This window comes from Kitasatospora sp. NPDC005748 (genome assembly GCF_040630735.1).
GTDB lineage: Bacteria > Actinomycetota > Actinomycetes > Streptomycetales > Streptomycetaceae > Kitasatospora.
The window spans coordinates 115344-229406 of the sequence record NZ_JBEXYD010000004.1; the positions used below are offsets into that span (position 1 = coordinate 115344).

The 114063-nt window shown below is 73.1% G+C and carries 102 protein-coding genes and 3 pseudogenes (1 of these 105 cut by a window edge); 63 read left to right on the forward strand and 42 right to left on the reverse strand.

Annotation, left to right across the window (positions count from 1 at the left end; translation table 11 throughout):
- Positions 1-101 precede the first annotated feature (101 nt).
- Positions 102-1148, forward strand: coding sequence for a uroporphyrinogen decarboxylase (hemE, locus tag ABZ495_RS05040; protein WP_352288359.1), 1047 nt, complete (start codon positions 102-104; stop codon positions 1146-1148).
- Positions 1149-1197: 49 nt separating this feature from the next.
- Here the strand turns inward: hemE and ABZ495_RS05045 are convergent, their stop codons facing one another.
- Positions 1198-2223, reverse strand: a complete 1026-nt coding sequence (locus ABZ495_RS05045) for a DUF4349 domain-containing protein (RefSeq protein WP_359804444.1) — start codon at positions 2221-2223, stop codon at positions 1198-1200.
- A gap of 241 nt (positions 2224-2464) precedes the next feature.
- Here ABZ495_RS05045 and ABZ495_RS05050 point away from each other — a divergent pair.
- The 3 genes and pseudogenes from ABZ495_RS05050 (at position 2465) to hemQ (ending at position 5144) form a co-directional block, all read left to right on the forward strand.
- Positions 2465-2954, forward strand: a pseudogene (locus ABZ495_RS05050) (Uma2 family endonuclease).
- 34 nt (positions 2955-2988) lie between these two features.
- Entirely contained in the window at positions 2989-4422 is a 1434-nt protein-coding gene (gene hemG / locus ABZ495_RS05055; protein WP_359804443.1) for a protoporphyrinogen oxidase, read from the forward strand.
- Entirely contained in the window at positions 4419-5144 is a 726-nt protein-coding gene (gene hemQ / locus ABZ495_RS05060; protein WP_329489986.1) for a hydrogen peroxide-dependent heme synthase, read from the forward strand. The genes hemG and hemQ overlap by 4 nt, the downstream gene beginning before the upstream one ends.
- A gap of 66 nt (positions 5145-5210) precedes the next feature.
- Here the strand turns inward: hemQ and ABZ495_RS05065 are convergent, their stop codons facing one another.
- The 3 genes and pseudogenes from ABZ495_RS05065 to ABZ495_RS05075 form a co-directional block, all read right to left on the reverse strand.
- Positions 5211-5993 carry a TIGR04222 domain-containing membrane protein gene (locus tag ABZ495_RS05065; RefSeq protein ID WP_329489987.1) on the reverse strand — a complete coding sequence of 261 codons (783 nt, stop codon included), beginning with the start codon at positions 5991-5993 and terminating at the stop codon, positions 5211-5213.
- 86 nt (positions 5994-6079) lie between these two features.
- A complete protein-coding gene (locus ABZ495_RS05070; protein ID WP_359834487.1) occupies positions 6080-7135 on the reverse strand; it encodes a TIGR04222 domain-containing membrane protein in 1056 nt (351 codons plus the stop codon).
- Between the two features lie 36 nt (positions 7136-7171).
- Positions 7172-8469, reverse strand: a pseudogene (locus ABZ495_RS05075) (DUF692 domain-containing protein).
- Between the two features lie 362 nt (positions 8470-8831).
- Between ABZ495_RS05075 and ABZ495_RS05080 the strand changes: the two are divergent.
- The 8 genes from ABZ495_RS05080 (at position 8832) to ABZ495_RS05115 (ending at position 16585) form a co-directional block, all read left to right on the forward strand.
- A complete protein-coding gene (locus ABZ495_RS05080) occupies positions 8832-9755 on the forward strand; it encodes a GNAT family N-acetyltransferase (RefSeq protein ID WP_359834489.1) in 924 nt (307 codons plus the stop codon).
- A 167-nt stretch (positions 9756-9922) separates the two neighbouring features.
- Positions 9923-10669 (forward strand): hypothetical protein, encoded by a 747-nt coding sequence (locus ABZ495_RS05085; protein WP_352288106.1) that lies wholly within the window; start codon positions 9923-9925, stop codon positions 10667-10669.
- 197 nt (positions 10670-10866) lie between these two features.
- Entirely contained in the window at positions 10867-11892 is a 1026-nt protein-coding gene (locus tag ABZ495_RS05090; protein WP_359804440.1) for an MBL fold metallo-hydrolase, read from the forward strand.
- A gap of 69 nt (positions 11893-11961) precedes the next feature.
- Positions 11962-13944 (forward strand): ATP-binding protein, encoded by a 1983-nt coding sequence (locus ABZ495_RS05095; RefSeq protein ID WP_359834491.1) that lies wholly within the window; start codon positions 11962-11964, stop codon positions 13942-13944.
- Complete coding sequence (locus ABZ495_RS05100; RefSeq protein ID WP_329489993.1) at positions 13941-14369, forward strand: roadblock/LC7 domain-containing protein; 429 nt, start codon at positions 13941-13943, stop codon at positions 14367-14369. Before ABZ495_RS05095 ends, ABZ495_RS05100 begins: the two co-directional genes overlap by 4 nt.
- Positions 14366-14719, forward strand: coding sequence for a DUF742 domain-containing protein (locus tag ABZ495_RS05105; RefSeq protein ID WP_329489994.1), 354 nt, complete (start codon positions 14366-14368; stop codon positions 14717-14719). The genes ABZ495_RS05100 and ABZ495_RS05105 overlap by 4 nt, the downstream gene beginning before the upstream one ends.
- Positions 14720-14774: 55 nt before the next feature.
- Complete coding sequence (locus tag ABZ495_RS05110) at positions 14775-15335, forward strand: ATP/GTP-binding protein (RefSeq protein ID WP_329492280.1); 561 nt, start codon at positions 14775-14777, stop codon at positions 15333-15335.
- Between the two features lie 77 nt (positions 15336-15412).
- The gene (locus ABZ495_RS05115; protein ID WP_329492281.1) at positions 15413-16585 is read left to right on the forward strand and encodes a cytochrome P450; all 1173 of its coding nucleotides are present in this window, start codon (positions 15413-15415) and stop codon (positions 16583-16585) included.
- A gap of 51 nt (positions 16586-16636) precedes the next feature.
- On the opposite strand, the gene msrB is transcribed toward ABZ495_RS05115, so the two are convergent.
- The 4 genes from msrB to ABZ495_RS05135 form a co-directional block, all read right to left on the reverse strand.
- Positions 16637-17047: a peptide-methionine (R)-S-oxide reductase MsrB gene (gene msrB, locus ABZ495_RS05120; RefSeq protein ID WP_359804438.1), complete on the reverse strand. Its 411-nt coding sequence runs from the start codon at positions 17045-17047 to the stop codon at positions 16637-16639.
- Positions 17044-18480: a UDP-N-acetylmuramate--L-alanine ligase gene (gene murC, locus ABZ495_RS05125; RefSeq protein WP_359804437.1), complete on the reverse strand. Its 1437-nt coding sequence runs from the start codon at positions 18478-18480 to the stop codon at positions 17044-17046. Before murC ends, msrB begins: the two co-directional genes overlap by 4 nt.
- 133 nt (positions 18481-18613) lie before the next feature.
- Positions 18614-19075 (reverse strand): indole-3-glycerol phosphate synthase, encoded by a 462-nt coding sequence (locus tag ABZ495_RS05130; RefSeq protein ID WP_352288121.1) that lies wholly within the window; start codon positions 19073-19075, stop codon positions 18614-18616.
- Positions 19076-19204: 129 nt separating this feature from the next.
- A complete protein-coding gene (locus ABZ495_RS05135) occupies positions 19205-20005 on the reverse strand; it encodes a pyrimidine reductase family protein (protein ID WP_329489998.1) in 801 nt (266 codons plus the stop codon).
- Positions 20006-20131: 126 nt separating this feature from the next.
- Here ABZ495_RS05135 and zapE point away from each other — a divergent pair, with 126 nt between their 5' ends.
- The 4 genes from zapE to ABZ495_RS05155 all read left to right on the forward strand — a co-directional run bounded on the left by zapE (position 20132) and on the right by ABZ495_RS05155 (position 25358).
- Positions 20132-21175 carry a cell division protein ZapE gene (gene zapE, locus ABZ495_RS05140; RefSeq protein ID WP_359834606.1) on the forward strand — a complete coding sequence of 348 codons (1044 nt, stop codon included), beginning with the start codon at positions 20132-20134 and terminating at the stop codon, positions 21173-21175.
- 36 nt (positions 21176-21211) lie between these two features.
- A complete protein-coding gene (gene uvrB / locus ABZ495_RS05145) occupies positions 21212-23302 on the forward strand; it encodes an excinuclease ABC subunit UvrB (protein WP_329489999.1) in 2091 nt (696 codons plus the stop codon).
- Positions 23303-23548: 246 nt separating this feature from the next.
- Positions 23549-24130, forward strand: a complete 582-nt coding sequence (locus ABZ495_RS05150) for a TerD family protein (RefSeq protein ID WP_329490000.1) — start codon at positions 23549-23551, stop codon at positions 24128-24130.
- 247 nt (positions 24131-24377) lie between these two features.
- Positions 24378-25358 (forward strand): TerC family protein, encoded by a 981-nt coding sequence (locus ABZ495_RS05155; protein WP_329490001.1) that lies wholly within the window; start codon positions 24378-24380, stop codon positions 25356-25358.
- Between the two features lie 87 nt (positions 25359-25445).
- On the opposite strand, the gene ABZ495_RS05160 is transcribed toward ABZ495_RS05155, so the two are convergent.
- Both ABZ495_RS05160 and ABZ495_RS05165 read right to left on the reverse strand, forming a co-directional pair.
- Positions 25446-26099 carry an MBL fold metallo-hydrolase gene (locus ABZ495_RS05160; protein WP_359834493.1) on the reverse strand — a complete coding sequence of 218 codons (654 nt, stop codon included), beginning with the start codon at positions 26097-26099 and terminating at the stop codon, positions 25446-25448.
- A gap of 130 nt (positions 26100-26229) precedes the next feature.
- Complete coding sequence (locus ABZ495_RS05165) at positions 26230-26997, reverse strand: maleylpyruvate isomerase family mycothiol-dependent enzyme (protein WP_359804432.1); 768 nt, start codon at positions 26995-26997, stop codon at positions 26230-26232.
- Positions 26998-27268: 271 nt separating this feature from the next.
- Between ABZ495_RS05165 and uvrA the strand changes: the two genes are divergently transcribed.
- From uvrA to ABZ495_RS05220, 11 genes are all read left to right on the forward strand, one after another.
- A complete protein-coding gene (gene uvrA, locus ABZ495_RS05170) occupies positions 27269-30172 on the forward strand; it encodes an excinuclease ABC subunit UvrA (RefSeq protein WP_329490004.1) in 2904 nt (967 codons plus the stop codon).
- A 140-nt stretch (positions 30173-30312) separates the two neighbouring features.
- Entirely contained in the window at positions 30313-30771 is a 459-nt protein-coding gene (locus ABZ495_RS05175; protein WP_352288129.1) for a Rieske (2Fe-2S) protein, read from the forward strand.
- A 51-nt stretch (positions 30772-30822) separates the two neighbouring features.
- Positions 30823-32949 carry an excinuclease ABC subunit UvrC gene (uvrC, locus tag ABZ495_RS05180; protein WP_359834495.1) on the forward strand — a complete coding sequence of 709 codons (2127 nt, stop codon included), beginning with the start codon at positions 30823-30825 and terminating at the stop codon, positions 32947-32949.
- Between the two features lie 124 nt (positions 32950-33073).
- Entirely contained in the window at positions 33074-33979 is a 906-nt protein-coding gene (gene rapZ / locus ABZ495_RS05185) for an RNase adapter RapZ (RefSeq protein ID WP_329490007.1), read from the forward strand.
- Between the two features lie 224 nt (positions 33980-34203).
- Positions 34204-35175 carry a uridine diphosphate-N-acetylglucosamine-binding protein YvcK gene (gene yvcK / locus ABZ495_RS05190; protein ID WP_329492283.1) on the forward strand — a complete coding sequence of 324 codons (972 nt, stop codon included), beginning with the start codon at positions 34204-34206 and terminating at the stop codon, positions 35173-35175.
- A complete protein-coding gene (whiA, locus tag ABZ495_RS05195; RefSeq protein WP_329490008.1) occupies positions 35166-36146 on the forward strand; it encodes a DNA-binding protein WhiA in 981 nt (326 codons plus the stop codon). The genes yvcK and whiA overlap by 10 nt, the downstream gene beginning before the upstream one ends.
- 297 nt (positions 36147-36443) lie before the next feature.
- A complete protein-coding gene (gene gap, locus ABZ495_RS05200; RefSeq protein WP_329490009.1) occupies positions 36444-37448 on the forward strand; it encodes a type I glyceraldehyde-3-phosphate dehydrogenase in 1005 nt (334 codons plus the stop codon).
- Between the two features lie 153 nt (positions 37449-37601).
- The gene (locus ABZ495_RS05205) at positions 37602-38807 is read left to right on the forward strand and encodes a phosphoglycerate kinase (RefSeq protein WP_329490010.1); all 1206 of its coding nucleotides are present in this window, start codon (positions 37602-37604) and stop codon (positions 38805-38807) included.
- Positions 38808-38811: 4 nt separating this feature from the next.
- Positions 38812-39597 (forward strand): triose-phosphate isomerase, encoded by a 786-nt coding sequence (tpiA, locus tag ABZ495_RS05210; RefSeq protein ID WP_329490011.1) that lies wholly within the window; start codon positions 38812-38814, stop codon positions 39595-39597.
- 87 nt (positions 39598-39684) lie between these two features.
- Positions 39685-39921, forward strand: coding sequence for a preprotein translocase subunit SecG (gene secG / locus ABZ495_RS05215; protein WP_359804430.1), 237 nt, complete (start codon positions 39685-39687; stop codon positions 39919-39921).
- Between the two features lie 157 nt (positions 39922-40078).
- The gene (locus tag ABZ495_RS05220) at positions 40079-40414 is read left to right on the forward strand and encodes an RNA polymerase-binding protein RbpA (RefSeq protein ID WP_035841977.1); all 336 of its coding nucleotides are present in this window, start codon (positions 40079-40081) and stop codon (positions 40412-40414) included.
- Positions 40415-40489: 75 nt separating this feature from the next.
- Here the strand turns inward: ABZ495_RS05220 and pgl are convergent, their stop codons facing one another.
- The 5 genes from pgl to tkt form a co-directional block, all read right to left on the reverse strand.
- The gene (gene pgl / locus ABZ495_RS05225; protein WP_329490013.1) at positions 40490-41278 is read right to left on the reverse strand and encodes a 6-phosphogluconolactonase; all 789 of its coding nucleotides are present in this window, start codon (positions 41276-41278) and stop codon (positions 40490-40492) included.
- The gene (opcA, locus tag ABZ495_RS05230; protein ID WP_359804429.1) at positions 41275-42378 is read right to left on the reverse strand and encodes a glucose-6-phosphate dehydrogenase assembly protein OpcA; all 1104 of its coding nucleotides are present in this window, start codon (positions 42376-42378) and stop codon (positions 41275-41277) included. Before opcA ends, pgl begins: the two co-directional genes overlap by 4 nt.
- Positions 42375-43931, reverse strand: coding sequence for a glucose-6-phosphate dehydrogenase (gene zwf, locus ABZ495_RS05235; RefSeq protein ID WP_329492285.1), 1557 nt, complete (start codon positions 43929-43931; stop codon positions 42375-42377). Before zwf ends, opcA begins: the two co-directional genes overlap by 4 nt.
- A 61-nt stretch (positions 43932-43992) precedes the next feature.
- Positions 43993-45132, reverse strand: a complete 1140-nt coding sequence (gene tal, locus ABZ495_RS05240) for a transaldolase (protein WP_329490015.1) — start codon at positions 45130-45132, stop codon at positions 43993-43995.
- A gap of 93 nt (positions 45133-45225) precedes the next feature.
- Entirely contained in the window at positions 45226-47325 is a 2100-nt protein-coding gene (gene tkt / locus ABZ495_RS05245) for a transketolase (RefSeq protein ID WP_329490016.1), read from the reverse strand.
- Positions 47326-47792: 467 nt separating this feature from the next.
- On the opposite strand from tkt, the gene ABZ495_RS05250 reads away from it, so the two are divergent.
- Positions 47793-48734 (forward strand): heme o synthase, encoded by a 942-nt coding sequence (locus tag ABZ495_RS05250; protein WP_359834497.1) that lies wholly within the window; start codon positions 47793-47795, stop codon positions 48732-48734.
- Positions 48735-48787: 53 nt separating this feature from the next.
- On the opposite strand, the gene ABZ495_RS05255 is transcribed toward ABZ495_RS05250, so the two are convergent.
- Positions 48788-49429 carry a DUF2461 domain-containing protein gene (locus ABZ495_RS05255; protein ID WP_329490018.1) on the reverse strand — a complete coding sequence of 214 codons (642 nt, stop codon included), beginning with the start codon at positions 49427-49429 and terminating at the stop codon, positions 48788-48790.
- A gap of 72 nt (positions 49430-49501) precedes the next feature.
- Here ABZ495_RS05255 and ABZ495_RS05260 point away from each other — a divergent pair, with 72 nt between their 5' ends.
- The gene (locus tag ABZ495_RS05260) at positions 49502-49840 is read left to right on the forward strand and encodes a hypothetical protein (RefSeq protein WP_329490019.1); all 339 of its coding nucleotides are present in this window, start codon (positions 49502-49504) and stop codon (positions 49838-49840) included.
- Between the two features lie 57 nt (positions 49841-49897).
- On the opposite strand, the gene ABZ495_RS05265 is transcribed toward ABZ495_RS05260, so the two are convergent.
- The gene (locus ABZ495_RS05265) at positions 49898-50818 is read right to left on the reverse strand and encodes a COX15/CtaA family protein (protein WP_329492287.1); all 921 of its coding nucleotides are present in this window, start codon (positions 50816-50818) and stop codon (positions 49898-49900) included.
- Positions 50819-51120: 302 nt separating this feature from the next.
- Between ABZ495_RS05265 and ABZ495_RS05270 the strand changes: the two genes are divergently transcribed.
- Together ABZ495_RS05270 and ABZ495_RS05275 are read left to right on the forward strand one after the other, a co-directional pair.
- The gene (locus ABZ495_RS05270) at positions 51121-52467 is read left to right on the forward strand and encodes a choice-of-anchor A family protein (RefSeq protein WP_359834499.1); all 1347 of its coding nucleotides are present in this window, start codon (positions 51121-51123) and stop codon (positions 52465-52467) included.
- A gap of 299 nt (positions 52468-52766) precedes the next feature.
- Complete coding sequence (locus ABZ495_RS05275; protein WP_359804425.1) at positions 52767-53489, forward strand: LAETG motif-containing sortase-dependent surface protein; 723 nt, start codon at positions 52767-52769, stop codon at positions 53487-53489.
- An 84-nt stretch (positions 53490-53573) separates the two neighbouring features.
- On the opposite strand, the gene ABZ495_RS05280 is transcribed toward ABZ495_RS05275, so the two are convergent.
- Positions 53574-54161, reverse strand: a complete 588-nt coding sequence (locus tag ABZ495_RS05280) for a 1,4-alpha-glucan branching protein (RefSeq protein ID WP_359804424.1) — start codon at positions 54159-54161, stop codon at positions 53574-53576.
- A gap of 256 nt (positions 54162-54417) precedes the next feature.
- Between ABZ495_RS05280 and ABZ495_RS05285 the strand changes: the two genes are divergently transcribed.
- Entirely contained in the window at positions 54418-54798 is a 381-nt protein-coding gene (locus tag ABZ495_RS05285) for a TipAS antibiotic-recognition domain-containing protein (RefSeq protein WP_359834501.1), read from the forward strand.
- 215 nt (positions 54799-55013) lie between these two features.
- Positions 55014-55619 (forward strand): annotated as a pseudogene (locus tag ABZ495_RS05290) (YhjD/YihY/BrkB family envelope integrity protein); the annotation flags it as partial.
- Between the two features lie 255 nt (positions 55620-55874).
- Here ABZ495_RS05290 and ABZ495_RS05295 read toward each other — a convergent pair.
- On the reverse strand, positions 55875-56594 hold the full coding sequence (locus ABZ495_RS05295) for an ABC transporter permease (protein ID WP_329492288.1): 720 nt from the start codon (positions 56592-56594) through the stop codon (positions 55875-55877).
- Between the two features lie 47 nt (positions 56595-56641).
- The gene (locus ABZ495_RS05300; RefSeq protein ID WP_359804422.1) at positions 56642-57568 is read right to left on the reverse strand and encodes an ABC transporter ATP-binding protein; all 927 of its coding nucleotides are present in this window, start codon (positions 57566-57568) and stop codon (positions 56642-56644) included.
- 301 nt (positions 57569-57869) lie between these two features.
- Between ABZ495_RS05300 and ABZ495_RS05305 the strand changes: the two genes are divergently transcribed.
- From ABZ495_RS05305 to ABZ495_RS05340, 8 genes are read left to right on the forward strand one after another with little or no spacing between them, the layout of a single operon-like run.
- Positions 57870-58712, forward strand: a complete 843-nt coding sequence (locus ABZ495_RS05305; RefSeq protein ID WP_329490026.1) for an HTH domain-containing protein — start codon at positions 57870-57872, stop codon at positions 58710-58712.
- Between the two features lie 9 nt (positions 58713-58721).
- Positions 58722-60137, forward strand: coding sequence for a Fe-S cluster assembly protein SufB (gene sufB, locus ABZ495_RS05310; protein WP_329490027.1), 1416 nt, complete (start codon positions 58722-58724; stop codon positions 60135-60137).
- 57 nt (positions 60138-60194) lie between these two features.
- Complete coding sequence (gene sufD, locus ABZ495_RS05315) at positions 60195-61442, forward strand: Fe-S cluster assembly protein SufD (protein WP_329490028.1); 1248 nt, start codon at positions 60195-60197, stop codon at positions 61440-61442.
- A 5-nt stretch (positions 61443-61447) separates the two neighbouring features.
- On the forward strand, positions 61448-61765 hold the full coding sequence (locus ABZ495_RS05320; protein ID WP_352288157.1) for a bifunctional 3-phenylpropionate/cinnamic acid dioxygenase ferredoxin subunit: 318 nt from the start codon (positions 61448-61450) through the stop codon (positions 61763-61765).
- A 6-nt stretch (positions 61766-61771) separates the two neighbouring features.
- Complete coding sequence (gene sufC, locus ABZ495_RS05325; protein WP_359804421.1) at positions 61772-62536, forward strand: Fe-S cluster assembly ATPase SufC; 765 nt, start codon at positions 61772-61774, stop codon at positions 62534-62536.
- A gap of 35 nt (positions 62537-62571) precedes the next feature.
- Positions 62572-63819, forward strand: a complete 1248-nt coding sequence (locus ABZ495_RS05330; protein WP_329492289.1) for a cysteine desulfurase — start codon at positions 62572-62574, stop codon at positions 63817-63819.
- Positions 63820-63835: 16 nt separating this feature from the next.
- Positions 63836-64297 carry a Fe-S cluster assembly sulfur transfer protein SufU gene (gene sufU, locus ABZ495_RS05335; protein ID WP_329490031.1) on the forward strand — a complete coding sequence of 154 codons (462 nt, stop codon included), beginning with the start codon at positions 63836-63838 and terminating at the stop codon, positions 64295-64297.
- 22 nt (positions 64298-64319) lie between these two features.
- Entirely contained in the window at positions 64320-64700 is a 381-nt protein-coding gene (locus ABZ495_RS05340; RefSeq protein ID WP_359804420.1) for a metal-sulfur cluster assembly factor, read from the forward strand.
- A gap of 308 nt (positions 64701-65008) precedes the next feature.
- Here ABZ495_RS05340 and ABZ495_RS05345 read toward each other — a convergent pair whose 3' ends face one another.
- Positions 65009-66340 carry an MFS transporter gene (locus tag ABZ495_RS05345; RefSeq protein WP_359834503.1) on the reverse strand — a complete coding sequence of 444 codons (1332 nt, stop codon included), beginning with the start codon at positions 66338-66340 and terminating at the stop codon, positions 65009-65011.
- A gap of 366 nt (positions 66341-66706) precedes the next feature.
- Here ABZ495_RS05345 and ABZ495_RS05350 point away from each other — a divergent pair, with 366 nt between their 5' ends.
- A complete protein-coding gene (locus ABZ495_RS05350; RefSeq protein ID WP_359834505.1) occupies positions 66707-68371 on the forward strand; it encodes a hypothetical protein in 1665 nt (554 codons plus the stop codon).
- A 52-nt stretch (positions 68372-68423) separates the two neighbouring features.
- On the opposite strand, the gene ABZ495_RS05355 is transcribed toward ABZ495_RS05350, so the two are convergent.
- A complete protein-coding gene (locus ABZ495_RS05355; RefSeq protein WP_359834507.1) occupies positions 68424-68867 on the reverse strand; it encodes a VOC family protein in 444 nt (147 codons plus the stop codon).
- A gap of 223 nt (positions 68868-69090) precedes the next feature.
- On the opposite strand from ABZ495_RS05355, the gene ABZ495_RS05360 reads away from it, so the two are divergent.
- Together ABZ495_RS05360 and ABZ495_RS05365 are read left to right on the forward strand one after the other, a co-directional pair.
- Positions 69091-70236, forward strand: a complete 1146-nt coding sequence (locus tag ABZ495_RS05360) for a hypothetical protein (protein WP_359804417.1) — start codon at positions 69091-69093, stop codon at positions 70234-70236.
- Between the two features lie 340 nt (positions 70237-70576).
- A complete protein-coding gene (locus ABZ495_RS05365) occupies positions 70577-72058 on the forward strand; it encodes an alkaline phosphatase PhoX (RefSeq protein WP_329490038.1) in 1482 nt (493 codons plus the stop codon).
- Positions 72059-72171: 113 nt separating this feature from the next.
- On the opposite strand, the gene ABZ495_RS05370 is transcribed toward ABZ495_RS05365, so the two are convergent.
- Positions 72172-73773, reverse strand: coding sequence for a helix-turn-helix domain-containing protein (locus ABZ495_RS05370; protein ID WP_359804416.1), 1602 nt, complete (start codon positions 73771-73773; stop codon positions 72172-72174).
- Positions 73774-74120: 347 nt separating this feature from the next.
- On the opposite strand from ABZ495_RS05370, the gene pruA reads away from it, so the two are divergent.
- The 3 genes from pruA to ABZ495_RS05385 all read left to right on the forward strand — a co-directional run bounded on the left by pruA (position 74121) and on the right by ABZ495_RS05385 (position 77631).
- Positions 74121-75749 carry an L-glutamate gamma-semialdehyde dehydrogenase gene (gene pruA, locus ABZ495_RS05375; protein ID WP_359804415.1) on the forward strand — a complete coding sequence of 543 codons (1629 nt, stop codon included), beginning with the start codon at positions 74121-74123 and terminating at the stop codon, positions 75747-75749.
- Between the two features lie 125 nt (positions 75750-75874).
- Positions 75875-76804, forward strand: coding sequence for a proline dehydrogenase family protein (locus ABZ495_RS05380; protein WP_359834509.1), 930 nt, complete (start codon positions 75875-75877; stop codon positions 76802-76804).
- A 137-nt stretch (positions 76805-76941) separates the two neighbouring features.
- Complete coding sequence (locus tag ABZ495_RS05385; protein ID WP_359834608.1) at positions 76942-77631, forward strand: RraA family protein; 690 nt, start codon at positions 76942-76944, stop codon at positions 77629-77631.
- 18 nt (positions 77632-77649) lie between these two features.
- On the opposite strand, the gene ABZ495_RS05390 is transcribed toward ABZ495_RS05385, so the two are convergent.
- From ABZ495_RS05390 to ABZ495_RS05400, 3 genes are all read right to left on the reverse strand, one after another.
- On the reverse strand, positions 77650-78138 hold the full coding sequence (locus tag ABZ495_RS05390) for a GNAT family N-acetyltransferase (protein WP_359834510.1): 489 nt from the start codon (positions 78136-78138) through the stop codon (positions 77650-77652).
- A 78-nt stretch (positions 78139-78216) separates the two neighbouring features.
- Complete coding sequence (locus ABZ495_RS05395) at positions 78217-79461, reverse strand: TerD family protein (RefSeq protein WP_359834610.1); 1245 nt, start codon at positions 79459-79461, stop codon at positions 78217-78219.
- Positions 79462-79612: 151 nt separating this feature from the next.
- Positions 79613-80929 carry a hypothetical protein gene (locus tag ABZ495_RS05400; RefSeq protein WP_359834512.1) on the reverse strand — a complete coding sequence of 439 codons (1317 nt, stop codon included), beginning with the start codon at positions 80927-80929 and terminating at the stop codon, positions 79613-79615.
- 391 nt (positions 80930-81320) lie between these two features.
- On the opposite strand from ABZ495_RS05400, the gene ABZ495_RS05405 reads away from it, so the two are divergent.
- Positions 81321-81821, forward strand: coding sequence for an SsgA family sporulation/cell division regulator (locus ABZ495_RS05405; protein WP_329490044.1), 501 nt, complete (start codon positions 81321-81323; stop codon positions 81819-81821).
- On the opposite strand, the gene ABZ495_RS05410 is transcribed toward ABZ495_RS05405, so the two are convergent.
- Both ABZ495_RS05410 and ABZ495_RS05415 read right to left on the reverse strand, forming a co-directional pair.
- Positions 81773-83263, reverse strand: coding sequence for a GAF domain-containing protein (locus ABZ495_RS05410; protein WP_359834514.1), 1491 nt, complete (start codon positions 83261-83263; stop codon positions 81773-81775). The two genes, ABZ495_RS05405 and ABZ495_RS05410, sit on opposite strands and share 49 nt — an antisense overlap.
- A 433-nt stretch (positions 83264-83696) precedes the next feature.
- A complete protein-coding gene (locus tag ABZ495_RS05415) occupies positions 83697-84155 on the reverse strand; it encodes a BlaI/MecI/CopY family transcriptional regulator (RefSeq protein ID WP_359804410.1) in 459 nt (152 codons plus the stop codon).
- A 106-nt stretch (positions 84156-84261) separates the two neighbouring features.
- Between ABZ495_RS05415 and ABZ495_RS05420 the strand changes: the two genes are divergently transcribed.
- From ABZ495_RS05420 to ABZ495_RS05435, 4 genes are all read left to right on the forward strand, one after another.
- Entirely contained in the window at positions 84262-84936 is a 675-nt protein-coding gene (locus tag ABZ495_RS05420) for a VTT domain-containing protein (RefSeq protein WP_359804409.1), read from the forward strand.
- Positions 84933-85613 (forward strand): phosphatase PAP2 family protein, encoded by a 681-nt coding sequence (locus ABZ495_RS05425; protein ID WP_359834515.1) that lies wholly within the window; start codon positions 84933-84935, stop codon positions 85611-85613. The genes ABZ495_RS05420 and ABZ495_RS05425 overlap by 4 nt, the downstream gene beginning before the upstream one ends.
- A gap of 245 nt (positions 85614-85858) precedes the next feature.
- Positions 85859-86980, forward strand: a complete 1122-nt coding sequence (locus ABZ495_RS05430) for a TIGR03364 family FAD-dependent oxidoreductase (protein ID WP_359834517.1) — start codon at positions 85859-85861, stop codon at positions 86978-86980.
- Between the two features lie 11 nt (positions 86981-86991).
- Entirely contained in the window at positions 86992-87669 is a 678-nt protein-coding gene (locus ABZ495_RS05435; RefSeq protein ID WP_359834519.1) for a phosphonatase-like hydrolase, read from the forward strand.
- A gap of 77 nt (positions 87670-87746) precedes the next feature.
- On the opposite strand, the gene ABZ495_RS05440 is transcribed toward ABZ495_RS05435, so the two are convergent.
- The 8 genes from ABZ495_RS05440 to ABZ495_RS05475 form a co-directional block, all read right to left on the reverse strand.
- Positions 87747-88397 (reverse strand): HAD family hydrolase, encoded by a 651-nt coding sequence (locus ABZ495_RS05440; RefSeq protein ID WP_359834521.1) that lies wholly within the window; start codon positions 88395-88397, stop codon positions 87747-87749.
- Between the two features lie 39 nt (positions 88398-88436).
- Entirely contained in the window at positions 88437-88673 is a 237-nt protein-coding gene (locus tag ABZ495_RS05445; RefSeq protein WP_359834523.1) for a phospholipase domain-containing protein, read from the reverse strand.
- Positions 88674-88804: 131 nt separating this feature from the next.
- Positions 88805-89125, reverse strand: a complete 321-nt coding sequence (locus ABZ495_RS05450; protein ID WP_359834525.1) for a multidrug efflux SMR transporter — start codon at positions 89123-89125, stop codon at positions 88805-88807.
- A 6-nt stretch (positions 89126-89131) separates the two neighbouring features.
- Positions 89132-89926, reverse strand: coding sequence for an HAD family phosphatase (locus tag ABZ495_RS05455; RefSeq protein ID WP_359834527.1), 795 nt, complete (start codon positions 89924-89926; stop codon positions 89132-89134).
- Between the two features lie 38 nt (positions 89927-89964).
- Positions 89965-91050, reverse strand: coding sequence for an ABC transporter ATP-binding protein (locus tag ABZ495_RS05460; protein ID WP_359834528.1), 1086 nt, complete (start codon positions 91048-91050; stop codon positions 89965-89967).
- A 22-nt stretch (positions 91051-91072) separates the two neighbouring features.
- Positions 91073-91921 carry an ABC transporter permease subunit gene (locus tag ABZ495_RS05465; protein WP_329490056.1) on the reverse strand — a complete coding sequence of 283 codons (849 nt, stop codon included), beginning with the start codon at positions 91919-91921 and terminating at the stop codon, positions 91073-91075.
- Complete coding sequence (locus tag ABZ495_RS05470; RefSeq protein WP_359834530.1) at positions 91909-92868, reverse strand: ABC transporter permease subunit; 960 nt, start codon at positions 92866-92868, stop codon at positions 91909-91911. Before ABZ495_RS05470 ends, ABZ495_RS05465 begins: the two co-directional genes overlap by 13 nt.
- Before the next feature lie 39 nt (positions 92869-92907).
- Entirely contained in the window at positions 92908-94080 is a 1173-nt protein-coding gene (locus ABZ495_RS05475; protein ID WP_329490059.1) for an ABC transporter substrate-binding protein, read from the reverse strand.
- 342 nt (positions 94081-94422) lie between these two features.
- On the opposite strand from ABZ495_RS05475, the gene ABZ495_RS05480 reads away from it, so the two are divergent.
- Positions 94423-95259, forward strand: a complete 837-nt coding sequence (locus tag ABZ495_RS05480) for a GntR family transcriptional regulator (protein ID WP_329492294.1) — start codon at positions 94423-94425, stop codon at positions 95257-95259.
- A 48-nt stretch (positions 95260-95307) separates the two neighbouring features.
- Here ABZ495_RS05480 and ABZ495_RS05485 read toward each other — a convergent pair whose 3' ends face one another.
- Both ABZ495_RS05485 and ABZ495_RS05490 read right to left on the reverse strand, forming a co-directional pair.
- Positions 95308-96912, reverse strand: a complete 1605-nt coding sequence (locus tag ABZ495_RS05485) for a TauD/TfdA family dioxygenase (protein ID WP_359834532.1) — start codon at positions 96910-96912, stop codon at positions 95308-95310.
- 159 nt (positions 96913-97071) lie between these two features.
- Positions 97072-98199, reverse strand: coding sequence for an aminotransferase class V-fold PLP-dependent enzyme (locus tag ABZ495_RS05490; RefSeq protein WP_359804399.1), 1128 nt, complete (start codon positions 98197-98199; stop codon positions 97072-97074).
- Positions 98200-98331: 132 nt separating this feature from the next.
- Here ABZ495_RS05490 and ABZ495_RS05495 point away from each other — a divergent pair, with 132 nt between their 5' ends.
- The 5 genes from ABZ495_RS05495 (at position 98332) to ABZ495_RS05515 (ending at position 104256) form a co-directional block, all read left to right on the forward strand.
- Positions 98332-99423 (forward strand): amidohydrolase family protein, encoded by a 1092-nt coding sequence (locus ABZ495_RS05495; RefSeq protein ID WP_359834534.1) that lies wholly within the window; start codon positions 98332-98334, stop codon positions 99421-99423.
- A gap of 91 nt (positions 99424-99514) precedes the next feature.
- Entirely contained in the window at positions 99515-100192 is a 678-nt protein-coding gene (locus tag ABZ495_RS05500; protein WP_329490063.1) for a uracil-DNA glycosylase, read from the forward strand.
- 244 nt (positions 100193-100436) lie between these two features.
- The gene (locus ABZ495_RS05505) at positions 100437-101468 is read left to right on the forward strand and encodes an SCO1860 family LAETG-anchored protein (protein ID WP_359834536.1); all 1032 of its coding nucleotides are present in this window, start codon (positions 100437-100439) and stop codon (positions 101466-101468) included.
- Between the two features lie 289 nt (positions 101469-101757).
- On the forward strand, positions 101758-102780 hold the full coding sequence (gene glnII, locus ABZ495_RS05510; protein WP_359804397.1) for a glutamine synthetase: 1023 nt from the start codon (positions 101758-101760) through the stop codon (positions 102778-102780).
- 378 nt (positions 102781-103158) lie between these two features.
- Positions 103159-104256, forward strand: coding sequence for an LLM class flavin-dependent oxidoreductase (locus tag ABZ495_RS05515; protein ID WP_352288230.1), 1098 nt, complete (start codon positions 103159-103161; stop codon positions 104254-104256).
- Between the two features lie 59 nt (positions 104257-104315).
- Here ABZ495_RS05515 and ABZ495_RS05520 read toward each other — a convergent pair whose 3' ends face one another.
- Positions 104316-106160 (reverse strand): serine/threonine-protein kinase, encoded by a 1845-nt coding sequence (locus tag ABZ495_RS05520; RefSeq protein WP_359834538.1) that lies wholly within the window; start codon positions 106158-106160, stop codon positions 104316-104318.
- Positions 106161-106454: 294 nt separating this feature from the next.
- Between ABZ495_RS05520 and nadE the strand changes: the two genes are divergently transcribed.
- The 3 genes from nadE (at position 106455) to ABZ495_RS05535 (ending at position 108796) form a co-directional block, all read left to right on the forward strand.
- The gene (nadE, locus tag ABZ495_RS05525; protein WP_329490068.1) at positions 106455-107285 is read left to right on the forward strand and encodes an ammonia-dependent NAD(+) synthetase; all 831 of its coding nucleotides are present in this window, start codon (positions 106455-106457) and stop codon (positions 107283-107285) included.
- A gap of 189 nt (positions 107286-107474) precedes the next feature.
- The gene (locus ABZ495_RS05530; protein WP_359804395.1) at positions 107475-108008 is read left to right on the forward strand and encodes a hypothetical protein; all 534 of its coding nucleotides are present in this window, start codon (positions 107475-107477) and stop codon (positions 108006-108008) included.
- Positions 108005-108796 (forward strand): MOSC domain-containing protein, encoded by a 792-nt coding sequence (locus ABZ495_RS05535; RefSeq protein WP_359834540.1) that lies wholly within the window; start codon positions 108005-108007, stop codon positions 108794-108796. The genes ABZ495_RS05530 and ABZ495_RS05535 overlap by 4 nt, the downstream gene beginning before the upstream one ends.
- A gap of 110 nt (positions 108797-108906) precedes the next feature.
- Here ABZ495_RS05535 and ABZ495_RS05540 read toward each other — a convergent pair whose 3' ends face one another.
- The 3 genes from ABZ495_RS05540 to ABZ495_RS05550 all read right to left on the reverse strand — a co-directional run bounded on the left by ABZ495_RS05540 (position 108907) and on the right by ABZ495_RS05550 (position 111456).
- Positions 108907-109581, reverse strand: a complete 675-nt coding sequence (locus tag ABZ495_RS05540; protein WP_359834542.1) for a hypothetical protein — start codon at positions 109579-109581, stop codon at positions 108907-108909.
- Positions 109582-109681: 100 nt separating this feature from the next.
- Positions 109682-110743, reverse strand: coding sequence for an Rv2231c family pyridoxal phosphate-dependent protein CobC (gene cobC, locus ABZ495_RS05545; protein ID WP_359804392.1), 1062 nt, complete (start codon positions 110741-110743; stop codon positions 109682-109684).
- Positions 110740-111456: a cobalamin biosynthesis protein gene (locus tag ABZ495_RS05550; RefSeq protein WP_359804391.1), complete on the reverse strand. Its 717-nt coding sequence runs from the start codon at positions 111454-111456 to the stop codon at positions 110740-110742. The genes cobC and ABZ495_RS05550 overlap by 4 nt, the downstream gene beginning before the upstream one ends.
- A gap of 346 nt (positions 111457-111802) precedes the next feature.
- Between ABZ495_RS05550 and ABZ495_RS05555 the strand changes: the two genes are divergently transcribed.
- Positions 111803-112693 carry an alkaline phosphatase family protein gene (locus ABZ495_RS05555; RefSeq protein ID WP_359804390.1) on the forward strand — a complete coding sequence of 297 codons (891 nt, stop codon included), beginning with the start codon at positions 111803-111805 and terminating at the stop codon, positions 112691-112693.
- A 6-nt stretch (positions 112694-112699) separates the two neighbouring features.
- Positions 112700-114063, forward strand: partial view of an MFS transporter gene (locus ABZ495_RS05560; protein ID WP_359804389.1) — the 5' portion only. It continues 16 nt past the right edge of the window; only the first 1364 of its 1380 coding nucleotides appear in the window; the start codon lies at positions 112700-112702; its stop codon lies off the right edge, out of view.

Genomic DNA, 114063 nt, shown 5'->3' on the forward strand with positions numbered 1-114063 from the left:
CCGGGTCCGGGGCGCGTGCGAAGATTTGAACCGTGAGCGAGACAACGGCAGAAACCACGGCAGTCACTCAGGCAGGCACCCCCACCGGGCAGCAGCCCTCCGTGCGACGCGGCGCCGCGCACGACTCCGCGTTCCTGCGGGCCTGCCGGCACGAGCCGGTGCCCCACACCCCGGTGTGGTTCATGCGCCAGGCCGGCCGCTCGCTGCCCGAGTACCTGAAGGTCCGCGAGGGCATCCCGATGCTGGACTCCTGCATGCGGCCCGAGCTGGTCAAGGAGATCACCCTGCAGCCGGTCCGCCGGCACAAGGTCGACGCGGCGATCTTCTTCAGCGACATCGTGGTGCCGCTCAAGGCCGTCGGCATCGACGTCGACATCAAGCCCGGCATCGGCCCGGTGATCGCCGACCCGATCCGCACCGCCGAGGACCTCAAGCGGCTGCGCCCGCTGGAGCCGGACGACGTCCCCTACATCACCGAGGCGGTCGGCCTGCTCGTCGACGAGCTCGGCGGTACCCCGCTGATCGGCTTCGCCGGTGCGCCCTACACCCTCGCCAGCTATCTGATCGAGGGCGGGCCGTCCAAGAACCACGAGAACACCAAGGCCATGATGTACGGGCAGCCCGAGCTGTGGGCCGCCCTGCTCGACCGGCTGGCCGACATCACCTCCGCCTTCCTGAAGGTGCAGATCGAGGCCGGCGCCTCCGCCGTGCAGCTCTTCGACTCCTGGGTGGGCGCGCTCGCCCCCGACGACTACCGCCGCTCGGTGATGCCGTCCAGCACCAAGGTCTTCGACGCGGTCGCCGGGTACGGCGTGCCGCGGATCCACTTCGGCGTCGGCACCGGTGAGCTGCTCGGTCTGATGGGCCAGGCCGGCGCGGACATCGTCGGCGTGGACTGGCGGGTGCCGCTGAACGTCGCCGCCGAGCGGGTCGGCCCCGGCAAGGGGCTCCAGGGCAACCTGGACCCGGCCGTCCTCTTCGCGCCCACCAAGGCGGTCGAGACCAAGGCCCGCGAGGTGCTGCACGCCGCCCAGGCGCTCGGTACCAGCGGCCACATCTTCAACCTCGGCCACGGCGTGCTGCCCAGCATGGACCCGGACGCGCTCAGCCGGCTGGTCGCCTTCGTGCACGAGGCCAGCGCGCGCTGACCGACGGCGTGGCGGGTCCCCGGGTGTCGGGGGCCCGCCACCGTCGTGCTCAGGCCTCCCGCCGCTGCGCCTCCTCCTCGTTCGCCGCCTCCCCGCTCTCCCCGCTCTCCCCGCGCCGCGGCGGCTCGGTGGGCTTCGGCGGCAGCGCGGGCGTCCGGCGCCGCCGGACCAGCCGGAGCACCGCCACCACCGGCACGAGCACCAGCAGGAACGGCGCCGCCGCCGCGACCGCGACCGCCAGTGCGCGCACGATCGCGACCAGGACGTCCCAGCCGCCGCCGAGGCCCGCGCCGACCGAGTGCCAGAAGCCGTCCTTCTTCGCCGGGGCGGCCTCCCCGTCCGGTGCCCTGGTCTCCGTCCTCTGCCGCACGTCCAGCGTGACCGTGGAGAGCGACGTCTTCGCCGACAGCTCCTTCAGCTGCTTCTGCAACGACTCCAGATCCGCCTCGCGGCGGCTCAACTCGCCCTCCAGGCTGGTGATCTCGGCCAGCGTCTTCGCCTGCGCCATCAGTGCCCGGACCCGGTCGACGCTCGCCTGCTGGGTCTGCACCCGGCTGCCGACGTCGGCGACCTGCTGGGTCAGGTCGTCCGCCTGGCTGCGGCGGGACAGCACCTCGCCCAGTCCGGCCAGCTGGTCCAGGGTCTGCTGGAACGCCGCCGACGGCACCTTCAGCGTCAGCTGACCGCTCTGCGGTCCGGCCACGCCGTCGGCGGCCCGCCCGCCGCTGCCGGTCACCGTCTCGCTCGCCACGTACCCGCCGGCGGCCAGCGCCAGCTCGCGCGCCCGCGCCAGCGCGGCGTCCGCCTTGGCCACCCGTACCGACAGCTGCGCGCTGTACGCGATCTGCCGGGTGTCCACCACCGGCACCGCGTCCGACGCCCCGGCGGCGGCGCCCGGAGCGGGCGCGGCCTTCGGCGCCGCCGACGCGGCCACGCCCGGGCCCGCCGCATCGCCCGCCGGGGCCGCGGCCGACCTCTCCCTCGCCCCGCCACCGTCCGCGCCGCACCCACCGGCCAGCACCGCCACCACGGCCACCGCCGCCAGTGCCCCCGCTCCGCGCCGTCCTCGTCCCACGACCGACCCCTCCCAGTCCACGGTTGCGGCACCGCGTCCTCCGGCGCCCGGACCATTCGACGGCCGCCGCCCCCGATCGGACCCGCCCCGGAGGTCGCAGCTCGATCACGACTGGGCCGCAGGCCGGTCAAGGCCCCGGCCCGCCGTCGCCTCCGGTCGCTCGTCCGGGTGAGCGGATGCCCGTGGACCACCCCGGCCGCTACCTCGCGAGGAGGGGTGGTTCGCCGAGGACCTCGACCACCTGTCCTGGGCGCCGCGCCACACCGAGCTGATCGACGGAGCACTGGTCTTGAGGACGCGGCCGCAGCGCTCCTGGCACAGCCGGGTCGTCACCGTCCTGACCGGAGCGCTGGAGGCGCTCGTGCCGGACGGGGTCATGGTGGAGCGCGAGATGACGGTCAAGCTGGACCGACGCAACCGTCCGGAACCGGATCTGCTGGCCGTCAGCGCGGAGTTCGACCCTGACCGCACCTGGTTCGCCCCGGAGCAGGTGTCGCTCGTCGTCGAGGTCGTCTCGCCGGAGTCGGCCCATCGGGACCGCGTGGTCAAGGTCCGCAAGTACGCCGAGGCCGGGATCCCGCACGACTGGGTGGTCGAGGAGGAGGACGGCCTCCCGGTGGTGCACGTCTTCGAGCTCGAAGCCAGTACCTCCTCCTACGCGCCGGCCGGTGCCGTTCGCCGTCGATCTCGACCTCGACGGTCTCGTGCCTGTCCGGAAGCGGGCGGATTGAGGCATTGATGTAAGGACCTGCGAGACTGCGGGGCATGTCGCAAGCACAGGTCGTCGTGATCGGTGGCGGTATCGCGGGGCTGGCCGCGGCCGCTTTTCTCAGCGGGGCGGCCGGCGGGGCCGCGCGGGCGCGGGTGACGCTGCTGGAGGCGTCCGACCGGCTCGGCGGGAAGCTGTACGGGGGAGAGGTCGGCGGGGTCCGGGTGGACCTCGGGGCCGAGTCGATGCTGGCGCGGCGGCCGGAGGCGGTCGAGCTGGCGCGGGCGGTCGGGCTGGGCGGCGAGCTGGAGCCGCCCACCACCGCCAAGGCCGCGATCTGGACCAGGGGCGCGCTGCGGCCGCTGCCCGGCGGCCAGGTGATGGGCGTCCCCGGTGACCTGGTGGCGCTCGCCGCCTCCGGGGTGCTCAGTGCCGATGGCCTGGAGCGGGCCCGGCACGAGGGCGCCACCGAGGTCGGGGACGATGTCGCGATCGGGCGGTACGTCGCGGACCGGCTCGGGCGCGAGGTGGTCGACCGGCTGGTCGAACCGCTGCTCGGCGGCGTCTACGCCGGGCACGCCGACGAGATCTCGCTGCGCGCCGCCGTGCCGCAGCTGCTGGAGATCGCGCGCGGCGGGGGCTCGCTGGTCGAGGGCGTGCACGAGCTCGCCAACCGGCCGCGCACCGTCGGCACTCCCGTCTTCCAGGGCCTGCGCGGCGGTCTCGGCACGCTGCCCGAGGCGGTCGCCGCGGCCTGCGCCCGGGCCGGTGTCGAGCTGCGCACCCGTACCGCGGTGGAGGGGCTGCACCGGACCCCGGGGGGCTGGCGGGTGGTGACCGCCGGGGGCGGGGCGCTGGAGGCGGACGCCGTGGTGCTCGCGGTGCCCGCGCCCGCCGCCGCCCGGCTGCTGCGCGCGGACGCGCCGGGGGCGGCCGTCGAGCTGGACGCCGTCGAGTACGCGGGGATGGCACTGGTCACCCTGGCGTTCCGGCGGGCCGAGCTGCCCACGCCGCCGGCCGGCAGCGGGTTCCTGGTGCCGCCGGTGGACGGCCGCCGGATCAAGGCGTCCACCTTCTCCTCCAACAAGTGGGGCTGGCTGGCGCGTTCGGCCCCCGACAGCTTCGTGCTGCGCACCTCGCTCGGCCGGCTGCGCGAGGAGCAGCCGCTGGAGCTGTCGGACGAGGAGCTGGTGGCGCGGTCGCTGGCCGACCTGGGCGAGGCGATCGGTCTGACCGCCCGCCCGTACGACACCGCGGTGACCCGCTGGCGGTCCGGCCTGCCGCAGTACCCCGTCGGCCACCTCGACCGGGTGGCCCGGATCCGGGCCGCGGTCGGCCGGGTGGGCGGGCTCGCCGTCTGCGGCGCGGCCTACGACGGCGTGGGCATCCCGGCCTGCGTCGCGAGCGCGCGGGCGGCCGTCGCCGCGCTCGACGAACTGTTGACCCCGGCGACCGGGGAGAACGTCACGGAGAGGACAATGGGCGCATGACTGAGACCGTTGAGCAGCAGCCGGAGCAGCAGCCCGAGAAGAAGAAGGCGCGCGACCTGAACCAGGTCATCCGCTACACCATGTGGTCGGTGTTCAAGCTCAAGGGCGAGCTGCCCGAGGACCGCACCGCGCTGGCCGCCGAGGTCGACGAGCTGTTCGCGCAGCTCGCCGCGAAGGACGTCACCGTGCGCGGCACCTACGACGTCTCCGGTCTGCGGGCGGACGCCGACATCCTGGTCTGGTGGCACGCGGCGGACTCCGACGACCTCCAGGAGGCGTACAACCGCTTCCGCCGCACCGGCCTCGGCCGGGTGCTGGAGCCGGTCTGGTCCAACATGGCGCTGCACCGCCCGGCCGAGTTCAACAAGTCGCACATCCCGGCCTTCCTGGCCGACGAGCGCGCGCGCGACTACGTCTGCGTCTACCCCTTCGTCCGCTCCTACGAGTGGTACCTGCTGCCGGACGCCGAGCGGCGCGCGATGCTCGCCGAGCACGGCCAGATGGCGCGCGGCTACCCGGACGTGCGGGCCAACACGGTCGCCTCGTTCGCGCTCGGCGACTACGAGTGGCTGCTCGCCTTCGAGGCGGACGAGCTGCACCGGATCGTCGACCTGATGCGCGACCTGCGCCCGTCCCGGGCCCGGCTGCACGTCCGCGAGGAGGTCCCCTTCTACACGGGCCGCCGCAAGCCGGTCAGCGAGCTGCTCAACGGCCTGGTCTGACGCCTCCGCCCGAGGGGCCGGCCGTTCCCGTCGAGGGGAGCGGCCGGCCCCTCGGCCGTCGGCGGGTCAGCTCCGGTGCGGGCGCAGGGCCGCGCGGAGGCGGGCGTCCGGCAGCGCGACGGAGCCGATCATCGCGACGGCGGTGAGCAGCTCGCGCTCGTCGTCGTCGGTGAGGCCGTGCTGGCGGGGCGGCCGCACCTCGCGCAGCACCTCCTGGCCGACCGGGGAGGCCCAGCGGGTGTAGGGGTAGACGTCGACCCGGGCCATCAGCAGCGTGCCCGCGGTCAGCACCAGCGGCAGGGAGAACCAGGCCAGCGGTGCCAGCGCGTCGCCGCCGGAGAAGCCGCCGACCGCCAGCGCGGCCGCCAGCAGCACCAGCGTGAGCAGCATCGCCTGCCGGACCTGGCGGATCACCAGGACGGTCTGCCGCTGCACCGGCGCCGGGGTGGCCAGACCGGCCAGTGCGAGGCGGCCGCCGATCTCCAGCACGGTCGGGTGGACGGACATCACCCGGCGCAGGTCGTCCGTCCGGCACTGGCCCCCGGGCCCGACGGCGGCGACCACCGCCCGCTCCAGGCGGCTACGGCCCCTGGGGTCGACGACGGTGGTCCAGCCGGTGTGGGCGAGGTGCAGCCGGCCCCGGGAGGCCATCAGGACCAGGGCCAGTTCGACCACCCGGTCCGGGCCGCCCGCCAGGTAGGCCGTCTCGTACAGGCCGATGCCGACCGCCTCGGGCGGCCGGGGCCCCTCCTGCCCGGCGAGCGCGTCGGCGGTGGCGGTCATCCGGACCAGCCGGATGCAGGAGAGCACCGCGCTGACGCAGGCCGGGATCAGGAAGAGCAACCACATGGGCCCGTTGTAGACCTGCCCCCGCTCCGGGCGGAACGCCTTTCCGGTGCGCGATATCGAACTGTGACTCGGGAGGGCGGTGGGCCTCAGGATCCGCAGCTGCTCCCGCCGCCGCAGCTGGAGGAGGATCCGCAGCTGCTGGAGCCGCCGCCGCAGCTCGACGAGGAGGAGCCACAGCTCGACGAGGAGGAGCCGCAGCTGCTGCCGCCGCAGCTCGACCCGGATGAGCCGGAGCCCGAATCGGAGCCGCTGCCGCACCAGGTGACGCCGCCGCAGGAAGTGCCGGAGGAGCCGGAGGAGCACGAGGTGTAGGTGGAGGACGAGGAACCGCCCGTCGCCGCGGCCTTGGCGGTCGCCAGGTCGGCCGCCGCCGCGGCGAGCATCGCCTCCTGGAGCTCCGCGTCGTCCAGCCCGGAGGCGGCCAGCCCGCTGAGCGCGACCGCGCCGAGCAGGACGCCGCCGGCCGCCCGCGGTGCCAGGCCGGCACTGGGCTTCCACGGCTTGCCGACGGACATCAGGGCGAGCTGACGGCGGCCGGCCGGCGTGATCCGCCCCTTGAACGGCCAGGTCACCAGCAGCGACACCAGACCGAGGACCACCAGCACGGACGGGAGCCAGAGGACGGGGCGGTCCGCCTCCCCGTGGTCGACCGCGTGGGCGACCACGGTGGTCACCACCACGCTCAGCAGGGCGAGCCAGAGCAGCCGACGGGCCACCTTGGCCCGGTGCATCAGGGCGGGGTTGCGCAGCAGCCCGCGGTTGGCGAGCCCGTCGCCGAGCTGCTGGACGGCGGGGGCGCGCATCACCGCGCGCCGCAGCGGGGCGAGCTCCCGCTGCCCGGTCGGCCCGACCGCCTCGATGATCGCCTCGTCGACGGCGTCGTAGGCCTTCCGGGTGGTCAGCGTGACCAGGCCGGCCCGGTTGACGACGACGCGGCCGGCCTGGTGCATCCGGACCAGGGCGGTGTCGAAGACCCGGCCGGGGCCGCCGGAGAGGAACGCGGTGTCCAGCAGCGGCAGTCCGCGGCCGGGCAGGCCCTTGACCTGCGGTACCCGCCGGACCCGGCCCTTGGTGTACGAGGCGTACGACGCGGCCGCGACCAGCAGCAGCGCCGGTACGACGAAGAAGGTGTTGTGCCACATGGGCGGTTCCCCCGGAATGGTGTGGGTGGTTCTGGTTCAGTGCCGCGGGCCGGGCCGCAGGGCCCGGCGCAGGCGGGCGAGCGGCCCCTGCGGGCGCTCGGGCGCGGGGCCGTGGAGCCACCGCTCCAGTGCCTGCCGCTGCTCGGGGTCGAGCGTTGGGTCGAGCGCGGGGCCGGGCTCGGGGCCGGGCTCGGTGCCGGGCCGCCCGGCGTCCGGGCGGGTGCCCGGCTCGTCGGTGAGCGCCCACGCGGCGAAGGCGCGGGCGTCGGCGCGGTAGCCGCCGGTCTGCGGGTGCGTCCGCGCGTAGGCGAGGAACAGCGGCCCGTACCGCCGGCCGAGCAGGCGGGGCAGCTCCGGGGCCACCTTGGCGGTGGTGTCCCGGCGCTTGGCGGCCAGACCGGCCGACTGGGCGCGGACCTGGGCCGGGTCGAAGCCGGGCGGGACGGGCCCGCCGGCCACCAGGGCGGCCAGCAGTTCCTCCTGGCGCCGGGCCAGCGCGGCGCGGGCGGCGGTGAGGCCGTGGGCCTCGCCGGTCGGGCCGGTCATCCGGCCCGTCCCCCGTCCAGCACGCGGCGGATGGCGTCCAGTTCGGCCGCCAGCTCGGCGGGCGGCGGGAAGTTGGCGTCCCGCTCCAGCAGGACGCCGGGCGGTGCGACCCGGTCGCAGAGCTCGGCCAGCACCTCCAGCACCGGTTCGGTGACGGGGTGGGCGTGGGTGTCGTGCCAGACGCCGTCGATCATGGTGCCACCGGCGACGTGGACGTAGGCCAGCGCCTCCAGCGGCAGGCGGTCCAGTTCGGCGGCCGGGTCCAGCCCGAGGTTGACCCGGTTGGTGTGCAGGTTGGCGACATCGATCAGGAGCCGGACACCGGTGCGCTCGACCAGCTCGGCGAGGAACTGTCCCTCGGTCAGTTCGTCGTCCGGCCAGGCCAGCTGGGCGGCGATGTTCTCCAGGGCCAGCGGCACCGGGAGCCGGTCCTGCGCGATCCGGACGTTCTCGGCGATCACCCTGAGGGCGTCGCGCGAACGGGGCACCGGCAGCAGGTGCCCGGCCTCCAGGCCACCGGCCCGGACGAACGCCAGGTGCTCGGTCACCAGCGGGGAGCCGAGCGCGCCGGCCGCCTCCGCGAGCCGGTCGAGCCGTGCCGGGTCGGGCCGGTCGGCGCCGCCGAGGCCGAGCGAGACGCCGTGCGGGACCACCGTGACGCCGCGGGCTCGCAGGATCCGCAGCGACTCGGGGAGGTGGTCGGCGCAGACGTTCTCCGCGACCACCTCGACCCAGTCCAGGCCGGGCTGGCGCTCCACGACGGTGTCGATCTCGCCGCGCCAGCCCAGGCCGACGCCGAGCGCGGTGGGTGCGGGACCGGCCGTACCCGCCGGTCGTTCGGTGGCCCCGGTCGGAGCGGCGGGCGTCCTGCGCCGGACGGCAGGAGAGGTCATGGGTTCGCCCCCTTCGGAGGGCTGGGTGGGAAGCCGTCGGCCGACGCGGGCATCGTCGCCAGGGTCGGGCCGGGCCGTGCTGCTGAGGATGTCCCCGGTGGGGGCGGCTGCCAAGCCCCATCCGGTCTTCTCAGAGCATTATTTGAGCTTGTCGACCCGGTGATGAGGGACTTTGGTCCCGTCCCTGTCACCGGCCCCCCGGACGGGGCGGAAATTCGGAGGCGAACCGGTCGGCGGGGCGGTTACGGTACCCGCCCATGACGACGCTGACCGTGCGTGACTTCCGCCCCGCCGACGCCGAGGCCGCCGCGGCCGCCCACCGGGCGGGCCGCGAGCACCTGCTCCTCACCCCCGAGGTCTTCACCTGGCTGAACGCCCGCCGGGCCACGGGGGAGCACTTCCGCACCTTCGTCGCCGAGCTGGACGGCGAGGTGGTCGGCTCGGTCCGGTGCGGTGTGGTCGTCGGCACCACCACCCGGGGCATCGGGTACGCCAACGGCAGTGTGCTGCCGGCCTTCCGGCGCCGCGGGGTCTTCACCGCCCTGCTGGCGGCGGCCGAGCGGCACCTGGTCGGGCACGGCGTGGTCGAGCTGCACAGCTGGGTGGACGAGGAGCCGGCGTCACGCGCCTTCGCCGTCGCCCGCGGCTTCACCGAGGGGCGGCTGGCCCACTTCGCTGGCCGGGACCTCGCCCGGCCGCTGCCCGCCGTCCCGGCGCTGCCGCCCGGGGTCGAGCTGCGCCCGGCCACCGACTGGGCGGACGACCCGTACCCGATCTTCGTGATCGAGGCGGACGCGGCCCTGGACGAGCCGGGCGAGATCGCGATGGACGCCGCCGACTACGAGGCGTTCCTGACGGGGGACTGGGCCCGCCCGGACCTCGACCGCGAGCTGACCGTGGTGGCGGTGGTCGACGGCGAGCCGGCCGCGTTCAGCGCGGTTCAGACGGACGGCGCGGAACGCTACTGGTCGGCGTTCACCGCCTGCCGGCGGGCCTTCCGGGGCCGGGGGCTGAGCAAGCTGGCCAAGACCGAGTCGCTGCACCGGGCCCGGGCGGCCGGCTACCGGTGGGCCTACACCAGCAACGACGCCACCAACGCGCCGATGCTCGCGATCAACGCGTGGCTCGGGTACGAGCGGTGCGCGAGCGAGCGGAAGTTCACCAAGCGGTCGGAGGGGTGACGGGCCGGGAGGGAGCGGCCGGTTTCGGTCACTCGAAAGAGTGAATCCGGCGCACTTCCCCCGCGCTGCGCCGGGTGGACCGCCGTGTCGGGAGTCCCCGGCGTTCTGTGCGGGCATCACCTCACGGCAGACAGTTCGTGCCCGAGTCTTCCTCGGTGGGGGATGCTATGGAGATCCTGCTTCAGGTCCTGGTCGGGTTCGTTCCGGCCGTGATCGGCTTTCTCGCGGCCCGCTCCCTCGCCCGGACCAGACTGTTCCTGCGGTACGGCTTCCTCCGGGTGCTGCTCGCCCCGTACGGCCGGGTCCAGATCGTCACCCCCAGCATCGAGGCGGCGGCGTTCGCGTTCGCGAAGGACGGCCGCCCGCTGATCAGCCGGGGGCCGAAGAACGTCCTCTTCATGCCGATGGCCGAGGCCCGGGCGATAGCCCAACTCACCGATCTGCTGAGGAAGATCAACCGGAAGGCGACGATAGAACTGGTCACCGCCGGGGCGCAGGACCCGAGGATGCCGACCTTCTCGATCGGCGGACCGAGCGTCAATCCGTACTCGGCGACCGTGCTCGGCGCGGGATTCCCGGACTTCTGCATCGAGTACCCGGACGCGGCCCGGGCCCGCTGGGGCGGAATGACCTTCGAGGCGCAGTACAACGCGGCCGACGAGTTGATCCGGGACCACGGTTTCGTCTTCGTGACCCGGACGTCGCGGCAGGCGCCCTGCGTCGTGCTCTGCGGGGTCTTCGCCTTCGGCTCGGCGATGGCCGTGGAGGCGTTGGCGGCCGCCACCCGGAAGTCGCCGCTGGCGGCGATCTTCCGCGCGGGGGAGAAAGGATTCGTCGCGGTCGAGGGCCGGGTGATCGGTCTGGACACCGTCGATGTGACCGTCGAGGTCTGCCGGTTGCTGCCGGTGGTGTGAGCGGACGGCGCCCCGGGTGCGGCGCCGCAGGCCTTTCCGGCAGCTCGGGGCGGCCTTCCCGTCCTGCCCCTTGAGACGAAGTGGTCCAGACCGCACGGGTGCGAAACGGGACAGGTCGGGAGGGTCTGGGGCGAGAAGTGGCTTGAATCGCCGGTGTTTTGCTTCACTGTCATCACATCATCGGCATAATCGCGCCCATGACGATCAGCCGCGCGAACGTGAGCGCGATTGCCGAGGACCTGTATGTGTGGCTTCCGCCGAAGCGCGGCTGGGGCCTGGCCAACTGCGGGCTGCTCACCTCACCGCGGACGGCGCTCTGGATCGACACGCCCTACGATCCCTCCCTCGCCGCGGAGTTCCTCGCGCAGAGCCGGCAGCGGCTGGCCGACGGGGTGGACATCGACCGGGTGATCGTCACCCACGCCAACGGCGACCACCTCTGGGGCGCCGGGGTGGTGCCCGACGCCGAGGTGATCGCCACCCGGGAGGCGCTGGAGCACATCCACTGGGAGCCGACGCCGAAGCAGCAGCACGCGCTGGTCGCGGGCAGCGACCCGGCCTCGCCGCTCGGCGGCTACCTCCGGGAGCACTTCGGCCCGTTCGACTGGTCGCAGACCGATCCCGTCCACCCGCACACCGTCTTCACCGGTGAACTGGAGCTGCGGGTGGGGGAGTACCCCGTGCGGATCACCGGGCTGCCGGCCGCGCACACCGGCGGCGACCTGCTGGTCCACCTGCCGCACCAGCGGGTGGTGTTCACCGGTGACGTGATCTTCGGCTCGACGCCCGAGCAGCCCGGAGACCACCCCTCGCACTGGGCCGGACCGCTGGAGAACATCATCGGCGCCTGCGAGCAGGCGCTGGCCACCGGCGCCGAACTCTTCGTCCCCGGCCACGGTCCGGTGCTCGACCGGTCCGGCGTGGAGGCCCACATCGGCTACCTCGGGTACGTGCGCGGCCGCGCCCACGCGCTGCACCGCGCCGGGATACCGGCCCTGGACGCGGCCCGACGGATCATCGCCGAGCAGCGCCACCCCGAACTCGGCCTGCCCGAAAGGCTGGTGCTCACCGTCGCGGCCGAGTACCGGCACCTGGACGGCAGCGCGGTGCCGAACGTCCTGGAGGCGATGGGCCAGGTCGCCCTGGTGGCGCGGGAGCTGGCCCAGGACGCGGGCCGGATGTCGACGCCGCGCCCCCGGCGGTTCCCCTCCTCGCCGGCCTGACCACCTGTCGCCGAGGCTCCGCCACCGGCACCTCCCCACCCCTTCGAGCGAGGACTTCCGAGGACTTCGATGACCCAGATCGCGCTGCTGGCCCTCGCGGTGGCCACGGTCGCCGCGCTCGCGGCGGCCGCCGTCCTGGCCCGCGGACGCGCCCGGGCACTCGCCCGGGCCACCGCCGCCGAGGCGGCCACCGTCCACAGCGAGGAGCGCACCCGCACCGCCGAGGGCCGGCTGGCCCGGGTCGAGCAGCAACTGCGCGAGGCCCGGACGGCCGCCCGGCGGGCGGACGAGGAGGCCCGCCGGGTCGAGACCAGGGCGCTCGCCGCCGAGGGCCGGGTCCGGGAGGCCGAGCAGCGCACCGCGGCCGCCGACCACCGCGCGGCCGAGGCGGAGCTGCACGCCCGGGCGGCCGAGGACCGCACCGCGGAGGCCGGCCGGCAGCTCGCGGCCGCCCAGGTGCGGTCGGCCGCCCTGCTGGCCGAGGTCGGTCACCTGGCCGAGGAGCGGGTGGCGGCCGCCGCGCTGCGGCTCAGCCACCCCAACGCGCCGGACACCGGGCCGCTGGACGCGCGGGCCGCCGGTCCGGAGGCGGTGCGCGCCCTCCAGGCCGTGCTGGACGCCTCGGTCGCGGCCGTCACCGGTGAGCGCGAGCGGGTCGACGCCGCCGCCCGGGCCGCGATGCGCGGTGCCACCTCCAAGATCCAGACCCTGCTGTACCAGATCCAGAGCCTGGTCCAGCAGCTCCAGCACGACAACGACGACCCGCGGCTGCTGGAGGTCGACTTCCGCAACGAGGTCGCGCTGCGCCGGATCCAGACCATCGCGGTGCTCTGCGAGGCCTGGCCCGGTCTGGCCCGGACCGACTCGCCCCTGGCCGAGGTGGTGGTCGGGGCGCTCTCCCGGGTGCCCGGCTACGCCCGGATCAAGGTGGCCAACCACCTGCGCGAGAACCGGCTCGCCGTGGTCGCCCGGGCCGCCGAGCCGCTCGCCATCACGATCGCCGAGCTGCTCGCCAACGCCGCGTCGTACTCGCACCCGGAAACCGATGTGCCGGTGACCGTCCAGCAGGGCGGCCGCGGCGCCCTGGTGATCATCGACGACAGCGGCATCGGGATGGAGGAGGACCAGCTGCGCCGGGCCCGCCGGCTGCTGGCCGGTCCCTCGGACGTGCTGCTGACGGAGCTCGGCAACCCGCCGAAGACCGGCTTCGCGGTGGTCGGCAAGCTCGCCCGGCAGTACGGGTTCTCCTGTCACATCGAGCCCTCGCCGTACGGCGGCATGCGGACCATCGTGCGGATCCCGGCCGCCCTGCTGACGGTCGTGGACGAGGAGCAGCCGCTCTCGGTGCTCACCCCGCTGCCGCTGCGGGCGGGCGCCGGCCCGGCTCCCGCGCCCACCGTCCAGGCGGTGCCGACCCCGCGTGCGGGAGCCGATGATCCCACCGGGCAGGACGTGCCGGAGTGGCACGACGTGCCGGACGGGCACGACACGCCGACCCGGCACCCGGCGCCGGCCATGCACGTCGTGCCGCCGGTACGGGGGGTGACCGCCGACGACAGCGGTCTGCCGAGCCGGCGCCGGCGCCGACCGCTCGGCCCGCAGGTGCCGGAGGCGGCCCGGCCCTCCGGCGGGGCTGCCGCGCCGGAGGGTGCCGCGGACGGCGCGGCGCGGTCCGCCGCCACCGGCCGGTCCGCCCGGACGCCCGAGCGGGCGGCCGCCTGCTGGGACGCCCTGCAGCAGGGCACGGGCTCAGGCCGCGCCGCCGTCGCGGAGGCGGCCGCCGCGGGCACCTCGCCCGGCGGGGCCCCGGGCCCGACCGCCACCGGAGCCGCCACCGACCCGGCGGGTACCTGCACGACGGGTACCGCCTCCACGAGCGCCGCCTCCACGAGCGCCGCCTCCACGAGCGACACCTCCACGAGCGCCGCCCCCACGAGCACCACCCGCGCCGAGGCCACCGGAGCGGAGGCCGCCGACCACACCGGCTCCGCCGACCGCTCGGACCGGACCGGCCGCCACCCCGCCCAGACCTCCGAAGGAGCCGAGCAGTGAGCACGCCCAGCCCTACCGCCACCGATGAGATCTCATGGGTGCTGACCCCGCTGCTGGAGCTGCCGGGTGTCCTGCACGCGGTGATCGCGACCGGTGACGGCCTCGTCGAGGGCGCCTCGGCCGGCCTCGGCCGAGCCTCGGCGGAGCGGGTCGCCGCGATGACCGCCACCGTGCACGCCGCCGCCCGCGCGTTCACCACCGCCTTCACCGACGTCGAGCAGCCCCGGCTGGCGCAGACGGTCGTGGAGTCCGAGCTGGGCTTCGCCATCGTCGTCCCGGCCGGGGAGAACACCTCACTGGCGGTGTTCACCACGCCGGAGGCCCAACTCGGCAACGTGGCCTACCAGATGCAGGTGCAGGTCGCCGCCCTGGGCCGCGCGCTGGCGAGCCCGGCCCGGCAGCAGGACACCACCGCCCGGTCATGACCGCCGTACCCCGCAGGCGGATGGTCCCCGCCTACCTGGCCACCGGCGGCCGGACCAGGCCCGGCACGGCGGGCTTCGAACGGCTCACCGTCCTGTACGCGGCCGGTGCGGAGCCGCCGCAGGACGTGGAGGACGAACACCGGCGGCTCTGGGAGCTGCTGCGACCGGGCGCACTGACCGTGGTGGAGGCCGCCGCCCACCTGCGCCTGCCGGTCAGCGCCACCGTCTTCCTCGCGGCCGACCTGGTCGAGGCGGGCTGCTTACAGGCCCGTGCCCCGATCCCCCGCGCACAGCAGACCGACCGCTCCATCGTCGAGAGGCTCCTCGTTGGACTCCGCACGCTCCGGTAGCCCGACCGGCCGGACCGACCGGGTGGGCTACCTGCCCGACCGGGACCAGACGCTGATGAAGCTGGTGGTCGCCGGTCCGTTCGGCGTCGGGAAGACCACGCTGATCCGCACCCTGTCGGAGATCCCCACGCTGCACACCGAGGAGGCGATGACCGAGACCGGTGCCCCCGTCGACGACGCGGAGGGTCTGCCGGGCAAGACCACCACCACGGTGGCGGTCGACTTCGGTCGCCTGACGCTGCCCGGGCAGGTGGTGCTCTACATGTTCGGCACCCCCGGGCAGCGCCGGTTCTTCCCGCTCTGGCAGGACATCGCCCGCGGCGCCCTCGGTGCCCTGGTGCTGGCCGACACCCGCCGGCTCGCCGACTCCTTCGAGATCATGGACATGGTCGAGGAGCAGGGGCTGCCCTACGCGGTCGCCGTCAACTGCTTCCCGGGCGCGCCCGCGCACCCGATCGAGGTGCTCCGGGCCCACCTGGACCTGCACGCCGCCACCCCGCTGGTGCTCTGCGACGCCCGTGAGCGCGGTTCCAGCCTCGACGCACTGATCGCGCTGACCGAGCACGTGCTGCACGGTCTGCCCGCCACACCCGACGCCGCCCCGGAGCAGCCGTGACCAGCACCGACGAAGCGACCGCCACCGACGAGGCCCCCACGGCCGCCGGCTCCGGCAGCGCGCCCGGCGCCCGGCCGGTGCCGATCTACGGCCCGGCCTTCGCCGCCGACCCGCAACTCGTCTACGAGCGGCTGCGCCGCTACGGCGCCGTCGCCCCGGTGGAGATCTCGCCCGGCGTGGAGGCCCTGCTGGTCACCGACTACCAGGCCGCGCTGGACCTGCTGCGCGACACCGACACCTTCTCCAAGGACTCCCGGGCCTGGCAGCAGACCGTCCCGCCGACCTCCCCGCTCCTGCCGGTGCTCGGCTACCGCCCCACCGCCTTCTTCAGCGACGGCGAGGTGCACGCCCGCTACCGCCAGGTGATCACCGACGGCCTGGCCCTGCTCGAACCGCACCTGTTGCAGCGCCGGGTCGCCGAGGTCGCGCACCGGCTGATCGACGCCTTCGTGGCCACCGGTTCGGCCGATCTGATCGACGAGTACGCCCGGCAGCTGCCGGTGGCCGTGTTCAACACCTGGTTCGGCGTCCCCGAGGAGCACAGCGCCCGGCTGGTGGCCGGCATCGCCGGCATGATGGAGTCCACCGAGAAGGCCGTCGCCGCCTACGGCGACCTCGTCTCCGTGGTCACCGGCATGGTCGCCGAGCGGCGCGAGCGCCCCCGGCACGACCTCACCTCGTGGTTCCTCACCCACCCGGCCGGGCTGGACAACGACGAGGTGGTCCGGCAGATCACCCTCACCATGATCGCCGGGAACCAGCCGACCACCAATCTGATCGGCAACGCGCTGATGCGGCTGCTCACCGACGCCCGGTACGCGGGATCGCTGTTCGGCGGCGCCATGACGGCCTACCAGGCGATCGACGAGGTGCTCTGGCACGACCCGCCGCTGGCCAACCTCTCCGCCCACTACCCGCGCTACGACATCACTTTCCACGGCCGGGAGATCCCCGCCGGCTCGCTGGTGCTGGTCTCCTACGGGGCCGCCAACTCGCAGGCCGCGCCGCCCACCGACGGCACCGAGCTGCGCAGCGGCGAGTCCGCCCACCTGGCCTGGGCGGCCGGCCCGCACGCCTGTCCGGCCCGGGACCCGGCGCTGCTGATCGCGATCACCGCGATCGAGCAGCTCACCAGCCGGCTGAGCGACCTCGAACTGAGCACCGGCGCCGAGGACCTCCTCTGGCGTCCGGGCCCGTTCCACCGCGCCCTGCTCCACCTCCCGGTGCGCTTCCAGCCGGTCGGCGGATAGCCGCGGGCCCGGGCGCCGAACCGGCTCCCGGGCCCGCGTGCCGTGCCGTGCTTAGCTGCCGTCGGCCGGGCGCAGCGTCAGCGAGATGCTGTTGATGCAGTAGCGCTGGTCGGTCGGCGTGCCGTAGCCCTCGCCCTCGAAGACGTGGCCCAGGTGCCCGCCGCAGCGCGCGCAGCGGACCTCCACCCGGCGCATGCCGAGCGTGGTGTCCTCGATGTACTGCACCCGGTCCCCGGCGAGCGGGGCGTAGTAGGACGGCCAGCCGCAGTGGCTGTCGAACTTGGTCTCCGAGCTGAACAGCTCCGACCCGCAGGCGCGGCAGCTGTAGACCCCGACGGTCTTGGTGTCGGTGTACTCACCCGTGAACGGGCGCTCGGTGCCGGCTTCGCGGAGCACGTGGTACTCGTCGGGGCTCAGCTCGGCGCGCCACTCGGCGTCGCTCTTCTCGATCTCGTAGCTCATCGCAGACTCCCGGTCGGCAGGTCTCGGACGTCGGTGCCAACGCTCGCGAGGTGCCGGAGGATTTCCGGCCCGAGGTTGGTGACGTCACCGGCGCCCATGGTGAGCAGCAGGTCGCCCGGGCGGGTCAGGCCCGCCAGCAGGGCGGGGGCGGCGTCGAACGCGTGCTCGGCGGTGACCTCGGCACCGGCCCGCTTCGCCGCGTCGATGATCAGCTCGCTGGTGACGCCGGGGATCGGGTCCTCGCGGGCGGGGTAGATGTCCAGCACCACCGAGGCGTCGGCCAGGGCGAGCGCCCGGCCCATCTCCTCGGCGAGCTGCTGGGTGCGGCTGAACAGGTGCGGCTGGAAGACCACGAGCACCCGCCCGGCGCCGTGCAGGCCCTCCCGGATCGCCTCCAGGTCGGCGGTCATCTCGGTGGGGTGGTGGGCGTAGGAGTCGATCACCTGGACGCCGGCCGCCTCGCCCTTGAGCTGGAGCCGCCGCCGCACGCCGGTGTAGGCGCCGAGCGCCTTGGCGAGGTCGGCGGCCGGCACGCCCAGGGCGACGCCGGCGGCCAGCGCCGCGACCGCGTTGTGGGCGTAGTGCCGGCCGGGCACCGAGACGGTGAAGGTCAGCTCGGCGCCGTCCAGCCGGACGGTGACCTCGCTGGTCATGCCGTGCGCGACCACCGACAGCACGCGGACGTCGGCGTCCTCGGCCGCGCCGACGGTGACGACGTTCAGGCCCTCGCGGCCGGCCACCCGGGAGGTCAGCTCGCGGGCGCCGTCGTGGTCGGCGGAGACCACCAGGGTGCCGCCGGGGGCGATCCGGCCGACGAAGGTCTCGAAGGACTCGTAGATCTCCTCGATCGAGGCGTAGTTCGCGTGGTGGTCGAGCTCGACGTTGAGCACGATCGCCACCTCGGGCGCGTACTTGTGGAAGCTGCGGTCGCTCTCGTCGGCCTCCGCGACGAAGATCTCGCCGGTGCCGTGGTGGGCGTTGGAGCCGGGCGCGTCGAGGTCGCCGCCGATCGCGTACGAGGGGTCGAGGCCCAGCTCGCCGAGGGCGACGGCGAGCATGCTGGTGGTGGTGGTCTTGCCGTGGGTGCCGGCCACGGCCAGCGCCCGGCGGCCGCCCATCAGCGCGGCCAGCGCGTCGGAGCGGTGGACCACCGGGACGCCCCGCTCGCGGGCGGTGGCCAGCTCCGGGTTGTCCGCGCGGATGGCGCTGGACACGACCACGCTGCTGACGCCGTCCGGCACGTGCTCGGCGGCGTGGCCGATGTGCACGACGGCGCCGAGCGCGCGCAGCGCCAGGACGGTCTCGGACTCCTTGGAGTCGCTGCCGGAGACGCTGGCGCCGCGCACCGCGAGGATCTTCGCCAGGCCGGACATCCCGGCGCCGCCGATACCGATGAAGTGCGGGGCGTGCAGGTCGTGCGCGGCGTCGTTCAAGGCAAGGCTCCGTACGGGCGGGGGCAGACAAGGGGCAGAGCGGGTACAGCGGGTACGTCGGTCGGCGGACCAACGGGCGAATCGTCCTCGCGGACGGGCCGCAAGGACGATTCTGCACCACCGGCGGGTCGGGTCAGGAGTCGCTGGCGAACAGCCGCAGGACGGGGACACCCACCTTGTGCCGGGCCTGGGAGGCCCAGTCGCGGTGGAAGAACTCCTCCACGAAGTGCGGCGAGGTGAGCACCACGACCTCGTCGGCCCGGTGCTCCTCGACCACCGCGCGCAGCCGGTCCAGCGGCTTCTCCTCGACCAGCTCGCCGATCGCCTCCGCGCCGGCCTGGCGCAGGTGGCGCAGGCTGTGGGCGAGCGATTCGCCGGCCACCGTCGGCTCGTGCTCGGACTCGTCGTGCTCGCGCACCACCTTGTCGAGGTGGCCGAGGGCGACGTCGTCCAGCGCCCTCAGCAGCTCGTCCTGTTTGCCGCGCGGCTGCATCAGGACGACGAAGGACACCTTCTCGTCGCTGTGGAGCGTGGTGACGAGCTCCACATCGGCGTCGGAGAGCGCCTTTTCGATCATCAGTACCGTCTTGAACACGTGAGTCCCTTCCAGTGACCGGCCCCCGGGCCCCGGCATCGCATCCCATACTGCCCGGCGGGAAGCTTTCCGCATGCTGCCCCGCGACCCTGCGGGCCACGCGGGTGGAGCTCCCGAAGGAGAGCGGGATCACTGTCCGGCGGTCACGGGGGCCGGTGACGCGGCTTGCGGGTGAAGACGCAGGTAGCGGGTGAAGAGGAATCCTTTCTGCTCGATCAATGAGACCAGTCGCATCCGCTGCACGTCAGGCATTTCCGCATCGTGGATGATGCGCGGCGCGTCGCCGGCCGTGATCAGCGGTGCCACCGACAGGCACAGCTCGTCCAGCAGGTCCGCGGCGGCCAGCTGCCCCAGCAGCCGCGGACCGCCCTCGCTCAGCAGCCTCGTCCACCCCCGCTCGGCCAGGGCCGCGACCGCGGCGGGCAGGTCCACCGAGCCCTTCCCGGCCACCACCACGTCGGCCACCTCGGCCACCGCCCGGCGGCTGCGCGCCGGCGCGTCCTCGGTGGTGATCACCACCGTCCGCACCAGCGGCTCGGTGAACAGCGGCGCCGCGAGGTCAAGCCCCAGCGAGCGGCTGACGATCGCGATCACCGGGGCCGGGGCCTGCCCGGCCGCCGCCCGCGCCGCGGCGAAGTCGGCCCGGGCCCGGCCCGGCCGGTACCCCTCGGCGCGGACCGTCTCGGCGCCCACCAGCACCACGTCCGACAGCGCCCGCAGCACTCCGAAGATCCGTTTGTCGGCGTCCCCCGAGAGCCCCTCGGACAGGCCCGCCAGCTTCGCCCCGCCGTCCAGGCCGGCCACCATGTTGGCCCGCAGCCACGGCCGGCCGTGATTCACCTGCTCGGGGTACGCGTAGACGGCGGCGAGCGACTCCAGCGACGCGGGATCGGCGAACGGCCGGGACAGCGGACTGATCAACTGTTGCATGCCGCCCAGTCTCGTCGCCCGGGGCCCGGCGATCCACCGGCGGCCCTCGGCCCGAGCGGTGCGCCGGCAGGCGTACCCTCTAGTACCGTGCCCGCAGCCCCACTCCCCGACGCGCCGACCGAGCCGATAGCGACCGCAGACGTGGCCACCGCTCCCCTCGCGCTCACCGACCGGCGCCCCGTCGTCCCCGCCGAGCGCCTGGTGGCCGAGATGGTCCCGCCACCGCGCTTCTCCCTCGTCAGCTTCGGAACGTACCTCCCGGACCCGAACCAGCCCAGCCAGTACGAGGCGGTCCAGGTCCTGGAGCAGTTCGCCGGCACGCTCAACGCCGGACACGGCGGCGCCCCCAAGCGCAGCTGGTTCCGCCGTACGGCCCCCGTGCCCACCGGCCCGGCCGGCGTCTACCTGGACGGCGGCTACGGCGTCGGCAAGACCCACCTGCTGGCCTCGCTCTGGCACGCCGCCCCCGGCCCCAAGGCGTTCGGCACCTTCGTCGAGCTGACCAACCTGGTCGGCGCGCTCGGCTTCCAGCAGGCCGTCCGGACCCTCTCCGACCACCGCCTGCTCTGCATCGACGAGTTCGAGCTGGACGACCCGGGCGACACGGTGCTGGTCTCCACCCTGCTCGGCCGCCTGGTCGACAACGGCGTCAAGCTCTGCGCCACCTCGAACACCCTTCCGGAGAAGCTGGGCGAGGGCCGGTTCGCCGCCGCCGACTTCCTGCGCGAGATCCAGGGCCTCTCCGCGCACTTCCGCCCGATGCGGATCGACGGCCAGGACTACCGCCACCGCGGCCTGCCGGCCGCCCCGCCGCCGTACGACGACGAGACCGTCGCCGCCGTCGCCGCCCGCACCCCGGGCGCCTCGCTGGACGAGTTCTCCGGGCTGCTCGACCACCTCTCCGCCGTCCACCCGAGCCGCTACGGCGCGCTGCTGGACGACGTGCAGGCGGTCTGCCTGCGCGGCGTGCGGCAGGTCGACGACCAGTCGACCGCGCTGCGCCTGGTCGTCCTCGCCGACCGGATGTACGACCGCGAGCTGCCGATCACCGCCTCCGGGATCCCCTTCGACCAGGTCTTCCCCGAGGAGATGCTGCGCGGCGGCTACCGCAAGAAGTACCTCCGGGCGGTCTCCCGGCTGGTCGCGCTGGCCCGGGACAGCGCCAAGTAGGCACCGGTTGTCAGTGGTGGGTCGTACGGTGGACACGTGCGACCCATCACGAGTATTGAGCGCTCAGAGACGCCCTTCGAGGTCGTCAGCCCCTTCCAGCCCAATGGCGACCAGCCGGCGGCGATCGCCGAGCTGGAGCGCCGGATCCGCGCGGGGGAGAAGGACGTCGTCCTGCTCGGCGCCACCGGCACCGGCAAGTCGGCCACCACGGCCTGGATGATCGAGAAGCTGCAGCGCCCCACCCTGGTGATGGCGCCGAACAAGACCCTGGCCGCCCAGCTGGCCAACGAGTTCCGGGAACTCCTGCCGAACAACGCGGTCGAGTACTTCGTCTCGTACTACGACTACTACCAGCCCGAGGCGTACGTCCCGCAGACGGACACCTACATCGAGAAGGACTCCTCGATCAACGAGGAGGTCGAGCGGCTGCGCCACTCCGCGACCAACTCGCTGCTCACCCGCCGGGACGTGGTCGTCGTCGCGTCCGTCTCCTGCATCTACGGCCTCGGCACCCCGCAGGAGTACGTCGACCGGATGGTCCGGCTCAAGGTGGGCGAGGAGATCGACCGCGACGTGCTGCTGCGCCGCTTCGTCGACATCCAGTACACCCGCAACGACCTCGCCTTCACCCGCGGCACCTTCCGGGTCCGCGGCGACACCATCGAGATCTTCCCGGTCTACGAGGAGCTCGCCCTGCGGATCGAGATGTTCGGCGACGAGATCGAGTCGCTGTACACCCTGCACCCGCTGACCGGCGAGATCATCAGCCAGGACGACTCCGTCCACGTCTTCCCCGCCTCGCACTACGTGGCCGGCCCGGAGCGGATGGAGCGGGCGGTCAACGACATCGAGAAGGAGCTGGCCGAGACGCTGGCCCGGATGGAGAAGCAGGGCAAGCTGCTGGAGGCCCAGCGGCTGCGGATGCGCACCACCTACGACATCGAGATGCTCCGCCAGATCGGCACCTGCTCGGGCGTCGAGAACTACTCGATGCACTTCGACGGCCGCGCGCCCGGCTCCCCGCCGAACACCCTGCTCGACTACTTCCCGGAGGACTTCCTCCTGGTCATCGACGAGTCGCACGTCACCGTCCCGCAGATCGGCGCGATGTACGAGGGCGACGCCTCCCGCAAGCGCACCCTGGTCGAGCACGGCTTCCGGCTGCCCTCCGCGATGGACAACCGCCCGCTCAAGTGGGAGGAGTTCCTGGAGCGGACCGACCAGACCGTCTACCTCTCGGCCACCCCCGGCGCGTACGAGCTGTCCCGCGGCGACGGCCAGGTCGAGCAGATCATCCGCCCGACCGGCCTGATCGACCCCGAGGTGATCGTCAAGCCGACCGAGGGCCAGATCGACGACCTGGTGCACGAGGTGCGGACGCGGGTGGAGCGGGACGAGCGCGTCCTGGTCACCACCCTCACCAAGAAGATGGCCGAGGACCTCACCGACTACATGCTCGGTCTGGACATCCGGGTCCGGTACCTGCACAGCGACGTCGACACGCTGCGCCGGGTCGAGCTGCTGCGCGAGCTGCGGGCCGGCCGGTACGACGTGCTGGTCGGCATCAACCTGCTCCGTGAGGGCCTCGACCTGCCCGAGGTCTCCCTGGTGGCGATCCTGGACGCGGACAAGGAGGGCTTCCTGCGCTCCGGCACCTCGCTGATCCAGACCATCGGCCGCGCGGCCCGCAACGTCTCCGGCCAGGTCCACATGTACGCGGACCGGATCACCCCCTCGATGGCGAAGGCGATCGACGAGACCAACCGCCGCCGGGCCGTGCAGCAGGCCTACAACAAGAAGCACGGGATCGACCCGCAGCCGCTCCGCAAGAAGATCGGCGACATCCTGGACACCCTCGCGCGCGAGGAGGTCGACACCGACGAGCTGCTCTCCTCCGGCTACCGGGCGGGGGGCAAGGGCAAGGCCCCGGTGCCGGCGCTGGGCGCGGACCGCAAGCCCGCCAAGAGCCTGCCGGCGGCCGAGCTGGCCGAGCTGATCCAGTCGATGACCGAGCGGATGCACGCGGCCGCGACGGACCTCCAGTTCGAGGTCGCGGCCCGGCTGCGCGACGAGGTCAAGGAGCTGAAGAAGGAGCTCCGCCAGATGCGCGAGGCGGGTATCGCGTAGCGCCGGTCGCGGCCCGCGCCGGGCTTGGCCGGATCCGGTACCGGTCAAGCCCGGCGGTGTCTCAGCCTTGCCACAAACGGGTAGACGCTGACGGACGCGGCCGACCGCAGGCCCTAGGCTGGCCTGCGGTGCCGCCCGGGACGGGCGGTCGCATCAGGGGGCCTCAGCCGGGGGACGGCAAGGGGGTGTTCCACCGTGAAGCCGGCGCGGATACCGACCGCCCGGCTGGGCAGAGAGGACAAGGCCGTGTCGGTGAACCTTGCCAAGGGGCAGCAGGTCAGCCTGCAGAAGGGTTCGGGCGAGTCGCTGACGGTCGTCCGGATGGGGCTGGGCTGGAAGGCGGCGCCCAAGCGCGGTCTCTTCGGCAGCCGGACGCGACAGATCGACCTGGACGCCTCGGCGCTGCTGTACGCCGAGCAGACCCCGTCCGACGTGGTCTTCTTCCAGCACCTGGAGAGCAACGACGGCTCCGTCCGGCACACCGGGGACAACCTGGTCGGCGGCACCGGGGCGGGTGAGGACGACGAGTCGATCCTGGTCGACCTGGCCCACGTACCGGTGCACATCACCCAGGTGGTGTTCACGGTCAGCTCGTACACCGGGCAGACCTTCGCCGAGGTGCAGAACGCGTACTGCCGGCTGGTGGACGACTCGACCGGGCTGGAGCTGGCCCGCTACGAGCTGGCCGGCGGCGGCCCGCACACCGGCCAGATCATGGCGAAGGTGTTCCGCGAGCCGTCCGGCGGCTGGGGGATGCAGGCGATCGGCGCGCCGGCCCGGGGCCGGACCTTCCAGGACCTGCTGCCGGCCATCGAGCCCTTCCTCTAGCGGGCGGGGTCCCGGCCGGCGGCAGGCGCCCCGGGTCGTTCTTTACCTTCTTTACCTTCTCTTGGTTCTTCTGTTAGCCTCGTGGGAGCGGAGGGGAGTATTCCCTCGCAGTTGTCCCGTCATCACGGGCGCCCACCTGGCGGCGTCCCGGGGCGCTGGTCCGCGGGCGCCGCACATGCGCCCGGCGGGCGGAAGAGACCTCCGGCAGTGACGATGACTGTCTCGCCTACCTGCCGGAGGAGCAGTAGTGGACGTTTCCGTAAGTTTGTGGATCGGCACGATCGGTGTGCTGTTGGCCCTGATCGTGGCCGACTTCTTCATCGGCGGCCGCAAGCCGCACGAGGTGTCGGTCAAGGAAGCCGGTGTCTGGACCACGGTCTGGATCGTGCTGGCCGCCGTCTTCGGCGGGTTCCTCTGGTGGCACTCCGGCTCCAAGCCGGCCGGTGAGTTCTTCGCCGGGTACATCACCGAGAAGTCGCTCAGCGTCGACAACCTGTTCGTGTTCATCCTGATCATGGGCAAGTTCGCGGTGCCGAAGATCTACCAGCAGCGCGTGCTGATGTTCGGTGTGATCATCGCCCTGGTGCTGCGGGCGGTCTTCATCGCCGGCGGCGCGGCCCTGGTGGCGCAGTTCTCCTGGGTGTTCTTCATCTTCGGCGGCTTCCTGGTCTGGACGGCCTGGAAGCTGATCAAGGAGGCCCGGGCCGACGAGGAGGACGAGGAGTTCGAGGAGAACCGGCTGCTCAAGTCGATCGAGCAGCGCTTCCCGTCGACCGACAAGTACCACGGCACCAAGCTCTTCATCCGGGAGAACGGCCGTCGGCTGATGACGCCGATGCTGATCGTGATGCTCGCGATCGGCACCACGGACGTCCTGTTCGCGCTGGACTCGATCCCGGCGATCTTCGGCCTGACCCAGGACCCGTACATCGTCTTCACCGCGAACGCCTTCGCCCTGATGGGGCTGCGCCAGCTGTACTTCCTGATCGGCGGGCTGCTGAAGAAGCTGGTCCACCTCTCCTACGGCCTGTCGGTGATCCTCGGCTTCATCGGCGTGAAGCTGGTGCTGCACGCGCTGCACGAGCAGGGTGTGCACGTCCCCGAGATCGGCATCCCGTTCTCGCTGGGCTTCATCGTGGTGGTGCTGGCCGTCACCACGGTGACCAGCCTGATCGCCGCGAAGAAGCAGGAGCGGGCCGACGAGGCCCCGGAGAAGATCGACGCCTGATCCCCTGATCCCCGGGACCCCCGGGGTCCAGGGCGGCGGGCCCGCGACCGAGCAGTGGTCGCGGGCCCGCCGTTCGTCGTACCGGGGCTACCAGCCGCGCTCGCGCCACTCCTGGAGGTGCGGGCGCTCGGCGCCGAGGGTGGTGTCCTTGCCGTGGCCGGGGTACACCCAGGCCTCGTCCGGCAGCACGTCGAAGATCTTCTCGTTGACGTCCCGGTAGAGGCTCTCGAAGGCGGCCCTGTCGTCCCAGGTGTTCCCGACGCCGCCGGGGAAGAGGCAGTCGCCGGTGAAGACGTGCGGGTGGCCCTGGGGGTCGTCGTAGACCAGCACGATGGCGCCGGGGGTGTGCCCGACCAGGTGCCGGACGGTCAGCTCGATCTGCCCGAACCGCAGCGGCTCGCCGTCCTCCAGCAGCAGCTCGGTCGGGACGTCGATGCCCTCGGCGTCGTACCGCCCGGCGGCGGTGCGGGCGCCGGTCGCCGCGACCACCTCGGCGAGCGCGCCCCAGTGGTCGTGGTGGCGGTGCGTGGTGACCACGGTGGTCAGCTCGTCACCGACCGTCTCCAGCAGCACCGCCGCGTCGGCGGCGGCGTCGATCAACAGCTGCTCGTCGGTGGCCCGGCAGCGCAGCAGGTAGGCGTTGTTGTCGTACGGGGCGACGGCCGCCTTGGTGATGATCAGGTGGGCCAGCTCGCGCACGTCCGGCGGCCCGCCGACCTTGACCGCTCCGTGGTACGTCATCCGTCCGCTCCTCGTCGTTCCGGGGCCGCCGTCGGCATCGCCCCTGCTGCCAGCATCGTCGCGCGGCCGGGCCGCGTCTTGTGGATCTTCCCGCGCCGGGGCCCGGCCCGGTGCGGGGGCCCGCCCCGCGTCAGCCCAGCGGCGGGAGCGCGGGCAGCGCGGCGCGGCCGTCGGGGAGCTGGTCGCCGCCGCGGTGGACCTGCAGGCCGTCGCCGTCGGAGCGGCCCGAGAGCCAGGCGGCGAGCGCCCGCACCGGGCCCTCGGCGGTCAGTCCGGGCCCCTCGCCGGCGGTGCCGATCACGGCCCGGTCCTCGGTGTCGTCGGCGACCAGCTCGACCGCGGGCAGGCCCTCGGCGCCCGCCAGCCGGTCGGACAGGCGCCGGAACTCGGCCACCGCGAAGAGCTCCGGCCAGTGCGCGGGGGAGTAGCCGGCGGCCAGGTCGACGTGGTGGTACTCGACCTCCATCAGCCGCTTCCACGGGATGTCGGCGGCCGGGAAGACGTAGCCGGTGCGGTGGCGCACCTCGGCCGTCCAGGCCCCGGGCGCCAGCGCCGCGGCGGCCGCGGCGAACCGCTCGTCGGAGTCGCGCAGGTCGTCGAGCTGGACATCGAGCGGGCGGTCGGCGCCGTCCTCGATGCCCTGGTCACGGGCCTCGTCGCTGGGGTACTGCGGGATGTCGGTGGCGGTCCGGGCGCCGTCGAGCAGATTGACCAGCGAGTCCGCGTTGCGGGCCAGGTGGGCCAGGACGTGGCCCCTGGTCCAGCCCGGCAGGGCGGAGGGCTCCGCGAGGGCCTCGGGCTTCAGTCCGGCCACGGTGTGCAGCAGGTGCCCGGTGCTGGTGGCGACCAGCCGGAGCCGCTCGTCGGCGAGGTCGGCGGCGGTCTGGGGGTCGGTCATCGGTGGCGGCCTCCGTCGGAGTGGTCGGCAGCGTTGCCCGCACGGGCACTCGCTCGTTGACGAGGGTGACGCTATCTCCGATGTCACGGCTGAGCAGGGCTTTTCTCGAACAGGCCCGGTCAACGTCGAGCAGGTCTCTCACTCGATCGGGTGGACTCCGCTGGACAAGGTCGAGAATCGAACGCCTGAGCTATAGGCTGGCAGGCGCATCCTGGAAGAAGTACACCTCTCACGCAAAGCCATCTCGCCCCGGAGAAAGGCGCCAGAAGCAGTGGCCGACCGCCTCATCGTCCGCGGTGCTCGCGAGCACAACCTCAAGAACGTCTCGCTCGACCTGCCCCGCGACTCCCTCATCGTCTTCACGGGCCTCTCCGGCTCCGGCAAGTCCTCGCTCGCCTTCGACACGATCTTCGCCGAGGGCCAGCGCCGATACGTCGAGTCGTTGTCCTCCTACGCCCGTCAGTTCCTCGGGCAGATGGACAAGCCCGACGTCGACTTCATCGAAGGCCTCTCCCCGGCCGTCTCGATCGACCAGAAGTCCACCAACCGGAACCCGCGCTCGACCGTCGGCACCATCACCGAGGTCTACGACTACCTGCGCCTGCTGTTCGCGCGGATCGGCAAGCCGCACTGCCCGCACTGCGGCCGCCCGATCGCCAAGCAGTCCCCGCAGGCGATCGTGGACAAGGTGCTGGAGCTCACCGAGGGCACCCGGTTCCAGGTGCTCAGCCCGGTGGTGCGCGAGCGCAAGGGCGAGTTCGTCGACCTCTTCGCCGACCTCCAGTCCAAGGGCTACGCCCGGGCCCGGGTGGACGGCGAGACGGTCCAGCTCGCCGAGCCGCCCAAGCTCAAGAAGCAGGAGAAGCACACCATCGAGGTGGTCATCGACCGCCTCACCGTGAAGAGCAGCGCCAAGCGCCGGCTGACCGACTCGGTGGAGACGGCCCTGCGGCTCGGCGGCGGCATGGTCGTGCTCGACTTCGTCGACCTCCCGGAGGGCGATCCGGAGCGCGAGCGGATGTACTCCGAGCACCTCTACTGCCCGTACGACGACGTGTCGTTCGAGGAGCTGGAGCCGCGCTCGTTCTCCTTCAACTCGCCGTTCGGCGCCTGCCCGGACTGCTCCGGCCTGGGCAACCGGATGGAGGTCGACCCGGAGCTGGTCGTCCCCGACGAGGAGAAGTCGCTGGACGAGGGGGCCATCCACCCCTGGTCCGGCGGCCACACCAAGGAGTACTTCCAGCGCCTGATCGACGCCCTCGCCGGCGAGCTGGGCTTCCGGACGGACCTCCCCTGGGCCGGGCTGCCGGCCCGCGCCAGGAAGGCGCTGCTGTACGGGCACAAGCACCAGGTCGAGGTGCGCTACCGCAACCGCTACGGCCGGGACCGCTCCTACACCACGGGCTTCGAGGGCGCGGTGCCGTTCATCCAGCGCCGGCACACCGAGGCGGAGAGCGACAGCAGCCGCGAGCGCTTCGAGGGCTACATGCGCGAGGTGCCCTGCCCGACCTGCCGGGGCACCCGGCTCAAGCCGGTCGTGCTGGCCGTCACCGTCGAGGGCCGGTCCATCGCGGACGTCTCGGCGATGTCGATCAGCGACTGCTCGGACTTCCTCGGCGCGATGAAGCTCAACGCGCGGGACAAGCAGATCGCCGAGCGCGTCCTGAAGGAGGTCAACGAGCGGCTGCGGTTCCTGGTCGACGTCGGCCTGGACTACCTCTCGCTGAACCGCGCGGCCGGCACCCTGTCCGGCGGCGAGGCCCAGCGGATCCGGCTCGCCACCCAGATCGGCTCCGGCCTGGTCGGCGTGCTCTACGTGCTGGACGAGCCCTCGATCGGCCTGCACCAGCGGGACAACCACCGGCTGATCGAGACCCTGGTCCGGCTGCGGGACATCGGCAACACCCTGATCGTCGTCGAGCACGACGAGGACACCATCAAGATGGCCGACTGGGTGGTCGACATCGGCCCGGGCGCCGGTGAGCACGGCGGCAAGGTGGTGCACTCCGGCTCGCTCAAGCAGCTGCTCGCCAACAAGGAGTCGCTGACCGGCCAGTACCTCTCCGGCAAGCGGTCCATCCCGATCCCGGCCACCCGCCGCGAGCGGGACAAGAAGCGCCAGCTGACCGTCCACGGCGCCCGCGAGCACAACCTCAAGGACGTCACGGTCGGCTTCCCGCTCGGGACGTTCACCGCGATCACCGGGGTCTCCGGCTCCGGCAAGTCGACGCTGGTCAACGACATCCTCTACACCCACCTCGCCCGGGAGCTGAACGGCGCCCGCAGCGTGCCGGGCCGGCACACCCGGATCACCGGCACCGACCAGGTGGACAAGGTCGTGCACGTCGACCAGTCGCCGATCGGCCGCACCCCGCGCTCCAACCCGGCCACCTACACCGGCGTGTTCGACCACGTCCGGCGGCTCTTCGCCGAGACGCAGGAGGCCAAGGTCCGCGGCTACCTGCCCGGCCGGTTCTCGTTCAACGTCAAGGGCGGCCGCTGCGAGAACTGCTCCGGCGACGGCACCATCAAGATCGAGATGAACTTCCTGCCGGACGTCTACGTGCCGTGCGAGGTCTGCCACGGCGCCCGGTACAACCGGGAGACGCTGGAGGTCCACTTCAAGGGCAAGTCCATCGCCGAGGTCCTGGACATGCCGATCGAGGAGGCGATGGACTTCTTCGAGGCCGTCCCGGCGATCGCCCGGCACCTGCGGACGCTCAACGACGTCGGCCTCGGCTACGTCCGGCTCGGCCAGTCCGCGCCGACCCTCTCCGGTGGTGAGGCGCAGCGCGTCAAGCTCGCCTCCGAGCTGCAGAAGCGCTCCACCGGGCGGACGGTCTACGTGCTGGACGAGCCCACCACCGGTCTGCACTTCGAGGACATCAGCAAGCTGATCAAGGTGCTCTCGGGTCTGGTGGAGAAGGGCAACACGGTGATCGTCATCGAGCACAACCTCGATGTGATCAAGACCGCCGACTGGATCGTCGACATGGGCCCCGAGGGCGGCTCCGGCGGCGGCATGGTGGTGGCCGAGGGCACGCCGGAGCAGATCGCGGCGGTCTCCGAGAGCCACACCGGCAAGTTCCTCCGGGACATCCTCCCGGGCGAGTTCACCGACGCCCCGGCGCCGGTGAAGGCCCCGCGCAAGCGGGCGGTCGCCAAGAAGAAGTAGCGCCGCGAGGTCGGCGGCACGACATCGGCCCGGCCGACCCCCGTTCGGGGGGCGGCCGGGTAAGGGCCGCATAGAATCACCGCCGACCGGCGCCGCGGGGGGACCCCCGGCGAACCGCAGCGACTCCAGGAGCGAACCACATGTCCGAGGCCCCCGAGAGCCCGCTGGGCGAGAACCCCGCCACCTCCCGCCGCACCCTGCTCTGCGGTGCCGCGGCCGTCCTCGCCGCAGGCGGCGGCACGCTGGCGGTCGCCGGCTGCTCCTCGTCGTCCTCGTCCACCTCCACCTCCTCCGGGCCCAAGACCCCGGTGGACGTCGGCCCGGCCACCGCCGTGCCGGTCGGCGGCGGCACCGTCTACCGGGACAAGAAGATCGTGGTGACCCAGCCCAACGCCGGTGAGTACAAGGCGTTCAGCGCCACGTGCACCCACGCCGGCTGCATCGTCGACCAGGTCAAGAACCAGAAGATCCAATGCCCCTGTCACGGCAGCATGTTCGCCATCACCGACGGCGCGGTGCTGGACGGACCGGCGCCCACCCCGCTCCCCGCCTACTCCGTGGCGGTCGAGGGCGGCAACCTCAAGGTGACCCCGAGCTGAACCAGTTGATCTCCCCTCCGCAGCCCCGGCCCGACTCGGTACGGTGGACCCATGGCTGACCCGTCCACCTACCGCCCCGCACCGGGCGCGATCCCGACCTCGCCGGGCGTCTACAAGTTCCGCGACGCCCACGGGCGGGTCATCTACGTCGGCAAGGCCAAGAGCCTGCGGCCCCGGTTGTCGTCCTACTTCCAGGACCTCGCCGGGCTGCACCCGCGGACCGCGACGATGGTCACCACGGCCGCCTCGGTGGAGTGGACGGTCGTCGCCACCGAGGTCGAGGCGCTCCAGCTGGAGTACTCCTGGATCAAGGAGTTCGATCCCCGCTTCAACGTCAAGTACCGCGACGACAAGAGCTATCCGGAGCTCGCGGTCACCCTCAACGAGGAGTACCCGCGAGTCCAGGTGATGCGCGGGGCGCACAAGAAGGGCGTGCGCTACTTCGGCCCCTACGGGCACGCCTGGGCGATCCGCGAGACGGTCGACCTGCTGCTGCGCGTCTTCCCCGTCCGCACCTGCTCCAACGGCGTCTTCAAGCGGGCCCGCCAGGTCGGCCGGCCCTGTCTGCTCGGCTACATCGGCAAGTGCGCCGCGCCCTGCGTCGGCAAGGTCTCGGCCGAGGAACACCGCGAGCTGGCCGAGGACTTCTGCGACTTCATGGCCGGCCGCACCGGCAACTACCTGCGCCGGCTGGAAGAGCAGATGCGGGAGGCCGCCGCCGACCTGGAGTACGAGAAGGCGGGCCGGCTGCGGGACGACATCGGTGCGCTGAAGCGCGCGATGGAGAAGAACGCCATCGTCCTCGCCGACGCCACCGACGCCGACCTGCTCGCCCTCGCCGAGGACGAGCTGGAGGCGTCCGTCCAGATCTTCCACGTCCGCGGCGGCCGGGTCCGCGGCCAGCGCGGCTGGGTCACCGACAAGGTCGAGGACGTCGACACCGCGGCCCTGGTCGAGCACGCCCTGCAGCAGCTCTACGGCGGCGGCGACGGCGCCGTGCCGCGCGAGGTGCTGGTGCCCGCACTGCCGGAGCCCGCCGAACCGGTCCGGGAGTGGCTGACCGGCCTGCGCGGCAGCCAGGTCGACCTGCGGATCCCGCAGCGCGGCGACAAGAAGGACCTGATGGCCACCGTGCAGCGCAACGCCCAGCAGGCGCTGGCGCTGCACAAGACCAAGCGCGCCTCCGACCTCACCACCCGCAGCCGCGCCCTCCAGGAGATCGCCGACGCGCTGGAGCTGGACTCCGTCCCGCTGCGGATCGAGTGCTTCGACATCTCGCACCTCCAGGGCGAGGACGTGGTCGCCTCGATGGTGGTCTTCGAGGACGGCCTGGCCCGCAAGAGCGAGTACCGCCGGTTCCAGATCAAGGGCTTCGAGGGCCAGGACGACGTCCGCTCGATGCACGAGGTGATCGGCCGCCGGTTCCGCCGCTACCTCCAGGAGCGCGAGCAGACCGGGGAGTGGGCCGTTCCCGAGGCGGACGACCCCGGCGCGCCCGCGGAGGCCGGCGCACCCGGGCTGCACGGCGCCGCCCGCGGGTCCGACGACCCCGACGGCCCGGAGGTCGTGGTCGGCCCGGTGGACCCGGAGACCGGCCGCCCGCGCCGCTTCGCCTATCCGCCGCAACTGCTGGTCGTCGACGGCGGCCAGCCGCAGGTCGCCGCCGCCAAGCGCGCCCTGGACGAGCTCGGCATCGACGACGTCGCCCTCTGCGGCCTGGCCAAGCGGCTGGAGGAGGTCTGGCTGCCCGGCGAGGAGGACCCGGTGGTCCTGCCGCGCAGCAGCGAGGGCCTCTACCTGCTCCAGCGGGTCCGCGACGAGGCGCACCGGTTCGCCATCACCTACCAGCGCAGCAAGCGGTCCAAGCGACTCACCGCCGGGGAGCTGGACTCCGTCCCCGGCCTCGGCGAGACTCGCCGCCAGGCGCTGCTCAAGCACTTCGGCTCGCTGAAGAAGCTCCGGCTGGCCACCGTCGACGAACTCTGCGCCGTCCCCGGCATCGGACGCCGGACGGCGGAGACTGTTGCGGCGGCGTTGTCGTCCCGTCCATCCGCGACACCCGCCGTGAACACCGCCACCGGCGAGATCATCGATGACGGCGCCGTCCCGGCCGGCCCGGCGGCCGGCACCGGGACCGACGCCGCACCCCAGACCGCACCATTCCAGGAGACGCCATGACGGCCGACGCCGTCCGTCAGCCGGCGCGCCCCGCGTTCACTCGCCCGAGTGAGCAGGGGAAGCGTGGCCGTGCCGCGCGCGTTCTCCACAGCAGAACCACCGAGAGCGGGGAACCGAAGTGACGATGTCCGACGATGGCGGCACCGCCCGACCACTGGCCGCGGGCGAGAACGTGCCGGAGCTGGTGATCATCTCCGGGATGTCCGGAGCCGGCCGGTCGACGGCGGCCAAGTGCCTGGAGGACCTGGGCTGGTTCGTGGTGGACAACCTGCCGCCGGCCCTCATCCCGACCATGGTCGACCTCGGCGCCCGTTCCCAGGGGAACGTCGCCCGGATCGGCGCCGTGGTCGACGTCCGCGGCCGCCAGTTCTTCGACGACCTGCTCACCTCGCTGGACGAGCTGGAGAAGCGCGGCGTCCGGCTGAGCGTGGTCTTCCTGGACTCCTCCGACGACGCCCTGGTCCGGCGCTTCGAGAGCGTGCGCCGCCCGCACCCGCTCCAGGCCGACGGCCGGATCGTGGACGGCATCGCCCAGGAGCGCGACCTCCTGCGCGAGCTGCGCGGCGAGGCCGACCTGGTGATCGACACCTCCAACCTCAACGTGCACCAGCTGCGGGCCAAGCTGGACGCCCAGTTCGCCGACCACGACGAGCCCGAGCTGCGCGCCACCGTGATGTCCTTCGGCTTCAAGTACGGCCTCCCGGTCGACGCCGACCTCGTGGTGGACTGCCGCTTCCTGCCGAATCCGCACTGGGTGCCCGAGCTCCGCGCCCGGACGGGCACCGACGCCGACGTCGCCGACTACGTGTTCCAACAGCCCGGTGCCAACGAGTTCCTCAACGGCTACGCGGAGCTGCTGCGCATCATCACCGAGGGGTACCGCCGCGAGGGGAAGCGTTACATGACCCTTGCCGTAGGCTGCACCGGTGGCAAGCACCGCAGCGTCGCGATGTCCGAGCGGCTGACCAAGCGTCTGATCGCGGACGGCGTCGAAACGGTGCTGGTCCACCGTGACATGGGACGGGAGTAGCCGCCTCACCCCCTGCCGGGCCGCCGGTGGAGGCCGGCGGCGGGCAAGAGGAACGCGAGGTAGGTGTGACGGGATACGTGCCCGGGCGGCAGCCGCAGAACAAGACCGCCGACCGGACGGGGGTCCCGTCACGCGGCGCGTCGCCCAACCGGCCGCGGACCGGCCAGGTCCGCACCAGCCCGGCCCGTACCAACCAGGCACCCCGCGGCAACCAGGCGCCCCGGATCGCCGCCCTCGGCGGCGGTCAGGGGCTCTCGGCCTCGCTCTCCGCCCTCCGCCGGCTCACCACCGACCTCACCGCCGTGGTCACCGTCGCCGACGACGGCGGCTCCAGCGGCCGGCTGCGCGAGGAGCTCGGGGTGCTGCCCCCGGGCGACCTCCGCAAGGCGCTGGCCGCGCTCTGCGGCGACGACGACTGGGGCCGGACCTGGTCCGAGGTGATCCAGCAGCGCTTCACCGGCTCCGGCGGCCTGGGCGGCCACGCCGTCGGCAACCTGCTGATCGTCGCGCTCTGGGAGAAGCTGGGGGACCCGGTCGCCGCCCTGGACTGGGTGGGCCGGCTGCTGAACGTCCAGGGCCGGGTGCTGCCGATGTCGGCGGTACCGCTGGACATCGAGGCGGTCGTGCGCGGCCACGACCCGGCCAGCCCGGGCGAGCTGTCCGCCGTCCGGGGCCAGGCGAGCGTCGCCGTGACGCCCGGCACCGTGCAGTCCATCCGGCTGCTGCCGGACGGGCCGCCGGCCGTCCCGGAGGCCGTCACGGCCGTCCGGGAGGCGGACTGGGTGGTGCTCGGGCCCGGCTCCTGGTTCACCAGCGTGCTGCCCCACCTGCTCGTCCCCGAACTCGCCGAGGCGCTCACCGAGACCCGCGCGCGCCGGCTGCTCACCCTGAACCTGGCCCCGCAGCCGGGCGAGACGGAGGGCTTCACCCCGCAGCGCCACCTGGAGGTCATCGCCGACCACGCACCCGCCCTCGCGGTGGATGCGATCCTGGTGGACGAGCGCGCCGTCACCGGCGGCGCCTTCGGCCAGGCGGACCTGGCCGGCCTGGAAAAGGCCGCGGAGCGGATGGGCGCGGCCCTGGTGCTCGGCCGGGTCGCCCGTACCGACGGCACGCCGCGACACGACCCGGAGCTCTTGGCCGCCGCGTACGACCGGATTTTCCGGACACATGGAAGGATCGGGCCATGGCGATGACTCCAGCGGTGAAGGACGAAATCAGCCGGCTCCCGGTCACCCGGGCCTGCTGCCGCAAGGCGGAGGTCTCGGCGATCCTGCGTTTCGCGGGCGGGCTGCACATCGTGAGCGGCCGCATCGTGATCGAGGCGGAGCTGGACACCGGGGCGGCAGCGCGACGCCTGCGCAAGGACCTCCTGGAGATCTTCGGACACTCCTCGGACCTGGTGGTGATGGCGCCCGGCGGTCTGCGGCGCGGCAGCCGCTACGTGGTGCGGGTGGTCAAGGACGGCGAGCTGCTGGCGCGGCAGACCGGTCTGGTGGACGGCCGCGGCCGACCGATCCGGGGCCTGCCCCCGGCCGTCGTCTCCGGGGCGACCTGTGACGCGGAGGCGGCCTGGCGGGGCGCCTTCCTGGCGCACGGCTCGCTCACCGAGCCCGGCCGCTCCTCCTCGCTGGAGATCACCTGCCCCGGCTCCGAGGCGGCCCTCGCCCTGGTCGGCGCGGCCCGCCGGCTCGGCATCCCGGCCAAGGCCCGCGAGGTGCGCGGCGTCGACCGGGTGGTGATCCGGGACGGCGACGCCATCGGCGCGCTGCTGACCCGCCTCGGCGCCCACGAGTCGGTGCTGGCGTGGGAGGAGCGGCGGATGCGGCGCGAGGTCCGGGCCACCGCCAACCGCCTGGCCAACTTCGACGACGCCAACCTGCGCCGCTCGGCCCGGGCCGCGGTCGCGGCCGGCGCCCGGGTGCAGCGCGCGCTGGAGATCCTCGGCGAGGAGGTGCCGGACCACCTGGCCGCCGCCGGCCAGCTGCGGATGCAGCACAAGCAGGCCTCGCTGGAGGAGTTGGGCGCCCTGGCCGACCCGCCGCTGACCAAGGACGCGGTGGCCGGCCGGATCCGCCGGCTGCTGGCGATGGCCGACAAGCGCGCCTCCGAGCTCGGCCTGCCGAGCACCGAGGCCAATCTGACCGACGAGATGGCGCTCAACTAGCGATCACAGCCAGTGACGACAGACCAGCCGGTGTCCGGATTCCGGGCACCGGCTGTGCCGTGTCCGGACGGTGCGGCCGGGGGGCTTCGGACCGGTCCGCGCGGGCCGCGACCAACTGCCCCCGACGGCAAGGACGGAAGCCCTGCTCGCACCCTCTTGACACGCCACGCCAAGGCGTCCGACCCGGCCTGATGTGCCCTCCCAGGCCTGGGAGAGGTAGGGTCATAGGCGGTCGGGGACCTCCCAAATTCCACCCCGTCGGCATAGCTCCGGCGTACCTAACGAGGAGATCGGTTCGTGACGATCCGGGTAGGCATCAACGGATTCGGCCGCATCGGCCGCAACTTCTTCCGTGCGGTCAAGGCTCAGGGCGCGGACATCGAGATCGTCGGTGTCAACGACCTGACCGACACCAAGACCCTGGCGCACCTGCTCAAGTACGACTCGATCCTGGGTACCTTCCCGGGCGAGGTCTCGCACACCGAGAACAGCATCACCGTCGACGGCAAGACCTTCAAGGTCATCGCCGAGCGTGACCCGGCCAACCTCCCCTGGGGCGAGCTGGGCGTGGACATCGTGATCGAGTCCACCGGCATCTTCACCAAGGCCGAGGCGGCCAAGAAGCACATCACCGCCGGTGCCAAGAAGGTCATCATCTCGGCGCCCGCCACCGACGAGGACGTCACCATCGTGATGGGCGTCAACGACGAGAAGTACGACGCCGCCAAGCACGACGTGATCTCCAACGCCTCCTGCACCACCAACTGCGTGGCGCCGCTGGCGAAGGTGCTCAACGAGAACTTCGGCATCGTCAAGGGTCTGATGACCACGGTGCACGCGTACACCAACGACCAGGTCACCCTGGACTTCCCGCACAAGGACCTGCGTCGCGCCCGCGCCGCGGCCCTCAACATCATCCCGACGTCCACCGGTGCCGCCAAGGCCACCGCGCTGGTCCTGCCGGAGCTGAAGGGCAAGCTGGACGGCACCTCGCTGCGCGTCCCGGTCCCGACCGGTTCGATCACCGACCTGGTCGTCACCCTTGAGCGCGACGTCACCGTCGAGGAGGTCAACGCGGCCTTCCAGAAGGCCTCCGAGGGCTCCCTCAAGGGCATCCTGCAGTACACCGAGGACCCGATCGTCTCCTCCGACATCGTGAACTCGCCGTTCTCCACGATCTTCGACTCGCTGATGACCATGGTCCAGGGCAACCAGGTCAAGGTCTTCGGCTGGTACGACAACGAGTGGGGCTACTCGAACCGCCTCGTCAACCTGACCACCCTCGTCGGCGGCCAGCTCTGACGCAGCGGGAGCTGACGTGAAGTAGGGGGGAGGGCCCGGACACCGCACGCCGTCCGGGCCCTCCGTCTGCGCACCCTCGAAACTCAACTCCCAGGCGGCCCGCCGTTGTGCCGCTGCCAACAGCGCAACCATCTCCCCAGGAGACCGAAGACCGTGAAGACCATCGAAGACCTCGACGTCGCCGGCAAGCGCGTGTTCGTCCGCGCCGACCTCAACGTCCCGCTGTCCGACGGCACGATCACCGACGACGGCCGGATCCGCGCCGTCGCCCCGACCATCGCCAAGCTCGTCGAGCGCGGTGCGAAGGTCGTCGTCGCCTCCCACCTCGGCCGCCCGAAGGGCGAGCCCGACCCGCAGTTCTCCCTCGCGCCGGTGGCCGCCCGCCTCGGCGAGATCCTCGGTACGCCGGTCTCGTTCGCGACCGACACCGTGGGCGAGAGCGCGAAGGCCACCGTCGCCGCCCTGGCCGACGGCGAGGTCACGCTGCTCGAGAACCTGCGCTTCAACGCCGGTGAGACCAGCAAGGACGACGCCGAGCGCGGCGCCTTCGCCGACGAGCTGGCCGCGCTGGCCGAGCTGTACGTCGGCGACGGTTTCGGCGCCGTGCACCGCAAGCACGCTTCGGTGTACGACCTGCCGGCCCGCCTGCCGCACGCCGTCGGCGACCTGATCGCCGCCGAGGTGGCCGTGCTCAAGCGGCTCACCGAGGAGGTCGAGCGGCCGTACGTGGTCGTCCTGGGCGGGTCCAAGGTGTCCGACAAGGTCGGCGTGATCGAGAACCTGCTCGGCAAGGCCGACCGCATCCTCATCGGCGGCGGCATGGCGTACACCTTCCTCGCGGCCCTGGGGCACGAGGTCGGCATCTCGCTGCTGCAGAAGGACCAGATCCCGGTCGTCCTGGACTACCTGGAGCGGGCGAAGGCGAACGGCGTCGAGTTCGTGCTGCCGGTGGACATCGCGGTCTCCGGGTCGTTCCCCGACACCAAGACCCACAAGCCGGTCGAGGACTTCGCGGTCGTCGACGCCGACAAGATCCCCGCGGACAAGGAGGGCCTGGACATCGGCCCGAAGACCCGGGAGCTGTTCGCGGCGAAGCTGGCCGACGCCAAGACGGTGTTCTGGAACGGTCCGGTCGGTGTCTTCGAGCACCCGACCTTCGCCGAGGGCACCAAGGCCGTCGCGCAGGCCCTGCTCGACAGCGACGCGTTCACCGTGGTCGGTGGCGGCGACTCCGCCGCGGCCGTCCGCATCCTGGGCTTCGACGAGACGAAGTTCGGGCACATCTCGACCGGCGGTGGCGCCAGCCTTGAGTACCTGGAGGGCAAGACGCTCCCCGGTCTCGCCGCCCTGGAAGGCTGAGGCAATGACTGAGCGTCTCCCGCTGATGGCGGGCAACTGGAAGATGAACCTCAACCACCTTGAGGCCATCCAGCACACCCAGAAGCTGGCGTTCGCGCTGGCCGACAAGGACTACGAGTCGGTCGAGGTCGCCGTTCTGGTGCCGTTCACCGACCTGCGCTCGGTGCAGACCCTGGTCGACGGCGACAAGCTGAAGATCAAGTACGGCTCGCAGGACATCTCGCAGCACGACTCCGGTGCCTACACCGGCGAGATCTCCGGCCCGATGCTGTCGAAGCTGAAGTGCACCTACGCGGTGATCGGCCACTCGGAGCGCCGCCAGTACCACGGCGAGAACGAGGAGATCGTCAACGCCAAGGTCAAGGCCGCCTACCGCAGCGGGGTCACCCCGATCCTCTGCATCGGCGAGCCGCTGGAGATCCGCAAGGCCGGCACCCACGTCGAGTACACCCTGGCCCAGCTCGACGGCGCCCTGCAGGACGTCCCGGCCGACCAGGCCGAGTCCGTCGTGGTCGCCTACGAGCCGGTCTGGGCGATCGGCACCGGCGAGGTGGCGACCCCCGAGGACGCCCAGGAGGTCTGCTCGGCCATCCGCAAGCGGATCGCCGAGCTGTACGACGCCCCGCTGGCCGAGAAGGTCCGGGTGCTCTACGGCGGCTCGGTCAAGTCCTCCAGCGCGGCCGGCCTGATGGCCAAGCCGGACGTCGACGGCGGCCTGATCGGCGGTGCCTCCCTGGACGCCGACGAGTTCGTCAAGATCGTGCGGTACCGTGACCAGGCAGTAGGCTAACGCCGCCGCAGCAACGTAGGCTTTGGGGCCGGACCGCATCGTGCGGCCCGGCCCCTTCGCCGAAGATACGAGAGAGTTGGTCCCGCCGTGGTTCTCGGGTTCTCGATTGCCCTGATCATCTTCAGCCTGCTGATGGTCCTCCTGGTGCTGCTGCACAAGGGGAAGGGCGGCGGCCTGTCCGACATGTTCGGTGGCGGCGCGATGTCCACCGGCGGCGGCTCGGCCGTGGCCGAGCGCAACCTGGACCGCATCACGGTCATCGTGGGTTTCGCCTGGTTCGCGTGCATCATCGTGCTCGGCCTGGTGCTCAAGTACAAGAGCTGACGTATCTCTGACGCCCTGTCGCCCCGCGGCCTATGCTGGAACGGTCCGGGGCGGAGTCGGTGACGGTGCATCCTTAACTCCTGCTTACACTAGGACGACTTTAGCCACCGACGCGCACCGCGGCGGGTCGGCGCACCAGCACGCAGGGAGTCAGACCGTGGCAAGTGGCAACGCCATCCGTGGCAGCAGGGTCGGAGCCGGCCCGATGGGCGAGGCGGAGCGCGGCGAATCCGCCCCCCGCAACCGGATCTCCTTCTGGTGTGCCAACAAGCACGAGACCCGTCCCAGCTTCGCCGCGGAGGCGGTCATCCCGGACACCTGGGACTGCCCGCGGTGCGGGTTTCCGGCCGGTCAGGACGAGCACAACCCGCCGGCCCCCTCGCGCAACGAGCCCTACAAGACCCACCTCGCCTACGTCCGTGAGCGGCGCACCGACGCCGACGGCGAGGCGATCCTCGCCGAGGCGCTGGCCAAGCTGCGCGGTGAGATCTGAGCACCTGACCGACGCCGAAGGGCGCCACCGTGGAGAACGGTGGCGCCCTTCGTCATGCCGTCGGGCCGAACGCGGTCAGGCCGAGGCCGGCGGGTACAGCTGCGGCGGGAGCTGAGCCGCCGCCGCGCGGTCCAGCAGCCACAGGGTCCGGCTCCGTCCGTGGGCGCCCGAGGCGGGCGCCTGGAGCTCGCCCGGGCCGGACAGGGCCAGTGCCACGGCGCCGGCCTTGTCCTCGCCGGCCGCCAGCAGCCAGACCTCGCGGGCCGCCCGGATGGCCGGGAGGGTGAGCGAGATCCGGGTCGGCGGGGGCTTGGGCGCACCGCGCACGCCGACCACCGTCAGCCCGGTCTCCCGGACGCCCGGGTGCTCGGGGAAGAGCGAGGCGACATGGGTGTCCGGGCCGACGCCGAGCAGCAGCACGTCGAAGGCGGGCACGCCGAGGCGGTCACCCGGACCGGCGGCCTTGGCCAGCTCCTCCGCGTACCGGGCCGCGGCGGCCTCGACGTCCGAGCCGTCGACGCCGTCCGAGGCGGGCATCTCGTGCACCCGAGCCGGGTCGAGCGGGACGGCGTCGAGCAGTTCCGCCCGGGCCTGGACGGCGTTGCGCTCGGCGTTGTCGGCGGCGACGAAGCGCTCGTCGCCCCACCAGAGGTCCAGCCGGGCCCAGTCGACCGCGTCCCGGGCGGGGGAGGCGGCGATGGCGGCGAGCAGCGCGTTGCCGTTGCGCCCGCCCGTGAGCACCACCGAGGCGGTGCCGCGGGCGGCCTGGGCGTCCACGATCCGGGTGATCAGCCGGGCCGCGGCCGCCTGGGCCATCAGTTCCTTGTCCCGGTGGACGACCAGCTGCGGGGTCGCCGCCGTCACGAGGACGCCTTCTTGCCGGTGCGCTTGGCCGGGGCCTTCTTCGCCGGGGCGGCCTCCCCGGCCGGCTCCGACGCGTCCTGGACCTTGGCGGTCACCCGGGTCGGGTTGGCCACCGCGGCCTCGGAGACCACCGCCCGGGTGGCCTCCTCGGCCGCCTCGGTCTCGGCGGTGTCCGGCTGGCTCAGCCGCTCGACCGGCGTGCGGACGGCCGTCGCGTAGATGTCGTCCGGGTCGAGCCGGCGCAGCTCCTCCGCGATCAGCTCGGACGTCTCGCGACGCTTGAGCGCCACCTGGCGGTCCGGCGAGCCGGGCATCGACAGGGTGCCCATCAGGCCGTCCGGGCGGTCCAGGGTGATGTCCCCGTCCTTGGTGCGCAGGTGCACCGCGGTGATGCCCGGGCCGCCGGTGACGACCCGCTCGACCGGCACGTGCAGCCGGTTGTGCAGCCAGAGGCCGAGCAGCTCGACGCTGGGGTTGTACGACTCGCCCTCGACCACCGCGGAGGTGACCTCGGAGGGTCGCTGGTCCAGTGCGGCGGCCAGCATCGAGCGCCAGCCGGTGATCCTGGTCCAGGCCAGGTCGGTGTCGCCCGGGGTGTAGCTCTGGGCCCGCTGGGCGAGCTGACCCACCGGCGACTCGGCGGTGACGGCGTCGGTGATCCTGCGCTGGGCGATCGAGCCCAGCGGGTCCTGTGCCGGGTGCAGCGGCGCATTCTCGGGCCACCAGACCACCACCGGGGCGTCCGGCAGGAGCAGCGGCAGGACGACCGACTGGGCGTGGGCGGCGAGTTCGCCGTGCATGCGCAGGACGACCGTCTCGCCGGAGCCGGCGGCGGTGCCGACCAGGATCTCGGCGTCCAGGCGGGTCTCCGCGCGCGCCCGGGGCGAGCGCCCGGCGCGCTTGATGACCGCCAGGGTGCGCGAGGGGTGCTCGCGGGAGGCGTCGTTGGCGGCCTTGAGGGCGTCGTAGGCGCTGCCCTCGTCGGTCACGATCACCAGGGTGAGCACCATGCCGGCGGCGGTGGAGCCGCTGGCCCGGCGCGCCTCCATCAGGGCTGCGTTGATCTTGCTGGACGTGGTGTCCGTGAGGTCGATCTTCATGGCCGGCGCCAGCTCCTGCCGTCTCGTGCGAGCATCTCGTCGGCCTCGACCGGACCCCAGGTCCCTGCCGGGTACTGGGCGGGCTTGCCGTGGTCGTCCCAGTACTTCTCGATCGGGTCGAGGATCTGCCAGGAGAGTTCGACCTCCTGGTGGCGCGGGAACAGGTTGGCGTCGCCGAGCAGCACGTCGAGGATGAGCCGCTCGTAGGCCTCCGGGCTGGACTCGGTGAAGGACTCGCCGTAGGCGAAGTCCATCGTGACGTCCCGGACCTCGAAGGAGGTCCCCGGCACCTTGGAGCCGAACCGCACCGTCACGCCCTCGTCCGGCTGGACCCGGATGACCAGGGCGTTCTGCCCCAGCTCCTCGGTCGCGTAGGAGTCGAACGGCAGGTACGGGGCGCGCTGGAAGACCACCGCGATCTCGGTGACCCGGCGGCCGAGCCGCTTGCCGGTGCGCAGGTAGAACGGCACCCCGGCCCAGCGCCGGTTGTTGATCTCCAGCTTGATGGCCGCGTAGGTGTCGGTCTTGGAGTCCGGGTTGATGCCGTCCTCGTCGAGGTAGCCGAGCACCTCCTCGCCGCCCTGCCAGCCGGCCGCGTACTGGCCGCGCACGGTGTGCTTGCCCAGGTCGGCCGGGAGCTTGACGGCGCTGAGTACCTTGAGCTTCTCGGCCACCAGCGCCTTGGGGTGGAACGAGGCCGGCTCCTCGATGGCGGTGAGCGCCATCAGCTGGAGCAGGTGGTTCTGGATGACGTCGCGGGCCGAGCCGATGCCGTCGTAGTAGCCGGCCCGGCCGCCGATGCCGATGTCCTCGGCCATGGTGATCTGCACGTGGTCGACGTACGACCGGTTCCAGATCGGCTCGAACATCTGGTTCGCGAAGCGCAGCGCCAGGATGTTCTGGACGGTCTCCTTGCCCAGGTAGTGGTCGATCCGGAAGACCTCGTCACGGGGGAAGACCTCGTGGACGATCCGGTTCAGCTCCTGGGCGCTCTCCAGGTCGTGGCCGAAGGGCTTCTCGATGACGGCGCGCCGCCAGGAGCCCTGGGGCGGGTCGGCCAGGCCGTGCTTCTTCAGCTGCTGGACGACGGTCGGGAAGAACTTCGGCGGTACCGAGAGGTAGAACGCGAAGTTGCCGCCGGTGCCCTGGGCCTTGTCGAGCTCCTCGATGGTCGCCCGGAGCTTGTCGAAGGCGTCGTCGTCGTCGAAGGTGCCGTGGACGAAGCGCATGCCCTTGGCGAGCTGCTGCCAGACCTCCTCGCGGAACGGGGTCCGGGCGTGCTCCTTGACCGCGTCGTGGACCTCCTTGGCGAAGTCCTCGTCCTTCCACTCGCGGCGGGCGAAGCCGACGAGCGAGAAGCCCGGCGGCAGCAGGCCGCGGTTGGCCAGGTCGTAGATGGCCGGCATGAGCTTCTTGCGGGACAGGTCGCCGGTGACCCCGAAGATGACCAGGCCGGACGGCCCCGCGATGCGCGGGAGCCGCCGGTCGGTGGGGTCACGAAGCGGGTTGACGGGAGCGGCGGGAGCGTCGCTCGGGTCCGAGTCCGACGTCAACTCAGGGAAATCAGTGCTCACTGGATGTGCTCCGCTTTCGTGCGCTGGCTGTGAGCAGGGGTCACTTCTCGTCGGCGAACGAGGCGAGCGAGGCGGTGACGGTGTCGAGCAGCTCGTTCCAGGACTGCTCGAACTTCTGGACGCCCTCGTCCTCCAGGACCTGGACCACGTCGTCGTAGTCCACGCCGGCGGCGGCGATGGCGGCCATCACCTCGGTGGCGTCGGCGTAGTTGGCGACGATGGTGCCGCCGGTGATCACGCCGTGGTCGCCGGTGGCCTCCAGGGTGGCCTCGGGCATCGTGTTGACGGTGCCGGGGGCGACCAGCTCGGTGACGTAGAGGGTGTCCGGCAGGGCCGGGTCCTTGACGCCGGTGGAGGCCCAGAGCGGGCGCTGCGGCTTGGCGCCGGCGGCCTCCAGGGCCTTCCAGCGGTCGCTGCCGGCGGTCTTGCCGTCGACGCTGCCGAAGACCTCCTCGTACGCCTGGTAGGCCAGGCGGGCGTTGGCCAGGGCGGCCTTGGAGCGCAGCTGCTTGGCGTCGCCGCCGACCTCGTCGAGGCGCTTGTCGATCTCGGTGTCCACGCGGGAGACGAAGAAGGAGGCGACCGACTCGATCTGCGAGAGGTCCAGGCCCTTGGCCTTGGCGGCCTCCAGACCGGTCAGGAAGGCGTCGATCACCGCGCGGTAGCGCTCCAGCGAGAAGATCAGCGTGACGTTGACGCTGATGCCCTTGCCGATGACCTCGGCGATCGCGGGCAGGCCGGCCTTGGTGGCGGGGATCTTGATGAAGACGTTCGGGCGGTCGACCAGCCACCAGAGCTGCTTGGCCTCGGCGACGGTCGCGGCCGTCTCGTGGGCCAGCCGCGGGTCGACCTCGATGGAGACCCGGCCGTCGCGGCCGTTGGAGGCGTCGTAGACCGGGCGCAGCACGTCGGCGGCGTCCCGGACGTCCGAGGTGGTGATCATGCGGACGGCTTCGTCGGTGGTGACCTTGCGGACGGCGAGGTCGCGCAGCTGGCCGTCGTAGGAGGAGTCCCCGCCGCCGATGGCCTTCTGGAAGATGGTGGGGTTGGTGGTGACGCCCACCACGTGCTTGTTCTGTACCAGCTCGGCGAGGTTGCCGGTGTTCAGTCGCTTCCGGCTGAGGTCGTCCAGCCAGATCGCCACGCCTTCGTCGCTGAGGCGCTTCAGTGCGTCAGTCATGGTGCTCAGTCCTTCTTCTGTCTTCATCTGTCTGTGGGGTCGTCAGACGGGCCGCGTACCCGCTGTGCGGGCGGGCACGCGGCCCAGGCGGTACTAGCGGTTGACGGCTTCGAGCGAGCGCAGGGCGTTGTGCGCCTCCGCGACGACCCGCTCGGCGGTCAGACCGAACTCCTCGAAGAGCACCTGGTAGTCGGCGGAGGCGCCGAAGTGCTCCAGCGAGACGATCCGGCCGTGGTCGCCGACCAGCTCGCGCCAGCCCTGGGCGATGCCGGCCTCGACCGAGACGCGGGCCCGGACCGACGGCGGCAGCACGCTGTCGCGGTAGGCCTGGTCCTGCTCCTGGAACCACTCGAAGGACGGCAGCGAGACCACGCGGGTCGCGACGCCCTCGGCCTCCAGGACCTCGCGGGCCCTGACGGCCAGCTGGACCTCGGAGCCGGTGGCGAGCAGGATCAGCTGCGGGTCGCCGGTCGACGCCTCGGCCAGGACGTAGCCGCCCTTCGCGGTGCCCTCGGCGGAGCCGAAGACCTCGCGGTCGAAGGTCGGGACGTTCTGGCGGGTGAGCGCCAGGCCGACCGGGCCCGGGTGGCTGCTGTGCCGCTCGACGATGGTGCGCCAGGCGACGGCCGTCTCGTTGGCGTCGGCCGGGCGGACCATCGACAGGCCCGGGATGGCGCGCAGCGAGGCGAGGTGCTCGACGGGCTGGTGGGTCGGGCCGTCCTCGCCGAGGCCGATCGAGTCGTGCGTCCAGACGTAGGTGACCGGCAGCTTCATCAGCGCGGCCAGGCGGACGGCCGGGCGCATGTAGTCGGCGAAGACCAGGAAGGTGCCGCCGAAGACCCGGGTCCCGCCGTGCAGCGCGATGCCGTTCATGGTCGAGCCCATGGCGTGCTCGCGGATGCCGAAGTGGATCGTCCGGCCGTAGGGGCTGGCCGACTTCAGCGGGTTGCCCTCGGGGAGGAAGGAGCTGTCCTCGTCGATGGTGGTGAGGTTGGACTCCGCGAGGTCGGCCGAGCCGCCCCACAGCTCCGGGATCACCGCGCCGAGCGCCTTGAGGGTCTCGCCGGAGGCCTTGCGGGTGGCGACGTCCTTGCCGGCCGCGAAGACCGGGACGGCCTTCTTCCAGCCGTCGGGGAGCTCGCCGGCCTGGATGCGGTCGAACTCGGCGGCGCGGTGCGGGTGGGCGGCGCGCCAGGCGTCGAGGGAGCGCTGCCACTCGTCGCGGGCGGCCTTGCCGCGCTTGATCACCTGGCGGGCGTGCTCGATGACCTTGTCGCTGACCTCGAAGGTCTTCTCCGGGTCGAAGCCCAGGACCTTCTTGGTGGCGGCGATCTCGGCGGCGCCGAGCGCGGAACCGTGCGCCTTGGCGGTGTTCTGCGCGTCCGGGGCCGGCCAGGCGATGATGGTGCGCATCGCGATGATCGACGGGCGGGAGGTCTCGGCCTTGGCCGCGGCCAGCGCCTCGGCCACGAGGGCCACGTCGATGTCGCCGTTGGACTTCGGGGCGACCCGCTGCACGTGCCAGCCGTACGCCTCGTAGCGCTTGAGCACGTCCTCGGAGAAGGCGGTCTCGGTGTCGCCCTCGATCGAGATGTGGTTGTCGTCGTAGAGCGCGACCAGGTTGCCCAGCTTCTGGTGGCCGGCCAGCGAGGAGGCCTCGGCGGAGATGCCCTCCTCCAGGTCGCCGTCGGAGACGATGGCCCAGATGGTGTGGTCGAACGGCGACTCGCCGGCGGGGGCGTCCGGGTCGAACAGACCGCGCTCGAAGCGGGCGGCCATCGCCATGCCCACGGCGTTGCCGATGCCCTGGCCGAGCGGGCCGGTGGTGGTCTCGACACCCGCGGTGTGACCGTGCTCGGGGTGGCCCGGGGTGCGGCTGCCCGCGACCCGGAACGCCTTGAGGTCGTCCAGCTCCAGGCCGTAGCCCGAGAAGTAGAGCTGCGTGTAGAGGGTCAGGCTGGTGTGCCCGGGAGAGAGGACGAAACGGTCGCGGCCCACCCAGGCCGGGTCGGTCGGGTCGTGGCGCAGGAAGCGCTGGAAGATCAGGTACGCCGCCGGGGCCAGCGACATGGCCGTCCCGGGGTGTCCGTTGCCGACCTTCTGGACCGCGTCCATGGCCAGGACGCGGGCGGTGTCGACCGTCCGCTCGTCCAGCTCGGACCACTCGAATGCATTCGTCGGCGTCGTGCTCACCCTGTCTCAGGGCTCCTTCCGTTGTGAAGAGTGACCCCGTGAAGGGGACCGGGTCGGCCACGTCGATGGGGCCGGACGCTGGGTGGTGCCGGTCACGGAGGGTAGATCCCGCTTCTCGGTGCGAGCCTACCGTCCGGGTCGGGGATCACCCTCCGTGCTGAGACAACGGGCATTTCCGTATGGCGATTCCCACGAGGGTTCGAAGGGTTCTTTTGTCCCAGCCTCTCCCGGTTTCACGGCCTCTGCCCGTTCGGGGGCCGGGACGGGGGACAGGTATCGCAGCAGGTCGGCTTCGTGTGTTCGCCCAGGGGTTCACCCAGGGGTGTGCGTTCCGCCCCGCCCGGGGGACCCCGGAGCCGGTGGGGAGATATGGAGCGTCTAAGGTGGCGTGGTACGCGCAGAGCGGACGATTCGGGAACATCGTTCCGGTGGACGCCTGCGAAGATTCATCTTCAGTTGGGGTGTTAGTGACCGCCGTCGAATCCCGTCCCGCCGGGGTCACCGGGGCGACGCCTGCGCACCGGCCGTTCGGGGCCCGTGTCGGCGCATTCGTCGCACTGACCAAGCCTCGGATCATCGAACTGCTGCTGATCACCACCGTCCCGGTGATGTTCCTGGCGCAGCGCGGTGTCCCGGATCCGCTGCTGGTCCTCGAGGTGGTCATCGGCGGCTACCTGTCGGCCGGTGGCGCCAACGCCCTCAACATGTACATCGACCGCGACATCGACGCGGTGATGTCGCGCACCGAGCGGCGGCCGCTCGTCACCGGGATGGTGTCACCGCGCGAGGCGCTGGTCTTCGGCATCGCGCTGGCGGTCGGTTCCACGCTCTGGCTCGGCTTCCTGGTCAACGCGCTCTCCTCGCTGCTGGCGCTGTCGGCCCTGCTGTTCTACGTGTTCGTCTACACGCTGGGGCTGAAGCGGCGCACCGCGCAGAACATCGTCTGGGGCGGGATCGCCGGCTGCATGCCGGTCTTCGTCGGCTGGGCGGCGGTCACCGGCTCGGTGTCCTGGTCGGCGCTGGTGCTCTTCCTGGTCATCTTCTTCTGGACGCCGCCGCACTACTGGCCGCTGTCGATGAAGGTGCGCGAGGACTACGAGCGGGCCGGCGTGCCGATGCTCCCGGTGGTCAAGGGCAACCTGGCGGTCGCCAAGCAGATCGTCCTCTACTCCTGGGTGATGGTCGCCGTCTCGTTGGCGCTCTGGCCGCTGGCGGAGACCAGCTGGCTGTACCCCGTCTCGGCGGTCGTGCTGGGCGCGGCCTGGCTGAAGGAGGCGCACGGACTGTACGCCCGGGCCAAGGCCGGGGTGGTCGGTGCGCAGCTCAAGGAGATGCGCCTCTTCCACTGGTCGATCACCTACCTGACGCTGCTGTTCGTGGTGATCGCGGTGGATCCGTTCGTGAAGTAGCCGCCGACGTGGAGAAGGGGCCCCGGTCTTCGGACCGGGGCCCCTTCCGCGTCTCAGCGCGGGGGCAGTTCGGAGGGTCCCACCCGGTCGTCCAGCCAGTCCCGCAGCGGCTGGGAGGCCCGCAGGAAGCCGGTGATCCGGTCGTGGGCGGCCCGGGTGCCGAGCCACGCCGCCGGCGGCCACTCCTGCCAGGCGACCAGCCCCTTGTGGCGGAGCAGCTCGATCCGCGGGTGGTCCCGGGGGTAGCCGCGCGGCGCGGACCTGAGGCTGTCCCGGCCGACCACCTCCGGCCCGGCCGCGCGGACCCGGGCGATCACCCGCTCCAGCTCGGCGCCGCCGACCTCCTCGGCGACGGCGGCCCGGTAGCGCGCCAGCTGGTCCGGGGCGAGCCGGTACAGCCCGTTGCCGCAGGCCAGGCCGTCGGCGGAGAGCTGGATGTAGCCGCCGCTCTCCAGGTGGGCGCCGATGTGCGTCTTGTACGGGGACTTGTCGGCGCTGAACCGGACGTCCCGGTTGGGGCGGAAGATCTTGCCCGGCCCGAACCCGGGCTCCAGCTCGGCGAGCAGTCGCTCCATCGGCTCCCGCACGGCGTGCTCGTACCGGTCCTTGTGGGACTGCCAGAAGGTCCTGGAGTTGTCGGTCTCCAGGTGCTCGTAGAACTCTAGGGCCTCGGCCGGCCAGCCTTGGAAGGTCACCGCTCCAGTATGTGGTCCGGTGCACAGCCCGGTCCCGTCGCCAGCTCCGCTACCGATCGGTAGCATGCGGGCATGAGCAGCGCAGAGACCGCCACCCCCGCCGCGCCGGACGCCCGCGTCGAGCGCCGCGCCAAGCGCATCGCCAAGCACCTGACCGCCTTCGCCAAGCAGCACGGCGGCAGCGCCGACGGCGTCGTCGAGTACGTGGGCACCGTCGCCACCCGGATCGTCGTGGTCGGCGCGGACGGCGCCTGGGGCGACCAGGTCGCCCCGAGCTACGCCGTCGGCCGCCGGGCCGCCGAGCTGGCCGGGGTCACCCTGCACGACAGCTTCGAGGGCGAGCTGGGCCTGAAGGTCAGGACCGGCCCGTACGAGTGGAAGCGGATGGCCGGTATCCAGATCGGCGGCTGAGGCCGCGCCGAGTACGCGAGAGGGGCCCCGGGTTTCCCCGGGGCCCCTCTCGCACGCTCAGACCGCGGCGGTCCGCGGCGCCTGCGCGGGCAGCGGCGCGGTGGGCGCGGCGCCCTCGCGCACGCGCAGCGCCAGCGGGATGCGCAGGACGGCGATCCAGGTGAGCGTGGCGCCCAGCATGTGGATGCCGACCAGCAGCTCCGGGACGTCCGTGAAGTACTGGACGAAGCCGAGCACGCCCTGCAGCAGCAGCACCGCGAGCAGCTCGCGGGCCCGCGCGCGGGCGGCCGGCGGGGCCTTCACGGCGGCGAACACGAAGAGCACCGCGACCGCCAGGCCGACCGAGACGAACGCCAGGTCGGCGTGCACCTGGGCGAGGCGGTCGTAGTCGAGGGGGATCCGCGGCACCAGCTTGTTGTCCTTGGGCGTCCCGGGGTGGTGCCCGGCACCGGTCACCAGCGTCCCGGCCGCCACCAGCAGGCCGATCACGGTGACCAGGACGTAGGAGAGCCGGACGATCGGACCGGCCACGGCCGGCCGCGGCGGGCCGTCGCCCTCGCGCGAGCGCTCCCACATCAGCAGCGCGACCCAGACCAGGGCCATCGCGGAGATCAGGTGGACGGCGACCGTGTAGGGGTTGAGGCCGGTCAGCACGGTGATGCCGCCGATCACGGCGTTGCTCATCACCAGCCAGAACTGGGCCCAGCCGAGCCTGCTCAGACCGCGCCGCCAGGGCCGGTGGCAGCGGGCGGCGAGGATCGCCCAGCCGACCGCGGCGCTCAGCACGTAGGTCAACATCCGGTTGGTGAACTCGATGATGCCGTGGAGGCCCATTTCGGGCGTCGGCGTGATGCTCTCGCCGGTGCAGCGGGGCCAGGTGGTGCAGCCGAGGCCGGAGGCGGTGAGCCGGACGGCTCCGCCGGTCACGACGATCACCACGCTCATCACCAGCGCGGCGAACGCGGCGCGCCGGACCATGGCGGCGGACGGCTGCCAGCGGTCGGCGAGCAGGGAGAAGGGGGTAGGCACGGGGTCAATCGTAGGCGGCCTTACAGCCGATCTTGGGGCGGGGCGGGGTCGCGCCGGGCGGGTGCCGTCCGGGCCGTCGCCCCGGGGGCCGTCCGGTGGGTCCCGGGGCGGGCCGTTCGGCCCGAACGGGACTGTTCGGGCAAGGCGGACATTGGTCTTGACCAATCACTCGGTGGCCGAAAGAGTGCGGCTTGGTCCATACCTTTTTCCGGGACCGCTCCCACCCCCGCACGTAAGCGGAGATCCTGCACATGCGCATACCCACACCCGCCGCAGCGCTCGCACTCGGCGGATCCCTCGCCCTGGCTGGTCTGATCGCCCCGGCCGCGCACGCGGCCGAGCCCGGCCGGCAGTGCCAGAGCCTCGGCGTCGCCAATCTCTACGGGGAGTTCATCGAGGGCGACGACACCCACACGCCGGACGCCGAGGGCGCGGTGGCGGTCGGCGGCAACGCGGACTTCACCGGCGGCTTCTCGATCGGCCAGGAACTGACCGCGGACCAGGTCGCGGCGCTTCCCGGCGGCAACGCGCTGGTCGTCGCCGGCAAGATCACCGGGCCCAACACCCAGGTGATGAAGGGCAACGGCGTCTACGGCTCGAAGGCCCCCGGCGCCGTGGTGGACGCCCACCAGGGCAAGATCAGTCAGGGCGCCTCCCCGATCGACTTCAAGGCCGAGTTCGCCAAGCTCCGCTCGGCCGCCACCGCCCTCGCGGCCGGGGCGCAGACCGCCGGCGCCAAGGTCGAGGCGAAGGGCGCGCAGCTCTACCTGAGCAGCGCCGACGCCACGCTCAACAGCTTCACCGTCAGCGCGGCGACGCTCCAGGGCGCCACCGACGTCTTCGTGAAGGTGCCGGTCGGATCGGTCACCGTCGTCACCGTGACCGGCGACAGCTACGACATGGCCGCCGCCCGGACCACGGGCTTCCACCTGTGGGACGAGGGCAAGAAGGCCTACGTCCTGGACGACAAGCTGCAGAGCGCGTCGGGCGGGGCGGTCCGGGCCAAGCTGCTCTGGAACTTCCCGACCGCCACCAAGGTGGTCAAGAACAGCCAGGCCGCCTGGGCCGGCACCGTGCTGGCGCCGAACGCCGCCTTCGACCTCGGCAGCGGCGGACCGGTCAACGGCTCGGTGATCGCCAAGTCGCTGACCGGCAAGGGCGGCGCGGAGACGCACCACTACCCGTTCACCGGCTGCCTGAACACCGAGGTGCCGCCGACCACCGTGCCGACCGTGCCGCCGGTGGTGCCGAGCGGTTCGCCGTCGCCGTCCTCCACGCCGAGCGCGTCGGTGACCCCGAGCACGCCGGCGACGCCCGGCGCCTCGGTGACCCCGGGCGGCTCCGGCAGCCCGTCCGCTCCGACGACCGGCACACCGGGCCCGGGCGCCACGGGCAGCCCGGCGGCCTCCGCCTCCCCGTCGGTGGCGGTGGTGCCGAGCGCCTCGGCCGCCCCGTCGGCGGAGGCGACCACCGGAGGCGGCCTCGCCCACACCGGCTCCGGCCCGGTCGTCCCGCTGACGATCGCCGGCGCCGTCGTGATCGCCGCCGGTGGCGCGATCGTGGTGGCCGCCCGTCGCCGGGCGGCCAGGAAGGCCTGACGGCCCGCCGGGCGACCGTAGTGCTGCCCCCGGTGGTCGGATTCGACCGCCGGGGGCAGTGCGTTTGCGCCACTGTGACGGAATACGTTCAAGTTCGCCGAACGGGTGTCGTACGAGGTCGCCGCCGTGATGGGCTGCTCCTTGCACAACCGAGGCCGGACGGACAGTCGAAATCCGGTCGTACGGCGGGGTGTGGGGAGGTGAGGGTGTGCCGGTAGAGTCCCCCGGACAGTCGTGGCGGGCCACCGCGAGCCTTTCAACAAGCCTGCTGCGCAAGACCGTTCGGAGGGGACAACGAAATGGCGCGACAGCGGCGGCAGATCGGCATCAGGAACGCGGCACTGGCGGGGACGGCGGCAGCCGCCGTCCTGCTGCCCTTGGCACTGGCGACCAGCGCCTCGGCGCACGCGCCCAAGTGGCAGGTGACCTGCGACAAGATCGTGATCGATCTGACCAACTACAGCGACGCGAGCGGTGTGAAGAACGTCGTCAGCCTGACCGTCGACGGCGAGAAGGTGCTCGACCAGAAGCCGTTCGGCAAGGAGTTCCACGGGACGTTCCCGGTGAAGGACCACGCCAAGCCGGTCAGCGCGACCTTCGTGGTCACCACCACCGAGGACCCGAAGAACGCCGACTGGAACAAGACGGAGACCAAGACGATCGAGGTCTGCCAGACCCCGACGCCCACCCCGACCCCCACGCCCACCAAGACCCCGACCCCCACCCCCACCCCCACGCCCACGGCAACCCCGACGCCGACGCCCACCCTGACCCCCACGCCCACCAGGACCCCGACGTCGAGCCCGACGCCGACCCCCACCAAGACCCCCACGGCGACGCCCACCCCGACCCGGACGCCCACCCCGGCGCCGAGCACCGCCACCCCGGGGCCGGTGCTCGCCCAGACCGGTAGCAGCGACGCCACCCCGATCATCGCCGCGGCCGGTGGCGGCGTCGTCCTGCTCGGCGGCGCGCTCGTCCTGCTGGCCCGCAAGCGCCGCAGCGGCGGCAGCGAGAGCTGACGCCCGCGGCCGATCGCACGGTGGCCCCCGCTCGCACGACGAGCGGGGGCCACCGTGCTCTGTGCCGGGGTCCCGCGTGGCCTGCTAGCCCGGGGTGACGGTCGCGAAGACGCCCCGGGCGGGTGTGCCGTCCGGCCAGGTCCACCCGGCGACCAGGCGCGCGGCAGGGCCCTTCGCGGCATCCGCGGCCTCCGTGGGCCGCAGGACGCGGTTGAGCCGGACGTCGAACGCCTCGGCGGCCGGTGCGCCGTGCACGGTGACGCCGGGGTCGGGGGTGTCGCTCAGGCTCTGGTGCTGCGGGACGGCCCCGCCGCGCAGGAGCGCGCGCGACTGCGCCGTCACCACCGGGTCGTGGGCGCCGTCGTAGATCCACCGGGTGCCGAGCACCCCGTGCTCGGAGGTGCCGATCAGCGCCTCGGCGGGGGCATCCGCCAGCGCCGTCCCCCGGTAGGCCAGCGGCACCAGGTACGCGACCGGTTCCGGCGCGGAGGTGTCCACCACGACCATGAACTCGATCCCGACCTCGCCCGCCGGATCGTCCAGCCGGAACCCGCCGGCCGTCGTCAGTTCCGGGGTGCCTGCGGTGCCCACGTACCAGCTCTGCTTCGGCAGCCAGCCGGTGAGCAGCTCCAGTTTGGTGGGCTTCATGGTGGTGCGGTGGATGGCGGCCATGACTTCCCTCGCGCGTAGATCCGGGCCCGTCCTGCCACGGGATGCGGTCGAACGTATCGGACGGCATCACCCGGTGCGGGCGGGGGCGGTGCCGAACCGGGCCGGGCGCTCGGCGCCGGGCCGAACAAAACGGATTGCCGCCCCTGCGGGGGTGTGCCACTGTTCGGCCGGGACCGAGCAGTTGATCAACGTCGGCAGGTCGGTCGGGCCCCGGGGAATTCGCCGACGGGGCACAGGAATCACGGGAATCGGTGCCATGGGGAATCAGTACGAGGACGAGTGTCGCCGGGCGTTGGCCGGGGAGCAGGCGAAGAGCCTTGCCGAGACCGACCACTGGGAGCACGTGGACCGGGACCGGGTCCACCAGGACTGGGACGCGCTGTACAAGGAGATCGCGGCCGTTGTGGAGGGCTCCCTGCCCGGGGACCCGCAGATCCAGGAGTTCGTCGGCAGGCACTTCGACATCGCCTGCCGGTTCTACGTCCCCACCAGGAAGGCCTACGTCGGCATGGCGCTCTTCTACGCGGAGAACGACGACATGAGGGACTTCCACAATTCCTACCACCCCAGGATGGTGGAGTTCCTGGGGGAGGCGATGGGCATCTTCGCCGAACGCGGGACCGGCTTCGCCCCGTAGAGCGGGACCCGCCGCTAAGGCCGCGTCGCGGGCTCCCGCCGACGGCCGGGCGGGCTACGCTCGCAGCCAGCACGGGACCGAGGAGATCCGAGGAGGGCGCGACGGCCCGGACCAGCCGCGAACGCGTCATCAGAACGCTGACGTTCTGGCTTCGCCCGGCCTTCGCCCTGCGCTGCGTCAGCCGTTTCCAGAAGCTCGTGGGCTTCGACCGCTCGATGGCCCTGGCCGCCGGAGCGCTGGCGGCGACCGTCCCGCTCTCGATCCTCACCGGCGGCGTCCTGGCGCGCACGGGGCACGCGGACACGGCGGAGCGGATCATCGGCCGCTACCAGCTCACCGGGGAGGGCGCCGATGCCATCCGGCAGGTGTTCGCGCCCTCGTCCGGCACGGCCGCGACCGTCGGTGTCTTCGGAGCGGTGTTCCTCGTGATCTCGGTGCTGAGCTTCGCCCGGGCGGTCCAGCGCCTGTTCGAGCAGACCTGGGAGCTCAGACCGCTCAGTGTGCGCAACACGCTGAACGACCTGTGGTGGGTGGCCGGTCTCACCGGCTACCTGATGGCCACCGGTCTGGTCTACGGCTTCCTCGGCCGGGGGCGCCTGCAGCTGGGGGCGGCCGCGGCCGAGGCACCGGTGACCGCGGCCTTCCTCGTCTGGGGCGGCTGGATCCTCACCGCGCGGCGGGTCGCCTGGCGGGCCCTGCTCCCGTTCGGTGTCGTCGGGGGCGTCCTGGCGGCGGTCTACTCGGTGGGTGCGACGGTCTACCTACCGCACCTGTTCAGTTCCTCGGCCGCCCGGTACGGCGCCGTGGGCGCCGTCTTCGCGACGCTCTCGGGACTCTTCGGCGCCATGCTCGTCACCGTCGGCTCGGCCGCGCTCGGCCGGGAGGTGCGTGACGAGCTCGTCGGTATCGCCCGGGGTGAGCGTCCGCCCGACGACGAGATCCGCCGCGAGTGGCACACCGTGATCGAGCAGGCGCGGTCGCGGTGGCCACCACCCGGCGGCAGATCGCCCGCTACCGCCGGTCCAAGGACCCGGACGAGCCGGGCGGGCCCTGACCCTCGGGGCGCGCCCCGAGGGTCACTCCCAGCGGAAGAAGCGGGCGGCGGCGGCCAGGGCCACGACCGCCCAGGCGCCCAGGATGCCGAGGTCGGCCCAGGGCACACCGGCGCCGGTCTGGAGGACCGAGCGGAGGCCGTCCGACAGCGCGGCGATCGGGAGCAGCTCCAGCACCGACTGGACGGCGGCCGGGAACCTGCTCAGCGGCACGATCACGCCGCCGGCCAGCAGCAGCAGGACGAAGACCAGGTTGGCGGCGGCCAGCGTGGCCTCCGCCCTGAGGGTGCCGGCCATCAGCAGCCCGAGGCCGGAGAAGGCCGCGGTGCCGAGGACGAGCAGGGCGACGACGCTGAACGGGTCGCCGTGCGGGGACCAGCCGAGGGCGAGCGCGATCACGCTCAGCAGGGCGACCTGGAGCGCCTCGGTGACCAGCACGCAGCCGGTCTTGGCGGTGAGCAGCGCCCAGCGCGGCAGCGGGCTGGCGCCGAGCCGCTTCAGCACGCCGTAGCGGCGTTCGAAGCCGGTGGCGATGGCCTGCCCGGTGAACGCGGTGGACATCACGGCCAGCGCCAGCAGGCCGGGTGCCAGGAAGTCGACGCGCTTGCCGGGGCCCTCGACGGCGACGATGTCGACGGCGGAGAAGAGCACGAGCAGCACCGTCGGGATGATGACGGTCAGCAGCAGCTGTTCGCCGTTGCGCAGCAGCATCTTCGTCTCGAAGGCGGTCTGCGCGAGCAGCATCCGGCCGACCGGGGCGGCGCCGGGCGCGGGCGAGTAGTCGGTGGTCGTCACGAGCGGAGGTCCCGTCCGGTCAGGTCGAGGAAGACGTCTTCGAGGCTGCGGCGCTGTACGGCGAGCCGCTCGGGGAGGATGCCGGAGGCCGCGCACCAACCGGTGACGGTGGCCAGCAGCTGCGGATCGACGGGCGCCTCGATGCGGTAGCTGCCGGGGCAGGCCTCGGTGGCGGTGGCGCCGTCGGGCAGCTCCTTGAGCAGCGGGGCGAGGTCGAGCCCGGGCGGGCCGTCGAAGCGCAGCGAGGACTCGGCGCCGCCGCGGCAGAGCTCGTCCGGGGTGCCCTCGGCGATCACCCGGCCGCGGTCGACGACGGCGACCCGGTCGGCGAGCTGCTCGGCCTCGTCCATGTGGTGGGTGGTGACGACCACGGTGACGCCGTCCCGGCGCAGGTCGCGGACCAGCTCCCAGGTGGCGCGGCGGGCCTGCGGGTCGAGGCCGGCGGTCGGCTCGTCCAGGAAGACCAGCTCGGGCCGGCCGACCACGGCCATCGCCAGGGCGAGCCGCTGCTGCTGGCCGCCGGAGAGCCGGCGGTAGGTGGTCCGGCCGCAGGAGCCGAGGCCGAGGCGTTCGACCAGGGCGTCCACGTCCAGCGGGTGGGCGTGCAGCTTGGCGGTGTGCCGGAGCATTTCGACGGCGCGCGCTCCCGCGTACACGCCGCCGGACTGCAGCATCACGCCGATCCGCGGGCGGAGCTCGGCGCCCTGGGCGACCGGGTCGAGGCCGAGGACGCGGACGGTGCCGGCGTCGGGGCGGCGGTAGCCCTCGCAGATCTCGATGGTGGTGGTCTTGCCGGCGCCGTTGGGACCGAGCACGGCGGTGACGGCGCCGCGCGCGAGGGTCAGGTCGAGACCGTCCACCGCCGTCTTGGTGCCGTAGCGCTTGACCAGCCCGGTGACCCGGACCGCGGGTTCGGAATGCATACCGGCGAGTGTATGAGGCGCGAACACGGCGGCCCGGGGCGGGAGGCCGCGCCGGGGCCGGACGCGGCACCGGACGGGCGGCCGAAGGGGTGGTGGGTGCAGCGGTCGACGGCCTGGTCGGCGGGCCGTCCGGAGGGCCGCCGGGGGGCGAGGAGGGCCGGAACGACCGCCGGAACCGGCGCCAGGTGATCGTTTTCGCAGGTCAGGTAAGGCTTACCTGCGTGACAGATGACACGAGTGAGGCCTGCATCACGGCTTGTCCCGGCGGAAGTAATTACGCAACAATCGTGTTGTGAAAAACATGCGCGAGCACTCCCCGCAGCAGGAGGCCGAGTCGGCCCCCGGCTGCGCCGTGCCCGCGAACGCGACCGAGGTGCTGCTCGACGGTCACCGCGCGACCCGGGACCGGGTGGCCCGGTCGATCCTCGACCACGGTCCGTCCTCCGCCGCCGACCTGGCGAACCGGCTCGGTCTGACGACCGCCGCCGTCCGCCGTCACCTGGACGGCCTAGCCGCCGCAGGACTGGTCGACGCCCGTGAACAGCGGGTCTACGGCAGCCGCGGCCGGGGTCGCCCGGCCAAGGTCTTCGCCCTCACCGAGTCCGGTCGGGACGCCTTCTACCAGGCGTACGACCAGCTCGCGGCCGACGCGCTGCGCTGGATCTCCGACGCGGTGGGCGGCGGCGCGGCGGGCGAGGAGGCGGTCGCCGCCTTTGCCCGCGCCCGGTTCGGCAAGCAGGGTGAGAAGTACCTGGACGCCCTGCGCCAGGCCGAGGCCGGTGAGCGGACCGAGGCACTCGCCCGGGCGCTCAGCGCCGACGGGTACGCTGCCACGGTGCGGCGGGTTCCGTCGGCCGCGGCGAAAGCCCCGGCGGGCGCCCAGCTCTGCCAGCACCACTGCCCGGTCGCGCACATCGCCGAGCAGTTCCCGCAGCTCTGCGAGGCGGAGACCGAGGTCTTCTCCCAACTGCTGGGCACCCATGTGCAACGGCTGGCCACCATCGCCCACGGCGACGGGGTCTGCACCACCTATGTGCCGGCACCCGGTGCCGCATCGTCGCCCTCCCTGCGCAGCGCGGGTCCGGGTTCCGGTGCAGTGCCGACTGCCGGTACGTCCACCGAAGATTCAGCGTCCGCGCGTTAGGAAGCTCGCATGACTGACACCGTTTCGCACCCGGAGCTCGAAGGCCTGGGCACCTACGAGTACGGCTGGGCCGACCCGGATGCCGCCGGCTCCGTCGCCAAGCGCGGGCTCAGCGAGGACGTCGTCCGCGACATCTCGGCGAAGAAGAGCGAGTCCGAGTGGATGCTGAACCTGCGGCTCAAGGGCCTCAAGCTGTTCGGCAAGAAGCCCATGCCCACCTGGGGCTCGGACCTCACCGGCATCGACTTCGACAACATCAAGTACTTCGTGCGCTCGACCGAGAAGCAGGCCGAGTCCTGGGAGGACCTGCCCGCCGACATCAAGGCGACGTACGACCGGCTCGGCATCCCGGAGGCGGAGAAGCAGCGGCTGGTGGCCGGTGTGGCCGCGCAGTACGAGTCCGAGGTGGTCTACCACCAGATCCGTGAGGACCTGGAGGAGCAGGGTGTCATCTTCCTGGACACCGACACCGCGCTGAAGCAGCACCCGGAGATCTTCGAGGAGTACTTCGGCACCGTCATCCCGGCCGGCGACAACAAGTTCGCCGCGCTGAACACGGCGGTGTGGTCGGGCGGCTCCTTCATCTACGTGCCGAAGGGTGTCCACGTCGACATCCCGCTGCAGGCCTACTTCCGGATCAACACCGAGAACATGGGCCAGTTCGAGCGGACGCTGATCATCGTCGACGAGGACGCCTACGTCCACTACGTCGAGGGCTGCACCGCGCCGATCTACTCCTCGGACTCGCTGCACTCCGCGGTCGTGGAGATCATCGTCAAGAAGGGCGGCCGCTGCCGCTACACGACGATCCAGAACTGGTCGAACAACGTCTACAACCTGGTCACCAAGCGCGCCGTGGCGTACGAGGGCGCGACCATGGAGTGGATCGACGGCAACATCGGGTCCAAGGTCACCATGAAGTACCCGGCCGTCTACCTGATGGGCGAGCACGCCAAGGGCGAGACCCTGTCGATCGCCTTCGCCGGTGAGGGCCAGCACCAGGACGCCGGCGCCAAGATGGTCCACATGGCGCCGAACACCTCCTCCAACATCGTCTCCAAGTCGGTGGCGCGAGGCGGCGGCCGCACCTCCTACCGCGGTCTGATCGAGATCGGCGAGGGCTCCAAGGGCGCGAAGTCCAACGTGCTCTGCGACGCCCTGCTGGTCGACACCATCTCCCGCTCGGACACCTACCCGTACGTGGACGTCCGCGAGGACGACGTGTCGATGGGCCACGAGGCGACCGTCTCCAAGGTCAGCGAGGACCAGCTCTTCTACCTGATGAGCCGGGGCATGACCGAGTTCGAGGCGATGGCCATGATCGTCCGCGGCTTCGTCGAGCCGATCGCGCGCGAGCTGCCGATGGAGTACGCGCTGGAGCTGAACCGGCTGATCGAGCTGCAGATGGAGGGCTCCGTCGGCTGACGCACAGCCGCACGCAGTCCAGCCACCAACTTTGAGGAAGAGAGCACTACGACAGCCATGGCTGACACGCCTTTGAATGTCGCTGGGACCACCGCCGGTTCCACCACCGCCGGTTCGATCGAGGTCGGCACCGCCGGGGCGGGCGCGCAGCTCGCCGGCCCCGGCACCGGCCGCGCGACCGTCCAGCAGCCGATCGACGCCCGCGTCGCCGTCAAGCCCTCCTTCGAGGTCGGCGACTTCCCGGTGCCGACCGGCCGCGAGGAGGACTGGCGGTTCACCCCGCTGCACCGCCTGAAGGGCCTGCACGACGGCAGCGCCGCCGAGGCGGAGAAGGGCGCGGACAAGGTCGAGCTGAGCCTGCCGGACGGCGTCACCGCCGAGACCGTCGGCCGCGACGACGCCCGCCTGGGCAAGGCCGGCAAGCCGGTCGACCGGGTCGCCGCCCAGGCGTTTAGCGCCTTCGAGCAGGCGCTCGTGGTCACCGTGCCCAAGGAGACGGTGCTCACCGAGCCGGTGAAGATCGACGTGCACGGCGAGGGCGGCACCCGCTTCGCCCACGTGGTGATCGACGTCAAGCCGTTCGCCGAGGCCGTCGTGGTGATCAACCACACCGGGACGGGCACCCGCGCGGCCAACGTCGAGCTGCTGCTCGGCGACGGCGCCAAGCTGACCTTCGTCTCCGTCCAGGACTGGGACCGCGACGCGGTGCACACCGCCCAGCAGACCGCCCTGGTCGGCCGGGACGCCTCGCTGAAGTCCGTCGTGGTCACCTTCGGCGGCGACGTGGTCCGCATCCACCCGCGGGTCTCCTACTCCGCTCCCGGCGGCGAGGCCGAGCTGTTCGGCCTGTACTTCGCCGACGCCGGCCAGCACCTGGAGCACCGTCTGGTCATCGACCACGACACCCCGCACTGCCGCTCCAACGTCGTCTACAAGGGCGCGCTGCAGGGCCAGGACGCGCACGCCGTCTGGGTCGGCGACGTGCTGATCCGCGCCGCCGCCGAGGGCACCGACACCTACGAGCTCAACCGCAACCTGGTGCTCACCGACGGTGCCCGGGTCGACTCGATCCCCAACCTGGAGATCGAGACCGGCGAGATCGTCGGGGCCGGCCACGCCTCCGCGACCGGCCGCTTCGACGACGAGCAGCTGTTCTACCTGCGGGCCCGCGGCATCCCGGCCGACGAGGCCCGCCGCCTGGTGGTGCGCGGCTTCTTCGCCGAACTGGTCCAGCAGATCGGCGTCGCCGAGATCCAGGAGCAGCTCATGGAGAAGATCGAGGCCGAGCTGGAAGCGGCGGTCTGAGGCCGATGAGTTTTCTCCGTGCCTGCGCGCTGAGCGAGCTCCAGGAGGACGTGCCCCGGCGCGTCGACCTCAACGGCGTGCCCGTCTCCGTCGTCCGCACCGACGAGGGGGTGTTCGCGATCAACGACACCTGCTCGCACGCGAACGTCTCGCTGTCCGAGGGCGAGGTCGAGGACTGCATGATCGAGTGCTGGCTGCACGGCTCCAGCTTCGACCTGCGCACCGGCAAGCCCTCCGGACTGCCCGCCACCAAGCCGGTCGCTGTCTACCCCGTAAAGATCGAAGGGGACGATGTGCTCGTCTCCGTCAACCAGGAGTCCTGAGTACATATGGCAACCCTTGAAATCCGCGACCTGCACGTCTCCGTCGAGGCGGAGACCGGCCCCCGGGAGATCCTGAAGGGCGTCGACCTGACCGTGAAGCAGGGCGAGACCCACGCGATCATGGGTCCGAACGGCTCCGGCAAGTCGACCCTGGCGTACTCGCTGGCGGGACACCCCAAGTACACCGTCACCAGCGGCTCGGTGCTGCTGGACGGCGAGGACGTCCTGGAGATGTCCGTCGACGAGCGGGCCCGGGCCGGTGTCTTCCTGGCCATGCAGTACCCGGTCGAGGTCCCCGGCGTCTCGGTCTCCAACTTCCTGCGCACCGCCGCCACCGCCGTCCGCGGCGAGGCCCCGAAGCTGCGGCTCTGGGTCAAGGAGGTCAAGGCGGCGATGGCGGCCCTCCAGATGGACCCGGCCTTCGCCGAGCGCAACGTCAACGAGGGCTTCTCCGGCGGTGAGAAGAAGCGCCACGAGATCCTCCAGCTGGAGCTCCTCAAGCCGAAGATCGCGATCCTCGACGAGACCGACTCCGGTCTGGACGTCGACGCGCTGCGGGTCGTCTCCGAGGGCATCAACCGGGTCCGCTCGACCGGCGAGGTCGGCACCCTGCTGGTGACCCACTACACCCGCATCCTGCGTTACATCAAGCCCGACCACGTCCACGTCTTCTCGGCCGGCCGCATCGTCGAGTCCGGCGGCGCCGAGCTCGCCGACAAGCTGGAGGAAGAGGGCTACGAGTCCTACGTGAAGGGTGGCGCTTCCGAGTGATCCATACCCCCGAGACGAGTGGCCCCGCCACGGGCCTGCCGGGTCTGCTCGACACCGACGCGATCCGCAAGGACTTCCCCGTCCTGCAGCGCCTGCTGCACGACGACAAGCCCCTGGTCTACCTGGACAACGCCGCCACCTCGCAGAAGCCGCGCCAGGTGCTGGAGGCGCTGAACGCCTACTACGAGCGGCACAACGCCAACGTGCACCGCGGCGTCCACGTGCTCGCCGAGGAGGCCACGGCGCTGTACGAGGGCGCCCGTGACAAGGTCGCGGCCTTCGTCAACGCGCCGAGCCGCAACGAGGTGGTCTTCACCAAGAACGCCTCGGAGTCGCTCAACCTGGTCGCCAACATGCTGACCTGGGCGGACGAGCCGTACCGGGTGGACGCCGACTCCGAGATCGTCATCACGGAGATGGAGCACCACTCCAACATCGTCCCGTGGCAGCTGCTCTCGCAGCGCACCGGCGCGAAGCTGAAGTGGTTCGGGCTGACCGACGAGGGCCGGCTCGACCTGTCCAACATCGACGAGCTGATCACCGAGAAGACCAAGGTCGTCTCCTTCACCCTGGTCTCCAACCTGCTCGGCACGGTGAACCCGGTCGAGGCCATCGTGCGCAAGGCCCAGGACGTCGGTGCGCTGGTCGTCATCGACGCCTCGCAGGCCGCGCCGCACATGGTGCTGGACGTGCAGGCGCTGGAGGCCGACTTCGTCGCCTTCACCGGCCACAAGATGCTCGCCCCGACCGGCATCGGCGTGCTCTGGGGCCGCCAGGAGCTGCTGGAGGACCTCCCGCCGTTCCTCGGCGGCGGCGAGATGATCGAGACCGTCACCATGGGCTCGTCCACCTACGCCCCGGCGCCGCACAAGTTCGAGGCCGGCACCCCGCCGATCGCCCAGGCGGTCGGGCTCGGCGCGGCCATCGACTACCTGTCGAACATCGGCATGGACCGGATCGCCGCGCACGAGCACGCCATCACCGCGTACGCGGTGGAACGGCTGCTGGAGGTCCCGGACCTGCGGATCATCGGTCCGCGCACGGCCGTGGACCGGGGCGCCGCGATCTCCTTCACGCTGGGCGACATCCACCCGCACGACGTGGGCCAGGTGCTGGACGAGCAGGGCATCGCCGTGCGCGTCGGCCACCACTGCGCGCGGCCGGTCTGCCTGCGGTACGGAATTCCCGCGACCACGCGGGCGTCGTTCTACCTGTACTCGACGCCGGGCGAGGTCGACGCCCTGATCGACGGCCTGCACCACGTCCGGAACTTCTTCGGCTGACGGGACGGCCCACGACATGAAGCTCGACTCGATGTACCAGGACATCATCCTGGACCACTACCGCAACCCGCACGGCAAGGGGCTGCGGGACGGCGACGCCGAGGTGCACCACGTCAACCCGACCTGCGGGGACGAGATCACCCTGCGGGTGCGGCTCGACGGGGCCACGGTCGTGGACGTCTCGTACGAGTCGCAGGGCTGTTCCATCAGCCAGGCCAGTGCCTCGGTGCTGAACGACCTGGTGGTCGGCAAGACCGTCGGCGAGGCGCAGGCCGTCCAGGAGGCCTTCCTGGAGCTGATGCAGAGCAAGGGCCAGGGCGAGGGGGACGAGGAGGTGCTGGAGGACGCGGTGGCGTTCGCCGGCGTCTCCAAGTACCCGGCCCGGGTCAAGTGCGCGCTGCTCAGCTGGATGGCCTGGAAGGACGCCACCGCCAAGGCCCTGGCCGAGCAGCCCGCCGTGCACGACCTGAACGACTGAAGCAGAAGAGGAGGACAGACACATGAGTGACACCGAGACGCCCGCCCCTTCCGCTGAGGAGGGTCCGACCGTCATCGTCGGCACCACCGCCGGCACCGTCTCCGTCGAGGACCTGACCGAGGCCCTGATGGACGTCGTCGACCCCGAGCTGGGCATCGACGTCGTCAACCTGGGCCTGATCTACGGCATCCACATCGACGAGTCCGACGTGGCCACCATCGACATGACGCTCACCTCGGCGGCCTGCCCGCTGACCGACGTCATCGAGGACCAGGCGAGGACCGCCACCGACGGCCTCGTCCAGGACCTGCGCATCAACTGGGTCTGGATGCCGCCGTGGGGCCCGGACAAGATCACCGACGACGGCCGCGAGCAGCTCCGCGCCCTCGGCTTCAACGTCTGACGGACGTCCTGCGTCAACCCACTGCCGCGCGAGTCTCCCCTTCGGGGGAATCATTCGCGCGGCAGTGGTATATCCGCGAGCGGGCGGCCACGCTGGTGCCGCGACCGCGAAGGCCTGTTCGGTGAGCCGGGCCGGGGCGAGGGGAGCTACCGGGTGCTCGGCGAGTGGAAGTTCGGTGAGCCGCTGCGGCTCCCGGAGCCGGTCGGGTTCGAGGTCTCCACGGAGACCTGGAAGCCCTGGGCGGAGTAGGGCTCGAGAACGCCGCTGCCCGGTACGGGATCCGTACCGGGCAGCGGCCTTCCCGTCGGTCAGGCGGTGCGGGGCCGGCGGCCGACGGCGACGGCCAGGGCGACGCAGAGGACGGCGGCGAGGCCGACGAAGCCGCTGGTGGCCGGGAGCAGGCCGTAGCGCTGGACGAGGGCGCCGACGCCGACGATCGGCAGCGAGCTGCCGAGGTAGACGATGACCCAGAGGGAGCTGAGCTCGGAGCCCCGGCGTTCCGGGTTCATCGCGGCCACCGCGCCGGTGAACAGAGAGCGGAAGGCGACCCCCTGGCAGGAGCCGCCGAGGACGCTGCCGATGAACAGCAGCGCCGGCGTGCCGGTGTACTGGGCGGTGACGACCAGGCCGAGGCCGGTCGCCAGACCGGTCATGCCGAGGGCGATGACCAGCCGGTCGGCGGTCGGCGGGACGAGCAGCTGGGCCACGGCGGAGGAGCCGAGCAGCAGCGCGGCCACCACGGCGCCGGTCAGCCGGGAGTCGGTGTGCAGCAGCTTGGCGGAGAAGGCCGGGGCCAGGCTGAGGTAGACGCCGAAGACCGCGTAGGAGATGAACCCGGCGGCCGAGGCCAGCAGGAACGCCCGGCGGCCGGTAGACGGCAGGGCGAGGCGCTGCGGGCGCAGGTGCGCCGGGGTGGTGATGCGCGGCGGGGAGGCCGGCGGGCGGCTGCGGCCGGGCATCCGGGGGTGGACCAGGGCGAGCGGCACACAGAGCGCGAGCAGGGCGACGGCGTGCAGCAGGAAGGGCGTCATCAGCGGGTCGGAGCCGCCGGCCAGCAGGGCGCCGACCACCGGGCCGATCGCCACGCCGCCCGCCGAACAGGCCAGGGTGAGCTTGGCCGCCAGCGTGGGGCGGTCGGGCAGCAGGTCGCCGAGGGCGGCTCCGGCGGCGCCGGTGGACAGGCCCACCGCGACGCCCTGGACGGCGCGGCCGAGGGCGAGCTGCCAGAAGCTGCCCGAGGTGGCGAAGACGACGTCCCCGGCGGCGGCCAGGGCCACGGCGGGCAGGATCAGCGCGCGCCGGCCGAGGTGGTCGGACCAGTGGCCGACCGCGGCGAGCACCGGGACCAGCGCGAACACGTACACCGTGAAGAGGATCGTGGTGTCGAGCGCGGTCAGCGAGAGCCGCTGCTGGAGCAGCGGGTAGATCGGCGTGGCCAGGTTGGCACCGATCAGCATGAGGAGGAGGGCGCCGGCGACGAGGCCGACACGGACGCCGCGGAGCGCGTTCCATCGGCTGATCGCGGCGAGCTGGAGCTGGGCGCGCGGGGCGAGCTCCAGGGGAAGCAGGGCCTCCGACAGTCGGCGTCCGTCGAACTGCGCGGTGCGCAGGCCGGAGCCGGCAGGGGAGAGGTCCGCCATGGCAGGGGTCTCCTGTGGCCGGGCACCACCAAGGTCGGCGGGGTGTGCCGGCGCGCCCGTCCGGTGGCGCTGTGGTGGTGGCCTCGGTGCGGGGACTTCCTGGTGGAGCGGGTGAGCATGGGACCCTCCGTCCCGGAGCCGGGCGAGGAGGGTGGAGGGGCTTCGTTGCCCGGTGGCCCGCGCGGGGTGTGCACGGTGCCGATTCGAAGGATAAGGGGTGGGCGCACGGTTGCGGCGCGCGCCCCTGGAGGCCGGGCATCGGGGGTGCCCGGCCTATACGCTGAGGTGGTGGACCGGCACAGGGAGCTGATCCACTGCGGCCGGAACGGATCGGCCGACCGCTGGCGGTAGGGAGAACGCGCGACAATGGCCGGACGACGTCGTAAGAACGCTGGGGCTTCGTCGGCGGGTGCGCCGGACGAGGGGGCGGTCGGCGCTGTGCTGCCCGCCGACCTGGAGCTGCAGGACCTCTATGGGGCGTTCGCCGCGCACGGGCTGGACGACGAAGACCTGGACGACGCCGCCGTGCTGGTGCCGCCGGTCCGGCTGCCGGCCGAGTCCGAGCTGGCCGACCAGGCGAAGGCCGTGCCGATGTTCGGGTACGCGCTGAAGCTGGCCCGCTGGACGGCCCCGCACCGGGAGGTGGACGAGTTCGGCGACCTCACCGGTCCGGACCGGGCGCCCGCCGCCCGGCTGCTCGGCCTCGCGCCCGAGCAGGGGGAGGCGCCGGAGGAGGCCGTGGTCGAGGCGATGCGGGCCTGGTCGCTGGCCTGCGACCTGGACCTCATCGAGATCGGCACCACCGCCGCCGGTGAGCACGTGGCCATTCCCGGGCCGGACCTGGAGCCGGCCGAGCGGGGGGACGCGGAGACCGTCCTGGAGCTCTGGCTGACCGCCGCCGGGATCGTCCGGGAGCTGGCCGTGGAGGCCGACTCGCTGCCGGAGGAGGAGGCCGCCGAGGAGGCGGCCGAGCGCGCCGGGGCCGCGGCGGAGCCGGAGTCGGAGGATGACGACGACGAGGAGCGGCTGGCGCGGGTCGAGGAGGCCCGGGAGGAGGCCGCCGAGCTGCTCGACGAGGCGCTCCAGGTGCTCTACGAGACGACCGCCTTCGCCGACCCGGGCACCGAGACCGTGCCGCTGGGCGTGCTGGCCGCGCTGCTGGTCGTCCCGGAGGGCGAGGAGCCGAGCGAGGAGCTGCTCGGCGACATCACCGATGTGATGGTCGCGCTGGACCCGATGCTGAACGACCTCGCCGAACTCGGCGTGCTGGACTACCGCCCGATCGACCCGGAACTGTTCGACGAGGAGGAGGGGCAGGAGCCCCTCGGCGGCGGGGTCGGCGACGAGCCGCTGGACGAGGAGGAGTCGGCCCGCTTCGGCCTGGTCCGGCTCACCCCGCTCGGCCAGTACGGCATCCGGCAGTGGCTGCTGGAGGACGGCTACGACGCGCCGCTGGTCGGCGAGCTGGCCCAGGGGGATGCCGCCGAGCTGCTGCGCGGGATCTGCGAGGCCGCCAACGTGCTGCCCGAGGAGGAGCTGCAGGTCTGGGTGACCGACCGGGAGCCGGTGGACGCGGCCCGCGAGCTGCTCGCGGCGTCGCGCGGCAACGACGCGTACGCCCCGATGCGCCGGATGCTCAGCCGGCTGGCGCTGGGCATGATCGGCCGGCCCGCCGAGCCCGCCGTCCGGGAGGTGCTGGACGACCCGGAGCTGGGCGGGGCCGCGCGGGCCTGGCTGGTGGATCTCGGCGCCACCGATGTGCCCGCGCCGGAGCGGGGGATGGCGCTGTGGACGGTGATCGACACCTTCGCCGCCCAGCTGCTCGACACCGGCGGCGACGCCGAACTGCTTCGCGAGCTGATCGCCGACCTGCCGGTGACCGGCAACCCGGCGAGCTACTTCGGCGAGCTCTGGCGGGTCGACCACCCCTACACGGCGGACGTGCTGGAGGCGGTCGGCGAGCTGCACCTCGACCGGACGGTGGCCAAGGAGGCCCGCAAGGCGGCCTTCAAGGCGCGTTCGAAGAGCTGAGGGCCCAGGGGGCGTGCGGGGCCGGACCGGCCGGGGCGGGGCGCCCGGCCGGTCACGGCAGGTCCAGTGAGCCCTCCGCGGTGAACGGGAAGAACGGGTTGTGGGCCAGCTCCCACAGGTGGCCGTCCGGGTCCTCGAAGTAGCCCGAGTAACCGCCCCAGCTGGTCGCGGTCGGGGGCTTGACCACCGTGGCGCCCGCCTCGACGGCCCTCCGCAGGGCGGCGTCCACGCGCTCGGTCGACTCCAGGTTCACCGCGAGGGTGACGCCCCGGAACGACGGCTCGCCGAGGGCGGGGACCCCGGCGTCGGCGGCCAGCTCGTCGGTCGGGAAGAGGCCGAGCACCGAGTCGGCGGTGCGGAACCAGACGATCTCCGGGCTGGAGACCGACGAACGGCGCCACCCGAGGTCCTCGTAGAACCGGGCGCTGCGGTCGAGATCGGTCACCCCGAGGGTGACGATGCTGATGCGGGCGGGAAAGTCCTGGGTTGCTGTCATGCCCGACAGCGTAGGAAGCGGCACTGACAAACGCGCGTCCTGACACGACGGCGCGGGTGGCGATCCGTCCGGCGGGGCAAAGGAGCTGATGACCCGGCAGGTCGGGCCACGTATCGTGTCCCGCAGGCGGTGTGCGGGCGGCGAGGACACGGGGGTGCGGCGCGGGATGACGCGGGAGAGCGGTGGCAGGCAGGACGGTCTCCGGGGGGACGGCGCGCGGTGGATGGACCCGTGCGGACGGGAGGACCGCTTCACCGACCAGGAGGAGTTCTCCCGCCGCACCCTGGCCGCGGCCGGCTTCCCGGTGTACGGCGTCGTGCGCGGCGCCGACCCGGGCGGTGACGCGCTGACCGCGTTCGAGACCTGTGACGGCCGGCTGTCCTGGGTCGAGGTCTGCTCCGGCGACTGGACCTCCGCCGACGGCCCGTACGTCACCGTGCGCACCTACCGTCCCGGGGCCGACCGGCCGGGCGCGCTGCCCGAGCTGGAGGACGTGGTCGAGGACGAGCGCGACCGGGTCTACGAGCAGCTCGGCGTCGACGAGGGCGACTGCCCCGGCCGGGTCCGGGCGCTGCGCGAGTGGATCACCGTGGACGGCGAGCCGTGCGCGGTGGAGGTCCACGAGGACCTCCGCGACCCCTGGGACCGGCCGGACGCCCCGCTGCCCGGCCTCGGCGCCACCCCCGGTGCCGGCCCGGTCTGGGCGGGCCGGTTCCGGGTGGACGGGCTGACCGTCACGGTCTGCGGGCGCGGCGTGGGGCCGGGCAGCCTCGAACTGGCCCCGATCGAGGACGTCGAGCGGCATCTGCGCGGCCGGACGGCGCTGCTGCGCGGCCTCGCCGCCCGCCGGGCCCGGTACGTCCCGGTCGAGGAGCGCGAACTCCCGCCGACGGTCGGGCTGGAGGCGCACCGGGCGGTGATCGAGCACGGCATCGCCGAGTCCGCGGCGATCGAGGCGCAGGTCCGGGCCGGGCGCACGCCGCGGCTGCCGCGCGGGCTGCGCGGCGAGACCGGCGCGCTGCGCTGGGAGGCCGCGGTCCGCCAGCAGATGCGGCTCGGCTCGGAGAGCCGGGAGGAGGCGGTCGCGGCGGTCACCGCGATGGTCAACCACCTCAACCGGCTGTCCCGGCAGACCCAGTGGGTGGTCGGCACGGTGGAGGGGGCGGCCGCGGTCGAGGAGGTCATCCGCTACACGGTCTTCGCCAGCGAGGTGGCGAGCCTGCCCGCGCAGCGTGCCTGGGAGCAGCTCTGGCGGGACCGGGCGGACGGTGCCGGCGCGGCCGGCGACGGCTGGGAGGAGGAGCGGATCGGCGAGCAGCTCTGGCTCGCGGCCTGGGAGCAGTGGCGGGCGGCCCGCGCGGGGCGGTGAGGGCCGCCGACGGACCACCGCGCCGGGTGCCGCGCCGTTCCGCGGCTGTTCGGTGGCGCTGTTCTCCGGCTCCGTTCGGCGGCTGTTCGGTGGCGCTGTTCCGTGGCACTGTTCCGCGGTTCTGTTCTGCGGCGCGGCCGTGACCTGCGGTGCACGCGGCAAAGAACGGGTCATGGATTCGAATACGGTCGGCAAATGAACACCCTGACGCGGTGTCCGCTTCACCGGGCGTTCATCACACCGGCGGAGTCTGCAGGCGTCGACGAGCTACCTCGACACCTCGCACGCCACGTACCGGGCTCCGCTCCGGTCGGCGCCCCACCTCTCAGGAGTGACTCACATGTCGCTGTCCCGTCGGGACTTCGTCAACCGTTCCACCCTCGTCGGGGCCGGCGTGCTGATCGCCGGTAGCGCCGAGGCGCTGGCCAGTGCCCCGGGCGCGATCGCCGCCCCGGTCGGCGGCGAGGTGCGGGACGCCGCGACCGCCGACGCCGAGCGTGCCGCGGTCGGCTACGGCGCGCTGGTCAAGGACCCGGAGAACCTGCTCGCGCTGCCCAAGGGCTTCAGCTACAAGGTGGTGAACCGCGCGGGCGTCACCAAGTTGCGCACCGGCGAGTTCACGCCCAGCAACCACGACGGCACCTCCGCCTTCGAGGACGAGCGCGGCGGCAACCTGCTGGTCGTCAACCACGAGCTGAGCGGCGCCCGCTCCGGCTGGGCGTACCCGGTGCCGTTGACCGAGGGCCACGTCTACGACCCGGGCGCGGCCGGCGGCTGCACCATCGTGCACGCCAAGCGCAATGGCACGGTCGAGCAGTGGGTCGGCATCGCCGGCACCTCCACCAACTGCGCCGGTGGCGTGAGCCCGTGGGGCACCTGGCTGTCCGGCGAGGAGACCGAGGACAAGGCCGGCAAGAACGGCTTCACCAAGGACCACGGCTACATCTTCGAGGTCGACCCGTTCGACGACGAGTACAACCTCGACCCCAAGCCCGTGAAGGCCTTCGGCCGTTACGCGCACGAGGCCGTCGTGGTGGACCCGAAGCGCGGCCACGTCTACCTGACCGAGGACGCCTCGAACCCCAACGGGCTGCTGTTCCGCTGGACCCCGCCGGCCGGCTTCAAGCACGGCCGCTACCAGCTGCGCAAGCTCGCCGACGACGCCGGCACGCTGGAGGCCTTCAAGGTCTTCGACGCGCAGGGCAAGTTCATCGACGACCTGTCGCGCGCCACCAAGGTCGGCACCACCTACGGCGTGGACTGGGTCAAGGTCCAGGACCGCGACGCCAGGACCGTCTCCGTCCGCAAGCAGTTCAAGGACGGCGAGGTCACCCGCGCCCGCAAGCTGGAGGGCATGTGGTGGGGTGACGGCGGCTTCTACTTCGTCTCCAGCTTCGCCCGCTCGGAGAGCCCGCTCCAGCACGACGGCCAGGTCTGGTTCTTCAACCCCGTCCGCCGCACCATCACCCTGAAGGTGCTGCTCGGCGTCAACACCGACGTCTGGGGCGACCACGACAACTTCGACGGCCCGGACAACATCACCGTCTCGCCGTACGGCGGCATCGTGATCGCCGAGGACGGCGAGGGCGTCTCGCACCTGTTCGGTGCCACCGAGGACGGGCTGACCTACCCGATCGCCCGCAACGAGCTCAACATCGGCTCCGCCGAGAAGCCGGAGTTCAGCGAGTTCACCGGCGTCACCTTCTCGGACGACGGCAAGACGCTGTTCGCCAACATCCAGACCCCGGGCATCCAGCTGGCCATCACCGGCCCGTGGCACCGCCTGAACGAGCACAAGCGCGGTCAGGGCTACGGCGCCTGATCAGGCTGAGGCCGGGAGGGGCCCGCTCCGGCGGGCCCCTCCCGGCTTTCCCGGTCGTGCTTTCCCGATCGTGTTTTCGCGGTCCGGCTTTCCCGAGCCCCCGGACGCGGGCGTCACTCCTCCGGCAGGCGCAGCTGGAGCATGGCCAGCAGGCGCTGCTGCGGCTGCGCGAGGTCGACACCGGTGAGCTGCTCGGCCCGGCGCACCCGGTACCGCAGGGTGTTGGGGTGGATGTGCAGGGCGTCCGCCGCGACCCGGACCTCGCCCAGCGCGTCCAGCCAGGCCAGCACCGACTCCGCGAGCCGGGTGCCGTGCCGGCGGTCGTACGCGGTCAGGGCGGTCAGCCGCGGGTCGCGCAGGCCCGAGCGCTCCTGCAGCAGGGCCAGCATCTCGCTGACCAGGACCTCCGCCTGGACGTCGATCAGTGCGGCGACCTCCAGGTCCACCCCGCCCCGGCCCATGGCGTCCAGGATCCGGTCCGCCTGCGCCCGGGAGTCGGGCACCTGGGCCAGGCCGTCCACCGTGGAGCCGATCGCCGCCCGCAGCGGGACGCCCAGGTGGTCCCGGGCCGCCTCCACCACCTCCTGCGCCCAGTCGCGGACCGTCGTCATCGGCAGGCCGGCCGGCAGCTCGGGCAGCAGCACGTAGACCCGGGACTCGATCGGGGCGAGCAGCGCGCTGCGGTGGCGGGCGGCGGTGTGCACCGAGATCAGGCCGGTCACCTCGGCGCGGGTCAGCGCCTCGGTGGTCGGCGCGCTGTACGCCAGCACGGTGGCGGGCCGGCGCAGGCCCAGGCCCAGGTGGGTGGCGAGCGACTGCGGCCCGGTCGAGCCCTCCAGCAGGCCGGTGAGCAGGGTGCGGGTCAGCCGGACGTCCGCCGACAGCTCCCGCCGCCGCCGGACCAGCTGCGCCGCCGCCACCCGGGCCGCGCCGACCAACGCCTGCTCGGCGAGCGGCGCCAGCGGCTGGGCGCCCTCCTGCACCCAGATTGTCCCGAGCGGCTGGGCGCCGGTCCGGATGCCGATCGCCAGGCGCCGGCGCAGGCCCAGCTCCGGGTGCGGGTCCACCGCGATGGCCGAGTCCGAGGTGCGCAGGTGCTGGAAGATGCCCCACTCGCGCAGCTTGGAGAGGTAGGGCTCGGGGCCCTGCCAGCCGAGGATGGAGAGCCGGCGCAGGTCGTCCACCTCGTCGGAGTCCGAGGAGCGGGAGTAGGCCAGCACCCGGCTGGAGGTGTCCTCGATCGAGACGATGCCGTGGGTGAGCACGGCGACGGTCTGGGCGAGCGAGAAGAGGTCGCCCGCGTTGTGCTCGGGGGCGCCCGCGGCGTCCGCGGTGTCCGGGCCGGCGATGATCGCCCGGGCGAGCGAGTCCAGGTGCTCCCACCGGGTCTCCCGGCGGACCGAGAGCAGCGCCACCCCCGCCTCGGTGGCCGCCTCCCGCAGCGCGTCGGCCTGGCCGGGGCCGTCCAGCTTCACCGCGACCGCGGCGGCGCCCGCCCGGCCGGCCGCGCGCAGCGCGGGGAGGGCGGCCCGGCCCCGGGCGCCGATGGCGAGCACGAGTTCGCCCGGAGCGGCGGTGGGAGGGTCCTCCGGGTCGAGGATCGCGACGTCGCGCACCGCGACGTCCAGGCCCAGCGGGGCGGCCTGGAGCTCGACCAGCGGTTCGCCGAGGGACATCAGCAGCTGACGGAGCGGGAGGCCGGCGGGCTGCGACACCGGAGGCTCCTTCACGCTCGTGCGAACCGGGGCGGATCAGTGCGAGTGGTGCGAACGGACCGTCGAGCATCGTGCGAACGGACCATCGCGTACCGCCGATTTTAGCGGGGCGGACAGGCCTCGGGAGTGGGCGAGCGGCCCGGCCGGCGGCCGGCGGGTCCGGTGGCCCGCCCGGCGGTGGCCGTGACCGCGCCGTGATCCCTTCGTCGGGCCGGACAACGCCGTACGGGGGACTTTAGCCGCCCGGCCAATCAAGTGGAGCCCGGTGCAGGAATAGCGTTCGTCCTGTGGCCGACGTGCGACCCGCGTCGGCATCCCCCGCATGAACCGAAGGAGAGCGTGCGCTCATGGATGCTGTGACCCAGGTCCCCGCGCCGGTGAACGAGCCGGTCCACAGCTACGCCCCCGGCAGCCCCGAACGGGCCCGCCTGGAGGCCAAGCTGAAGGAGCTGGGCGGCCAGGAGCCGGTCCAGCTGACCATGACGATCAACGGTGAGCGCCGCCTCGGCGGCGGCACCGAGATCCACGTCGTCCAGCCGCACAACCACGCGGCGAGGCTCGGAACGCTGCGCAACGCCACCCAGGCCGACGCGCAGGACGCCATCGACGCTGCCCTGGCCGCCGCTCCGGCCTGGCAGGCGCTCTCCTTCGACTCGCGCGCCGCGATCTTCCTCCGGGCCGCCGACCTGCTGGCCGGCCCCTGGCGCGAGACGCTGGCCGCGGCCACCATGCTCGGCCAGTCCAAGACCGCGCAGCAGGCCGAGATCGACACCCCCTGCGAGCTGGTCGACTTCCTGCGCTTCAACGTGCACTTCGCCCGGCAGATCCTGGCTGAGCAGCCGATCTCCTCGGACGGGGTCTGGAACCGCAGCGACCACCGCCCGCTGGAGGGCTTCGTCTACGCGATCACCCCGTTCAACTTCACCGCCATCGCCGGCAACCTGCCGACCGCGCCGGCGCTGATGGGCAACGTGGTGCTCTGGAAGCCCTCCCCGACCCAGCAGTTCTCCGCGCACCTGCTGATGCAGCTGCTGGAGGAGGCCGGGCTGCCCAAGGGCGTCATCAACATGGTGACCGGCGACGGCCTGGACGTCTCCGCCGTCGCGCTGAAGCACCCGGCGCTGGCCGGCATCCACTTCACCGGCTCCACCCCGACCTTCCAGCACCTGTGGCGCACGGTCGGCGAGAACATCTCCGGCTACCGCACCTACCCGCGGATCGTCGGCGAGACCGGCGGCAAGGACTTCCTGGTCGCCCACCCGTCCGCCGACCCGGCCGTGCTGAAGACCGCGATGACCCGCGGCGCCTTCGAGTTCCAGGGCCAGAAGTGCTCGGCGCTCTCCCGCGCCTACGTCCCGGCCTCGCTCTGGGCCGGCCTCAAGGACGCCTTCCGCGACGAGGTCGAGGGCCTCACCATGGGCGACGTCAACGACCTGTCGAACTTCATGTCGGCCGTCATCGACGACCGCGCTTTCGCCAAGAACAAGGCCGCGATCGACCGGGCCCGGGCGGACGACTCCGTCGAGGTGCTGGCCGGCGGCACGTACGACGACTCGGTGGGCTACTTCGTCCGCCCGACCGTGCTGGTCTGCGCGGACCCGGCGAGCGAGTACTTCAAGGACGAGTACTTCGGCCCGATCCTCGCCGTCCACGTCTACGAGGACGAGAAGTACGAGGAGATGCTGGCCCAGATGGAGTCGGTGTCGCCCTACGGCCTGACCGGCTCGATCATCTCCCAGGACCGCGCGGCCGCCCAGGACGCGATGCACAAGCTGCGGTTCGCGGCCGGCAACTTCTACATCAACGACAAGCCGACCGGCGCGGTCGTCGGCCAGCAGCCCTTCGGCGGCGGCCGGGCGTCCGGGACCAACGACAAGGCCGGCGCCAAGCAGAACCTGGCGCGCTGGACCTCGACCCGTTCGGTCAAGGAGACCTTCGTCCCGCCGACCGACTACCGCTACCCGCACATGGGCTGAGTGCCCCGCCGACGCCCGGTCCCGCAGCCGGGTGTCCCCGCGGGGGCGGGCGGCCCCACCCCCTGGCCGCCCGCCCCCGCCACCCCCTTCTGCCACCCTTAGAAGCACCAGCTCCAGGAGTCACGATGCTCCGTTCCGCCCTTCTCGCGGCCTCCCGCTCCCCGCAGGTCCGCACCGTCGTCGAGAAGTTCCCGCCGACCCACGCGATAGTCGAGCGGTTCGTCGCCGGCGAGGCCCTCGACGACGCCGTCACCGCCTGCGACGACCTGGTCGCCACCGGCCGCAAGGTCACCCTGGACCACCTCGGTGAGGACACCAAGGACGCTGCCCAGGCCGCCGGGACCGCCGAGGCGTACGAGCACCTGCTCGCCGCGCTCAAGGACACCGGCCTGGCGGCCGGCGCCGAGGTCTCGGTGAAGCTGTCGGCCGTCGGCCAGTTCCTGCCGGTGGACGGCGAGAAGATCGCGCTGGAGAACGCCCGCCGGATCTGCGAGGCGGCCGCCGACGCGGGCACCACGGTGACCCTCGACATGGAGGACCACACCACCACGGACTCCACCCTCGCCATCGCGCGGGAGCTGCGGGCCGACTTCCCCTGGCTGGGCGTCGTGCTCCAGGCCTACCTGCGCCGCACCGAGGCCGACTGCCGCGAGTTCTCCGGCCCCGGCTCCCGCGTGCGGCTCTGCAAGGGCGCCTACAAGGAGCCCGAGTCGGTGGCCTTCCAGGGCAAGCCCGAGGTGGACCTCGCGTACGTCCGCGCGCTGAAGATCCTGATGGCCGGCGAGGGCTACCCGATGATCGCCTCGCACGACCCCAACATGATCAAGATCGCCGGCCAGCTCGCCCAGTGGAACGGCCGCGAGCGCGACTCCTTCGAGTACCAGATGCTGTTCGGCATCCGCCCCGAGGAGCAGCTGCGCCTGGCCGGTGAGGGCAACACCATGCGGGTGTACCTGCCGTACGGCGAGGAGTGGTACGGCTACTTCATGCGCCGCCTCGCCGAGCGCCCGGCCAACCTGACCTTCTTCCTGCGGGCCATGGCGACCCGCGGCTGAGGCCCCTGCTGTACGGACGGCCCGCACCCCTTGTGGAAGGGGGGTGCGGGCCGTCCGTCGTCGGGGGCGGCGGGGCGGCCTAGGATCGGGGGCGGTGAAGTGTGGTCGGGTCGCGTCGAGTTGGGCAGGTGGCTGAGGTGCTGAAGGCCTTCGCGGAGTTGTCGACGCCGTTGGTGGCGGATGCGTGTGTGCGGGTGGGGGTGGGGTTGCGGGTGGCGCCGGCGGGGGTCGGGCCGGTGGTGGCGGGGCGGGTCGCGGGGCGGGTGCTGCCGGTGCGGCACTACGGGAGCGTGGACGTGTTCCTGGAGGCGTTCGGCGCGGCCGAGCCCGGGGACGTGCTGGTCGTCGACAACGGCGGGCGGGTCGACGAGGCATGCGTCGGGGACCTCGCGGTGCTGGAGGCGAAGGCCGTCGGGGTGGCCGGGGTGGTGGTGTGGGGCCTGCACCGGGACACGCCGGAGCTGGTGGAGATCGGGCTGCCGCTGTTCAGCTACGGCGCGCTGCCGCTGGGCCCGTTGCGGCTCGACGAGCGGGAGCCGGAGGCGCTGGTCACCGCCCGGTTCGGGACGCACCTGGTGAGCGCCGGGGACGTGGTGTTCGGGGACGCCGACGGCGTGCTGTTCGTGCCGGCCGCCCGGGTCGACGAGGTGCTGGAGGTGGCGGGCGGGATCGCGCGGACGGAGCGCGCGCAGGCCGAGCGGATCCGCTCGGGCGACACGCTGCGCCGGCAGACCGCGTTCGACGACTACCTGGTGCGGCGGGCCGCCGATCCGTCGTACAGCTTCCGGCAGCACCTGCGGAGGGTCGGCGGCGCGATCGAGGAGTAGTGGGCGGCGGGCCGGAGTTCAGAGCGCGCGGTGCATGACGTGCAGGCCGACGTACCCGTGGACGGGGTGGCGGAAGCCCTCGGGGAGGGTGCCCAGGATCTCGAAGCCGAGCGACCGGTACAGCCCCACCGCGCGCTCGTTGCTCGCCACCACGGCGTTGAATTGCATGGCGCGGTAGCCCGCCGCACGCGCCCAGTCCAGGGTGTACTCGGTGAGCGCACGCCCGACGCCCCGGCCGGAGTGCGCCGGGTCGACCATGTAGCTGGCGCTCGCGATGTGCGAGCCGTTGCCCTGGTGGTTGCGGTTCATCTTGGCGCTGCCGAGGACGGTGCCGTCCTCGGCGACCGCGACCACGGTGCGGCTCGGGGCGGGGAGGAGCCACCACTCACGGCCCTGCTCGAAGGTCAGGTCGAGCGGGTAGGTGAACGTCTCGCCCGCGGCGGCGATGACGTGGAAGAACGGCCAGATGGACGGCCAGTCCTCGGGGGTGGCTTCCCTGATCAACATCCGGACAGGATGGCACGCCGACCGGCCTCCGGCCAGCGGTTTTCGGGTGCCCGGGCGGGGGCCCGGGCACCCGGGAGGTCAGAGCATCGAGGCGGCGGGCTTGACCATGGCGCGGGCGGTCTTGGCGTCCACGTACTCGCCGATCGCGGTCATCACCCACTCGCCGGAGTACTGGCGGACCAGCTTGCACATCACCACGCCGGTGTGCGGCTCGGACTGGGTGAGGTCGAAGCGGACCAGCTCCTGGTCCGAACCGGCGTCCACCAGGCGGCAGTAGGCGTTCTTGACGTCGGTGAACTTCTGGCCGGAGAAGGAGTTGACCACGAAGACCAGGCCGCAGACCTCGGGCGGCAGGCCGTCCAGGTGGACGGTGATCGACTCGTCGTCACCGCCGCCCGCGCCCGTGAGGTTGTCGCCGGAGTGGGCGACGGCGCCGTTGAAGATCCCCAGCTTCATGAACCAGGCGGTGTCCAGCTTCTCCCGCTTGGCGTCGAAGGCGATGCAGGAGGCATCCAGGTCGATGTTGCGGCCGCGGCCGGCGGGCTCCCAGCCGAGTCCCATCCGGACGGAGGAGAGGAAGGGCTTGCCGTTCTTCTCCAGGGAGACCGAGCCGCCCTTGGTGAGGTTCACCCGGCCCTTGTCCAGGGTGATCTTGGTGAGGGCCGGCGGGGCGGCGGGCGCCGCGGGCGGGGCCGGCGGCATCGGGGGAGCGCTCTGCGGCAGCGGCGGGGCGACCGGGGCGACCGGGGCCGGGGCGGGAGCCGGAGCCGGGGCCGGGGCGGTGACCGGCGGGGCGGCCGGGGTGGCGGTGGCGGCCGCCGGGGCGGGCTCGTCCTCCACGGTGACGCCGAAGTCGGTGGCGATGCCGGCCAGGCCGTTGGCGTAGCCCTGGCCGACCGCCCGGACCTTCCAGGCGCCGCCGCGCTGGTAGACCTCGACCACGATCAGCGCGGTCTCGCGGCCCAGCTGGGGAGCGGTGAAGGTGACCAGGACCTGGCCGGAGTCGGCGTCCCGGACCGTCGCGGTCGGCTCGATGCCGGCGAAGGTGGCGCCGGCCTCGTCGGGGCTCGCCGTGACGACGATCTTGGTGATGCCGGCCGGGACGGCGGCGGTGTCGATGGTGATCGCGTCCGGGGTCCCGCCGGAGGCCGGGCGGTGGGTGACACCGGGGCCGTGCGGGGCGTTGAAGAACACGAAGTCGGCGTCCGAGCGGACCTTTCCGGCCTCGGTCAGCAGCAGGCCGGAGACGTCCAGCGCCTTGGGTGCGGTGACCTCGACGGTCACCCGCGCGGCGGTCAGCGGGGCGTTGCCGCCTTGGGTCAGGACCGTGGACACGAACTCCTCCTCGGATGCGGTGGCACGGCGTGCGGGACCCGAGTCGGGGCGCCGTGCCGAGTGGTACCCACAGTAACGAACGGGGTTGTCGAGACGAGCCCGATCAAGGCGGTGACCTGTCGGGTTGTCGGACGGTCGGTCAGCTCGGTCCGACGGCGAACGCTCCCAGCGCGGCGACGGCCCGCGGGTGGTGGATGCCGAACGCCGAGGCGCTCCAGCTCTCGGCCGGGGCGGCCTTGCCGGGGCCGGTGGGCACGCTCTCCCCGCGCCCCGGTGCGGCCGGTGCGGGCGCGGCACCGGGGACGCCGGTGGCGGGCGCCTCGGTGGCGGGCGCCCCGGTGCCCGGCGTCTCGGCCGGGCGGGTGTGCCGGACACCGAAGGTGTAGCGGCCGGGCGGGACGTCGGTGCCGGGCGGGGTGGTGAAGCGGTAGACCAGGGTGCCGCGTTCGTGGTGGGTGGTGACCGCGGCGCCGGCCAGGTCGGTCCAGGCGGTGCCGGAGGGGGCGGTGGCGTCCGGTGCCGGACCGCCCGGGGCCGCCGCGTCCGGCGCGAGCCGGAGTTCGGCCTGCAGCGCGGTGAGCGGCTCGGTGACGGTCAGGGTGAGGACGTGCCGGGTGCCGTCGCGGCCGAGCGACTGGACCAGTGCGGCGCCGGTGAGCGCGTGGTCGGCCGTGTCGTCGGGGTCGCCCGGGCCCGGGGCGGTACCGCCGGTCGGGTCCTTGGGGACGGTGGTCGGGTCCTGCGCGCCGGGCGGCAGGCCGGTCCAGCCGTCGGTGGGCGGCCGGACGCCGGGCGCGCCGGGCGCGGGCGCGGGGGCGAGCGGCTTGGGCGGCTCGGGCGATCGGGCCGCGAGCGGTTGGCCGGACTCCACGGGCTCGGGCCGCTGGTAGGACGGCCCGTCGGTGGGCGGCGGCGCGGTGGCGGCGGTCAGGCCGTCCTGCTGCGGGGAGGGGCCGAGGGCCTGGGACGACGGGGTGTCGGAGGCGCTCCGGCCGCCGGTCCGGCCCTCGGCGAGCGGCACGGCCGAGCCCGGCGCGGGCGAGCGGGGTGCCGGGACGCCGGAGACGGGCGGGTGCGAGGCGTGCGACTCGGACGTGGCGGGGCCGGCGGGGCGGACGGAGGGCCGCCCGGACGGCAGCGGCGCGGCCGGCGCCTGCGAGGAGTCGGGCGCGGAGGCGGCGTCGGCCCGGTCGGCGCCGGGGGTGGGCGGCGGGCTCGACCCGACCTGGGCCACTCCGGCGCGGCGTCCGACGCCCTGCTGCTCGTGGAGCAGCCAGGTGGTGGCGATGCTGATGCCGACCACGGTGGACATCGCCATCGCGGCGCCGGAGAACCGCAGGGTGGGCAGCCGGAGCCGGCCCCCGAACGGCTTGGGCCGGCCGTGCCGGCCGTGCCGCTCGCGCGGCAAGTCGCGCTCGTGCCGCGCGTCCGGCCCGATCTCCTCGCGCAGAGCCACCCGACCCTCCCTCCCCGAAGCCGTCGCTGAGTCGCCGCATTCTCCCATGCGCTGCCGACAGGCCCGAATCGCCGTCATGGGCGGACTGCCGCCGGTTCACCCGGGTTCGTCCGGGGTCGCTCGTGCGGGTCCGCCGGTGGACGCGCAGGAGCCCGCGCCGGCAGGGGGACGAGCGTACCAGCGGCCGCCCGGGCCCTGGCCAGCCCTCGTGCGGGATCGATCAACTCCGTGGACGGCCTTTCCCCGAACGGAAGTTGACGGTCCGTCTGACAAGGCCCGCGCGGCCCGGGCCGTCGGTGCGCGGATTATTGCAACCTCCTTGCAACCCTTGCCGGTCCGGGCTCCGGTGGCGCAAGGTGGGGGAATCCCACGCCGTCCCGGAGAGCCCGTCATGCCGTCCGACCCGTTGTCAGCACCCTCCAGTGCCCCTCTCGCCGCCACCCCCACGGGCGGCGATGAGGCAGGCTCCACCGCCGCTCCGGCGGCGGTGGAGGAGGTGCTGACACTGCGGATCTCGCTGGGCGAGGAAGTCGTCGGCGAGGTGCGGACGCGATTCCGGTTCGATGCCGAGCGTCCGTACGAGGTACTGCTGACGTTCCATCTGGGGCGGCCGGACGAGGCCGATTGGGTGTTCTCGCGTGATCTGCTGCGCGACGGCCTGCGCTCGCTGAGCGGCCAGGGCGACGTCAAGCTGTGGCCGGCCTACTGTCCGTGCCACGGCTCGACGTTGCACCTGGCCCTCGAATCCCCCCACGGCAGTGCCCTGTTGGAGGTCTCCAAGCCCAGGGTTCAGGCGTGGCTGGACCGGACGTACGCGCTGGTCTCCGAGGAGGCCGAGCAGGCCTACGGCCCGACCGACGCCCAGTTGTCCGCGTTGCTGGCCGGCGGCTGAGGCCGGGACGCCGGGGCGACGTCGTCGCCCGGGGTGCGCGGGGCCGGCAGCGGGGGACCGCCCGGCAGCCGGACGGCACCCGCGGCCAGAGCCGCCCGCAACCGGCGCACGGCCGGCGCGGAGGAGACCGGCAGCAGGTCGTACGGGTCGTCCGGTCCGTCCACGGTGACCAGGACCGAATCGGCGAACCGGTACGGCCGGTGGGCCAGCAGGCCGCCCAAGTAGCGCCGCAGCCGGGAGAGTTCGGCGCGGACCGTCACCGTCCGGGCCGGGTCGCCGAAGAGCGCGTCGGCGAGCTGCGCCGCGCTGTGCCCGGAGCGCTCGGTGGCGAGCAGCAGCAGCAGTTCGGCGTGGCGCGGGCTGAGCGCGTGCGACCAGCTGCCGGCGGCGCCGCGCACCGACAGCTCGGGGCGGTCCGGCCGGCGCAGGTCGAGCCGGAGCCGGGCGCCCTCGGCCTGTTCGGCGGTCACCGCGGCGACGCCGTCGGCCGTCCGTTCGTCTCCCAGCGGCCGGACCAGCCAGCCGTCGGCGAGCGGCTCGACGGAGCACTCGCCGATGCCGGGCAGCCAGTGCACCGCGGCCGGGCTCCAGCCCTCGGCGGGCAGCCGCAGCCGGACCGGTGGCGGCAGGCCGGCCGCGCAGGCGATCCAGCCGGCCGCGTCGACCACCAGGGCCGGGCCGTCCACCCGGGCCAGGAGCGGGGCGGCCAGGGTGCGCAGGTGGTGCAGCGACTCCAGGCGGCGGGCGCGCAGTTCGGTTTCGGCGAGCCGGGCGGCGGTGGCGGTCAGCTGCAGCAGGTACGGGCGGACGTTGCCGGCCGGGCCGCTGAGGTTGATGGCGCCGACCAGCCGGCCGGTGCCCGGGTCGTGCACGGGGGCGGCGACGCAGGTCCAGGAGTGGTGGCTGCGCAGGTAGTGCTCGGCGGAGTGGACCTGCATCGGCCGCTGGGCGCGCAGGGCGGAGGCGATGCCGTTGGTGCCGACGCTCTCCTCGATCCAGCGGGCGCCGGTGAGGAACCCGATCCGGTCGGCGCTGCGGCGCAGGCTGCGCTCGCCCTCCTGCCAGAGGATGTGGCCCTCGGCGTCGGCGATGGCGAGGATCAGCGGGACGTGGTCGGCCGGGGCGAGCAGGGTGTCACGCAGCACCGGCAGCAGGATGTCGAGGCCGCTGGCGCGGCGGCGGTGCTCGACCTCGGCCGGCCCCAGGTGGACGGTGGCGGCGCCGGCGTCCGGGTCCAGGCCGAGGCGGCGCAGCCGGGCCCAGGAGTCGCCGATCTCCGGGCGGGGCCCGGGCAGCGGGTCGGTGCCTCCCGGGCCGGCCTCCCGGGCCGGTCCGTGGGTGACGGGTTCGGCCAGGGCGCGGTCGTGCAGCCTGGCGAGCTCCGCCGGGCTCGACGGACTTCGGGGCTCTGGCCGTCGGTTCTGCCGTCCGGTCTGCCGCACTCGGTTTGCTCCTCGCCGCCGATCGAGGGCGCGTCGGGGCCGACGCGCTGACGAAAGCGTACGGGGGCCGCCCGGTCCTGGGGACGGGGTCGGCCAACTAGGGCCGGTCACCGGTATCAGAGTGGACATGCCAACAAGTTATGAGTGCCGCGCGGCCGAAAATCGACCACCGGGGCGGTGCGGTCCGGGGGAGTGGGGCAGGGCGCGGGCCCGGACGCGGAGGGCTCGGAGGTGGGGGCGCGGAGGTGGTGCGCGAGGGCGTGCGGGCGGCGGGTCTCCCGGGCAGCCTCGGTGCGCGCTCGGCGCATGGAGGCGCGCGGGGGGCGCATGTCCACATGCTGGTCGGCGGGGCGGCGGGGCGGCGGGTCGGCGGGGCGGCGGGGCGGCCGGACGGCGAGGAAGGGCAGCGGCAGCGGCACCCGGACGGTCAGGATCACGGGGTGACCGGCCCGGTGGCGCCCCTCGGGCCCGCGCTCCCGTCCGGGGGTCCGCCCCCGCCGGTGGCGGCCCCGGCGCCGGTACCGTCGCCGCCGCCGAGGAGCTCGCGCAGCAGCCGCTCGTCCTCGCCGGAGAGGTCGGAGACGAAGCGGGCCAGCACGGTGGACCGGTCCGCCTCCCGCCCCAGCTCGGTGTGCATCCGGCGGGCGGCGAGCCCGGCCCGGTCCTGGACGGTCGGGGTGTACGCGTAGGCGCGCCCCGCCCGGGTGCGTTCCACGGTGCCCTTGTCGTGCAGCCGGGCCAGGATCGTGGCGACGGTGGTCCGCGCGAGGCCGCGGCCGAGGGCCGCCTGGACGTCCTGCGGCGTCAGCGGCTCGCGGGCGGCCCAGAGGGCGGCCAGCACCTCGGCCTCCAGCTCCCCGGCGGGCCGGCGGGCCGGCGGTACGTCGGACATGGCGGCGGTTCCTCCCCGATTCGTCTACAGTCATGTAGACCGTCTACGGCACTGTAGACGATCGAGGGCGGCCGCGCCGCCCTCCCGTACGGGAGGTCCGCCGGCCTTGTTCCAGTCGTCCGCCACTCCGGCCGTTCACGCCCTCGCGGTGAACCCGCTGGACGCCTCGTCGCTGCTCGCCGCCTTCGGGGCGCTCGGGATCGCCGTCGTGCTCTTCGCCGAGACCGGGCTGCTCGTCGGGTTCTTCCTGCCCGGCGACTCGCTGCTGTTCACCGCCGGTCTGCTCTGCGCCCCCGGCGGCGCCGACGGCCCGCGGCTGGAGCTCTCCCAGGTCCTGCCGGCCGCCCTGGCCGGTGCGCTGATCGGCGCCCAGGTCGGTTTCCTGATCGGCCGGCGCGGTGGCCGCGCGCTGCTGCGGCGGACCGAGCGGAAGAGCCTGCGGCGCGGGGCCGAGCGGGCCGAGGAACTGCTCGTCAGGTACGGGTACGGCAAGGCGATCGTGCTCGGCCGCTTCATCCCGGTGGTCCGGACGGTGCTCAACCCGCTCTGCGGCGTGCTGGAGGTGCCGGTGCGCACGTTCACCCTCTGGCAGGTGGTGGGCGGCGTGGTCTGGACCGTCGGCGTGGTGCTGGCCGGGTACGCGCTCGGCTCCTCGGTGCCTGATATCGACCGTTACCTCCTCCCCATCATCGGTCTGGTAGTAGTTGTCTCCGTGATCCCGATCGTTCTGGAAATGTTCCGCGCCCGGAGGGCCCGGCGCCGTGGCGGTGACACCCGGTGACGCCCTCCCGTGCGCTGGCCGTCTACGACGGCAGCGGCATCGACGGCGGCCTCTACAGCCGGGTGATCGGGTGGGCGGACGCCGCGCCCGCCTGGCTGGACCAGGTGATCCGGATCTGGTCCGCGCTGGGGCTGGGGCTGTTCGCCGTCGTCATGCTCCGGGCGTGGTGGCGGGCCCGCGATGCCGGCCCGGCGGTGATGGCGCGGGTGCTGGCCTCGCCGCTGATCGTGGTCGTCGCCTTCGTCCTGAACTCCGGGTTCAAGAGCGTGGTCGAGGAGGTGCGTCCGTGCACCCAGCTGGGTGTGTCCGGCACGCTGGAGACCTGTCCCGGCGCCGGTGACTGGTCCTTCCCGAGCAACCACACCGTGATCGCCTTCGCCGCCGCGACCGCGCTCTGGTTCGCGGACCGGCGGCTGGGCGCGTTCGCGGTGGCCGCCGCCGCACTGATGGGCGCCTCCCGGGTCTGGGTCGGCGTCCACTACCCGCACGACGTACTGGTCGGTGCGCTGGTCGGCGTTCTGACGGCGGCCGCGCTCGCGCTGGCCGCCGGCCGGGCCGCACCGCTGGTCGACCGGGCCCGCCGGGGCGCGCTGCGGCCGCTGCTGGGCGCGGGCGACGTCGCGCCGGCGGCCGGCGGCGGGCCGTCACCGGCGACCCAGCGGCGCCGGGTTCCGTGACCTGCCCGGTCCTTGTGCGGCCGGGGTGGCGGGGAGAGCGGGCGAGCCGGGCGCGGGCCCTTCGGACGGGCCCCCGCCTGCGGGCGAGCGTGGTGCGCTGACCCGGCCTCCCGCCGACGGGCCCGGCCGGGGTGGGCACGGCCCGGCCCGCCTGAGCGGTGTTGGCTGTACAACTTTTCGGTCGGTTCACCTGCGCGCCGCCGTTCGGACTCCCCTCGGCCACCTCGCGGCATCAGCCTGGCCGCATGAGAGTCATCGTCGTAGGAGCAGGCGTGCTCGGCAGCATGCACGCCTGGCAGGCCGTCGAGCGCGGCCACGAGGTCGTCCACCTGGAGCGCGAGTCCGAGGCGCGCGGCGCCTCGGTGCGCAACTTCGGGCTGGTCTGGGTCAGCGGCCGGTCGGGCGGTGAGGAACTGGACACCGCGCTGCGCGCCCGCGAACTGTGGGAGGAGATCGGCGCGAGGGTGCCCGAGCTCGGCTTCCGGGCCAACGGCTCGCTCACCGCGATCCGCACCGAGGCCGAACTCGCCGTCGCCGAACAGGCGCTGACCCGGGCGGACGCCGCCGCGCGCGGCTACCGGCTGCTCGACGCGGCCGAGACCAGAGCCGCCAACCCGGCCCTGCGCGGCAAGCTGCTCGGCGCGCTGCGGTGCGACCGGGACGCCGCCGTCGAGCCGCGCACCGCCCAGCCCGCGCTGCGCGCCGCACTGCTGGCCGGCGGCCGGTACACCTTCCTCCCCGGGCGGGAGGTCCGCGAGGTGATCGGTGAGAACGCCGTCCGCGACGACCACGGCGACGTCCACACCGGTGACCTGGTGATCCTCTGCACCGGCGCCTGGCTGGGCGGGCTGGTGCGCGAGCTGGCGCCCGAGCTGCCCGTCCGCAGGGTGCGGCTGCAGATGATGCAGACCGACCCGCTCGGCGAGGAGCTCACCACCTCGGTCGCCGACGGCGACAGCTTCCGCTACTACCCCGCCTTCGCCGGTGACGCGCTGGAGCGGCTGAAGGCCGCGCAGCCGCAGCCGCCGGTCGCCGCCGAGCACAAGATGCAGCTGCTGATGGTCCAGCGCAAGGACGGCGGCCTCACCATCGGCGACACCCACGAGTACGACCACCCGTTCGGCTTCGACGTCGTCGAGGACCCGTACGACCACCTGGTCGGCGTGGCCGAGGAGCTGCTCGGCCGGCCGCTGCCCCGGGTGCGCCGCCGCTGGGCCGGGGTGTACGCGCAGTGCGTGGACACCACCCGGGTGGTCCACCGGGAGCGGGTCCGGGAGGCCGTCTGGCTGGTCACCGGTCCCGGTGGCCGCGGCATGACCTGCTCGCCGGCCATCGCCGAGACCACCGCCGAACTCGCCAACCTGTGAGGAATGTGAACATGTCCGCTGACATCCGCCTGGTCGTCCTCGACATGGCCGGCACCACCGTCGCCGACGACGGCCTGGTCGAGCAGGCCTTCCGGGCCGCCGCCGGTTCGCTCGGCGTCGAGGCCGGCAGCCCCGAGCACGCCCGCATGCTGCAGCACGTCCGGCTCACCATGGGCGAGTCCAAGATCTCCGTCTTCCGCCACCTGTTCGGCGCGGAGGAGAACGCGCAGGCCGCCAACACCGCCTTCGAGGCCGCCTACCACGACCTCGTCGACGCGGGGCACTGCGCCGCGCTGCCGGGCGCGGCCGAGGCCATCGCCGAACTCCGGGGCCAGGGCCGCAAGGTGGTCCTCACCACCGGCTTCTCCCGGGCCACCCAGGACCGGATCCTGCGGGCACTCGGCTGGGAGTCGATCGCCGACCTCACCCTCTGCCCGGCCGAGGCCGGCCGCGGCCGCCCGTACCCGGACCTGGCGCTCACCGCCCTGCTGCGGACCTCCACCGACTCCGTCCGCCAGATGGCCGTCGCCGGGGACACCGGCTACGACATGCTGACCGGCACCCGGGCCGGCGCCTCGGTGGTGGCCGGTGTGCTGACCGGGGCCCACGACGAGGCCCGGCTGCGGGCCGACGGCGCGACGCACGTCCTGAAGTCGATCGCCGACCTGCCGGGCGTCCTCGCGGGCTGAGCGTGCGACGGCCGGGCGGGGTGCGCCGACCCGCCCGGCCGGCTTCTCCTCGGGGTGATCCCGCGGTGGGCCCGGGCTCAGTGGGCGGCGAGCAGGCCGGGCAGTTCGCGCATGTCGTGGAAGACGACGGTGCCGGGGCCCGCGAGCCGCTCGGCGGGGGTCAGGCCGCCGGCGTAGCCGAAGGCGCGCATGCCGGCGGCGCGGGCGGCCTCGACACCGGGGCGGCTGTCCTCGACCACCGCGCAGGCGGCCGGGTCGACGCCCGACCGCCGGGCGGCGTGCAGGAAGAGGTCCGGCGCGGGCTTGCCGCGGTCGACCTCGGTGGCACTGAAGATCCGGCCCGCGAAGTGCTCGTAGAGGCCGGTGCGGCCCAGGGTGTGACGCATCTTCTCGTGCGAGCCGCTGGAGGCGACGCAGGTCGGCAGGGTGAGGGCGGCCAGCGCCTCGGGGAGCCCGTCGACCGGGGCCAGCCCGGCGTCCACCTGCTCGCGGTGGAGCTGCTCGAAACGATTGCTCCAGAGCGCCGCGGTGGCCTCCCCGAGCCGGGCGGCGACCTGCTCGCCGATCGAGGCGTGGGAGCGCCCGATGAACCGCTCGACCACCTCCGCCTCGGTGAGCGGCCAGCCCAGCTCAGCGCCCAGGGTGACCTGGACGCGGGCCGCGATGCGCTCGCTGTCGACCAGCACGCCGTCGCAGTCGAAAATCACCAGTTCTATCGGCTTGATCATCCCCGCAGGATAGGGGGCGCCTTCGCCCGCCGGGGCGGGTCAGTGCAGGGTGCCCGCGTGGCGCTGGGTGGAGCGGGTGGGGGTGGGGGTGGGGGCGGTGACGGTGAGGTCGTGGCGGCGGACGAAGCCGTCGGGGCCGTGGACGGTGAAGTCGTACCGGCCGTCGGTGGTGGCGGCGTCCCAGGTGCGGGTACGGGTGGCGCCGGGGGCGACGGTGGAGGGCGGGCCGGCGAAGGCGTACACGATGTCGGGGCGGACGCTGTCGGGAAGGGGCACAACTCGCCGTTGGTTGCTGGCCGTTGCCGAGCGGGGGAGTCGCATCCGGCGCGCCCGGCACCCGCGTCGCGGCTACGGCGAAGAGCCACGGCGCCCGCCCCGCCGCCGTGCGCGCGGGGCGGGCGGGCGGCTCAGTGGGTGCCCTTCAGGTTGAGCACCACCACGCCGACGATGATCAGGGCCAGGCCGAGACACTGGAGCCGGCCCAGCGACTCGCCGAAGGCGATCACGCCGATGCCCGCCACGGCGGCCGTACCGGCGCCGGACCAAACGGCGTAGGCGACCGAGACCGGTATGTGCTTCAGGGCCCTGCCGAGCAGGGCGAAGGAGAGCACGTAGCCGACGGCGACGCCGAGGCTCGGCCAGAGGCGGGTGAAGCCCTCGGTGAGCTTGAGGGCGCTGGTGGCGCAGACCTCACTGACGATGGCGAGGGCGAGCAGGAGATAGGGCATGGCCGGTCACACCGCGGGTGCGGCGCCGAGCTTCCCCAGCAGCGCGAGGTCGGCGTTCACCAGGCTGTCCAGCAGGGTGACGCGCGATCCCCGGGGGATGGGCGTGGCGGTCGAGGGGACGGCGAGCACCGCGCAGCCCGCGGCGGCGGCCGAGGCGACGCCGGTCGGGGTGTCCTCGACGGCCACGCAGTCCGTCGGGTCGAGGCCCAGCCGCTCGGCGGCGGCGAGGTAGGGGTCGGGCGCGGGCTTGGTGCGCGGGGTGTCCTCGGCAGCCAGCGTCACGGCGAACCAGTCGCGGCCGATGGTGGCCAGCACGAGGTCGACCACCCGGCGCGGGGAGGCCGACACCAGCGCGGTGGGCACCCGGGCGTCCCGGAGCTCGGCGAGCAGGGCGAGCGCCCCCGGCCGCGGGACGGTCTGCGCGGCGACCTTGCCGGCGAAGGACTCGCCGAGGCGGTCGGCGAGTTCTGCCTCGCTGAGGCTGGTGCCGCTGACCCGGTGCAGATGGGCGGCGGTGTGCTCGATGGCCTGGCCGAGCACCTCGGGCGCGTCCTGGTCGGTGAGCGGATGGCGCAGCTCGTCGGCGAGTTCGGCGGCGGCCTGCCACCAGAGGTGCTCGGTGTCGACGAGGGTGCCGTCCATGTCGAACAGGACGGCGGCGGGCGCGGCGGATCCGGGCTTCGCCGGGTCGGCCTTCGTGGGGTCGGCCTTCGCGGGGTCGGCCTTCGTGGGGTCGGGCTGTGCGGAATCGGGCAGTGCGGAACCCGGCTGTGCGGAATCGGGCTGAGCGGTATCAGGCATGGCGGTACCTTCGGTGGTTCGTCGGACGAGCGGACAGGTCAGACCGTACGACGGTCGACCAGGACCGGGCGCTCCGGCAGCGACAGCGCGGCGCGCGAGCCGACCGGCAGGAGGGCGGCGGCGTCGGTCGGCAGGTCGGCCTTGACCTCGGTGCCGTCGTCGAGCCGGACGGTGAGGCGGGTGACGGCGCCCAGGAAGGACGCGGAGACCACCAGCGCCTGGCCGTTCAGGGCCGGGACCAGCGACACGTTCTCCGGCCGGACCAGCACGTCGAGCGAGCCGTCCGCCGGCGCGGCCCCGTCCACCGCGTGGCGGCGGCCGAGCACCTCGACGCCGTCGGCGGTGCGGGTGCAGGGGATGCGGCTCATGGTGCCGACGAACTCGGCGACGAAGGCGGTGGCCGGGCGGGCGTACAGCTCGGACGGTGTGGCGCACTGCTCCAGCCGGCCCGCGCGCAGCACCGCGACCCGGTCGGCCATCGAGAGCGCCTCCTCCTGGTCGTGGGTGACGAACAGGGTGGTGATCCCCAGCTCCTGCTGGAGGCGGCGGATCTCCTCGCGCAGCGAGAGGCGGACCTTGGCGTCCAGGGCGGAGAGCGGCTCGTCGAGCAGCAGCACGCGCGGCCGCAGGGCGAGCGCGCGGGCGAGCGCGATGCGCTGCTGCTGGCCGCCGGACATCTGGTGCGGGTAGCGGTCGGCGTGCTGCGGCAGACCGACCAGCTCCAGCAGCTCCTGGGCGCGCCTGCGGCGTTCGGCCTTGCCGGTGCCGCGCATCCGCATGCCGAAGGCCACGTTGTCGGCGGCGGTCAGGTGCGGGAACAGGCTGTAGGACTGGAACACCATGCCCGCGTCGCGCCGGTGCGCGGGGATGCGGGTGATGTCCTCGCCGTCCACCAGCACCTGGCCGGAGTCGTGCTGCTCGAAGCCGGCCAGGATGCGCAGCGCGGTCGTCTTGCCGCAGCCGGACGGGCCGAGCAGGGCGAGGAGCTCGCCGGGCCGGACGGTCAGGTCGAGGCCGTCCAGCGCGGTGGTGGCACCGAACGAGCGGCGCAGGCCGAGGAATTCGACGGTCGCGCCGCCGGGTGCGAGGTGGGTGCCGGCGACGGGGGCGGTAACCGTGGTCATGATGGGGATCGCTCCGGGGGCTTCAGGAAGTGGTGGTCTTGTGGCGGCGCTCGCGGCCGACGGTGGCCAGCAGGAGCAGCAGCAGCCAGGTGATCAGCAGGCTCAGGATGGAGACCGCGACCGACATGTGGGCCTGGCTGTTGCCGACCGAGTAGATCCACACCGGGAAGGGCTGGTAGCCGAGGATCGAGGCGGCGGTGAACTCGCCGAGGACCAGGGCCAGGGTGAGGAAGGAGGCGTTCAGCAGCGCGCCGCGCAGGTTGGGCAGCACCACGGTGAACACCGCGCGCGGCCAGCTCGCGCCGCAGTTGCGGGCGGCCTCGACCAGGGTGCGCAGGTCCACCGCGCGCAGACCGGCGTCCAGCGCCCGGTAGGCGAGCGGGAGCGACATCAGCACGTAGGCGATGACCAGCACCAGCGGGAAGTCCGGGTCCTGGATGAACACGAAGGTCTGGAAGAACGGCGTGTCCATCAGGTAGTCCGGGCCCCAGCGCAGCACGCCGATCAGGCCGGCGGTCAGCGCGACCGGCGGGACGACCAGCGGCAGGGTGCAGAGCACGTCGATCACCGGGCGCAGCCTCGGCGAGCCGAGCCGCACCGCGATCAGCGCCGGTACCAGCAGGAGCAGCAGCACCAGGACGGTGACCACGGCCAGGCCCAGGGTGAGCCAGAGGCTGTCCAGGAAGCCGGGGGCGCTGAGCAGTCCGGTGTACGCCTCGAAGGAGTAGCCCTTCGGGTCGTCGATCGAGAAGTAGCCGGCGGCGGCCAGCGGGACGACGAAGTAGACGCCCGCGAGCAGCAGGACGGCGCCGCGCCACCAGCGCACCTTGCGGCGCGGCGAGGAGGGGCGGGCGGAGGTCAGCTGAGCCATCGGGCACTCCGGCGCTGGAGGGGGAGGTACACGGCCATCACCAGGACGGCCACCACGATCATGTTGAGGCTGAGGGCGAGCGCGAGGTTGCCCTGGCCGACCAGCACGTTGCCGGAGAGCGCGTCCGCGATCGAGCGGCTGACCAGCGGCACGGTCGCGCCGACCATGGCCGCGGCGGTGGCGTACGCGGCGAAGGCGCTGCCGAACAGCAGCACGAAGCCGCCCAGCAGGGAGGGCAGCAGGATCGGCAGCGCGACGTGCAGCCAGTACTGGACGGTGGTGGCCCGGTTGTTGTGGGCCGCCTCGCGCCACTGCACCCGGAGGCCGTCCAGAGCCGGGGTGATGGTGAGCACCATCAGCGGGATGAGGAAGTACAGGTAGACGATGGTCAGGCCGGTGAAGGAGTAGAGCGACCAGCCGTGGTCCGTCAGGTGGAGCAGCTTGGTGACCTCGCCCGCGTTGCCGAGGGTGGCGACGAACGCGAAGGCGAGCGGCAGGCCGCCGAAGTTGGCGAGCACGCCGGAGGCGGTCAGCACCGCCTGGCGCAGCCAGGTCTGCCGGGAGGTCACCACGGCCTGCGCGATCGGCAGGCCGATCAGGGTGGCGAGCAGCGCGGTCAGCGCGGACAGCTTGAGGCTGCTGAGCATCGCCGTCCAGTACGCGCCCTGGACGGAGTCCCTGACGTTGTCGAGGGTGAACTGGCCGCCCCCGCCCTCCGCGTCGCTGGAGGTGGTGAACGCGCCGATCACGATGGCGACGGCGGGGAGGCCGAAGCCGATCAGGAAGAAGAGGAAGAGCGGCACCGTGGCGAGCCAGGATCCGCCGCGCGGGCGCCGGCGGGTGGGCCGGGCGGGGGTGGGGGTGGGAGCGGTGGCGGACGCCCCCGCGCCGCCACCGTGAACGGTGGCGGCGGGGGTGGTCGGCACCGGGGCGGGAGCCGTGGTCATGAGTGGGATCAGCCCGTTTCGGGTTGCTGCGGCCGGGTGTCAGCCTGCGATGGCCTTGGTCCAGTTCTCGGTGACGACCTTCTTGGCGGCCGTGATCTGGTCCTGGGTCGGGAAGGTGGTGAACGGCTTCTCGACGGCGGGCAGCTTGGCGGCGGCCGCGGTGTCGAGGGTGCCGTCCTTCTTCAGGGCCTCGAAGGTGGAGGGGGTGGCGTAGCCGCCGAGGAAGAGGTTCTGGCCCTCGGCGCTGAACAGGTACTCCTGCCACAGGCGGGCGGCCGCCGGGTGCGGGGCCCACTTGTTGACGGCCTGGTTGTAGAACTGGGCGTAGCTGCCGTCGGAGGGGACGGAGACCTTCCAGTCGACGCCCTTCTCCTTGAACTCGTCGGTGTAGCCGGCGTTCAGGTACGACCAGTCGATCGAGATCGGGGTCTCGCCCTTCTCGATGGTGGCCGGGGTGGACTCGACGGGGTTGAAGTTGCCCGTGGCCTTCAGCTTGCCGAAGAAGTCGATGCCGGGCTGGATGTTGTCCAGCGAACCGCCGTTGGCGAGTGCGGCCGCGTAGACGCCGCCGAACGCGGAGCCGGACTTGGTCGGGTTGCCGTTCAAGGCGACCTGGCCCTTGTACTCGGGCTTGAGCAGGTCCGCGAAGGTCTTCGGGCAGTTCGGGATCTTCTTGGCGTCGCAGCCGATGGAGACGTAGCCGCCGTAGTCGTTGACGGCGGCGCCGTTCGCGTCCTTCATGGTGTCCGGCACCTTGTCGAAGGTGGCCACCTTGTAGGGGGCGAGCAGGCCGTCCTTGACCGCCTGGAGCGCGAACGCGCTGCCGAGGTCGACGACGTCGGGGGCGCGGTCCTGGCCCTTGCGGGAGGTGATCGCGTTGATCTCGTCCTGGCTGGAACCGTCCGGGTTCTCGTCCTCGATCTCGATGCCGTACTTGGCCTTGAACGAGTCCATGATCTTGCCGTAGTTGGCCCAGTCCCTGGGCAGCGTGATGACGTGCAGCTTGCCCTCCTTCTTGGCGGCGGCGACGAGGCCGTCCAGACCGCCGAAGTCGGCGAGCGAGGTGGCGTCCTTGGCGTCCTTCGCGCCGGCCTTGGCGGCGTCACCGGACTTCGGGGCGGTCGAACCGGCGGAGCCGCAGGCGGTGAGGGAGAGCGCGGCGGCGGTCAGTACGGCCGCGAAGGCGGCGGCGCGGGCACGGTGCACGGTCACGGGTCAGTCTCCTGATCAGGGGCGTACTGCGAGGGGTGCGTTTCGCGGGGGTGCGTCTCGCTGAGAGGTGCTTCTTCACAAGGGCGGGCCAGGCGATCAGTCGTTCGGAACCGTCCGAGTTGACTAGCCAACTTCGCCTGACGGAGGTAAGTACGCCGGAGTCCGGTGACGGGAAGGTGAACGGATGGCCCAGAACCGGGGGCGGCTACGGGAACGGTCGAATCAGGGCCTCGGTCAGTGATCGACCGAATGCGATGCTTCGAAGGCGCAGCGGGATAAAGTCGGGCTGTCCGGGCCGGTACGGCTGCGCAGGACACCGCCCCAGGAGGGACATTGACTGACGTGGCACTGGAGCCCGACCGCCCCGCGGTCCCTGCGGCACCCGCGGCCCCCGCCGCCCCCGTGGCCCCTGCCGCGCCGGGCCAGGAGCGCGCCGCCGGTGCGCTCTACCGCAAGGTCGCCGCCGATCTGCGCGAGGCGATCACCACCGGCGCGTTCGGCGAGGCCGGCCGGCTGCCCGCCGAGGGCACGCTGGCCGAGCAGTACGGGGTCTCCCGCGGCACCGTCCGCCAGGCGCTCGCCGTGCTGCGCTCCGACGGCCTGGTCACCTCCCGGCGCGGCACCCGGCGGGTGGTGCTGGGCACCGCCCGGGTGCAGAGCTTCTCCGAACTGCTGAGCTTCACGCACTGGGCCTACTCGATGGGCGAGGAGCCCGGCGGCATCCTGGACTCGCTGGTGCGCCGGCCGGCCGACGCCGCCGAGCGCGAGCAGCTGCGCCTGGAGGCCGGCTCCGAGGTGTACGTCACCGTCCGGCTGCGCACGCTCTCCGGCGCGGCGGTGATGGTGGAGCGGACGGTCTACCCGCCCCGGGTCGGCGAGATCGTCGCCCAGCTGCCGGCCGACGTGGTCTCGCACACCGAAGTCCTGCGCGAGCACGGCATCCTGTTCACGGACGCCGACCACACCATCGACATAGTCGCCGCCAACGCGGAGGACGCCCGGCTGCTCGGCTGCCGCCGGGGCAGCCCGCTGCTGCGTGAGCGGCGCCGGACCACCGACCCGACCGGGATGCCGGTGGAGTGGTCCCAGGACCGCTACCTGCCCGGCACGGTGGCCTTCAGCATCCACAACTCGCTGGCCACCTCGGCCCTCTCGCGGCACGCCCGGGAGGGTGACTGAACTCCGGCGCCGGCGTGGGGAGTCGGACCGGCCGACGCCCCACTCCCCCTAGCGCATGAGGGCGGCCAGCAGCGGGCGGAAGTGCTCGAACCCCGGGGTCTCGGCGTCCGGGTCCTTGGCCTGCTCGTCCCAGCGGCGCACGGCGACGGCGTCGGCCGCGCCGGGCAGGGCCGCGAAGGCGGCGGCCTGCTCCGCGCCCATCGGGCCGCCCTGCACCTGGAGCGTGTACTCCGAGGCCTCGGAGAGCCGCTCGCGGTAGCCGGGCTCGGCCGTGCACAGGTACCGCTTGGCGGCCACGTGCAGCCGGACCGGCTCGGTGACCTCCGGGCCGAACCACTGGGCCAGCCAGGCGGCGCCGGTGTCGCCGTGCCGGTTGTCCTGGCCGTTCATCAGGTCGCGCCCGTGCGGCGTTCCATGGCCGTGCTCGTCGAAGAAGTGCCCGATGTCGTGCAGCAGCGCGGCCGCGACCAGCTCCGGCGCGGCCCCGGCGGCCTGCGCCAGCGCCCCGGCCTGCAGCATGTGCTCGGCCATGGTGACCGCCTCGCCCAGGTACTCGCCGGCGCCCTCGCCCGCGAACAGCGCGGCGATCGTCTCCAGCGCGGCGGTGCGCCGGTGCAGCACCGCGAGGGTGCTGTGCAGCGAGTCGAGGTCCGCGTAGCAGCCCTGGAGGTGGCGCGATCCGTCCTGCTCGAAGGCCGTCCGGGCGTGCAGCAGACGGACGTTGTCGAAGATCAGGCAGTCGCCCCGGTCGAGCCGGAAGTCCATCCGGAGCTCGGGCCGCAGGGTGATGGCGGCGAACCGGCGGTAGGCCGCGTAGAAGGCGTCCAGCTCCTCGGCGGACCCGCGCAGGGTGCTGATCGACCGGTTGTTGAACCGCACCTCGCGGATCCGGCCGCGCGCGTCCACCTCGATCAGCGGGCGGTCGGCGCGCAGTTCGGTGCCGCGGTCGCGGAACACGAAGGGGACCGGGGTACGGGTCAGCACCACGAAGTCCGCCGGGGACTCCTCGCGCAGCAGCGCCGCCGCCTTGAAGCCGTCCACCAGCCCGGAGTCGCCACCGGTCGCGGAGTTCTCCAGGCAGTGCAGCAGCTGCAGGGTGGGCACCGGGTCCCGATACGGGTTGTCGCTGTGCGGGGCGATCGCGGCGCTGGTGAAGGCCAGGTTGTTCGGGTCCGGCTCGACCCGGACGTCGAACAGCTCACCGTAGTTGGTGACCCGGACGTGGCCGAAGGAGCGGGCCACCGCGAGCACCTGCCGTTCGACCGCCGGTACCCCGCGCAGCACCGCGAACCCGGAGCGCCGGACGGCCCCGAGCACCGCCGCCTGCTCGGCCGGGTCGGCCAGGTAGGCCTCCCACGCCGCCTCCGGGATGCCGCGGCGGAAGTCGGCGGCGACCCAGAGCTGCTTCTCCGCCTCGGTGCGCCCGTCGCCGTCGGCGTCCCGCGCCAGCCACTCCAGCGGGTAGCGCGACCGGTGGCCGTCCGACCAGAGCACCTCCAGGTTCCCGCCGACCTCGGCGTGGGCGGCGAGGGCGAGGTCGGCCGGCAGGTCGGTGATCTGGAACAGCTTCTGCCCGCTGCGCCCGTCCCGGCACTCGACGCAGGGGCAGTTGTCGCGCAGCCAGTACGGCGGCAGGTGGGTCGGGAGCGCCATGGGTCTCTCCTGATCGGCAGGTGGCTTGGTGAAGTTGTATAGCCAACTTCTCCTCGTGCGGGAGCCTGCCGGGTGACGGTGAGATCTGGGTGGCCACACGGTGAACCCCTCGGGAACAAGAGCTCCCGAGGGGTTCGCGGCGTGGTCGGGCGACCGGTCTCAGCCGGCGGCGACGGCGCTCTCCCAGGCGGCGTCGGCCGCCTTGAGGGCGGACCCGGCGTCCGCCCGGGCGACGGTGTCGGCCCCGCCGTCGGCGCCGAGGGTGGTGGCCAGGGCGGTCAGGAAGGCGCGGACGGTGGCGAGCGAGGCCGCCGGGCCGTAATGGTTGACCCGCAGCATCGAGTCGGCGAGCGCGCCGCCGCCGGGCTGGACGGGGAGGGTCGGGTCGAGGCGCAGCAGGTCCGCGGCGAGCCCGGCGGCGGACAGGCCGGCGGGGGTGCGCAGGGTGGTGGCGACCGGCGCCGCGTGGGCGTCGTCCGGGACGAACGGGGCGACGGTGCCCAGGGCGCGGACGCCCGCCCGGACCGCCGCGGCGGCGGCGCGGTGGCGGGCGATCACGGCGGGCAGGCCGGCCGCGGCGATCCGGTCCAGGCAGGCGCCGAGCGCCAGCATCTCCAACTGGGCCGGAGCGTGCGGGAGTGCGGTGCGCCCGGCGTCCGTCCAGCGCTCCTTCCAGTCCAGCAGCGAGAGGTAGGAGCGGCGCGGCGCGGCCGGGTTGGCGGCGATCCGCTCCCAGGCGCGCTCGGAGACCGAGACGGCGGAGACCCCGGCCGGGCCGCCCATCGCCTTCTGCCCGCCGATCACGCAGAGGTCGATGCCCCAGGCATCGGTGAGCAGCGGTTCGGCGGCCACCGAGGCGACGGCGTCCACCATCAGCAGCGCACCGTGCGCGCGGACCACGGCGGCGATCTCGGCGACCGGGTTGGTGTTGCCGGTGGCGGCCTCCGCGTGGACCAGCGAGACGAAGTCGATCGCCGGGTGGGCCGCCAGCGCCTCGGCGACCTGCGCGGCGGTGACGGCGGTGTCGAACGGCACCGCGAGGTCCACGACCGTCGCCCCGCAGTCGCGCAGCCAGTTGCCGAAGGTCTGGCCGTACGGGCCGGTGACGATGTTCAGCGCGGTGGAGCCCGGCCGCGCGGCGCTGCGGATCGCGGCCTCCAGCGGCAGCAGCGCCTCACCCTGGGTGACGATCACATCGGCGGAGGTGTGCAGCAGCGCGGCGACCTTGTCCTCGATCGCCGCGAAGTCGGCGGCGCTGAGCGGAGGAAGGTCGAGGAACGGGCTCACGGTGGCGGCCGGCCTTTCGGAGAACGGGACGGAGGAGGGGAGGCGGTTCGGACAGGGACGAGTCTGCCTCATCCTCCCCGCGTGCCGGGAAGGCCCTGCCCGGGCGGGACCCCGCTCGGTAGAGTGCGGGGCATGAGCGATGGTGCGGTGCTGCACGTCAGGGGCCGGGTGCTGGTCGGGCCGGAGGACGTCCGGGACGAACTCTGGGTGGTGGACGGCCGGGTGGCGTTCGACCGCCCGGCGGCCGCCGCGGACGTGCGCACGGTGACCGGCTGGGTGCTGCCCGGGCTGGTGGACGCGCACTGCCACGTCGGGCTGGACGCGCACGGCGCCGTCGACGCCGCGACCAGTGAGAAGCAGGCGGTGACCGACCGGGACGCCGGCACCCTGCTGATCCGCGACGCCGGTTCGGCCGCCGACACCCGGTGGATCGACGACCGGGACGACCTGCCCCGGATCATCCGGGCCGGCCGGCACATCGCCCGTACCCGGCGCTACATCCGCAACTACGCGCACGAGATCGAGCCCGGTGACCTCGCCGCCTACGTCCGGACCGAGGCCCGGCGCGGGGACGGCTGGGTCAAGCTGGTCGGTGACTGGATCGACCGCGGCACCGGCGACCTCGCCGCCTGCTGGCCCGGCGACGCGCTGGCCGAGGCGATCGCGGCGGCGCACGAGGAGGGCGCGCGGGTCACCGCGCACTGCTTCGCCGCCGATTCGCTGCCGGACCTGCTGGCGGCCGGGATCGACTGCGTCGAGCACGCCACCGGGCTGACCGAGGAGCTGATCCCGGCCTTCGCCGAGCGCGGCGTCGCGATCGTCCCGACCCTCGTCAACATCGCCACCTTCCCGACCCTCGCGGCCGGCGGCGAGGCCAAGTTCCCGGCCTGGTCCGCGCGCATGCGCCGGCTGCACGAGCGCCGCTACGACACCGTCGGGGCCGCGCACGACGCGGGCATCCCGGTCTTCGTCGGGACGGACGCGGGCGGTTCGCTCGCCCACGGGCTGGTCGCCGAGGAGGTGGCCGAGCTGGTCAAGGCCGGGCTCGCTCCCGCCGAGGCGCTGTCGGCGGCCACCTGGGGGGCGCGCCGGTGGCTCGGCCGGCCGGGCCTGGAGGAGGGGGCGTCGGCGGACTTCGTGGTGTACGACGAGGACCCGCGGGCGGACGTCCGGGTGCTCGCCGATCCGCGGCTGGTGGTGCTGCGCGGGCGGCCGGTGGGCTGAGCGGTCCACCCCGGGGGCCGTGCGGCCGATGGTCGCTTTGGTGATCATCCGGGTGAACGGCCTGTCCGAGTAGGCCGATAGGGTGGCGACCATGGCACCGCGTCCACTGAACGAGATCGTCGAGCCCGGCTGGGCCACCGCGCTGGAGCCGGTCGCCGGCCGGGTCGCCGCCATGGGCGACTTCCTCCGCGCCGAGCTGGCCGCCGGCCGCACGTACCTGCCCTCGGGGCCGAACGTCCTGCGCGCCTTCCAACAGCCCCTCGCCGACGTGCGGGTGCTGATCGTCGGGCAGGACCCGTACCCGACGCCCGGCCACGCCGTCGGGCTCAGCTTCTCGGTGGGGGCCGAGGTGCGGCCGATCCCGGCGAGTCTGATCAACATCTTCCAGGAGTACGGGACCGACCTCGGCCTGCCGCAGCCCTCCAACGGCGACCTCACGCCGTGGACGCGGCAGGGCGTGCTGCTGCTGAACCGGGCCCTGACCACCGCCCCGCGCAAGCCCGCCGCGCACCGCGGCAAGGGCTGGGAAGAGGTCACCGAGCAGGCGATCAAGGCCCTGGCGGCGCGCGGCGGCCCGCTGGTGGCGATCCTCTGGGGGCGCGACGCCCGCAACCTGCGCCCGCTGCTGGGCGAGGTGCCGGCGATCGAGTCCGCCCACCCGAGCCCGTACTCGGCGAACGGCGGCTTCTTCGGCTCGCGGCCGTTCAGCCGGGCCAACGAGCTGCTGGTGCGGCAGGGGGCGCAGCCGGTGGACTGGCGACTGCCGTAGGGCTCCTGCGGTAGGTGGCCTGCCGGAGGAGTCCTGCCGGAGGTGTCCTGCCGCAGTGCTTCGCCGGGCAGCTTTGGGCGTCAACCTCACCCGAATGAGTGAAATGACGTTCTGTGTGGCTCATGTGACGCACTGTTCGATGAAGACTGGCGACTCGTCGTACGGAGCACCGGCCCCTTGCCCCGCCTCGCGGGTGATGTCGGAGGCGCGCTCTACCGAGATCACCACCTGTGGGGGTACCGCCATGTCTTCTTCCCGTTCCACGTCCTTCGCCGGCTCCGCCGTCGCCGCCGTGGTGGCGTCGGCGCTGGTCGTGGCACCGGTGCTGGTCGTGACGCCGGTGGCGCACGCGACCGGCCCCACTCCCGCGCCCGCGGGTTCGACCGCCGCGGCCGCCGCGCCGACCGCCACGGCGGGCAGGGCGCGCGCCGTCACCGTCGAACTCGCGCTGGACGTGCAGCTGTTGAGCAAGGTCGACGTGCCGGTGAACCTCGCGCTCAACAAGGTCGAGAGCCCGGCCCAGCGCGAAGGCTCGCTGCTGACGGCCAAGGTCGACGGCGTCGACCAGCAGGGCCCGGTCACCCTGGTGAAGGCCGACGTCGGCACCTCGGTGGTGAAGTCGGACGCCAAGGGCACCGCCGCCTCGGTCAAGCTGGTCAACGCCGACGTGCACGCGCCCGGTCTCCCGGCCACCACCCTGCTCGGCCTGGAGGCGCTCAGCTCCTCGGTGACCTGCCCGGTCGACGGGCCGCCCACCGCCGACGTCACCGCCCCCGCCAAGCTCACCGTGCTCGGCAAGCCGGTCACCCTCAGCCTGTACGGGCCGACCGACGTGGACGTGCCGCTGGTCGGCAGGGTCTCGGTGGAGTTCTCCAAGCGGGCCACCACCTCGACCACGGCCGCCGCCTCGGCCCTGGAGGTGCGGATCGAGGTGAACCCGCTCAACCTCAACGTCGCCAAGGTGACCGGGAAGATCACCGTCGCCTCGGTGAGCTGCGAGAAGCCGACCGCACCGGTCACGCCGACCCCCTCGGTCACGCCGACGGCGCCCGGCACCGCCCCGGCCGTCCAGCCCGCGGTCGACGCGACCAGCACGCCGCCCGGCCGAACCGCCCGGCCGCAGGCCACCGCCACCGCCGCTGGCGGCAACCTCGCCGCGACCGGCGGCAGTGACGCGACCGGTCCGCTCGCCGCCGGAGCCGCCGCCCTGGTCGCGGTCGGCGGCGGCGCGCTCTGGGTCACCCGCCGCCGGGCGGCGCACGCCCGTAAGCACTGACACCCGCCGCAGTGGGGCTCTGCGGGTCGCCGCGGTGAAGGGCGGACACCCGTCGCGGTGGAGCACTGACACCCGCCGCAGTGGGGCTCTGCGGGTCGCCGCGGTGGAGGGCGGACACCCGTCGCGGTGCGCCGATCGGTGCGGGGTGCCATCCACGGCACTCCCGCACCGTGACCGTGCCAACGCGGACGGTTGGTTCACCTGGGTGTTACATAGGAGGAACAACCGGGAAACGGCGGCTTGCAACGCTACGCGGGCACCCACCACCCAGTTTGCGAGGTTCACCCCCGTGGCAATCAAGGCCGAGTACATCTGGATCGACGGCACGAAGCCGACCGCCAAGCTCCGCTCCAAGACTCGGATCCTGGCCAACGCGGACAAGATCCCCACCTGGGGCTTCGACGGCTCCTCCACCAACCAGGCCGAGGGTCACGCCTCGGACCGCGTCCTTGAGCCGGTTGCCACCTTCCCGGACCCGATCCGCGGCGGCGACAACATCCTCGTCCTGTGCGAGGTCAACGAGATCGACGGCACCCCGCACGAGAGCAACACCCGTGCGCTGCTGCGCCCGATCGCCGAGCAGTTCGCCGCTCAGGAGTCGATCTTCGGCATCGAGCAGGAGTACACCTTCTTCAAGGGCTCCCGCCCGCTCGGCTTCCCCGAGGGCGGCTTCCCGGCCCCGCAGGGCGGCTACTACTGCGGTGTCGGTGCCGAGGAGGTCTTCGGCCGCGAGATCGTCGAGCTGCACATGGACCGCTGCCTCGCCGCCGGCCTCTCGCTCTGCGGCATCAACGCCGAGGTCATGCCCGGCCAGTGGGAGTTCCAGATCGGCCCGGTCGACGCGCTGACCGCCTCCGACCACATGTGGGTCGCCCGCTACCTGCTCTACCGCACCGCCGAGGAGTTCGGCATCGACGCCACCCTCGACGCCAAGCCCGCGCGCGGCGACTGGAACGGTGCCGGCGCGCACACCAACTTCTCCACCAAGGCGATGCGCGAGAACTACGACGCGATCATCACCGCCTGCGAGTCGCTCGGCGCCTCGCAGGAGATCGTCCTGGAGCACGTCACCCAGTACGGCGCCGACATCGAGTCGCGCCTGACCGGCAAGCACGAGACCGCTCCGTGGAACGTCTACAGCTACGGCGTCTCCGACCGCGGCGCCTCGGTCCGCATCCCGTGGCAGGTCGAGGTCGACCAGAAGGGCTACATCGAGGACCGTCGCCCGAACGCCAACGTGGACCCGTACGTGGTGACCCGCCTCCTGGTCAACACCTGCTGCGCCGCCCTGGAGAAGGCCGGCCTCGTCTGAGCCGCCTCCCCCCTGCCGCACCAACCGCCGGGCCTCCCCTCCGCTGCCGAGGGGAGGCCCGGCGGCCGTTCGCCGTCCGCCGTCCGGCGGGGGCCCTTCCCGGCGCGGTCGCGGGGGAGTGCTGGCGTGGGTGTTCCGGCCCCGGTGTTCTGGCCCCGGTGGGCTGATGTGGGTGTTCTGGCGCGGGTGTTCTGACGCGGATGTCTTGTCCAGCGGGGTGGGAGTCCCGGAGAATCGGGCCATGACCGCTCCGGCCCCCTTCCTCCCTGTACGGCGACTGCACGTCGACCTGGGACGGGTGTGCACGGCCGGCTGTCGCCGCTGACGCGAACCAGGTCCACCAGCAGCCGGCAACCACCGCCAGGAGCGTGTCCGTCCATGTCCCTCACCTTTCACTGGTTCCTCCCCACCAACGGCGACAGCCGGCAGATCGTCGGCGGCGGGCACGGCTCGACGCCCGGCGCGGCCGGCTCCGACCGGCCGCCGAGCATCGCCTACCTCGGCCAGATCGCCCGCACCGCGGAGCAGTTGGGCTTCGAGGGGGCGCTGACCCCGACCGGCGCGTGGTGCGAGGACGCCTGGCTGACCACGGCGATGCTGACCCAGGTGACCGAGCGGCTGAAGTACCTGGTGGCGTTCCGGCCCGGGCAGATCAGTCCGACCCTGGCCGCGCAGATGGCGGCGAGCTACCAGCGGCAGTCCGGCGGACGGCTGTTGCTCAACGTGGTGACCGGCGGGGAGTCGGCCGAGCAGCGCGCGTACGGGGACTTCCTGGACAAGGACGCCCGTTACGCCAGGACGGGCGAGTTCCTGTCCATCACCCGCCGGCTCTGGGCCGGGGAGACGGTCGACCACGACGGCGTCCATCTGCGGGTCGAGCGGGCCACCCTGAACCGGCTCCCGGACCAGGTGCCGCCGGTGTACTTCGGCGGGTCCTCCCCGGCGGCGGGCGACGTAGCCGCCCGGTACGCCGACGTCTACCTGACCTGGGGCGAACCGCCCGCGCAGGTCCGCGAGAAGATCGCCTGGATCCGCGAACTGGCCGCCGCCCAGGGCCGGGTGGTCCGCTTCGGCATCCGGCTGCACGTGATCACCCGGGACACCTCCGCCCAGGCCTGGGCGGAGACCGAGCGGCTACTGGCGTCGATGGACCCGGCGCGCGTCCGGGAGACCCAGCGCGCCCTCGCCGAGAGCGAGTCGGAGGGCCAGCGCCGGATGCTCGCGCTGCACGGCGGCTCGGCCGAGCGGCTGGAGATCCACCCCGGGCTCTGGGCCGGCATCGGCCTGCTGCGGGGCGGCGCGGGCACGGCCCTGGTCGGCAGCCACCGGGAGGTCGCGGACCTCATCACCGAGTACCACGAGCTGGGCATCGACGAGTTCGTGCTCTCCGGGATCCCGCACCTGGAGGAGGCGTACTGGTTCGGCGAGGGCGTGCTGCCGCTGCTCGCCGCCCGCAACCTCTGGACCCGACCGTGACCGGGGCGGCGGGCCCGTAGGTCCACCGGTCCACCGGCCCGCCGCCCCTTCGGCTCCGATCAGGGGATCCTGAACTCCTGGGACTTGTTCCCGGCGGTGCAGGTGACCATGGTGACCTGGTTGCCCGCGCCGTTGTCGGTCATGCACGCGGAGCCCATGTAGTCCGCGAGACGGAAGGCGCCCGGCGTGCTCCCGGCACTCACCTTCCAGTTGCTCAGGACGCTGAAGCCGCCCGAGAGCGTCACCCGCCCGTCGGTCTCCTGGACGAGCGGCGCGCCGCTCAGGTTGCACGGGTAGAGGTGGTACCAGCCGCCCGGGTCCGGGTCCGAACGCACCCAGCCGTAGGCGGTGTTGCCGCCCATGATCACGGACTGGCCGGCCGCCGGGGTGTCCTTGGACAGGCCGAGCTTGAGGCCGGACGCCACGCTGACGATCGGCCCCCACTTGGTGCCGCCGCAGCCCGGCGGCGTGACGGGCGTCTGCGGCGGGGCGCTGGTGGCCGCCGGCTGGGGATTGGGCTGGGTGCCGGGCTGCGTTCCGGGAGCGGGCTGGGTCCCGGCCCCGGCCGTGCCGGCCGCCGGGGCCGGGACGCCGGCCGGCGGCTGGGTCGCGCGCGGGGTGCCGCCCGCTCCGGTCGCGCCGCCGCCGCTCGCCGCACCGGTGCCGCCGGGCGCAGGCGTGGACTGCTGGGCGCCGGGGGTCGCGGTGGCGCCGGGCGCGGTCGGGGTGCCGGTCGGCGCGGGGGTGGTCGGCGGCGGGGTCGTCGCGTTCTCGGCCGACGTTGCCGGGCCGCCGGGGTTCGCCGGGCCGGAGACCGTGACCGACGGCTGCGCCCCGGGCGTCTTCGCCTCGGAGGTGAAGGGCGTGCGGTCGATCAGCAGGACGGTCGCGGTGCCCGCCGTGATGATCACCGGTATGACGATGGGGACCAGGAAGCCGCGCCGCCGCCGACGGGTGCCGGGTTCGGTGGCGTCCCGGGACTCCACCTCGCCGACGTCGGCCGCGGCTCCGGCGGGCGTCGCGGGTATCACCGGAACGACCGGCGGTGCCGGCAGCGCGGGGGCGCCGGGAGCGGCGGCGATCGCGGCCCGCGCCGCCGCGGCCATCGCGCCGGCATCGGCGAAGCGGTCCTCCGGCTTCTTGGCCAGCGCGGTGGCGATCAGCCCGCGCACCGCCTCCGGAACGGCCGCCGGCAGCTCCGGAGCGGGCTCCCGGATGTGCTTGAGGGCGACCTCCAGCACGCTCTCGCCGACGAACGGCGGCTGTCCGGTGAGCAGTTCGTAGCCGACCACGCCGATCGAGTAGAGGTCCGAGGCCGGGGTGACGGCCTGCCCCTCGGCCTGTTCGGGGGCCATGTAGAGCGCCGTCCCGATCACCGCGTGGGAGGCGGTGATCCGGGTGCTGGCGACCGCCCGCGCGATGCCGAAGTCGGTCACCGTCACCCGGCCCTCGGACCGGACCATCAGATTGGACGGTTTGACGTCGCGGTGCACGATCTCCTGCCGGTGGGCGGCGTGCAGGGCGTCCAGCGCGGTGGCGAGCAGCCCCAGGGCCCGCTCGGGCGGCATCGGCCCGCTCTCGGCGAGCACCTTGTCCAGCGGCTGCCCGTCGATCAGCTCCATCACGATGTAGGCGACCCGGTCGTCCCCGGCGTCCTCGCCGCTCTCGCCGTAGTCGTGGACGTCCACGATGCCGGGGTGCTTCAGGGCCGCGAGCAGCTGGGCCTCGCGCCGGAACCGCTTGACGAAGGCGCCGTCCTCGACCAGTCCCGGATGCAGGATCTTCACGGCGACCTGCCGTGCGAGCACCTCGTCGTCGGCGCGCCAGACGGAGCCCATGCCCCCGCCGCCGATCCGCTCGGTCAGCGTGTAACGCCCCCCGAGCACCGTCCCCCGGCTGCTCATGCTCTCTGCCCCCACCTGTCATGCCCCGGCCCAACAGCCCCACTGGTCGCACAGTCTGCCAGAGGGCACCGGGCCCCCGTCCGCGCGCGTGCCCATGCTACGGACCGCTCCCGACGGATCGTCAGCGGGCCTGCGGGCAGCGGGCGGGCCGGGAATCGGCGGCTCCCAGGGCCGCCGGCTCCGGGAGCGGCCTCCCGGCCGTCCGCCGCTACCGGCCGAACGGGCCGTCCCACCGGGCATCGGGCCTGAGTAGGGTGGGTCCGACAGCACATCGAACCCGACCAAGGAGCAGACGTGAGCGTGCCGGCGTCCATCGCCCTGCAGCAGGAGATCGCCCGGGAGCTGGAGGTCGCCGAGACCTTCCACGCCGAGAAGGAGATCGAGCGCCGGGTGGCCTTCCTCGCCGAGCGGCTGACCTCCACCGGTCTGCGCGCCCTCGTGCTCGGCATCAGCGGCGGTGTCGACTCCACCACCGCCGGCCGGCTCTGCCAGCTCGCCGTCGAGCGCGCCCGGGCCGCCGGGCACGAGGCGCGGTTCTACGCCATGCGGCTGCCCTACGGGGTCCAGGCCGACGAGCACGACGCCCAGCTCGCGCTCTCCTTCATCCGGCCGGACCACCTGCTGACCGTCGACATCAAGCCCGCCAGCGACGCCGCGCTCGACGCCGCCGTGGCCGCCGACGTGGCCTTCCGCGACGCCGGCCACCAGGACTTCGTGCTCGGCAACATCAAGGCCCGCCAGCGCATGATCGCCCAGTACGCGGTGGCCGGCGCGCACGACGGCCTGGTCGTCGGCACGGACCACGCCGCCGAGGCGGTCTCCGGTTTCTTCACCAAGTTCGGCGACGGCGCGGCCGACCTCGTCCCGCTCACCGGCCTGACCAAGCGCCGCGTGCGCGCCGTCGCGGACGCCCTGGGCGCCCCGGCCGAGCTGGTCCGGAAGGTCCCGACCGCCGACCTGGAGACCCTCGCCCCGGGCAAGGCCGACGAGGACGCCCTCGGTGTCACCTACGACGACATCGACGACTTCCTGGAGGGCAAGCCGGTCGCCGAGGAGACCTTCGAGACGATCGTCCGCCGCTACCGCCTCACCGACCACAAGCGCCGCCTCCCGATCGCCCCGTAGCACGAGCGCGAGGGCGGGGACCTCGGCCGATCTGCCCGACGGTCCCCGCCCGTCGCTCTGCGGCCTGGGTGAGCTTCACCCGCTGCGGCAGGGGGCCCTCCGAGGTTCGGCTCCTCCAGAACGCCCGGACATCCGATCGGGCCCGATAATCCCTGGTCCCGGTGCGGGGTTCCGGCGAGGATGCCCGGTATGACGTTGCCGCTGCTCCTGCTCGATGTCGACGGGCCGTTGAATCCCTATGCCGCGAAGCGGCACCGGCGGCCGCACGGTTACGGGACGCACCGGGTGAAGCCCGACTGCTGGGTCGCCCGCTTCCCGCAGCGGCCCGCCGAGCGTGTGCGGCCGCTGCGGATCCGGATCAACCCGGACCACGGGCCCGAACTGCTGGCGCTGCGGTACGAACTGGTGTGGGCCACCACGTGGATGGACGAGGCGAACACCTTCATCGGGCCGCTGCTGGGGCTGCCCGTGCTGCCGTACATCCACTGGCCGGAACTGCACCAGCAGGACCCGGACGGGCTGCACTGGAAGACCAGGAACCTGGTCGCCTGGGCCGCCGGGCGCCCGTTCGTCTGGGTGGACGACGAGCTGGGGCCGCAGGACGCGGAGTGGATAGCCGCGCACCATCCCGGGCCCGCGCTGACCCTGCCCGTCGATCCCGAACTCGGCTTGGGAGACGGCGACTTCACGGCGCTACGGGAGTGGGCGGAGGCGGTGGCATGAGGAGCGGGACGGTGGAGCGGATCCGGCGGTACCCGGTGAAGTCGCTGCTGGGGGAGGAGCTGGGCGAGGCCGGCGTCTCCGAGCGCGGGCTGGACGGGGACCGGGCGCTGGGGCTGCTCGACGCCGCGAGTGGCCGGGTGGCGAGCGCCAAGAACCCGAGGCTCTGGGCGGAGATGCTCCGGTTCACCGCCGTGCTGCACCCCGGCGGCGTCGTGATCACCGGGCCGGACGGCCGGGAGGTGGGCGAGGGCGAACTGTCCGCGCTGCTGGGCCGCGAGGTCTCCCTGGTGAGCGAGCGCCCGCCCGGTACGACCGTCGAACGGGCCGTGCCGGAGGAGGTGCTGGCACGCGGGATCGACAGGGAGGTCGCCGTCACCGAGAACGAGATCGGCCGCGCCGCTCCCGCCGGGGGCTTCTTCGACTTCGCCCCGCTGCACCTGCTCACGACTTCCACCCTGGACGCCGTGGCGACCGAGGCCGCCCGCTACCGCCCCAACCTGGTGATCCGCACCGAGGGCGACGGCTACGTCGAGAACGCCTGGGTCGGCCGCGAGCTGCGGATCGGCCCGGACCTCCGGTTGCGGGTGCTGGCCCCGACCCCGCGCTGCGCCGTCCCGACCCTCGTGCATGGCGAGCTGCCGCGCAGCACGGCGGCCCTGAAGGTGCTCGCCGCGCAGAACCGGGTCGTGCCCCTGGAGGGGATGCCGGCGCTGCCCTGCGCGGGCGTCTATGCGCAGGTAGTGGAGCCGGGGAGGGTGCGGATGGGGGACGCGGTGAGTCTCGGCTGATCACGGGGGTGGCGGTCGCCGCCGGTCGAGGGTGGCGCCTGCTTCCGGTTCGCCGTGAATTCGCCGTGAAGGTGCGGCGCGGGTTGATCGACAGCGTCAATCACGGCTGATCAGACACCCGGGACGGCGTCCTTGGCGTTGGTGTGCCAGTTGGTGACGACCGGCTTGTCGACCTTGACGGAGCCGACGGGGATGCTCGCCGGGTCCGGGTCGCCGGCGGCGATGCCGATGATGACGTCCTTGAACTCGATGTTCTGGTCGGTGTTGGTGCTCTTCGGGTTGATCCCCACGTAGGCGACCGCGCTGCCGGTGAGGGTGATCGGCGCACCGGCAGCCTGTTCGGCGTTGCGGGCCTCGATGCCGCCCGATCCGAAGGCGATGACCGGGTGCGTCGCGGGCAGGACGCAGGTGATCCCGGCCTTGGCCTTGGCGGTGACCAGGATGTAGCCGCCCGCCTGGGTCTCCATCTTCGCCCCGAAGGTGAGGTCGTTGGTGCCGCAGGCCTGGCCGTAGCCGGTCTTGTCGCCCGGGTTGCCCGGGGCGGGCGCGGCCGGCGTGGTGGCCGTGGGCTTGGTGGACGCGGCGGGCGCGGCGGACTTGCCGGGCGCGGCGGGTGTGCCGGGGGCCGACGCCGACGGCGCGGCGGCGGGGGCGGAGGCGGCCGGGGGAGCGGTCGTCGGGGCGGCGCCGGCGGCGGGTGCGTCACTGTTCTCCGGGCCGCAGGCCGTCGCGGCGGCCGCGAGGGCGGTGACGGCGAGAGCGGTGAGGGCGATTCGCGAGCGCATGTGTGGTCCCAACTTCCGTCCGGCAGTGCGGTTTGTCGTCTGCCTCCACGGTAGGCCGGGCATGATCACCGGGTGGTTCGTGAAATGTCCCGGTCGTGTTTCAGCGGCCGGTGCCGGTCCGGACCGTCAGCACCGAGCCGAGCGCGTCCAGGAAACGGTCCGTCGTCCCAGGGTCCCGGACGGCGATCCGCAGCCAGTCCGGTCCCAGCCCGGGGAAGGTGTCGCCCCGTCGGACGGCGAAGCCGTGCTCGCGCAGCCGGGCGCGGACGGCGGCCGCGTCCGGCAGTTCGACGAGGACGAAGGAGGCGGCCGGCTCCCCGTGCACCCGGACGGCGGGGAAGGCGGCGAGGCCCTTGAGCAGGTGGTCGCGGTGGAGGGCGAGGTCCTGGGCGGCCTGCTCGGCCTCGGCGAGCGCCGCGGGTGCGCTGCACACCTCGGCGGCGGCCAGCGCCGGGGTGGAGACCGGCCAGAGCGGCTGGGCGGCGCCGAGCGCGGTGATCAGGTCGGCCGGGCCGAGCGCATAGCCGATGCGCAGGCCCGCCAGGCCCCAGGTCTTGGTGAGGCTGCGCAGCACGACCACCCGGCCGGGCAGGTCCCGGACGGCGGCGAGGGATTCGCACTCGCCGGGCACGGTGTCCATGAACGCCTCGTCGATCACCAGGGTCCGACCGGGGCGCGCCAGGGCGGCGACGGCGGCTGCCGGGTGCAGTACGGAGGTCGGGTTGGTGGGGTTGCCGAGGACGACGAGGTCGGCCTCCTCCGGTACCGCGCCCAGTCGGAAGCCGTCCGAGGGTACGAGCAGTACCCGCTCCACAGCGTGCCCGGCGTCCCGCAGCGCCGCCTCCGGTTCGGTGAACTGCGGGTGTACGACAATGACGTGACGGGGCGTCAGGACGCGCGCGAGCAGCACGAAAGCCTCCGCCGCGCCCGAGGTGAGCAGCGTCTCCGTGACCGGTCGGCCGTGCCGGGCGGCGACGGCGGCGCGGGCGGCCGTGCCGTCGGGGTACGCCGCGAGCTCGCCGAGCGTCGCCGAGAGGTGCTCACGCAGCCACTGCGGGGGTGTGCCGGTGCGGACGTTGACGGCGAGGTCGACCAGACCGGCCCCGTCGGCGCGCACCTCCGCGTCACCGTGGTGGCGGAGGTCATGGTCGGGGGTGGTCACGAGGGGTCTCCAACAACGGCATCGACGGGAAGGGACGGCCCGGGGACGCGGGCGAGCGGGTCGCGAGGCCCGGGGCGACCGCGAGCGGCCCGGGCGACCGCCACCGTCGCCGTCGCGGACTTCTGCTTGGGGACGACGAGTTCGCCGCCCGGCGCGCTCGCCAGGGCGGCGGCCTCCGCCACGCTCAGGGTGCCGACCGCCGATCCGACGGCGGCGGACGGGTTCGGGACGGCGACGGCCGCGAGGGCCTCCGCCGGGTGCTCGTCCACCGGGAGGCCCAGCGCGGCGGCGGCGTGGCGGACGGCGGGGTGGTCGCCCTTGCCGGTGAGGGTCGCGAGCCGGGCGACGGAGCCGCTGGGCAATCCGGCCTCGCGCAGGGCCCGGTGGATCAGTCGCGTCACGTCGGACGGACCCGCCGCCGCGCGCAGGCCGACACCGACGACGAGGGCACCGGGAGCGAGGGCGGTGGGGGCGAGGCGGTCGGGGGCGAGGGCGCCGATGACGAGGGCACCGGAGGCGAGGCCGTCGGGGTCAGCCGGGCCGTCCGAGCACCGCGCGGCGACCGGTGAGCCGTCCGGCGCGCGGTCCAGGAGTACGCCCGGGCCCCCGCCGCCGTGCTCGGCCCGGAAGGCCGGGCAACTGTCCGGCCGCGCCGCGTGCGGCTGCTCGGCGGGTGCGTGACCCGCCGCGTCCAGGGCCGGCAGCCCGATCACGTCGCGTTCCCTTCACCCGGAGGCCGTTCGGAGGCCGTCAGGAGGCCGCCCGGCGGTCGTCCGGCGGTCGTCCGGCGCTCCCCGGCGGCACTGCGGCAGCCGCTCGTCGGCCGACGAAATCCCACCACGGCGGCGACGGAGGGGTCAATCGGGGCCCGTGTGACCTCCGTCGCCGGGCGCCGGAGGGTGTTCGCCTGTTCTTCACCTTCCCTGAGCGGTCCACGCCACCGCCGCGCTCCTACTGTTTGCGGCGCTCCGACGCAGTCACGCACTGCGACCCGCACAGCACGACCCCCCCCGGGTGTTCCTGCCGAACCCCGGTTCTCCCCGACGCACGGAGGACACCATGCCCTTCGCACGACTCCACCCTCGCAACCCCCGCCGCACCCTGACCGCCCTCGGCGCCGGCCTCGGCCTGGTCGCCGGCTCGCTCGGCCTCTGGGCGGCCACCGGCACCGCACAGGCCGCGACCCTGCCGACGCCCGACCACGTGGTCGTCGTCGTCCTGGAGAACCACGCGTACTCGCAGGTCGTCGGCAGCTCCAGCGCCCCGTACATCAACAACACCCTGAAGGCGGGCGGCGCCACGCTGACCCAGTCGTTCGGGCTCACCCACCCGAGCGAGCCCAACTACTACCAGCTGTTCTCCGGCAGCGCGCAGGGGCGCACCGACGACAGCTGCGTGCCGGTCGGCTCGCTCACCGCCGCCAACCTGGGCTCCGAGCTGATCGCCGCCGGCAAGACCTGGGGCAGCTACAACGAAGGCCTGCCGAGCCAGGGTTCGACGGTCTGCAGCAGCGGCAAGTACGCCCAGAAGCACAACCCGTGGTTCGGCTTCAAGAACGTGCCGACCAACACCGCGTACACCTTCGCGCAGTTCCCGACCGACTACACGGCCCTGCCCAAGGTGTCCTTCGTCGTGCCGGACCTCTGCAACGACATGCACGACTGCTCGGTCTCCACCGGCGACACCTGGCTGAAGAACAAGCTCGGCGCGTACGCGACCTGGGCCAAGACCCACAACAGCATCCTCGTCGTCACCTTCGACGAGGACAACCGCCTCTCCGGCAACCGCATCCCCACGGTCTTCTACGGCGAGCACGTCACGCCCGGCTCCACCACCGCCACCACCTACAACCACTACAACGTACTGCGCACGCTGGAGGACCTCGCCGGGCTGACCACCCACGCGGGCAACGCCGCGTCCGCCGCGACCATCACCGGCATCTGGAACTGACCTCCCATGTACGTCGCGGAATCCCGCAGCTCCAAGGCCCCCGTCGACCCGGCCCTCCGGCCGGGCCGGCGGGCGGCCGCCGTCCCCGGCACCGTCCTGGCCCTGGGCACCGTCAGCCTGGTGACCGACATCTCCTCCGAGATGGTCAGCGCGGTGCTGCCGCTGTACCTGCTCACCGGGCTCGGCCTCTCGCCGCTCGGCTTCGGGCTGCTGGACGGCATCCAGAACGGGTTCAGCGCGCTGGTCCGGCTGGCCGGCGGTCACCTCGCCGACCGGCGGGGCGCGGACGGCGCGTCCCGGCACAAGGCCGTCGCGGTGGCCGGGTACGGCCTCTCGGCGCTCTGCAAGCCGCTGCTGCTGCTCGTCCACACCGTGCCGCTGATCGGCGCGGTGATCGCGGTCGACCGCACGGGCAAGGGACTGCGCACCGCGCCGAGGGACGCGATGATCTCGCTCGCCACCGAACCCGCGCACCGGGGGCGGGCGTTCGGGGTCCACCGGGCGATGGACACGGCCGGTGCGCTGATCGGGCCGCTCGCCGCCTTCCTCGTGCTCCGCCTGGCCGGCGGCCCGCTGCTCGCCGACGGCGGCCAACGGCACGGCTACGACGCGGTGTTCACGGTCAGCGCCTGTGTCGCGGTGCTCGGCGTGCTGGTGCTGCTGCTCTTCGTGCCGAACCGGCAGCCGGGCGAGACCGCGACGGCCACCGCCCCCCGGCTGCGCGACGGCCTCGCCCTGCTGCGCCTGCCCGGGCTGCGCCGGCTGACGTTCTGCGCCGTGCTGCTCGGCCTGACCACCGTGAGCGACTCCTTCCTCTACCTGCTGGTGCAGCGCCGGCTCGGCCTCGCCACCGACCTCTTCCCGCTGCTGCCGCTCGGCACGGCCGCGGGCTTCCTGCTGCTCGCCGTCCCGCTGGGCGCGCTCGCCGACCGGCTCGGCCGCCGCCGGCTCTTCCTCGCCGGTCACGGTGCCCTGCTGCTGGCGTACGGGCTGCTGCTCTCGCCGCTGGGCGGACTGCCGGCGGTGGTCTGCGTCCTGGTGCTGCACGGCGCGTTCTACGCCTCGACGGACGGCGTGCTGGCGGCCGCGGCGGCCGACGCGGTACCGGCGGAGCAGCGCGGCGCCGGGCTGGCCCTGGTCGGCACCGGGCAGGCGCTCGCCCGGTTCGGCTGCTCGCTCGCCTTCGGCGCGCTGTGGAGCGCGGTGGGCGGCACCGCCGCGCTCGGCTGGTCCGCGGCGGCGCTGGCCGGCTGCGTGCTGGCGGCCGCCTTCGTCCTGCGGGACGCCCCCAGGGACACCGCCGCCGGGACGCCCACCGCCGGGACGCCCACCGCCCCGGGCGCGTCCGGAACCGCTCCCCCCTCCGATTC

Coding starts and splice junctions, on each gene's coding strand:
- hemG (WP_359804443.1), top strand. CDS start 2,989: ATGTCGCAAGCACAGGTCGTCGTGATCGGTGGCGGTATCGCGGGGCTG.
- hemQ (WP_329489986.1), top strand. CDS start 4,419: ATGACTGAGACCGTTGAGCAGCAGCCGGAGCAGCAGCCCGAGAAGAAG.
- ABZ495_RS05065 (WP_329489987.1), bottom strand. CDS start 5,993: ATGTGGTTGCTCTTCCTGATCCCGGCCTGCGTCAGCGCGGTGCTCTCC.
- ABZ495_RS05070 (WP_359834487.1), bottom strand. CDS start 7,135: ATGTGGCACAACACCTTCTTCGTCGTACCGGCGCTGCTGCTGGTCGCG.
- ABZ495_RS05080 (WP_359834489.1), top strand. CDS start 8,832: ATGACGACGCTGACCGTGCGTGACTTCCGCCCCGCCGACGCCGAGGCC.
- ABZ495_RS05085 (WP_352288106.1), top strand. CDS start 9,923: ATGGAGATCCTGCTTCAGGTCCTGGTCGGGTTCGTTCCGGCCGTGATC.
- ABZ495_RS05090 (WP_359804440.1), top strand. CDS start 10,867: ATGACGATCAGCCGCGCGAACGTGAGCGCGATTGCCGAGGACCTGTAT.
- ABZ495_RS05095 (WP_359834491.1), top strand. CDS start 11,962: ATGACCCAGATCGCGCTGCTGGCCCTCGCGGTGGCCACGGTCGCCGCG.
- ABZ495_RS05105 (WP_329489994.1), top strand. CDS start 14,366: ATGACCGCCGTACCCCGCAGGCGGATGGTCCCCGCCTACCTGGCCACC.
- ABZ495_RS05110 (WP_329492280.1), top strand. CDS start 14,775: ATGAAGCTGGTGGTCGCCGGTCCGTTCGGCGTCGGGAAGACCACGCTG.
- msrB (WP_359804438.1), bottom strand. CDS start 17,047: ATGAGCTACGAGATCGAGAAGAGCGACGCCGAGTGGCGCGCCGAGCTG.
- ABZ495_RS05135 (WP_329489998.1), bottom strand. CDS start 20,005: ATGCAACAGTTGATCAGTCCGCTGTCCCGGCCGTTCGCCGATCCCGCG.
- ABZ495_RS05160 (WP_359834493.1), bottom strand. CDS start 26,099: ATGACGTACCACGGAGCGGTCAAGGTCGGCGGGCCGCCGGACGTGCGC.
- ABZ495_RS05165 (WP_359804432.1), bottom strand. CDS start 26,997: ATGACCGACCCCCAGACCGCCGCCGACCTCGCCGACGAGCGGCTCCGG.
- ABZ495_RS05175 (WP_352288129.1), top strand. CDS start 30,313: ATGTCCGAGGCCCCCGAGAGCCCGCTGGGCGAGAACCCCGCCACCTCC.
- uvrC (WP_359834495.1), top strand. CDS start 30,823: ATGGCTGACCCGTCCACCTACCGCCCCGCACCGGGCGCGATCCCGACC.
- rapZ (WP_329490007.1), top strand. CDS start 33,074: ATGTCCGACGATGGCGGCACCGCCCGACCACTGGCCGCGGGCGAGAAC.
- whiA (WP_329490008.1), top strand. CDS start 35,166: ATGGCGATGACTCCAGCGGTGAAGGACGAAATCAGCCGGCTCCCGGTC.
- tpiA (WP_329490011.1), top strand. CDS start 38,812: ATGACTGAGCGTCTCCCGCTGATGGCGGGCAACTGGAAGATGAACCTC.
- opcA (WP_359804429.1), bottom strand. CDS start 42,378: ATGAAGATCGACCTCACGGACACCACGTCCAGCAAGATCAACGCAGCC.
- tal (WP_329490015.1), bottom strand. CDS start 45,132: ATGACTGACGCACTGAAGCGCCTCAGCGACGAAGGCGTGGCGATCTGG.
- ABZ495_RS05260 (WP_329490019.1), top strand. CDS start 49,502: ATGAGCAGCGCAGAGACCGCCACCCCCGCCGCGCCGGACGCCCGCGTC.
- ABZ495_RS05265 (WP_329492287.1), bottom strand. CDS start 50,818: ATGGTCCGGCGCGCCGCGTTCGCCGCGCTGGTGATGAGCGTGGTGATC.
- ABZ495_RS05270 (WP_359834499.1), top strand. CDS start 51,121: ATGCGCATACCCACACCCGCCGCAGCGCTCGCACTCGGCGGATCCCTC.
- ABZ495_RS05275 (WP_359804425.1), top strand. CDS start 52,767: ATGGCGCGACAGCGGCGGCAGATCGGCATCAGGAACGCGGCACTGGCG.
- ABZ495_RS05280 (WP_359804424.1), bottom strand. CDS start 54,161: ATGGCCGCCATCCACCGCACCACCATGAAGCCCACCAAACTGGAGCTG.
- ABZ495_RS05285 (WP_359834501.1), top strand. CDS start 54,418: ATGGGGAATCAGTACGAGGACGAGTGTCGCCGGGCGTTGGCCGGGGAG.
- ABZ495_RS05295 (WP_329492288.1), bottom strand. CDS start 56,594: ATGCTGCTCGCGCAGACCGCCTTCGAGACGAAGATGCTGCTGCGCAAC.
- ABZ495_RS05300 (WP_359804422.1), bottom strand. CDS start 57,568: ATGCATTCCGAACCCGCGGTCCGGGTCACCGGGCTGGTCAAGCGCTAC.
- ABZ495_RS05305 (WP_329490026.1), top strand. CDS start 57,870: ATGCGCGAGCACTCCCCGCAGCAGGAGGCCGAGTCGGCCCCCGGCTGC.
- sufB (WP_329490027.1), top strand. CDS start 58,722: ATGACTGACACCGTTTCGCACCCGGAGCTCGAAGGCCTGGGCACCTAC.
- sufD (WP_329490028.1), top strand. CDS start 60,195: ATGGCTGACACGCCTTTGAATGTCGCTGGGACCACCGCCGGTTCCACC.
- ABZ495_RS05320 (WP_352288157.1), top strand. CDS start 61,448: ATGAGTTTTCTCCGTGCCTGCGCGCTGAGCGAGCTCCAGGAGGACGTG.
- sufC (WP_359804421.1), top strand. CDS start 61,772: ATGGCAACCCTTGAAATCCGCGACCTGCACGTCTCCGTCGAGGCGGAG.
- sufU (WP_329490031.1), top strand. CDS start 63,836: ATGAAGCTCGACTCGATGTACCAGGACATCATCCTGGACCACTACCGC.
- ABZ495_RS05340 (WP_359804420.1), top strand. CDS start 64,320: ATGAGTGACACCGAGACGCCCGCCCCTTCCGCTGAGGAGGGTCCGACC.
- ABZ495_RS05345 (WP_359834503.1), bottom strand. CDS start 66,340: ATGGCGGACCTCTCCCCTGCCGGCTCCGGCCTGCGCACCGCGCAGTTC.
- ABZ495_RS05350 (WP_359834505.1), top strand. CDS start 66,707: ATGGCCGGACGACGTCGTAAGAACGCTGGGGCTTCGTCGGCGGGTGCG.
- ABZ495_RS05355 (WP_359834507.1), bottom strand. CDS start 68,867: ATGACAGCAACCCAGGACTTTCCCGCCCGCATCAGCATCGTCACCCTC.
- ABZ495_RS05360 (WP_359804417.1), top strand. CDS start 69,091: ATGGACCCGTGCGGACGGGAGGACCGCTTCACCGACCAGGAGGAGTTC.
- ABZ495_RS05365 (WP_329490038.1), top strand. CDS start 70,577: ATGTCGCTGTCCCGTCGGGACTTCGTCAACCGTTCCACCCTCGTCGGG.
- pruA (WP_359804415.1), top strand. CDS start 74,121: ATGGATGCTGTGACCCAGGTCCCCGCGCCGGTGAACGAGCCGGTCCAC.
- ABZ495_RS05380 (WP_359834509.1), top strand. CDS start 75,875: ATGCTCCGTTCCGCCCTTCTCGCGGCCTCCCGCTCCCCGCAGGTCCGC.
- ABZ495_RS05390 (WP_359834510.1), bottom strand. CDS start 78,138: ATGTTGATCAGGGAAGCCACCCCCGAGGACTGGCCGTCCATCTGGCCG.
- ABZ495_RS05405 (WP_329490044.1), top strand. CDS start 81,321: ATGCCGTCCGACCCGTTGTCAGCACCCTCCAGTGCCCCTCTCGCCGCC.
- ABZ495_RS05415 (WP_359804410.1), bottom strand. CDS start 84,155: ATGTCCGACGTACCGCCGGCCCGCCGGCCCGCCGGGGAGCTGGAGGCC.
- ABZ495_RS05430 (WP_359834517.1), top strand. CDS start 85,859: ATGAGAGTCATCGTCGTAGGAGCAGGCGTGCTCGGCAGCATGCACGCC.
- ABZ495_RS05435 (WP_359834519.1), top strand. CDS start 86,992: ATGTCCGCTGACATCCGCCTGGTCGTCCTCGACATGGCCGGCACCACC.
- ABZ495_RS05440 (WP_359834521.1), bottom strand. CDS start 88,397: ATGATCAAGCCGATAGAACTGGTGATTTTCGACTGCGACGGCGTGCTG.
- ABZ495_RS05450 (WP_359834525.1), bottom strand. CDS start 89,125: ATGCCCTATCTCCTGCTCGCCCTCGCCATCGTCAGTGAGGTCTGCGCC.
- ABZ495_RS05455 (WP_359834527.1), bottom strand. CDS start 89,926: ATGCCTGATACCGCTCAGCCCGATTCCGCACAGCCGGGTTCCGCACTG.
- ABZ495_RS05460 (WP_359834528.1), bottom strand. CDS start 91,050: ATGACCACGGTTACCGCCCCCGTCGCCGGCACCCACCTCGCACCCGGC.
- ABZ495_RS05465 (WP_329490056.1), bottom strand. CDS start 91,921: ATGGCTCAGCTGACCTCCGCCCGCCCCTCCTCGCCGCGCCGCAAGGTG.
- ABZ495_RS05470 (WP_359834530.1), bottom strand. CDS start 92,868: ATGACCACGGCTCCCGCCCCGGTGCCGACCACCCCCGCCGCCACCGTT.
- ABZ495_RS05485 (WP_359834532.1), bottom strand. CDS start 96,912: ATGGCGCTCCCGACCCACCTGCCGCCGTACTGGCTGCGCGACAACTGC.
- ABZ495_RS05495 (WP_359834534.1), top strand. CDS start 98,332: ATGAGCGATGGTGCGGTGCTGCACGTCAGGGGCCGGGTGCTGGTCGGG.
- ABZ495_RS05500 (WP_329490063.1), top strand. CDS start 99,515: ATGGCACCGCGTCCACTGAACGAGATCGTCGAGCCCGGCTGGGCCACC.
- ABZ495_RS05505 (WP_359834536.1), top strand. CDS start 100,437: ATGTCTTCTTCCCGTTCCACGTCCTTCGCCGGCTCCGCCGTCGCCGCC.
- ABZ495_RS05515 (WP_352288230.1), top strand. CDS start 103,159: ATGTCCCTCACCTTTCACTGGTTCCTCCCCACCAACGGCGACAGCCGG.
- ABZ495_RS05520 (WP_359834538.1), bottom strand. CDS start 106,160: ATGAGCAGCCGGGGGACGGTGCTCGGGGGGCGTTACACGCTGACCGAG.
- ABZ495_RS05530 (WP_359804395.1), top strand. CDS start 107,475: ATGACGTTGCCGCTGCTCCTGCTCGATGTCGACGGGCCGTTGAATCCC.
- ABZ495_RS05535 (WP_359834540.1), top strand. CDS start 108,005: ATGAGGAGCGGGACGGTGGAGCGGATCCGGCGGTACCCGGTGAAGTCG.
- ABZ495_RS05540 (WP_359834542.1), bottom strand. CDS start 109,581: ATGCGCTCGCGAATCGCCCTCACCGCTCTCGCCGTCACCGCCCTCGCG.
- ABZ495_RS05555 (WP_359804390.1), top strand. CDS start 111,803: ATGCCCTTCGCACGACTCCACCCTCGCAACCCCCGCCGCACCCTGACC.